Here is a 115,343-nt window from a genome sequence, read left to right as displayed (position 1 = left end):
TTGTTCAAAACTTAACATATGAGTTCCCTCCAATGATTGAAAATTCGATCTGTTGACACAGGAAAAGAGAGGAGTAAACTCCTCTCTCCTAATCACGTTAAACCGTTTTAAAATGCCCAGTTTCCTTGCAGGAAGATCGGCTCTTCCGCGCCTTCGGAAGTCACGCCGTGGATGTTCATTTCTCCAGATCCAATCATGAAGTCTACATGAGTAAGACTGGAGTTCATGCCACGTTCAATCAACTCTTCTTTGGACATCGTTTTACCACCTTCCAGACAGAAGGCATAGGCATTACCGATAGCCAAATGGTTGGAGGCATTTTCGTCAAACAGGGTATTGTAGAACAAAATATTTGTATCGGAAATTGGTGATTGATGTGGAACGAGGGCTACTTCCCCCAGATAGTGTGCACCTTCATCCATCTCGATCAGGTTTTTGAGTGCATCCAGTCCCTCCTCAGCGGTGTAATCTACGATTCGACCGTTCTCAAATGTAAGGGAGAATCCATCAATCAGGTTACCGCCGTAGCTCAGTGGTTTCGTGCTGCGCACTGTGCCGTTAACACCGGTTTTCAGTGGAGCTGTGAATACTTCTTCGGTAGGCATATTGGCAATAAAGACATGTCCTTGCTCATTCACACTTCCACCGGATACCCAGATATGCCCTTCTGGAAGTTCAATGGTCAGGTCTGTGCCTGGAGCTGTATAGTGAAGCTTTTTGTATTTCTTGTTGTTCAGCAGATCAGCGCGGGAATCCAGGTTTTGCAAATGAGTTTTCCATTCGGCAACAGCATCCTGCTCACCGATCCGTACTGTTTTGAAAATGACATCCCACAGGCGATCCACTTGTTGTGCTTCCGGCAGATCCGGGAACACTTTGGCTGCCCATTCAGGAGAAGGAACGGCCACGATAGACCAGCTGAATTTGTCAGCCATCTGATAAGAACGATATTTTTCAAGCGCTTTGCCGCGCACTTTCTGGCTAGTAATGATCCGTTCCTGAGCAACACCGTTTAGCAGATCAGGATTCTCAGCGATGACGTGCAGTACTGCGGCGCCTTCTTCAACGAGTTCAGTCATTTCAGCTGCAAACCATTTCGGTTCAATGGAGAAAGCTTCATCAGGAGCAAGATCGTAATGAAGACGGGTAACGGATTCGTCGCTCCAGTTTACTTTAACCAATTTGGCCCCTTTACCGTAAGCTGCTTTAACGATTAGTCGTACAAAATGCGCTGCCGAGATTGGAGCGTTAACCACGAGCGTCTGTCCAGGGTGGACATTGACACCGACTTGAACAGCCAGTTCAGCATATTGCTGCAGATTCGTTTCGAAAGTATTCATGCTATTTTTTCCTCCAATGTGATAATAATATCGTAGCTTGTTGGCTAATATAGATGTTGTTCAAACACGTATTATAATCCTCATTACAACTATGTAAGGAATCAGAAGGGTTCCTTCATTGAATAAGGTATACGTTGCTACGATATATATTGTACAATTAACCAATAATAATTACCAAACTAGGTTTACCAAAAATGTTGGAGAACCACTGTAGATGAGAGATTAAAGGAGAGAATGATTGTGAATATTGAGATTATAAGTGCTGAAATGCGCCGTGAAGATGAAAAAAGTTTCGTGGGGAATACCGTTTTCCGTACAGAAGGTGGAAAGTCTGTGTATGAGATTACCTTCATGAGCAAGAACGGAAAAGATTGGGACTATAGCTTGCATTTCACGGAACAATCCGGAGATGAAGATGAACTGCTGCGTATGGACGAGCTGCTTGAGAATGATGACGACTTGTACAATCAGTTGCTCGATGCTGCCTTGGAGGCATATCCGGCCTAACAGGCCGAGATGTTCTTGTTCTATTGTGTCGTGTCGATGACTATACTAGACGGTGTATGCCCGAAACAGGGTGTATACCGTCTATTTTATTGGAAATATTGAATAGATGATCCAAAAAAGGGAAGTCTACGAGATGAATGGAACCAGAGAGACAATCCGCCTAATGGGAGGTAACCGTGAATGGCATCTGACAATCTGATTACAGAAGGGTTGACGGGGCTTGAAGAAGTCGCGCCCGATATCCTAAGTCTGCGCACACTATTCGTTAATGTCGTGTTCATCGGAGAGCCAGGAAGCAGGAACTGGGTCCTCGTGGACACCGGAATGGCGAAATTCACTGATCATATTGTTCAGGTTGCAGCAGAACGTTTTCAAGGTCCACCGTCTGCAATTATTTTGACACACGGTCACTTCGACCATGTAGGAACCGTTATTGAACTGGAACAATTCTGGGGTGTGCCTGTGTATGCTCACCCGCTTGAAATTCCGTATTTAACGGGGTTAAAAGATTACCCGCCAGCGGACCCTTCTGTAGGTGGAGGTCTAATGTCCAGGTTGTCATTCGCTTATCCCAATGAGGCAATCAACCTGGATGATCGGATATTCAGTTTACCCAAAGATCATTCTGTCCCTGGCTTATCAGGATGGGAATGGGTTCATACGCCAGGTCATACCCCTGGACATGTGTCGCTTTTTCGGGAAGCGGATCGTTTGCTGATTGCGGGAGACGCGATCATCACAGTGAAGCAGGAATCGCTGTGGAGTGTGTTGCTTCAGGACAAACAGTTGCATGGCCCACCGTCCTATTTCACCACCGACTGGCAGGCTGCTCATCAATCGGTTCAGCATATCAGGCATCTCGAGCCGAAACTTGTGATTACCGGGCATGGGCATGCTTTAAGCGGAGATATGCTGAGTGAATCCCTGAAGCAGCTTGATCTGAACTTTGAAGAGAGCACTGTCCCGGATCACGGCAAATATGTGGATTGATTGAACCATGATATGAATGGCACCAGAGACAGCCGCAGCGGATTGCAGCTGTCTTTTTTCTGCCCTTTTTCTGTTTCTATCATGAATTTGTTCTCTATCATAGATTGGTATTTTGTTCGCGGGCATGATATAGTCGAGCCGTATAATATAACCATAGTATGCAGGAGGTACATATAACGATGACACAGCAAAATGCAGCATTTGAAGAACAATTTGGAGGAGTTCCAGCCGTTTGGCTTCGTTTTAATCAATTTGAAGCGGCAGTTATTCCAAGCGTGGGTGCCAACCTCGTCGCTTTCCGTGATACAGAAAAGGGATTTCGTTACTTGAGAGAGCCGGATCAGGATCAAATGGATGAGTTTATGGCTGCACCTGCGGTCTATGGAATTCCGATTCTTTCTCCACCGAACCGTTACGAAGGTGGACGTTTTCCTTGGAATGGTAAAGTCTATCAATTGCCAGTGAACGAACCCGCTACAGGCAACCATCTACATGGATTCTTACATGATGCCGAGTGGAAGGTCGAGGGATATGGATCAGACCAGCTGGAGAGTTATGTGCTGCTTAGCCAGGACGTGAAGGAAGGACATACATTCCATCAGTACCTGCCATTTACGTTCACGGTAACGCTTCGGTACTCTTTGAGTAGCCAAGGACTTCAGCAGCAATTGATCGTTCGTAATAACGGCAAGGAATACATGCCTAATCTGTTTGCATTCCACACCGCGATCGCTGTACCATTTGCACCGGACAGCCAATCCTCGGATTACACGGCCAAAATTACGATTGGACAACGTCGTGAATTGAATGAGCGTTCCCTGCCAACAGGACAATTTCAACCGCTTTCACCAGAAGAAGAACAGTTGAAGAAAAACGGGGTTAGTCCGTTCTTTGCGGCCATGGATAATCATTACACGGCAGAGCCTCAGAATGGACGTAACTATATGGAACTTACGGATCATCGTACTGGTGACAAACTTATATATGATGTGGGTACATCTTACAAGCACTGGATGATCTGGAACAATAACATGGGTGGCGACTTCTTCTGTCCAGAACCTCAGATGAACCTGGTTAATGCCCCGAATGTTGAAGGCATCCCGGCAGAAGAAATCGGTTTGATTGGTCTGGAGCCAGGCGAACTGTTCGAACAGACAAGCCGACTGTACCCAATTACGTCACAAAAATAAATTCACGCTCGTTTTGCGTTGCGCTTACAATTTTGTCGAAAAGGTGAAAACCTGCTCGTAAATCATGTATAATATGACGAGATACACAAGCTTTGTAGAGACCCAAACCATTTTTTTGGAGGAGGACAAGCAAGTGGAATACCGCATTGAGAGAGATACGTTAGGCGAAATGAAAGTACCAGCCGACAGGCTGTGGGGAGCTCAGACGCAGCGCAGTAAGGAGAACTTTCCGATTGGCCGTGAACATATGCCGATGGAAGTTATACGTGCCCTTGCCATTTTGAAAAAAAGTGCTGCGGCCAGTAACCATAAATTAGGTAAATTATCTGCGGCCAAATCAGATGCAATCGCTTATGCAGCAGACGAGATTATTACAGGTCGAATTGATGACCATTTCCCACTGGTTGTGTGGCAGACCGGTAGCGGAACGCAATCCAATATGAATGTGAACGAAGTCATTGCTAATCTGGGTAACCAACTGCTGGAGCAGAAGGGCAAGGAAGAGCGCTTGCATCCAAATGATGACGTGAACATGTCCCAGAGCTCTAACGACACATTCCCAACGGCGCTGCATGTCGCGGGTGTTCTGGCTGTTGAAGATCAACTCTTGCCGGCCATTGCGGTATTGAAAGCCACTTTTGCAGACAAGTCGGATGCATTCAAGGACATTATCAAAATTGGACGTACTCACCTTCAGGATGCTACGCCGATTACGCTGGGTCAGGAGATCAGTGGTTGGGAAGCTATGCTGGGCAAGAGTGAGCGCATGATTCGTGAAAGTGTGCAGTACCTGAAGGAGCTTGCGATCGGAGGTACAGCTGTCGGAACCGGAATCAATGCACATCCTGACTTTGGGGACTTCACTGCCAAGGAGATTGGCAAGCATACAGGTAAAGATTTCGTATCTGCACCAAACAAATTCCACGCACTTACAAGTCATGATGAAGTTGTGTATGCGCACGGTGCCGTTAAAGCGCTTGCAGCAGATTTGATGAAAATCGCCAATGACGTACGCTGGTTAGCCAGTGGTCCCCGCAGTGGATTGGGAGAGATCCGGATTCCGGAGAATGAGCCAGGTAGCTCCATTATGCCAGGTAAAGTCAACCCAACTCAGAGCGAAGCAATCACCATGGTGGTGACGCAGGTCATGGGGAATGATGCAGCGATTGGTTTCGCGGCAAGCCAGGGTAATTTTGAACTGAATGTATTCAAACCGGTTATCATCTATAATTTTCTGCAATCCGTGCAACTGCTGGCGGACTCCATTATTGCGTTTAATGACAAGTGTGCGGTAGGCATCGAGCCTAACCTGGATCAGATTGAACATAATCTGAACAATTCACTTATGCTGGTTACAGCGCTCAATCCGCATATTGGTTATGAGAATGCAGCCAAAATCGCGAAGCTTGCGCATAAAGAAGGATTGTCCTTGAAACAGGCGACGTTACAAACGGGCCTGCTTACCGAAGAGCAATTTGATCAGTATGTCGATCCAGCCAAAATGATCGCTCCAAAGGCCTGAAATCAGCCTAAATGAGAAGTAAAAATCATTGAAGAAGACGACCTGCAGAAGCAGGTCGTTTTTCTAATGCAAATCGATGAACTTAAAGCTTGTCAGACTATACGTATACATATAAACTACATATGCAACAGTTGTACTGAGATTGTATAGGATTCGTATATATTTGGAGGTTTCCGCGTTGTCAAAAACGAGAAGATTTACGATACGCTCCAAAATTCTCTTGGGCTATCTTGTTGTTGTGGTTTTATTTGGTGCTGTCTTGCTGGTTCTTACGGCCCAAATTAATGTCTTGCAGAAGGAAAATGATTTTATCAGCCATCATGATCTGGAAGTACATAATCTGACCAACGCGATTGAAAAAAATGTCTTGAACATGGAAACAGGACAGCGTGGATTCATGATTACAGGCAATGAAAGTTACCTGGAGCCTTATTCCCAAGGCCTCTCCCAGTGGAATTCCAACTATGATCAGTTGAATGTTCTCATTAGTGACAATCCTTCACAGCAGCAGAGTCTGGAGAATATCAAAGCACATATTACCCGCTGGATTGAGATCGCTGGGGAACCGTCGGTGAACTTAAAAAAGCAAGGTGATCAAGCGGAGGTCCTTGCGTTCTTCCAATCTGACCCGGGTAAAACGGAAATCGATCTGCTGAGATCCCAGCTTACAACCTTCCGTAACACAGAAATTGCTCTGACGGAAGCAAGAGTAACCGATCTTGCCAGACGAAGTTCCACACTGCTGACGATTATGTATACGTTATGGGGGATAATTGCAGCATTATCAATCACCGCTGCGTTCGTAATTTCAGGCAATATTGTCAAAACGTTACGAGATGTTATGCAAACGATCAGCGATATTTCCAAAGGTGGAAACCTGAAGCAGAGAATTCAGGTGCGAACCCATGATGAAGTGGGTGATCTGGGGCATGAAACCAACAAATTGCTGGATGAAGTGCAGGAACAGAATCGGATCAAGGATCAGATTACGGGAATTGCTACGCTCTTGCAGAACCCGACCAATCTGGAGGGACTGTCACGCTTGTTCCTGAACGAACTTGCCATCCAGTTTGAAGTGCCTTATAGCGTCCTATATTACTGGAAAGACAATCGACTGCTACGCGTAGCTGCATATGCTGCGGATGGAGAGAAAGAACGTTCGCTCGGTAAAGTGTCGCTTGTCCCGGGTGAGGGACTTGTCGGACAAAGTGCTGTCGAGAAGCGAGTCTTGCGCATGAATGATCTGCCTCAAAACTATATCCGAATCTCATCTGGCCTTGGACATGCATCTGCCACATCACTTACCGTAGTACCGGTCCTGTTCGAAGGCAGAACAATAGCGGTAATCGAACTCGCTTCAATGAATCCGCTGCAAGAGAAAGACATGAAGTTGATGCAAGAACTGACGGAGATTTTTGGTGTTTCACTACACTCCACCGTCACTCGTATGGAGTTACAGAATTTGTATGATGAGTCACAAGTTCTGAATGAAGAATTACAGGCACAATCGGAGAAACTTCAGGCTCAGACCGAAGAGATGCTGTCTCAGACGGAGGAGCTGCAAATGCAGACCGAAGAGCTTCATATGCTTAATGATCGCCTGGAAATACAGAAGAATGCTGCAGAGACCTCAGCCAATGAACTCTCGGTTGTAGCAGATCAGCTACGCACTAGTTCGGGGTACAAATCCGAATTCTTGGCCAACATGTCCCATGAACTGCGGACTCCGCTTAACAGCATGTTGATTTTATCCGAAATATTGTCTGAAAATAAAAATCAAAACCTGAATAGTGAAGAGCAGAACTATGCTTCAGTCATTCACAAGTCAGGTAAAGACCTGCTGAATCTGATCAATGATATTCTGGATCTATCCAAGGTGGAAGCCGGACAGATGGAAGTGGATTTCGATGATGTCTATCTGGGCAGTCTGCCTGAAGTCATGAATCAGTATTTCCTGAAAACAGCGGAGCAGAAAAGAATAGATTTCCGAATTCAGCTCCAAAGTCCTTTGCCGGAAACGATCGTGACTGATGAGATGAGATTGCACCAGATTCTTCGAAATCTGCTCTCCAACGCATTCAAGTTCACCAGTGAGGGTGAAGTTGCCTTAACGATCTCCAGCGTGAGTCTGGCTCATTCGGAAGCCAAAGGCCAAGAGACAGATGTGATTGCTTTCTCCGTCAGTGATACAGGTATCGGGATTGCGGATGACAAACTCCTGCAAATCTTCGATGCCTTCAAGCAGGCGGACGGAGCTACGGCTCGTAAATACGGGGGGACAGGGCTTGGCTTGTCCATCTCTCAATCGCTTGCGACTCTGCTGGGGGGTTCTATCTCAGCAACAAGCCGTGAAGGGCATGGCAGTGTATTCACGCTGTTCCTGCCACTGAGAATGGATGAGCCTGAGACCATGCACACATCCCGGTTGTTCCTGAATGAGGTGGCTAGCACCATCCCCGAGATCAACAAACTTCCTTCATTGACCACAGCTCCATCGGATATGTTATTAACACCTCTGGAAGAAGCGTTGCTCAGCGGACGCCAAGTGCTTGTCGTTGATGATGATATACGTAATGTATACGCATTAGCTAACGCTCTTGAGCAATACGACATGAATGTCATTTCAGCTCAGAACGGATACGAGTGTCTGGAACTGTTGGAGCGCGGAGGAGTAACGCCTGATCTCATCATGATGGATATCATGATGCCGGAACTGGATGGCTATGAGACCACTCGCCAGATCCGAGAACGACTTGGCATGACCCAGCTTCCGATTATTGCGCTGACAGCCAAGGCCATGAAAGAGGATCGGGAGAAATGTATTGCTGCGGGCGCTTCGGACTATCTCAGCAAACCGCTGAATATCAAAGAAGTATTATCTCGTATGAAACTATGGATAAATCACGAAACATTCGAGATCTGACCGTAGTTGAACTAAAAATTATTTACACTGACACTACGATGACAGAACAACCCTCCAATCGCTGTTATCGTGTAAAAGGATTACTTCAACGTTATGTGGGTCATAGTAAATTATAAAAACCTATGCCGATTACAGGAGTGTGTGCTGTGATTAGGTCATAGGTTTTATTTTTTTGTCGTGTAAGCTTTATTCTTGAATTTGATGTTATAATACTTAACAATCAACAAAGTGAAATGGCTGAATATAGATTTAATTAGAAATATAATCCAGAATTAAGTCTGCGGAAACGACAATAATACGATATTGTGTTATATATATGGGAGGTAGTGTCCATGCAACTTACGGTTAAAGAGGCTTTACAGGTATACCCGTTGTCAGAGGCCAAACTGGTTGCGGGTGGAGAAGGGACTTCACGGATGATGAAATCCGTTAATGTCATGGACGCTCCTGATATCGCGGATTGGATCAAATCCGGAGAAATGCTGTTCACCACCGCTTTTATTATGAAAGACAGTGAGACGGATGCATTACGTTTGATGCGACGCTTGAATGAACGCGGCTGTGCGGGACTCGGCATCAAGTTGGGACGCTTCTGGCAGTCCATTCCCCAAGGTATTGTCGAGGAAGCCGATCGACTTCGGTTGCCGCTCCTTGAACTTCCCTTTCAATTCACCTTCTCCGACCAGATGAATGCCTTGTTCAAGGCTGAACATGAACGCAGTAACCGATTGCTGCATGAGGTCGTGCAGAAGCAGAAGAAATTAATGCAGTTTGCGCTGCAACAGCAGCCACACCGGAATGTGTTTGCCGAACTAGTTACAGTGTTGAACTATCCGCTTGCAGTCATTGGTTCTCGTGGACATGTGCTCTATGGCAGTGAAGGTATTGCAGGGGATGCGGTGACTCAGGGTTGGCCTTGGAAATCCGTCATGCATCGCGTGAAATGGAATCAAGGAAGCTGTCACCGCGTACCGATTAAGCAAAATGATGAAGAATACGGATCGTTGCTTGTGTTTACGGATTCAGCCCTGTCGCTTCGAGCAGAAGAAGAGTTGTTTCAGCAGGCTGCCGATGTACTGGCTTTCTATATGGATATGACCTATCGTGAGCACATTAATCCGACCGTGCAGGATGAGATGCGCACACTGCTTACACAGTATTTGGATAACAAAATGACCGTTCAGGAATTAACCACTATGAGTGAGAACAAAGGTGTCCATCTGTTCCAGGGAACCTATCAGTGTGTGCTGATCACGCTTGAACCCACTGTGTTTGCCGAGGGAAAGCTGCTTAAACAGATTCATCGCGAGTTGCAATACAATCCGCTGATGCAATTCACGGCTTCACAGCATTTCCAGATCGAGGATGGCATTCTGTCCATCTACACCTGTCCAACAGGGCGAGATTATGGAGAGGAGCTGTCAAGTTTTCTGTTGAGTCGGTTCGGTGATGTTCTGGCAGCGCAAGAAGCGAAAGGAGCACCAGCTCCGCGCTTCTGGATCAGCAAAATGAAACATGAGCCCAAGTCGCTCCGTGAAGCGTACCAGGAGTGCCTGGATACACGACAACTGGCTCGCCGATTCGGCATGAAAGATCGTGCGCTGCAATTTGAAATGCTCGAATTTGCCTACGTGTTCCAACACGTACCAGATAACATCATGGAGAACTACTGCAATAAAGTGCTCGAACCGTTACTTGCCAGGGACGGTGATCCCAATCAGGTTTTGATGAATACGCTGGAGTCCTTTATCGAGAATGACGGACTGATCAATGAAGCTGCCAAGCAGCTGTTTGTACATCGGAACACCGTTACCTATCGCATGGAGAAAGTCGGCAGCTTGCTGCAGATGGACTTTAAGAAGACGAATGATCTGCTTAAGTTGAAGCTGGTATTCACCTTTCGCAAGTTTGTTCGGGACAAAGCCGCTGCCAGACCGCAAAATGTCCAACTCTAGACCGTACATTGTGCAACATCACAATGCTACCGAGTCAGACACCCAAGAACCGCATTCCCTTGATGGAGTGCGGTTTCTTTATGTTTGAGGATAACGAAAGATGTCCTTGCCGTGCACAGCAAACAAATCGCAACTATGATGTTATGTTATATTACAAAATTGCGTAAATATTGTTGTCGCGACATTGAACGACACTTAAAATGAAGAACTATAATCCACAACAGACCGGAGGTTCTAACATGAGCGACATCATTAAACTTGTTAACAACTGGTCTATCACACAGTTCGTGCATACGTTTGGCGGGTTATTCGAGGAATCACCGTGGGTAGCTGAGCGTACCGGGCTTTCACGACCTTTCGATTCATTTGAACAGATGATGCATGTGATGACGAGTGTGGTTCAGGCATCGGATGACCTGGTGAAATTGCAACTGCTACGAAATCATCCTGATCTTGGGGCGCGAATCAGCATGAGCACCAATTCCGTGCAGGAACAAGCTGGTGCAGGGCTCGATTCACTTTCACAGGAACAATACAACGAACTTCAACAATTAAACAAAGCATATACAAGCCAATTCGGCTTTCCTTTCATATTGGCCGTAAAAGGTCATACCGCAAGCTCCATCCTCGAGTCCATGCGGCAACGTCATCGCCGAGGCAGGGAAGAAGAATTCGAGACTGCCTTGAAGGAAGTTTTCAAGATTGCGGGCATTCGCTTGGAGCAGTGGCTCGCACAGATCGGCCATGAATATGAGTTCGTAAGCAAGCCAGCCGCAGTGCAGCAGCGGACGATGTATTACGGCAAAGGGGATGTGTGGTTGTACCGTTCCTATGTCAAACCGTTGACGGGTATACAGTCGATCCCGGAATCTCCGTTTATGGGACGCAGTAATATTCTGTTTGGATTGAACATTAAGGTCGCTGTGCAGGGCGATGAATTCTTGCCTTCTTTTGCAGAAGGGGATAATTCGCTGGTGGTGGCAACCGATTCGATGAAAAACTTCATTCTCACACATGCAGCCGAATACACAGGGGCAACGGTGGAAGGATTTCTTGCACTGGTAAGTCGGCGCTTTCTGGAGACGTATCCGCAGATGACCAAGGTTCAGATGACAGCAGACCAGATTCCTTTTGAAGATATACCGATTGGGTTGGAAGGAAGCTATCGACCGAGTGCGCTCGTATTTCGTTATTCGCAGAATGATCGCGCGACAGCTGCCGTGGAAGCAGAACGAACCAGTGGCTTGATTAAACTGAGCAACCATTTCAGTGGTGTAGCCGATCTGAGACTGATCAAGGTCAAAGGCAGTGAATTTGCCGGATTTATGCAGGATGAATATACCACTCTTCCAGAGACAAGGGATCGACCGTTATTTATTTTCCTGAATATCAATTGGCGTTATGAAGATCCGAGAGATGGCATCGATGATCAGCGCGGACGGTATGTAGCGGCGGAACAAGTCAGAGATTTGGCTGCTGCGGTATTTCATGAATGTCGGTCCGCTTCCATTCAACATCTGATCTACCAGATTGGACGAAGATTGTTAATTCGATTTGAGCAGTTATGTGAGGTTTCATTTGAATCCAACAACCGGACCTGGGAGACGGTGCTGGAGGAAGTGAAAGAGGGGGAAGGCAAAGTGTTTACCGAGCCGAGACCACCTTATGGATTCCAGGGTTTCTCGATGACAAGGAATGATCTGGGAACAGACGGCCGTGACTCCGGGAAAGAAGGTGACGTCTAATGTCGATGTCTGGTGGACGAATTACAACACATGTGCTGGATACATCCAAAGGCGTCCCTGCTGCGGGTGTTCGGATCGAACTGTATATCCTGAAGAGGGATGAAGAGCAGGAAAGCAAGATAAAAGTTGCTGAGTCGGTAACAAATGCGGATGGGCGTTTGGATGCTCCGCTGCTGGATGGAGGCAAGTTGGAGCAAGTGATATATGAGCTTCAATTCCATGTGGAGAGTTATTACGCACAGCGTTCATTGGAAGAGTTGGGGCAGGCACTGTGGACTGTCGTTCCGATTCGTTTTGCCGTATCTGATGCGACAAGCCATTACCATATTCCGTTATTGATTGCTCCAGGAGGTTACAGTACATACCGGGGAAGCTGAGCATGCACTCATCCGGTTCTGATTCAGGGGAGGGTCATCCATATGACAACATTTGATACCATCATTCGGGGGGCCCGGGTGGTGCTGAAAGACCGCGTAGAAGAACTGGATATCGGCATTACTGGTGAGAAAATAACAGCTATATCCACGCAGCTCGCCGCTGGCGAAGCGACTCGGATCATTGAAGCTGAAGGCCTTACGGTGATGCCGGGTGTAGTGGACATTCATGTACATTTCAATGAACCCGGACTCGCCAGTTGGGAGGGATTCAGGTCTGGATCGGCATCCCTTGCCGCAGGGGGAATCACGACCTATGTCGATATGCCGCTTAACGGCGTACCACCAACCACACGGCCGGAAGCATGGGAGATGAAAATGAGAGCAGCCGCAGACCAATCATATGTCGATTATGCGTTCTGGGGAGGCTTGGTTCCCGGCAATCGTGATGAACTTGCTCCACTGGCAGGGTTGGGTGCTGCCGGATTCAAGGCATTCATGTCCGAGCCGGGTGGTGAAGGGGAAGACATCTTTGCGAGAGCAGATGACCTTACACTGCTGGACGGGATGCATGAAATTGCAAAATTAAACCGTGTGCTGGCACTTCATGCAGAGGACGAAGGCATGGTTGCTGAACTCGGCGCAAAAAGCATTGCGGAGGGAAAGACGGAACCGATGGACTATGTCCAGTCGCGTCCTGTTGAAGCCGAAGTTGTCGCGGTTGCCCAGGCATTGCAATATGGCAAACAGACCGGGTGTGCGCTGCATTTTGTGCATATTAGCACTCGGGAAGCGCTGGATTTGATTGCAGAAGCCAAACGGCGTGGGCAAGACGTCACTTCGGAGACATGCCCTCACTATCTGACACTGACCGATCAGGATGTGGTTCGATTGGGTGCTGTAGCGAAATGCGCGCCACCTCTTCGCAGCTCTTCCGAACAGGAGCAGTTATGGGATGCACTGACGTCAGGATTAATTGATGTTATTGCTTCAGACCATTCTCCATGTCCGCCATCCATGAAACAATCCGATAACTTTTTTGAAATCTGGGGCGGTATATCCGGAGCGCAAAGCACACTGTTGATCATGCTGGAGGACGGACATCTTCAGCGCAATATCGACCTCCCGTTACTCGGAAGGGTGCTCTCCCTGCAACCTGCCAGAAGGCTTGGTCTGGAGAATAAAGGAGAGATTGCGATTGGCAAGGATGCAGATCTGGTCCTGATTGACTGGGAGAAGAGTACAACCCTGAACACCGAGGATCTGCTCTATACACATAAACAGAGCCCCTATGTGGGACGTACATTTAACTGTTGCATTACAGACGTATTCTGCCGTGGGCAAAAGGTATATAACTCGGAATCCGGATTATCTCCTGAACCTATCGGGCGGCACATCATAGTCCACTCCTCTAGTCCCATCGAGGTGGGAACGGAGGAGACGCCATGACAGAGTCTGGAGTATACCGGTCATCCGGTACGAATAATCCACCTATTCCTTTGCTTAATGTAGAACAGGTGGAGCTGCAAGCCATGCTCGACTGGCTGTCGACATATGGTGCGGATGCACAGGGTGGCGTCACGCGGCTGTTGTATGATTCGGCTTGGTGTGAAGCACAAGGAGCCCTTGCTGCCAAAATGCAGGAGAAAGGGCTCTCTCCCGAGTTCGACCAGTCCGGCAATCTATATGGCACATTAAAGGGCGAAGGCAAGGAAACAACGACTGGTGCTGAAGCATTACCGATTGTGACCGGATCACATATGGATACTGTGGTGCATGGTGGTAAATATGATGGTGCTTACGGTGTGGTGGCGGGAGTCCTTGCATTGGAGTATTTACAGAAGCATTTTGGAGCACCGAAACGAACTCTTCAAGTGGTATCCCTATGTGAGGAAGAGGGAAGTCGATTCCCTTTCGCGTATTGGGGTTCACGCAGTATAACAGGAATGACGACTCTGGAAGACGTAGAGCATTTGAAGGATCAAGACGGCATTACCTTTGCACAAGCGATCCGTCATGCGGGCTTTGGACCCGATACTGCATATAGGCCCGCTGCGAAAAATTATGGTGCCTTTATTGAGCTTCATATTGAGCAAGGTCAGGTTCTGGAACGACTGGGGCATTCGATTGGAGTCGTATCCGACATCGTGGGTCAGAAGCGGTTCAGTATTACCGTAAGCGGGGAAGCGAATCACGCGGGAACGACCCCGATGTCCTGGCGCAAAGACGCACTTGCCGGAGCAGCCGAGATGATTACTGCGGTAAGAGGTATCGCATTGGAAGCAGGCGAACCACTCGTAGCCACGGTTGGGCGAATCACGGCCGATCCGGGTGTTGGGAACGTGGTTGCAGCCCAGGCGGTGTTTTCACTGGATATCCGTCATATCCGGCAGGAGAGTATTGATCGCTGCTGGCAGGATATGCTTCAGGCTTTTAGTCGTATCGCAGCTGAGCTGCAGCTCGGACTGGACTGGGAAGAACATCTATCTGTCACACCCATTCCCATGAATGCGCAGATAATCTCGGACATTCAGGACATCTGTGAGCAGGAGCAATTGTCCTACTGGCCCATGCCAAGCGGTGCCGGGCATGATTCGCAGATTTTTCAGCCGGCTTGTCCGACAGCCATGATCTTTGTGCCGAGCCAGGATGGTATCAGTCATAATCCACTTGAATATACAGCTGAAGCAGACCTGATGCACGGTTTTCGAGTTCTGGTCCAGCTACTCTATAAATACGGTTACGGGAGTTGAATGAAGATGTCCAACTATAAAGAGCTATCTCCGTCCTTGCGGACCATTATGACCCCGGGACCCGTTGAGGTTGATCCACGTGTACTTAGAGCGTTATCCTATCCGATCCTGGGGCAGTTTGATCCGGAGTTCACTTCTTTGATGAACGAGACGATGGCGATGCTGCGTGAGCTATATATGACAGATAACGAGTGGTGTTATCCGGTAGATGGCACATCCCGTTCAGGCATTGAAGCCGTGTTGGTCAGTCTGATCCAGCCCGGTGACAAAGTTCTCGTTCCGATCTACGGCCGATTCGGGCATCTGCTGGTTGAAATCTCGGAACGCTGTGGTGCGGAGGTTGTCTTTTTCGAAACGGAATGGGGAACGGTATTTGATCCGGAAGAAGTGATCAAGGCGATCCATGTCCATAAACCGACTCTGGTTGCCATGGTTCATGGTGAGACTTCCACGGGGCAGATGCAGCCCCTTGCCGAGATTGGCAAAGCCTGTCGCGAACTCGATATTTTACTTGTCGTGGATGCTGTGGCGACCATCGGTGGCACGCCCGTGGAGACGGATGCCTGGCATCTGGATGCAGTGATGGGCGGCACGCAGAAATGCCTGTCTGTTCCTTCAGGGATGGCACCTCTCACGTATAACAGTCGTGTGGAGCAGAAACTGATGAGCCGCAAAACAGTTGAGCGCGGACTCCGAGATGCAACCAGTGCGCGGGCAGAAGGGCGCACGATTGCCAGCAATTATTTTGACCTGAGCCAATTGCAGGATTACTGGAGTTCAGCACGATTGAACCACCATACGGAAGCGACATCGATGCTCTACGGTCTTCACGAAGGATTACGTATTCTGCTGCAAGAAGGATTGGAGGCCAGGTTCCAGAGACATCTTGTGAATGAACGTGCATTGGTCGCTGGAATTCAGGGAATGGGACTGCAATTGTATGGGGATATGTCCAGTAAACTTCCGGTGGTTACTTGTATCACTATTCCGGAGGGGATCGATGGTGAGTCGGTGCGCAGCATGTTGCTGAACGATTTCGGCATTGAGATTGCCAGTTCATTCGGCCCGTTGAAAGGGCAAATCTGGCGGATCGGTACAATGGGATTCAGCTGCCAACGCAAGAACGTACTCCATGTGCTCGGAGCGCTGGAAGCTGTTCTATTACGTCATCGACACGTATTACCTGCCGGTGAAGCCGTGCAGGCGGCATTGAATGTGTATGCAGGCAAGGAGGGCGCCTTATGTTAAACCAGATGCCAATCTCGAGAGAGGTCATGGTCACCTCTCCTCATTATCTGGCGAGTGCGGTTGGAAGCTCTATCCTCCAGCAGGGGGGGAATGCTTATGATGCTGCTGTTGCGGTCAGTGCAGCTCTGGGTGTGGTATATCCACATATGACCGGACTTGGCGGGGATGCCTTCTTCCTGATTCATGATGGAGCCAGCGGTGAGATTACCGCCTATAACGGAAGTGGCCGATCAGCCGCAGGCATTCATGCCGATACGTTCAAAGCGATGGGCATGAGTGCCATCCCCCAGCGTGGAGTGCTTAGTGCCATTACGGTTCCGGGAATGGTGGATGCCTGGTGGGAAGTCTGGTCCCGGTACGGTAAGTTATCGTGGAAACAACTGCTTGAACCCGCAGCACAGTATGCGGAAAAAGGATGCCCTGTATCCCGAAATCTCCGCCTGTGGATGGAAAGGGATGAAGATTACATTATGGGGCATACACCGCTGCGAGCGGTATTTGCCCCATTGGGTACACTTTTGCAGGAAGGCGATCTGCTGATTCAGCTTGAGCTTGCTACTTCCATTCGTCTGATTCAGACGGGGGGAAGAGACTCTTTTTATACAGGAGAGCTTGCGAATCGTCTGACTTCGGCTATCCGTGAGGATGGGGGCATGCTTGCACCAGCGGACTTTGCAGGTCATCGGGGCGAGTGGGTGAAACCCGTTAGTACGGGGTATCGTGGCTATGAAGTTCATCAGATGCCGCCCAACTCGCAGGGATTCTCAATGCTGATGATGTTAAATATGCTGGAGCATACGGATCTGTCCTCTGTAGCACGTACCTCACCGGAATTCTATCATCTGATGGCGGAAGTGGTGAAGAAGGCGTTTCGGGATCGTGACCGTTATCTGACTGACCCGGATTTCAGGGATATTCCGCTGGATCATCTGTTATCCAAGGGCTATGGAGACCAATTGTGGAATGAGATTCAGGCTGCTCCACCTGTGGCACAGCCATTTCTGTCCAAAACGATAGGTCAGGACACGGCATATGCAGCCGTTGTCGATAGCGAAGGCAATGCCGTTTCTTTCATTCAAAGCCTGTATTTCGACTTCGGCGCAGCCTATGTTCCAGGGGATACGGGAGTCATTATGCAGAACCGGGGGTCCTTTTTCTCCTTAGATCCGAGAGATGCCAACGTACTGGAACCGAACAAACGCTCATTCCACACCCTCATGCCGGGCCTCGTTACACGAGATGGAAAACCTTATATGCTCGTGGGCACGCAGGGCGGAGAAGGCCAGCCGCAGACACAATTATCGGTGCTTACCGGGGTGCTTGATTATGGGCTCAACATCCAGGAAGCGATCAGCCTGCCACGTTGGGTGTACGGACGTACTTGGGGTGAAGAAGGCGATACGATGCGTGTGGAGAACCGATATCATGATGATGTATGTGCAATCCTTGCCCAGTGGGGACATAACGTTGAAGCGAGAGCGTCGTGGGACGGTATTATGGGACAGTCGCAAGGTATTGTCATTCGTGAGGACGGCATGATTAGCGGCGCAGCAGACCCTAGAGGCGATGGTATGGCTATCGGATGGTAACAGACAGCGATCGGAAGGTTAGTCGTCTGTCATCGGAGTGCGAGTGTAAATATTTATGAGTTGAACGATACAGACAGACACAGATAGGGGAGATTGGCATGGGAACGATCCTGCTGAAGGGCGCACAGCTTGTGACGATGAATGCAGAAGAGGAAGTGTTCATCGGAGATCTGTTGATCGAGGATAACAAAATTAAGGAGATTGCAACACACATCGACGTTCAAGCTGATCAAGTCATTGATGCTCGGGGTAAAGTGTTGTTGCCAGGCTTTATCCAGACGCATATTCATCTGTGTCAGACCTTGTTCCGTGGACGTGCGGATGATCTGGAACTGATGGATTGGCTCCGTCAGCGCATCTGGCCGCTGGAAGCAGCGCATGATGAGGAGTCTGTCTATTATTCTGCGATGCTTGGACTTGGCGAATTGATCTCCAGCGGAACCACGACCATTCTGGATATGGAGACGGTACATCACACGGACTCGGCATTTCAGGCGATGGCACAGAGCGGCATCCGGGTCATCTCCGGCAAGGTGATGATGGATCATGGAGACGAGGTTCCAGAACCCCTGCGTGAGAATACAGCAACTTCACTGCAACAGAGTGTGGATCTGCTGGAGAAATGGAACGGGTTTGGCGGAGGACGCATTCAATATGCTTTCTGTCCACGCTTCGTTGTATCATGTACCGAGGAATTGCTGGTAGAGGTGCGCGACCTGTCCAATAAATATCATGTCAAAGTCCACACCCATGCCTCCGAGAATCGCGGAGAGATCGAATTGGTAGAACACGAACGCGGGATGCGCAACATCGTATACCTCGATCATATCGGTCTGGCTACCCCCAGATTGGTGCTGGCACACTGTGTATGGCTGAGTGAGGAAGAGAAGGAGATCATCCGCAAGCGCGGTGTCAAAGTCACTCACTGTCCTGGATCGAATTTGAAGCTTTCCTCCGGGGTAGCCGATATTCCGGATCTGCTGAATCGTCAGATCGCGGTTGGGATTGGGGCCGATGGTGCCGCGTGCAACAACAATCTGGATATGTTTCAGGAGATGCGCCTCACAGCTCTAATGCAGAAGATTCCTCATGGTCCAACGGTGATGGATGCCCGGACTGTATTGCGCATGGCTACCATGGGTGGTGCAGAGGTGCTCGGCTTGTCGAAGGAAATCGGCAGTCTCGAAGTCGGCAAAAAGGCAGATATGCTGCTGCTGGATCTGGAGGATTTCCACACGTACCCTTCCTATGAGACGGATGTCTATTCCCGCGTAGTATATTCCGCAACACGTAGCTGTGTGGACACTGTTATTATTGACGGAAGTATCGTGCTCAAGAATCGTAAGATTCAGACGATTGATCGTGGCATTGTGCTGCGTGAGTCAGATAAAAGCATTGCGAGATTGATGAAACGTATCTGATCGAAGGAGACTTATGCAATTTCCAGAAAGGATGGAGACCGATATGGAAATGCATGATCTGTGTGCAATTGCAGCCCGTGAAACGCGCTGCGTGCTCGCAACAGCGATCAAGGTAGAGGGTCATGCTTACCGTAAGCAGGGAGTCTCTATGCTGTTGACCGAGGAAGGCAAAATGTATGGCAGTATCAGTCCGGGATGCCTGGAGAGTGATCTTCAGGCCCGAGTGAGTCGTGTGCTGGATACGAAGCAGATGGAATTCGTGGAATATGACATGCGTCCCGAGGATGATCTGTCTTGGGGTGAGACGATTGGCTGCGGCGGGCTCGTTATTGTGCTGCTTGAACCCGTATGTGGTGAGCTCCGATTTATTTTGCAAAAGATGCATGAGTCTTTTCAATCTGGCGCTACAATAGCGTTAACCCGAACATTCCAAGGTGATTATACGAGGGTGGAATATGACTGGAAACGGACTGAGTCTGTGGAAAAGAAGCACGAGCCAATCTTGCGTCCTTCGCTTGTGCTTCGTCAGGATCGCGTGGCGAATCATAATCTGGCACGATTGCAGGTTGATGAACAGCGCAGCAGAGGGATTACCAAGCATGAACATTTGGCTGTAACACCACATTCTCCCGACATACCTCGCCTTACACTCGTGACAGAAATGGTACCAACTACATCAAACGGATCTCACTCATCCCATCAGTCTGCTGATTCACAACATATCTCTGAGGCTGACATACTGACAAACAACACGGTTTCAACGAATCCCTGGGACCTTCCGCAGCAACTCACTTCGCTGTACACGCCTAAACCTCGCCTGATTATCATCGGAGCCGGGAATGATGTTATTCCTGTTGCCAGACTTAGCCGATCCGCAGGATTTCGTGTTGTGGTAGCCGATTGGCGAGAGTCCTTATGCACCTCGGAACGATTCCCTGAAGCTGAACTAGTAGTGGGTTTCCCGCGTGAGATCATGCCTCTGTTAAACGTGAACAACGGGGATTATTTGATTATCATGAGTCACAATTTCCCACGCGAACGTGAATTGTTGGAAATGTTAGTGGACTGTGACTATGCGTATCTCGGCATCATGGGTTCGAAAACACGAACAGCCCGCCTCATCGATGGTTTGCCATCCTTGAAACATATCCATTCTCCCGTAGGCTTGAGTATCGGTGCAGACGGTCCCGAAGAGATTGCCATCAGCATTGCAGCTGAATTGATCGCATGCAAACATAAGGTTTCTTCTTTGAGTTCTGAGGTACAGAAGGGGAGCGTTGCACATGCGAATGACGGGCATTGTTCTGGCGGCTGGTAAGAGTCGTCGCCTTGGCCGGGATAAACTCTCGGTTGTCATGCCTGACGGGAGGTCCCTGGCTGCGTGGTCACTGGAAGCTGCGCTGGATTCGGATCTGGAACAAGTGGTCTGTGTGGTCAAACCGGAAGATTCGTTGGCATGGTTGCCTGTAAAATGGTTTGATTCTGCCTCATATGCCTATCATCCCACAGCCAGACTTCGAATTGTAGTCTGTGCTGACTATGCCAGTGGTATGGCAAATTCTCTTCATTCTGGCGTATTGTCAGCCATGGAGTACAAACCGGAGGGCGTTCTTATGCTACTAGGGGATCAGCCTTTATTAAAAGCGCAGGATATCAATCGTGTGACCACAGCACTGGCTACCCACAAGCTGTGTGACTATGTCGCTGCTACCGATGGAGAGGGGGGCAAGCCGCCCGTTGCTTTTCGCTCCCATATGTTCGGGCCTCTGTTGTCTCTGCATGGAGATGAGGGGGCGCGCAAGATTATGCGCAGTGCCAATTATTCAGGTATACATGTACCTTTACCTGAGAAGCGTTTCTGGGATGCGGATACGGAACCGGAATTGGAACGCATTCTGAATGATGTATTTGAATCGGATAAGACAGACTCATGAACAGGAGAAGATGAATGATTATGTATAACTTAATGACATGAACAGGTCAGCCAGGCAGTCTGGTTGGCCTGTTTGCCTTCTTTTATCGTGTGATGAATGAAAGTTTGTGTTAGCTTTCGCTAGTTCATGATGCATCAGGCACAAATAGAACACGGGTTTTATACATTTATCCAAAACGATGTAAAGGTAATTGACGTTGTTGCTGAACTCTCATATGATTTGAAGAATTATTTGGATCAGACGGTTGAATTTCCTGCCCAAGGAAGAGAGAGAAAGGGGATGCAGCGATGGTAACACCGGCATACGGTTCTGGAGCCATGCCATCGGTATGGCAGCCTGAGAATCTGCAAGAACTGCAAACGTTGAGAACCAGAATGAAGGGAAGATGTTGTTTCACGGCAGGCGGAACTTTACTGCGAACCCAGTGGGAAGGTGGCTTGGTTCCTGCACCTGAACACATAATTAGCCTGGCTCGTATTCCTGAAATGAGCGGTATAACCATTCAGGGAGATGAGATGGTCATTGGCGCAATGACCCGATTAAAGGAATGTGCTTCAGAAGCCTTGCTGCATCAACTACCCATCCTGCAAGAAGCGGTGAAAGCAATTGCTGCGCCTTCCATTCGAAATGTGGCAACCATTGGCGGGAATATTGTATCCGGAGTAGGAGATACGTTGCCTGCTTTGCTTGTATATGATGCGGAGCTGCACTGGTTGACTGACAACGGAATTGAGATCCGCAGAGTGTCATCCTGGCTTCGAGGTGAGCGGAATGGAAGTCGGAATCCAGGTGACGTGTTAATCTCCATTCATCTTCCGATGAGACTGTCATCTATGTTCGATGTGGTGGGTGAGCACACACCTGCTACACGAGAAGTTTCCTTTTACCGCAAGCTGGGTCGACGGGAGACGTTCAGTGCATCACTGGTGACGGTTGCGTTGCATGGGGAGATTGACTCGGATAACCGCTGGACCAAGATTGCGATTGCAGCTGGTGGAGGCTCAGGCATGGCGATGCGACTTCTGGAGTCTGAACAACAGCTTTTTTGTAGCAAAGCTTCTGTTATGCAAGCGGCGACTCTAGCAACTGCTGTAGCTAGCGAATTTACGACGTATGGTGATGCATTTGCAACAGAACATTATCGCAAGCAGACCGCAGGAAACATGCTTGGCGCCGGGCTATGGGAAGCACTTCGCGAATAGAAGAATGGGATCAAACAAAGGGGGAGAGGGATCATGCTGCTGAATCGGGAACAGAGCGGGAAACGCTGGCACCTGCGGCCAGATGGGGCACCCAAAGTAACTGGCCAGCTTCAATACCTGACGGATATGACGCTACCTGACATGATTCATGGCAGAGTATTGCGAAGCGAATATCCTCATGCTCGCCTATTGTCTATAGATACTTCGGAAGCTGAGGCGTTGGAAGGTGTGTACGCGGTCCTGACTTCCAAAGATGTGCCTGGTCTGAATCGTTTTGGCATTGCGACCCCGGACCAGCCTGTGTTCTGTGAGGATATCGTGCGTTATGTCGGTGACGCCATTGCAGCGGTTGCTGCGGATTCTCCGGAACGTGCGGCCCTCGCACTGGGCGCGATCCGGGTAGTGTATGAAGAACTCACGCCACTGGATAGTACAGATGCTGCATTGGCTCCCGGCGCACCAGAGTTACATGAGCATGGGCCAGGTAATGTGCTGCATCGCACGGAGATCAAACGTGGAGACGCCGAGGAAGCCTTTGCGACATGTGATCATATCGTGAAAGAGACGTATTATACGCCTCGCCAGATGCACGCTTACATGGAGACAGAAGGTGGCCTGTTTGTCCCGGATGAAGAGGGACGGCTGAATGTGTACGCGGCAACGCAGCATGGCTATAAAGACCGGATGCAGCTTGCGCGCATCATTGGCTGTCCTGAAGAAGATATCCGGGTGGTGTCTTCACCGATTGGTGGTTCATTTGGCGGAAAAGATGAACTAAACGTACAGCCTTATGGTGCATTACTGGCCTTGAGATGCGGACGTCCTGTAAAAATGCATAATTCACGCAAAGAATCCGTACGTGCGGGGCTAAAACGGCATCCGATGAAAATTGAAATGCAGACCGGCATGAGTCGAGAAGGCATCATACAGGCGCATCGGGTCCGAATAACAGCAGATACCGGTGCGTATGCCACACTTGGTGCACCCGTGCTGAACTTCTGTACCGAGCATTGCCTTGGACCATACGCCATTCCGAATGTGGATGTGGAAGGCGTATCTGTATACACGAATAACGGACTGTCCGGTGAGTTTCGTGGATTTGGCGGGAACCAGGCGATTTTTGCCATGGAAGGCCAGATGGATCGGCTTGCTGCAATCATGAACATGGACCCTTGGGAATTCCGCAGACGCAATATGAGGGAAAAGAATGATCCCGGGCCGCTAAATCAACGGATTCTGGTCACGGATGGACTGTCCCAAGTATGGGAGGCATTGGATCGTTCCGAATTGTGGCAAAAACATCAAAGTCCCCCGGCAGATCCTTCTCTGCCGCCCTGGATCAAACGTGGTGTTGGAGCAGCCATCGCGATGCACGGTGCAGGGCTCGGTTACGGTATTCCGGACCCTGCGGGAGGGCGTCTGTCCCTGAATAACGAAGGCCAGATTGAGGTGGCGTTCAGCTACGAGGAATTTGGGCAGGGGCTCGTTGCAACGCTGGAAATTATGCTATGTGATCTGTTCCAATGCAGTACGTCGGATCTCAGTATCATCATTGGAGACACGGATCGTGTGCCACACAGCGGGTCAAGTACCGCTTCGCGTTCAACAACTATGGCTTGGATGGCTCTTCAACGCTTGCAGACTCCGTTTCGTTCCCGTGTTCTCACTGTCGCGTCTGAAATGTCGGGCATTCCGGCAGAGCAACTGGTGACAGGGCCTGGCGGTGTATGGCGTAAAGACCAGCTTCCTATTGAAACTCTTGAAGTGGAAACAACTGGGCAAGGGGCAGGAACGGGCCAGAAGCAAGAAACGCAGGCGCTGAAGGGGGAAGATCATGATTCTGAAGCTTGGTTCGATTCTGTAGCAAAAGAAGGAGTTCGCTCATGTGCTGTGGTTTCGTATGCGGAGCTTGTCATGCAGGGCGAAGCCGATGAATGGATTTTTGATACAAAGTTTGATTACCCAACTACGCCTGACAACGTGGTAGGCGGTCATTATTTGTATACGTACGCGGCGGTTGCGGCAGAGGTGGAAGTAAACACCTTGACCGGCGAAACCAAGCTGCTCGATACACGCCATGTTGTAGCGGCAGGCCCGGTTATCAACCCTATGGGCTATATCGGACAGATTGAAGGCGGCAGTGTCATGGCTCTTGGATTTACGTTGACCGAGGATGCGGTCATGCAGGACAGCCGCTATGTAACGACCAACCTCGACACCTATCTGATCCCTACGATTCGGGATATTCATACGAATCTGGAGGTTGAGGCCATTGAAGATTTGCCCGAAGGTGACTCGTTTGGCCCGAGGGGGATCGGTGAGATTGGCTCCGTAGCGCTTGCGCCAGCCATAACAGCCGCAATTCATCAGGCGACAGGCGTATGGGTTAACCGTCTTCCTGTACCGAGGGAACAACTGGTCAGACCTCTAAATGTACCTTTGCAGGAAGGAGTGAGTCCATCATGAGTAAACCACTTGAAAACCACTGGACAGCCGTCGTGAATGGGGAGCAGAAACAACTGGAGATCGCCCAAACGACCCGACTTGTCGACGTGATTCGGACTCATTTGCAGCTAACGGGTACCAAAGTATCCTGCGAAGTCGGTCGCTGTGGTGCATGTATGGTGCTGATCGATGGGGAGCCCGTGAATTCCTGTCTAATGATGGCTTATCAATGTAAAGGCAGTGATATTACGACCATTGAAGGCCTGCACGGCGAAGAGAAGGGCACTCTGCATCCGATTCAACAGGCTTTTGTGGAGGAAGGTGGTTTCCAGTGTGGGTACTGTACTCCCGGCATGGTGATCTCCACTAAAGCATTGCTGGATGCACATCCAGAGCCGTCACAAGAACAGATTGAAGCAGGACTGTGTGGGAACCTGTGTCGATGTACGGGATACGGGGGCATTATTCGTGCGGTACGCAAGGCAGGGGAACGTTGTTCATTAACGGAAACATCTGCTGAGGAAACCGTAAGTTGAGCCGAGATAGACCGAAGACATAAGTAAGGGCAATTGAAGAAACGTACTTGAAAAGCATCCGAACAGGAATGCTTTTTTTTGTATTTTATCAGGGTTTCTGCCAAACACACAATAAATGATGAGTTGAAGTTCCAGAGCCGATTTTGTTAGATTATGAACCGTTTTCGTCAAAAACGAAGAGTGCAGAGAAAAATGGGAAATGGTGTTAAAGTGCTGTTATAAAAGAAGTTTCAACATTTACATTCACCATATATTTACAAATATTGATGTGCATGCTATGTTTGTTATGAAAGCGCCATCATGAATGGGTTCATTGACATTTCATTATCATATTTCACTTGGGAAGGAAGATGGAATTGATGAAAAATTTGCTCAAAAAGGCAACCGCAATGATGCTGGCATTGGCCCTACTGCTTGGATTAATGACAGCGCCCGTTCATGCAGACACCCCACTGTTCACCATCGAAAGCGAAAATGCGCAGCTCACCCCGGATCTTCAAGTGGTTACTTCAATCTATGGACAACCCAAGCCCGGATTCTCAGGGGATGGATTTGTCTGGATGCAGAACTCCGGCACATTAACCTTCACAGTTACTGTCCCGGAAACCGGCATGTACGCGATCTCCACTCGATATATGCAGGAGCTCAGTGCCGATGGCAGGTCACAAAATTTGAACGTGAATGGTGTTACCAAGGGGGCGTATATGCTGCCTTACACGACAACGTGGTCGAATTTTGATTTTGGTTTTCATAAGCTGAACCAGGGTACCAACACGATTGAGCTAAAGGCTGGTTGGGGCTTCGCTTATTTTGACACCTTCACGGTGGATCATGCTGATTTGGATCCCCTGAATGTGCAGCCAGTTCTCACTGATCCTGAAGCTACACCGGAAACTCAAATTTTGATGAATTATTTAACGGAGGTATACGGAAACAACATTATTTCTGGTCAGCAAGAGATCTATGGAGGAGGGAATGACGGAGATACAGAGCTTGAATTCGAGTGGATTCATGATCTTACCGGAAAGTATCCGGCTATTCGCGGCTTTGATTTGATGAACTATAATCCGTTGTATGGTTGGGAGGACGGTACTACCGATCGCATGATTGATTGGGTGAATAACCGTGAAGGCATTGCAACAGCTTCCTGGCATATCAATGTACCTCGTAATTTCAATACGTATGAGCTCGGGGACTTTGTGGATTGGAAAGAAGCTACCTACAAGCCGACAGAAACGAATTTTAATACAGCGAATGCGGTAATTCCCGGTACCAAAGAGTATCAATACGTGATGATGACCATCGAGGATCTGGCAGAACAATTGCTGATTTTGCAAGACAACAACGTGCCGGTTCTGTTCCGTCCGTATCATGAAGCAGAAGGCAACGGCGGGCTGAACGGGGAAGGTGCATGGTTCTGGTGGGCTTCGGCAGGCGCAGAAGTGTACAAAGAGCTATGGGATCTGCTGTATACCGAACTTACCGAGACGTATGGCTTGCACAATCTGATCTGGACCTACAACAGTTATGTATACAGTACTTCTCCTGCCTGGTATCCGGGCGATGATCAGGTAGATATCGTTGGATACGATAAATACAATACGATCTACAACCGTTATGACGGTTTGTCTGGCGTACCGAATGAGGATGCGATTACCTCGATTTTCTATAAGCTTGTTGAGTTGACGAACGGTACGAAAATGGTAGCCATGACGGAAAACGACACCATTCCAAGCGTGAAGAATCTGACCGAAGAGAAATCAGGATGGCTGTACTTCTGCCCTTGGTATGGCGAGCATCTGATGAGTTCTGCGTTCAATTACCCGGCAACCTTGAAAACGCTTTATCAAAGCGATTATGTCATTACTTTGGATGAGCTGCCGAATCTAAAAGTTAACAATCCTAACCCCAGTGCATCCATCACACCTGTAAACGTTGAATTTGATAAAAACACACCCAATCAAAGCGACAAAGCCGTAACCGTTAATGCGAACGGCAATACGCTGACTGCTCTCCGGGCAGGCAACAATGCATTGACCGCAACCACGGACTATACTTTGAACGGAAGCACATTGCTGCTGAAAAAAGCTTATCTGGCGACATTGCCAGTTGGCGAGCATTCGATTGTTCTGGATTTTAATCAAGGCCAGGACCCTGTGTTAAAAGTCAAAATTGTGGATTCAACACCGGGTACGAATGCTGTGATTTCTCCTGTGAATGCAACATTTGATAAAGCGACGAACTCCGCGCAGGATATTAACGTATCTCTCACCCTAAATGGCCGTCAGCTTACAAGCATCACGAAGGGGGATGCTGCGCTTGTATCAGGTCAGAATTATACAGCGTCCAGCTCTGCTGTTGTTCTGAACAAATCCTATCTTGCTACACTGCCGCTTGGCCAGAACGTATTGACCTTTCACTTTAATGGAGGCAATAACGCTGTACTTACAGTGAAGGTAGTAGACAGCACGGTTACTGTACCTGCCGAGGATTTGACGATCCAAGCGTTTAACGGCAATACGAGTGCATCCACCAACGGCGTCTCACCCAAGTTCAAATTAGTCAATTCAGGTAATTCGGCGATTCCGTTGAGTGATGTAAAACTCCGGTACTACTATACGATTGACGGGGAAGAGGCTCAGACGTTCTGGTCCGACTGGGCCAGTATGGGCAGTGCGAATGTAACGAGCCAATTTGTTAAACTTGCGACTCCAGTTGCCGGAGCCGATCATTATCTGGAAGTAGGCTTTACAAGTGCTGCTGGGACGCTGAATGCAGGCCAGAGCGCAGAGGTTCAAGCTCGTTTTTCCAAAAACAATTGGTCGAATTACACCCAGACTAACGATTACTCGTTTAAGGCATCTGGTAGTCAGTTCGTTAACCATGATAAGGTTACCGGGTATGTGAATGGTCAGCTGGTATGGGGAATTGAGCCGTAAAGGTAGAAAGAACGTCTAATGAGCTGGATCAGGGATTGAACCTCTGATCCAGCTTTTTATTTTGTAGACGGTGTACACCCGTTAGACCGAATGTTCTCTTTCATGCTCAGTGCGTGACGATGTATCCATATCTGTTAAAATTCGATCTATTATCTTTTTCGTATGCCCCATGATGAACTGAAGAAGTAAACCCGCAAAACATACGGTTAGCAACGTTCCAAGCCCAATCGGCCCACCGAGCAGGAATGCCAGGATCAAAAATACAAGGTAAATGAATGTTCTCGATATAAATAAAGGAGTTCGAGTGAGTTCATGCAGGATTAAAGTTAAGCGGTCAATCGGAATGGGTGCGAAATTAGTCTGTAAATAGATTGCTGTGCCGATACTGATGATTACTAAACCCATGACAAAAATCATTAATTTGGTGTACCAAACTTCGGGCGTAATCAAAGAATCAGATACATAAAGCCATATATCAATCCCGACACCTGTAATGAATGCGGTGATGAGCCCCAGAAATTCGGGTTTTTGCTGCTTCAACAGCGAATTGCACCCGATTAATAGGAAAGCAATGATGACTTCCCAGCTTCCTACACTTAGGCCAACATTTTGGGACAATCCTACCAGCAGTGCGTCAAACGGAGAAGTACCCAGCTCAGATTGGATGGTAAGGGAAATACCAAGCGTTAAGATTAGAATACCTGCGACAAAAAGTACATATTTCAATTCATTCGACCTCTTCTTTTTATTATGTTGCAAATACAACAAAATTGAGTTAGATTCAATGTATCCCTTTTTTATTGCATTTGCAACAAAAGATTAACTTGATAAAGGAATGTGATGATAGATGACGATTCGTATAGAGATATGTACCATTGAACATGTGTGTGAACTGCAGGAGATTAGTTATGAGACTTTTAATGAAACGTTTAAAGCGCAGAATTCGCCTGAAAATATGAAAGCTTATCTGAAGAAGGCGTTTAATCGGGAACAATTAGAGAGTGAGCTATCCATTGCGGATTCACAATTTCTTTTTATTTATGTCAACAATCAAGTTGCTGGTTATATGAAGGTGAATATCAATGATGCTCAATCTGAAAAGATGGGGGAGGAATCCCTTGAGATCGAGCGGGTATACATCAAGAAAGCGTTCCAAAATCATGGGCTTGGTAAGGTGCTGCTCCATAAAGCCATAGAGATGGCAACTGAACATCACAAGACGAATATTTGGTTAGGTGTGTGGGAGAAAAATGAAAATGCCATCGCATTTTACGAAAAGATGGGGTTTGTTCAGACCGGAGCCCATGCCTTTTTTATGGGAGATGAGGAACAGATTGATTTGATAATGACCAAAACGATACTATAACTGGATCATAGAGAGAAGAGCCTGGGAGAAAATATGCTAATAAGCAGAATTCTTTCGGGCCTTTTTATGGTTTGCAAGAACTGTTGAATAATAAAATAGAGAAATCGATGAAAATTAAGACATAACAAATATTATGTAAACTTATTATTTTCGATGACCTCCATAAGATGTATCTATAGCATTTGAAAAAGCTAAAGGCCTGATTAATACAAAATGACATCCAAATTAAGCTCAATAACATTGAAGGAAGCAGGTTGATCTCGGCACATATCATTACAATTTATTAGTGTATTTCTGCGTTTGCAGAGCCTATCGAAAATCGTTTTCGCTCGTAGTCAGTCGGAGACCATTATGTTCTTAATATTCATCATAAAAGTTGTATATACCCTATGTTAACAGAACTTATTGTGTGTGAAATGAATAGCCAATATCACTAAATTGAACAATATGGATTTTTGTGAGGTATGTGGAAATTAAGATTAATATTTCAGGTGAGAAATTAGTTAGATTGGTTCCTAAAACCACCCTGAAAAAGGTAAAAAATCAACCTGATTATAAATTGGATAAATAAGGGGTAAATTGCGAAAAAGGCGCTGCTACGCTGATTTTAGATCAATTTCATATGGATTTGCGATGGATTTAGTACCGCTTTCACGTTATGCTTTTGGAAACTGGAAAGGAAGTGGGAAAAATGGAACGCGAACTGGCGTTGGAAATTGTCAGAGTAACAGAATTGGCTGCGTTAGCTTCAGCACCCTGGATGGGACGAGGTGACAAGAACAGTGCAGATGAAGCGGCTACTTTGGCCATGCGCGCCATGTTCGATTCCGTGTCTATTCGCGGCACGGTGGTAATCGGTGAAGGAGAAATGGATGAAGCACCCATGTTGTACATCGGCGAGGAAGTGGGCAACGCTGAGGGCCCTGAGGTTGACGTGGCTGTAGACCCGCTCGAAGGTACAGAAATCGTGGCCAAAGGACTGAACAACGCTCTATCGGTTATTGCAGTGGCGGGAAAAGGTAACCTGCTCCACGCACCGGACATGTACATGGAGAAACTGGCGGTCGGCCCTGCGCTTGTAGGCAAGGTCAGCATCGAAGACCCGGTTGAAGTCACGCTGGAGAAAGCTGCTGCCGCATTGAACAAAAACATCTCGGATCTGACGGTGATGATTCTGGATCGTGTACGACATGAGAGCACAATCAAGACGCTGCGCAAGGTTGGCGTAAGGATTAAGTTCCTCAGTGACGGCGATGTTGCTGGTGCGATGGCACCGGCCTTCCCGGAGGCGGGTATCGATCTCTATGTCGGATCAGGAGGAGCACCGGAAGGTGTGCTGGCTGCAGCTGCCTTGTCTTGCCTCGGAGGCGAGATTCAAGGACGCCTGATGCCAGCCAACGCGGACGAGTTCCAGCGATGCCTGCAGATGGGAATCGACAATCCTTACAAAGTGTTAACGATGCAGGACATGATCGGAACAGAGGATGTCATTTTTGCGGCAACAGGTGTGACGCCAGGTGAGATTCTGGGAGGGGTAAGGTATTTGGCGGATGATCGGGCTGAGACCGATTCGATTGTTATGCGGGCCAAAACCAAAACGATTCGTTTCATTCGTTCCCAACATTTCCTGCCTAACAAAGAAGTACTGCATAAAGTAAGACAACTCCAATCCACGCCAGAACCTTCGGATCGCATTCCGAGTCATGTAAAAACGTTGGAACAGGCTGAGTTTAGCCAATCCTCTGTTGATCAAGGCGTAACAACGACGTTGTGAACTGGCCTCACCCGCAATTGATCAAATAGCATCACTATCATCAGTTAGTGAGTCTGATAAATAACCTTGAGCCCCTAAGGTTACAGGTGGCATAAATTCAATAAAGTACCATCTCTGGCAAGTTAATAATGAGGACTTGGGGTTAAACCAAGCCCTCATTATTTTTATGTTAAAAGCATTGACAACGGTTACATGGCGTGAGAAAATGTACGCGCGTACATAAATATTGATTTTTAATCATTACATGATTTATTGGTGAGCTAGAAGGGGGTGAAGTGAGTGGCATCTCGTAGAGAAGTGGCTGATCTTGCGGGTGTTTCCGAGGCAACGGTATCCCGGGTGCTTAATGGGGTAGGACCTATTAAAGAAGAGACGCGGCGCAAGGTCCTTGAAGCTTCGGAACAGTTAGGCTATGTGCCCAGCGCACTTGCTCGCAGTTTTGCCAGAAGTAAGAGCGGTAACCTTGGCGTGGTGTTGCCTTATGTTCCGAAGGCGCACCTGTTCTCAGCCTATTTCTTCTCGGAAATGCTGAGTGGGATTGGCAGCAAAGCGAGAGACAATGGCATGGACCTGTTGGTTATGTTCAGGACACCAGGTGAGGTGATGAATTATACGGATCTGTTCCGGCGGCAGAAAGTGGATGCCTGCATCATCCTCGGTGCCAGAGATGATCACGAAGAACTGGCGGCCATACAGCAACTTCACCAGGAAGGTCACCCATTCTGTGTCATGAATCAGCACTTTGAGGGCCAATCGTTCACGGAGGTGGATGCGGATCATGTGGAAGGCAGCAGGCTCGCCATACGCCATCTGACGGATCAGGGATATAGCCAAATTGCTTTTCTCAATGGTCCGGATAGTTACTCTAACAGCCAGGAACGTATGGAAGGTGTCCGTCTAGGTCTGAAAGAAGCGGGGATGGAGCTGGACCCGAGCCTATTGCTTGAGGGCAATTACAGCAGACGAAGCGGCATTGAGGCGGCAGCGATTGTAGCAGATCGGTTACATGAGATCGATGCTGTATTCGCTGCCAATGACCGGATGGCTATTGGAGTCATGCATGGTTTGCGTGAACGGGGAATCCGGATTGAGGATTTTCCGGCATTTGTCGGTTATGACGACTCCGATGCTGCCGAGATGGCGGTTCCGCCGCTGAGCAGCGTCAGGGTTCCATTTTTTGAAATGGGTGAGCTTGCTGCATCGAAGCTTATGCATGGATCAGCGGGTGGAACGCCAGAAGCGAATAACCCTGTTGTAGCTGTAACCGAATCAGCAAGAGCGTTATTGCCTACTGAACTGATCATCCGTGCTTCTTCTATTCGTCAATAGTTTAATGGTGCACATATTGAAAGACTACTTATATTCCAAAAGGAGGAAATGACCATGTCAAATCGTCTTCGTGTCGGAATGGTTGGATACAAGTTTATGGGGAAGGCCCACAGCAACGCCTATCGCAGTCTGCCGATGTTCTTCCCGTCTGCTCCACTGCAGCCTGAGATGTCTGTAATCTGTGGTCGTAACGAGCAGGGAGTACAGGAGGCAGCGAACCAGTTTGGTTGGTCTGAAAGTGTTACCGATTGGCGCGAGCTTGTGAAACGGGATGATATCGATCTGATTGATATTAACGCGCCAAGTGATGCGCATAAGGAAATTGCACTGGAGGCAGCCCGTCAAGGCAAGCATCTGTTCTGTGAGAAACCACTGGCCCTGTCGCTCGCGGATTCGCGTGAGATGCTTCAGGCAGCAGAGGATGCTGGAGTCGCCCATATGGTCGGATTCAATTATCGGTTCTCGCCAGCGGTTCAATTAGCCAAGGATCTGGTGGAGAGCGGACGACTGGGTAAGATCTATCATTTCCGTGCGTTCTTCCTTCAGGACTGGATCATGGACCCTTCGTTCCCGCTGGTATGGCGTCTGCAAAAAGAAGTGGCTGGCTCCGGATCCCATGGAGATCTGGGTGCGCACTTAATCGATCTGGCCCGTTTCCTCGTCGGTGAATTCCAGGAAGTCATCGGCATGAGCGAAACCTTCATCAAAGAACGACCGCTTGCATCTGAGATGACCGGACTAAGTGCCAAGGGCAGTTCCAATGCAGATGCACCGAAGGGAGAAGTAACTGTTGATGATGCCACGCTTTTCTTGGCACGATTCGCAGGAGGGGCGCTAGGAAGCTTCGAGGCTACACGCTTTGCAGCAGGTCATCGCAGTACGAACTCGTTTGAGATTAACGGTAGTCTGGGTAGCGTACGATTTGATTTTGAACGGATGAATGAACTGGAAGTGTATTTTACAAAGGATGAAGAGGACGTACAGGGATTCCGCCGTGTTCTGGCGACTGATCCGGCACACAAATATGCCGAAGCTTGGTGGCCTGCCGGGCATACGATTGGATTCGAGCACACGTTCACACATGAAATGCTGGAGCTGATGACAGCGATCTCTGAAGGACGACAACCATCACCGAGTTTCCATGATGGGGTCGCCTGTCAGGCTGTACTGGAAGCCGTAGAACGTTCGGTGACGGAGCGGCGCTGGGTAACGCTTGAAGAGATGTAATCAAGTAAGGCAAGCGAAGGATGGAACCACAACTAAACTATCCGAAAGCGAGTGATGGAGCGATGAGTAAAGCACTGATTGTATGGGGCGGCTGGGATGGACATGAACCGGAGCAGGTAGCGGCGATTTTTGAACGCATTTTGAAGGAAGAACAGTTCGAGGTTGAAGTCTCGAATACGTTGGAGTCTTATGCGGATGCCGAGAAGCTGCTGGATCTGGATCTGATCGTGCCATTGTGGACGATGGGACAGATTGAGCAGGAACTGGTCAATAACGTATCAGCGGCTGTTCAGAGCGGCGTGGGCTTGGCTGGTATTCATGGTGGCATGTGTGATGCCTTCCGAAATAACGTGGACTGGCAGTTTATGACGGGTGGACAATGGGTAGCTCATCCAGGTAACGATGGCGTCGAGTACATGGTGAACATGAAGCGCGGCTCTAGCCCGTTATTGGATCATATTGAAGATTTTCAGGTAAAAAGCGAACAGTACTACCTGCACGTAGACCCGGCCGTGGAAGTGCTGGCAACGACTCGTTTTCCAGTGGTGACTGGTCCGCATGCGGCGAATGGACCCGTAGATATGCCTGTTGTCTGGACGAAACGCTGGGGCGCAGGACGGGTATTCTATAACTCGCTGGGACACCATGCGGACATTGTGGACATGAAACCCGTAACTGAAATGATGCGCAGTGGCTTCAAATGGACGGCAGCAGGCAAAGAGCTTGCGAAGACCCGGGCAAGTGCAGTACATGAAGTGTACACAGGTATGGCGGACAATCAGAACTAATGAGATTGTAGTTTAATTGCAAACGTAATGTCAGTTTCAACGTTTCATCCTCATTGGATAAACCATTTCTGATCCACGGCGAAGGGAGCCCCAGGCATGAAAACAATGAAAGTAGGTATTATTGGCTGCGGTAAAATCAGCGGCATCTATATGGAAAACTGTCACCGATTCGAGGTGCTGGAACTTGTTGCGGTTGCGGATCTCGACCAGAAGCGTGCCGAGGAGCAGGCAGCAGCCTATAATGTGCCTAACGTATACAGCGTCGACGAAATCTTGGCTGATCCCGAGATTGAGCTGATCATCAACCTGACCATTCCTTCCGTTCATGCGGATGTATGCTTACGTGTACTTGAAGCGGGCAAACATGTCTATGTGGAAAAACCGCTCGCGGTTACCCGTGAGGAAGGGCAAGCCGTGCTCGCAACTGCGAAGCGTAAAGGACTGCTCGTGGGTTGCGCGCCAGAGACGTTCTTCGGTTCAGGCATCCAGACTTCACTTCAATTGGTGGAGGAGGGAGTGATCGGCAAGCCGGTGGCAGCGACCGCATTTATGATGAGCCGTGGTCATGAGCACTGGCACCCAGATCCGGAGTTTTATTACGCGTCAGGCGGTGGGCCAATGTTTGACATGGGTCCATACTATCTCACGGCATTGGTCCAACTGATGGGCCCGATCAAGTCGATTGCAGGTATGACAGGTAAAGCCATGGAAGAACGGACGATTACGAGTGAGAAAAAGAGAGGCCAGACGGTTCCCGTCGAAATTCCAACTCACGTCACGGGTCTGTTGCAGTTTGAACAGGGAGCCATTGGCACGCTGATTACGAGCTTTGATGTATTTGGCGGAAGTGCACTGCCGCCGATTGAGATATATGGCACCCACGGTACATTGCAGGTACCTGACCCCAATACCTTCGGTGGTCCGGTTCGTTACCGCTTGCTGGGTGAACAGGAATGGACGGAAGTACCGCTTCTCCCAGGGTACCAGGAGAATACACGCGGCATCGGTGTGGCAGATATGGCCTATGCAGCGCATAGTGGACGTGCACACCGTGCGAGCGGGGAACTGGCATACCACGTTCTTGAGGCCATGTGGGCATTCCACGATTCATCAGATGAACAGACATTCTACCAGATGAAAAGCTCGTGTCAGCGCCCGGCTGCATTGCCGGCAGATCTGCCATTATACACATTGGATCAGTAAGACAGCTATTGTTGTTTATGTCATAACGAAAAGCCCTTTTCCTTCAATCAAGGAAAGGGGCCTTTTTATAATTAAGGCCATTTAAGGCTCAAATCCCGCCTGACTGATCCAGATCTCATCCTCTGCAAAATAGTCTTTCATCCGCTGAGCGACAATCTGATAGGCGTCCGGATGATACCAGTGCTCCATCCCGACTTCTTGATAGAGTGACTCCATGCCGAGTCGACGGGTTCGCTTGCCTTTGCTACCATCACCCATGAAGTAGTCGTCAATGCATACACGCTGAACCAGAGGTCTCAGGATAGCTGCAAACTGTTCACTGCTGGGTAACACAGGAGCAATCGCCACCTGTGTAGGTATTCCGGCATCCCGCAACTGTTCCAGTGCGCGTAATCGGCCTGCAATCGGGGGAGCGGAAGGACTGAAATGCTTGCGCATATCATCCAGATCCGTCTCCACGGTCATGCTGACCCGAACCCGGTCACCTAACTGCTGTAGCAGGTCTATATCGCGGGTAACGAGCGGACTGCGGGTTTGGACTAAGACGAAATCTGGTGGATACTGTACCATCGTTTCAAGCAATGAACGCGTGATACGCTCCTTGTACTCGGCAGGCTGATACGGGTCGGTACTGGATGACATGAACAGAGTAACTTTCCCTTTCATCCGGGCACGCTGCAATTCTTTGGCGAACACTCGGGAGGCCTCCTGTTTGACATCAACCCACGTTCCCCAATCCTCTTTGCGAAAGAGGGAGACAGGCATCTGTCTGACATAACAATAGGAACAACCGAAGGCGCAGCCTGTGTAAGGATTCAGCGTATGTGTATATCCATTAAGGAATCCTGTTCCCTTGTTGAGTAACGTTTTGGGTACTTTGTAAGTAAGATTCGTCTTCATGAGTTGTCATGCCTTTCGCGGTAATGTGCAGGTGTGAGACCTGTGTGTTTGCGAAATACAGTAATGAAATAAGCCGGGTTGGGTATACCGACATGAGGGCCAATCTCGGTGACCGTAAGTCTGGTATATTCAAGCAATTTACGTGCTTCGGTGATTCGTTTTTCCTGAATATATTGAACCGGTGTGCGGCCTGTAATCCGCTTGAACACGCGATGCAGATGATAAGGGCTGCCATGACTTGCGGTGGCGAGAACATCGAGGGTCAGAGGTTGCGCATAATGCTGGTCAATATACTCCGTAATCCCGTAAATCCACTCTTGATCAGGTACACGCTCTCCTGTTGGTTTGCAACGTTTGCAGGGTCTGAACTTTCGTGCTAACGCTTCTTCAACATGGTTAAATATCAGCACATTTTCAACTTTGGGTGCTCTGGATTTACAGGAAGGTCGGCAGAAAATACCCGTTGTCTGCACGCCGTAATAGAACGTTCCATCATAAGAACTATCGTTGTGGATGATGGCATGCCAGTATTTTTCCTCTATAGATTCGGGAAGTATGCGATCTTGATCTCGACTTTCCACGGTGATCACCTCACCTCTAATTATACCCTTGAATCCAAGGGAGTGACGAAGTTTCGACTTGAAAAGCAAGATATCAATACTTGGGATATAGTCCTTCCTTCAATCTGAACGAAATATGAGCTACAATATACAAGATGGTATACAAGTTAGAACTCCAATGAAATTTATAGATGAAAGAGGTAGGTAGGTATGGTTCGTTTTGGCGTAGTGGGTACCAACTGGATTACAGAAAGACTTCTGGAAGCTGCAGTACAGGTTGAAGGATTCGAGTTGACTGCCGTGTATTCAAGAACTGAAGATAAGGCAAACGCATTTGCAGATAAATATGATGTTGAACACCGCTTCACCTATCTCGAAGAGATGGGGGCAAGTGACGTAATTGATGCAGTCTACATTGCGACACCGAATACGGTTCATGCAGAGCAAGCAGAGCTTTTTCTGAGAAACGGCAAACATGTATTGTGCGAGAAGCCTTTGGCTGCAAATAGCGCGGAAGTGCGGAGCATGATCGATACAGCACGTGAACACGAGGTTCTGCTCATGGAAGCCATGAAATCGACCCTTGTTCCCCAATTCAAAATGGTGCAGTCCAACCTGCATAAAATCGGTCCGGTCCGTAAATACGTAGCAGGATACTCTCAGTATTCTTCGCGCTACGACAAGTACAAAGAGGGGATTGTCCTGAATGCGTTCAAGCCTGAACTCGCCAATGGTGCATTAATGGATCTCGGTGTGTATTGTCTCTATCCGTTGATTACATTATTTGGTGCACCTAACCGGGTTCAGTCCCAAGCGATGATGCTGGAATCTGGCGTGGATGGACAAGGCAGTGTGCTCCTGGATTATGATGGCATGGACGCGGTCGTAACATACTCCAAAATCTCCAACTCTCATGTACCCAGCGAAATCATGGGGGAACTGGGTAGCATCATCATTGACAAGATTGGTTCACCTGAACATGCAGAGATACGTTACAATGACGGTACAGTGGAGCAACTCACAGTCGAACAAACCCATCCGGCGATGTATTATGAAGTGGAGGAGTTCGTGAGCCTGGTTCAGCAAGGCCAAAAGGAATCCGACATGAACACGTATGAACGCTCCTATGTTACGATGCAGGTCATGGATCAGATTCGGAACCAGATTGGGCTTGTGTTCCCTAACGATTGATATAAGAACAGGCATATTGGATGTTGATTTTCATGTTGCAACCGTAATGGAGCTGCTGCGTGTAACCAAACGAGAGGTTCGCATTTTTCCGACAGTTGATCTGTCTGGTGAACGGTACAAGCACATGGATGCATTACAATTAATACTCGTAGAGCGTGGGTGCATCGTATCCGAAAAACTAACATCTTATGAGTTTCAACGGGATGCGCACACCATGCATCAAATTGTTAAACAAAATAGAACGAGGTAGGAGGTTTTTCGGATGAATAAAGTACTTATACTTGGGGGTACACGTTTCTTCGGCAAACGTCTCGTAGATCACTTGCTGTGGGAAGGGAAGTCACAGATTACAGTCGCTACCCGCGGTAAAACGGATGTCGACTTCGGACCCGAAGTGAACCGCATCAAGATGGATCGTGAAGACCCGGAATCTCTGGCAGAGGTTGCGCAGACAGATATGTGGGATGTCGTGTACGACAATATCTGTTATTCTCCAGACGCGGCGAAAGCGGCATGTGAAGCTTTTGCAGGGCGCACCCAAAGGTACGTTTTGACATCTACATTGTCTGTGTACGGTGATCCCAAACCGGGATTTGCGGAAACGGATTTTGACCCGTATACATATCCATTACAGTATGGGAGTGCGGAGGATTTTTCATATGGAGAAGGTAAACGGCTTGCAGAGGCTGTATTCTTCCAGGAAGCGAATTTCCCGGTTGTGGCGATGCGTATCCCCATTGTACTCGGGATTGATGATTATACGAGAAGACTTCATTTTCATATTGAACATGTGCAAAAAGGAAAACCGATCGGCATGCCGAATCCGGATGCAGAGATTGGATTCATCAATTCCACAGAAGCGGCAAGATTTCTCGCTTGGCTTGGACATTCGTCCATTACCGGTCCGGTGAATGCAGCTTCCAAGGGTGCGATTATGCTGTCGGCCATGATGCATCTGATCGAGACCGTCACTGGCATGCAGTCACAGATCCTTACGGAAACTGTGAAAGAAGACATGTCACCCTTCGGGATCGAGCAATCATGGACGATGGACACGACCAAGGCAGAGCAAGCGGGATATACGTTCGAAGCTCTGATGGACTGGTTCCCGGGACTCGTTCGTGAGGTCGCTCTCGCACTACAGTCGGAGCGGTAAAATCTCGGCTCGGATGGAACCATAATGAAACTGAATGAACCTGACGAACCAACCGGTTCGGACGAACGGGTCATTCTAACGAATGAACATCAAACAGGGTGCAACCAGAGTGTAATCTCCGGTGCACCCTTTTTATGTTGTACATTTTTCGAATTTGAACGGGACTAATCTTTTACACGATAATATTTGGTCAACTCTAGCGCTTAACTCTATTTTTGCTCACGTGGAGCAGCAGCCGAAGCTCGAATGCGCAGTTCTGATGGTAGAATGACGGTTTGGGCCTCGGAAGGGGCCTTGCCCTCAATCCGGTCAATCAGCATCTGTACCCCTCGAAATCCAAAATCATATGCGGGCTGTGCAGCTACGGTCAGAAAAGGGTCAAAGGCGGAAGCCAGATCCAGATCGTCGAAACACACAACAGAGAAGTCATTTGGTACACGCAGTCCTCGTTTGCGCAAAAGCCGAATGACCCCGATCGCAAGCATGTTATTAGCTGCAAAAATGGCTGTTGGTGGCTCCGGTTGAGAGAGCAGTCTATCCAGTCCCTCTTCGTCGCTGAAATCGCGGTAACCGGTTCGAAGCACAAGCTCAGGATCGGTACCAGCTCCGGCTTCACGCAAACCTTCTACATAGCCTTCCTCCCGCAGTCTGGCAGTAGAAACCTCCGAAGAACCATTGACCAGTGCAATGCGCCTGTGTCCCAATTGCACCAGATATCGGATCAGGTCAATTGCGCCTTCCCGGCTATCTCCGGCAATGATATCTGACGTAATGCCTGGTACGGTTCGGTCCAGGAAGACAAACGGAATGTTACGTTCCTGCAACTGTTTCAGATGAGTGAGAGAACGATCTCCCGCCGGGGCAAAGAGTACACCATCCACGCGAGTTGACAGAATAGCATCCACGTAATCCTTTTCCTTGTCGTAATCCTCGTCACTGTTGCCGAATAAGAGACGGTACCCACGAAGATGGGCTGCATCTTCAGCACCACGGGCCAGTGTTGTATAAAAAGGGTTGGTAATATCCGTAATAAGTAATGACAGCATCTGGGTTCGTTGAAGCACAAGGCTGCGTGCATTGGAGTTCGGAATATATCCAAGTTCGTCGATCACCTGTTGCACACGTTCGCGTGTCGCAGAGCTTATGCGGCCTGTATGATTAATAACCTTGGATACCGTCATGGCGGAGACGTTGGCTTTTTTGGCAATATCGTAAATCGTAATCAATAGAATCTAACCTTTCCGCAACATAGTCTTACCATTCTATAGGATAATGCCAATTGACAGCAAGATAGGCTCATGCTATGTTAGGGTTACCGATAACCCTAGTGGGTTCTGAACGTCCTTACTACATAAACCATTTCGTTAAATTCGCTCATGCATGTTCCATCTTCTTGAATAGAGGAACTACATACAAGGCTGATTAATGAAATGGTTTATTGTTTTTTTGAAATTATGTAAACGTATTCAAATAGCGAAGAACTGCACTTGTTCATTTGTGTAAGCAGGTCTTGCGTGTAACTCGGGTATCGGTTGTAATTCCGTATTATCTCATTCTAATCAATGCATATGGATCAGACAGAAGGTTTCTCAATTCATACCAAATTCTATGAAGCGAATTGAAGGAGGACATTCTCGTATGACACATCAGGATTATCGTTATAAGCAGGCTTTCCCCAAGATTGGTATTCGTCCCACGATTGATGGAAGACGCAAAGGCGTTCGGGAGTCACTGGAAGAACAAACGATGCGGATGGCGACGTCTGTGGCCGAGCTGCTTGCAGCCGAACTACGGTATCCTGACGGCTCAGCAGTAGAGTGTGTTGTTGCTGAGACCTGCATTGGAGGGGTAGCTGAAGCGGCCGCAGCAGCGGAACTGTTCAGCCGTTCGAACGTGGGTGTAACAATTACCGTGACACCGTGCTGGTGTTACGGTACGGAAACGATGGATATGTCGCCATCCACTCCAACAGCCATCTGGGGTTTTAACGGAACTGAACGTCCGGGTGCTGTATATCTGGCGGCAGTTCTCTCAGCCCATGCACAGAAGGGCATTCCTGCCTTTGGGATCTATGGAGAGGATGTTCAGGATGGAGGAGATACAACGATTCCCGATGACGTACGTGAGAAGTTGCTCCGTTTCAGCCGTGCGGGTCTTGCAGCCGCTACCTTGAAAGGGCAAGCCTATCTGTCGATTGGATCGGTATCCATGGGGATTGCTGGCTCGATTGTGAACGACTCATTTTTCCAGGAGTATCTGGGCATGCGGAACGAATATGTGGATATGAGCGAACTCACTCGCCGTATTGAAGAAGAAATCTACGACCCTGAGGAGTATAAGCTTGCGCTGGCCTGGGTGAAGGAGAATTGTAGCGAAGGTCCGGACAACAACGCAGCCCATCTGCAAACGGATCGTAAACGTAAAGAGTACGAATGGGAAACGGTTGTGAAAATGACCCAAATTGTGCGTGACCTCATGGCGGGCAACCCAAGGTTGGCAGAGCTTGGGTATACAGAGGAATCGATGGGCCACCACGCGATTGTATCCGGCTTCCAGGGACAACGGCAGTGGACAGACCATTCACCGAACGGAGATTTTCTGGAGTCGATACTGAATTCTTCCTTTGACTGGAATGGCAAACGTGCGCCTTATCTCGTTGCAACGGAGAATGATAGCTTGAATGGCGTGTCCATGTTATTTGGTTCGTTACTTACGCATACGGCACAGATCTTCGCTGATGTGCGCACGTATTGGAGTCCGGATTCGGTACAGCGTGTGACGGGGCACCAGTTGGAGGGAAACGCGAAGGACGGCATTCTGCATCTGATTAACTCGGGTTCTGCAGCATTGGATGGCACCGGACAACAGTCCAAAGATGGCAAGCCTGTACTCAAGCCTTTCTGGGAAATTACAGATGAGGAAGTTCAGGACTGTCTAAAAGCAACATCGTGGAGACCGGCATCCGTAGAGTATTTCCGCGGGGGCGGCTATTCAGCGGATTTCTTGACCAAAGGCGGCATGCCTGTAACGATGACACGTCTGAATCTGGTTAAAGGACTGGGTCCGGTGCTGCAAATCGCTCAGGGTTACACGGTCGACCTGCCTGAAGATGTACATGATACGCTGGATCAGCGGACAGACCCAACCTGGCCATCCACCTGGTTTGCACCAGTTCTAACCGGATCGGGAGCGTTCACTTCGGTATACGAGGTCATGAACCAATGGGGTGCGAATCACGGATCCATCTCATATGGTCATATCGGTGCTGATCTGATTACGCTGGCTTCCATGCTTCGCATCCCGGTCAACATGCATAATGTCCCTGAATCGGAGATTTTCCGTCCACGTGCATGGGGATTATTCGGCACAAGTGAGCCAGAGAGCGCAGACTACCGTGCTTGCAGTGTGTTCGGCCCGCTGTATCGTTAAAGCAAGGAGGCATGGGAGAATGGGCAATCAAGCAACACACGTGCTTGCTGCAGATTACGGCGCTGGAAGTGGGCGGGTAGTACGGGGTTCTTTTGATGGCAACAAACTGTCTTTACAGGAAGTGCACCGTTTTAGCAATGAACCCGTGCAGCTGGGCGATGGATTGTATTGGGATTTCCTGCGACTTTTTCATGAACTAAAACAAGGCATTGTGAAAGGGACGCAAGGAGACGCGTATGCGATCCGTTCCATTGCGGTAGATACGTGGGGAGTAGACTTCGGACTGGTGGATGGGACGGGAAGATTATGCGGAAACCCGCGCCATTATCGGGAGGCACGCAATGCGCAGTGGATGAGAGAAGTTCTGCACATATTAAATGAAGAAGAACTGTACTCCATGTCCGGCGTCCTGCCACAGCAGATCAATACGGTATTTCAATTGTTAGGCAGTGTACGAGAGCATGCAGAAGGTTTGCGTCCGGATATGCGGATGTTATTCATGCCTGACTTATTTCATTATTATCTATCCGGTCAGCAGGCTTGTGAGTATACGATTGCGAGCACCAGCGGGCTGTTGCATGCAGGCGAGGCCCGTTGGAATGAACAACTGATCGGGCGTCTCGGTATACCGGAAACATTATTTCCAAGGCTCGTTCAGCCCGGTACCATGCTGGGGCAGTTAACGGATGACTTGTGCGCGGAATTACGGACTGGACCGATGCAGATAGTCTCAGTGGGATCACATGATACAGCCTCTGCCTTGGCAGCGATCCCTGCGATGGATTCAGATTTCGCTTTTATCAGCTGTGGTACCTGGTCTCTTATGGGGATGGAGCGTGATGCGCCTGTGTTGGATGAACGAAGCCGTGCACTGGGATTCACGAATGAAGGGACTGTCAGTGGCAAAGTCCGCACCTTGAAAAATCGTTCAGGCCTGTGGCTGCTACAGGAATGCAAGCGGCAATGGGAGCGGGAGAATCATATATTTACACACGAAGAACTGGTTCAGCTGGCTACCTTAGCAACGCCGCATCTAGGTTACGTATCGCCAGGAGATGGCGTGTACTTGGCGCCAGGGAATATGGCTGAACGAATAAGGCAACAATGCAGTGCCAGCGGACAGATTGTACCGGAAACGACTGGAGCGGTTGTGCGTTGTATTCTGGAAAGCCTGGCGCTGGAGTTCAGGCAGACGCTGGATGAATTGCAGTTGATCACAGGTACAAGACCTCGTGTGATTCATATGGTCGGTGGCGGTGTTCATAATCGACTATTATGCCAATTCACAGCCAATGCGGCTGCGGTTCCGGTAATTACGGGTCCAGCCGAGGCGACTTCAGCCGGGAATTGCATGCTGCAATATTTGGCACATGGAGAAGTGAGTAGCTTGGCCGAGGTCCGGGAGGTCATGGCTGCTTCCTTTTCCCCCGAAACCTATGTGCCTGAGGATACAGAGCAGTGGCAGGAAGCTTACGATACGTACCAACGTATGAATCAAACAAACGCATTAAAGGAGTGATGAGGCACGTGTCTGAACAGCAAGTAAGGGAAGAGTTAACGAAATATGCACGCAGAGCGGTTGCTCAAGGGCTTGTGGTAGGACCTGGTGGGAATCTGAGCGCCCGATCCGAAGGGACGATGCTGTTGTCTCCAAGTGGTTATGCACTTGAGGATCTGGAGCCAGAAGAGTGGATCGCGATTGATATCGAGACAGGGGAGACTCGTGTCGGCTCTCCCCGTCCTTCTTCCGAAGTATTGATGCATCTGTACAGTTACCGTGTAAATCCGGATATTCAAGCCATTGTGCATACGCATCCGGCATATACCATTGCACTCAGTCTCGTTTTCGATGAGTTGCCACATTTGTTTCCTGATCAGTCGGCATTGGTGGGCGATATTGGGTTCGTTCCATATGTTCTGCCAACGACGAAACTACTTGCCGATGCAGTCTCTGCAAAGGTAGAAGAACATACGGCACTTATTCTCGTTAATCACGGATTGGTCACGACGGGCAAAAACCTCCGTGAAGCCTATTATCGCACCCAGGTAGTAGAAGAAAGCGCCAAGGTGTATATGATTGCAAAGGCGGCCGGGGAACCCAAAGTGCTTACTGCTGAAGAATACAAGGACATTCAGTCCCTTGAAAGTGAAGCTTACCGTGTTCAGCTGTTGCAACAACTCAAGTCTTAAACGAAGATTAATCATTCGTCAAAACCTGACACGAAACTGGATAATCCTATATTTTTCTCGGCAACTATTGCATAACCTGAAATACCGAGTATAATACTGGGTAAATAGATGAAAAGGGGATGCAATAAACGATGAAAACACATGCTGAATTGAACTCACTTCTTGTTGACGATTATCTGGATCTCCTGAACATAGCGAAACAGCTAGGTGATGAGGAATGGAAAGATGCTATTCTCCAAGCATTGAAGGAAGAAGTCGATGCGAATCATCATCTGGATTCAAAGGAAGTAAGACAGGATTTATGGAGTCAATTTGAAGGGATTAATGAACAGATGCATGATCTGTTAATGCAACTGAAGCATGCTGACAATCCAGAAGAGAAAGAGCAGATTATTGAAATGATCTGGGGATTGAAAGTGGACCGTCATGCCATCACACGTAAACTTGAAACCATGAGCCGTGCCAGCGCTGGACATCAATAAGCTCAAAGGTTAATCATACATCGAAAACCCCGCGTGCTTCCTGGGAATAATCCCTGGGTCGCACGCGGGTTTTGTTTTTTGCTTTGTTTGTTATGCTACTTTTTGAACTACCTTTCTAAAACTGTTTTGCGAAAGTGCGTGCTTGCTCGATAGCTTGTTGCTTGATCTCATCCGCACGATCTTTATATTGATTATGCCCCTCTACAAAAATGCCATCAAGCTTCGGCACGCCGAGGAAAGACATGATAATGCTCAGGTAACGGTGACCCGATTCCATTTGGGCCGCTGGGCCTTCGGAATAAATGCCACCGCGGGCCTGAATATGCAGCGCTTTTTTGTCAGACAGCAGTCCAACAGGACCTTGTTCCGTATAACGAAATGTTTTGCCAGCTACGCAGATGGAGTCGACATAAGCCTTTAGAATTGGAGGGAACGAGAAGTTCCACATCGGGGTTACAAAAACATATTTATCTGCTGAGGCAAATTGATCCGAAAGTTCATTCAAACGACTTACTTTCGTCTGCTCTTCGGCAGTCAGATCACTGCCCGATTGCAGTTTACCCCATCCACTGAAGACATCCGCATCGATATGGGGAATATCCGAGCGATACAGATCGAGGTGAACAACCTCATCAGAAGGGTGACTTTCACGATACGCATCAATAAATGCTTTACCTGTAGCCATGCTAAAGGAGGTTTCATGATCATGAGGATGGGCAGTAATATACAATAAGGTAGACATGTTATTTCTTCCTCTCTGTGCGATTCATGGGGTGAACCGATGTTGGTACTAATGAAGCGACCGCTGTAGTATGCATCGATTGCCCCGTTTTATACATCAGAAAGGGAACCAGTTGGAATGATCACGCTACTCAATTGGATGGTATATAGTGATTAGATAATCATTCCATGTATAATATACAGGACGAGCATTTATTTTCCAAAGACAATAGGATGAGTGAGATGAGCGCAAATGGGAATGGATCTGGAGAAGCAACGATTAAGCATTGAAGCAGCGAAATTGTATTATCAGTCCGATTACAGCCAACAGGATATTGCCGCAAGGTTAGGTGTATCGCGTCCAACAGTGTCCAGATTACTTCAGTACGCGAAGGATCGTGGGTATGTCCGCATTGAAATTATGGACCCGCTGGAGGATATCGACATCATTGCCGGAGAACTCAAGTCGAAATATGATCTCGATTCGGCACTTGTGTGTTTTGCCCCATTGAAGAGTGATGAGGAAATACAGAAACATATCAGCAAACGAGCAGCGGATTATCTTCAGGAGACGGTCCAGGATGCAGATATTATTGGGGTGACCTGGGGAACAACCATGCATGCCGTAGCACGCCAGCTTCGTCCCAAGCAAGTCAAAGGTGTCGAAGTTGTGCAATTGAAGGGGGGCGTAAGCCACTCCCATGTCAATACGTATGCCGCTGAGATTGTTCATTTGTTCGCTGAGGCATTCCACACGGTACCAAGGTATCTGCCGCTGCCCGTTATTTTCGACAACATTGAAGTAAAAAAAATGGTGGAAGCGGATCGGCATATCGGCAGAATCGTGGAACTGGGCAGACAGGCGAATATCGCCTTATTTACCGTAGGTACTGTGAAGGAAGATGCATTATTATTCAGGCTCGGTTACTTCAATGAAGAAGAGCAACAATTGCTGATGAACTCAGGTGCAGGTGACATTTGTTCACGCTTTTTCGATGCGGAAGGTCAGTTGATCAGTGAAGAGATTAACAGCAGAACCGTCGGGATTGATCTGGCTGAATTGAGAAATAAGGAAAAATCAATCCTGGTCGCCGGGGGACAACGCAAAATTGAAGCCATTCACGCCGCGCTTAAAGGTCATTATGCGAATATTCTGGTTACGGATCAGTACACTGCGCAGGCATTACTGCGATTCTAATTTCAAATGAAAATGTATGACAACATCTGCCACGAAAAAAGGGCGGATGTTTTGCTTTGTTAGGCAGAAAATATAATATAACGAAGCAAGAACGACAAATGGACTTGTGAACAAAAGTTCAATTTGATTTTTACATATGTTCATGTTAGTGTAAGGGTATAGAAAATAACTAGTTCAGATAAGGGAGAGATTCAATTGACTACACCACAATTAGCTAAAATGATCGATCATACGTTGCTTCGTGCGGACGCAACACAAAGTGAAATGACCAAGTTAACCGAAGAAGCGAAGCAATACCAGTTTGCTTCTGTATGTGTTAACCCCGGCTGGGTTGCTTATGCTGCTGAGCAGTTGCAGGGTACTGGCGTAGATATCTGCACCGTTATTGGTTTCCCTCTGGGAGCATCTACATCGGAGACGAAAGCTTTCGAAACTAAGGATGCGATTGCTAAAGGTGCAACTGAAGTCGATATGGTCATCAACATCAGTGCTTTGAAAGATGGCAAAGATGATTACGTTGAACAGGATATTCGTGCTGTTGTTGAAGCGGCTGCGGGTAAAGCTTTGGTGAAAGTTATTATTGAAACTTGTCTGTTGACGGATGAAGAGAAAGTACGTGCTTGTCAGGCAGCTGTGCGAGCTGGAACTGATTTTGTTAAAACCTCTACAGGATTCTCCACAGGTGGAGCAACGCCAGAAGATATCGCTTTGATGCGTCGTACTGTAGGTCCTGATGTAGGTGTTAAAGCTTCAGGTGGCGTACGTAGCCTGGAAGATATGCAGAAAATGATCGAAGCGGGAGCAACTCGGATCGGTGCAAGCTCTGGCGTGAAAATCATGCAGGGTGGTCAGTCTACATCTTCGTATTAAGCAAAAGCTTATGAGGTAAAATGTAGTAGTATATTCTCTGTACTTGGGTTTCAACTCAGGTACAGAGAATACAACTTACACTTATAATTTAAATAACTGAACTTATTGTAAGCGCTTCATAAGTTTTCTGAAAGGATACTGAATTAGAATCCTTAAGAACCCTTTGAGCTGAATTTTTACATCCGGCTTAACTACCTTCAAAGGAGAGATCATATGAAATTTTTAATTGCTCTTATCGGCTTGCTTGTTGTTTTTGGACTGGCTTATATCGCAAGCAACGGTAAAAAGAAAATTCGCTACCGGCCGCTCGCCATTATGATTGTTTTACAAGTGATCCTGGCGTATGCCTTGCTGAATACAGGGGTCGGGACATGGCTGATTGGTGGATTCGCGACCGTATTTAAAAGTTTGCTTGATTATGCGAATGAAGGGATTGCGTTTGTATTTGGTGATTTGACCACCGTAGGTGCAGAGACTGTAGGGACACCGTTCTTCCTCAGCGTATTGATGCCAATCGTTGTCATCTCTGCACTCATTGGGATATTGCAGTATATCCGAATCTTACCTTTTGTTATAAAATATATTGGTCTGGTATTAAGCAAAATCAACGGAATGGGCAAACTGGAATCATATAACGCGGTTGCTTCGGCTGTATTGGGGCAATCTGAAGTGTTCATTTCTGTGAAAAAACAAATTGGGTTGTTGCCAAAACATCGGCTGTACACCTTGTGTGCCTCGGCGATGTCCACGGTATCGATGTCGATTGTCGGTGCCTATATGTCCATGATTGATCCGAAATATGTGGTTACGGCACTTGTGCTGAACCTGTTTGGCGGTTTTATCATTGCTTCCATTGTGAATCCTTATGAGGTTACAGAGGAAGAAGATATATTGGAAGTACAGGAAGAGGAGAAACAATCCTTCTTCGAAATGCTGGGAGAGTACATCCTGGATGGATTCAAAGTCGCCATAATCGTAGCTGCGATGTTAATCGGCTTTGTTGCCTTGATTGCACTTGTCAACGGAATTTTCAGCGCGGTGCTTGGTATTTCGTTCCAGGAGCTGCTTGGTTATGTGTTTGCACCATTAGCCTTTATTATGGGTGTTCCTTGGAAAGAAGCGATTCAGGCGGGAAGTATTATGGCAACCAAAATGGTATCCAACGAATTCGTCGCCATGCTTGCTCTAGCGAAGGAGACCGTATTGTCTGCCAGAACAACAGGGATCGTATCCGTCTTCCTCGTATCGTTCGCCAACTTCTCCTCCATTGGTATCATTGCCGGTGCGGTGAAGGGACTTCATGAGAAACAAGGTAATGTGGTAGCCCGCTTCGGTCTGAAACTGCTTTACGGTGCATCGCTTGTCAGTGTATTATCTGCGATCATCGCCGGACTGTTCTTGTAAACCGGATTATTGGAAGGAGTGCTTAGGTTATGTCAACATTTAAAAGAGTACATCTGATCGTTATGGATTCTGTAGGGATCGGCGAAGCGCCGGATGCAGCAGAATTTGATGATTTTGATGTGGATACCTTTGGTCACATTGCACGTGAACGTGGAGGTCTGAAAATGCCTCATATGGCCAGTCTCGGACTGTCCAACATCAAAGAAATCGAAGGTGTCCCTGTAGCGGATGCACCCAAAGCATATTACACCAAGATGCAGGAAGCATCCAGAGGCAAAGACACGATGACAGGTCACTGGGAGCTGATGGGTCTATACATTGATACACCTTTCCGCGTGTTCGAGAACGGTTTTCCCGATGAGTTGATTCAGCGCATTGAAGAGAAAACGGGCCGCAAGGTGATTGGTAACAAACCGGCCAGTGGCACGGAAATTCTGGATGAGCTGGGTGCCGAGCATGTCGAAACTGGCGCGCTCATCGTATACACATCCGCGGATTCGGTTCTGCAAATTGCAGCACATGAGGACGTTGTTCCACTAAAAGAACTGTATGAGATCTGTGAGTTCTGTCGCGAAATTACACTTGAAGATCCATACATGCTGGGCCGTATTATTGCGCGTCCATTTGTAGGTGAAGCGGGTAACTGGAAGCGTACTGCGAATCGTCATGATTATGCGCTCAAACCTTTTGGTCGTACTGTCATGAATGAACTGCAAGATGGTGGATTTGATGTGATCGCCTTGGGTAAAATCGCGGATATCTACGATGGCGAAGGGGTAACCAAGGCCGTTCGTACCGTCTCCAACATGGATGGCATGGACAAGTTGTCTGAAACGATGGATGAAGAGTTCACTGGACTCAGCTTCCTGAACCTGGTTGATTTTGATGCCTTGTACGGTCACCGTCGTGATCCGCAAGGTTATGCTCAGGCGCTTGAGGACTATGATGCACGGCTGCCAGAGATTTTCGCCAAAATGACTAATGATGACCTGCTGCTGATCACAGCTGACCATGGTAACGATCCAACCTACCGTGGTACGGATCATACACGTGAATATGTACCACTGCTTGCCTACTCTCCGCGCTTCAGCGAGGGGAAAAAGCTTGATCTGCGTAGCACATTTGCTGACCTTGGTGCAACCGTAGCTGAGAACTTTGGAGTGAAAATGCCGGAATATGGTAGCAGCTTCCTGAAAGATTTGAAATAAGTTCTGGGTAAGTAACAGAGAATTTGCGAATTAAAGTATTCTTTCAAAAAGTGGATTAGGGATGTCGGAGTAGCTGAGGCTGCTCCGGTTCCTGCCATAATAGACTAAACATATAACTGGAGGAGATTCATTCATGAGTACTCATATTGGAGCAAAACCCGGAGATATCGCAGAAACGATTCTATTGCCAGGAGATCCTTTACGCGCGAAATATATTGCAGATACGTACCTTGAAGATGTTGTATGTTACAACGAAGTTCGCGGAATGCTTGGTTTTACTGGTACATATCAAGGGCACCGGATTTCGGTGCAAGGTTCAGGAATGGGTATCCCGTCCTTCGCGATCTATGCTAACGAGTTGATCAGCGAATATGGCGTGAAAAACCTGATTCGTGTAGGTACTTGTGGCGGTATGCAGGAGCATGTCCGTGTACGTGACGTTATCCTTGCACAAGCAGCATGTACAGATTCCAGCATGAACAAACACGTATTCGGTGGATATGACTTCTCGCCAATCGCTACCTTCTCCCTGCTGAAAGAAGCGTATGACCGTGCAACAGCCAAAGGCATGAAGATTCACGTAGGTAACGTATTCAGCTCCGATTCTTTCTATCGCGATGATCGTTCCGTTACCGAGAAGTTGATGAAGCACGGTGTACTGGGCGTAGAGATGGAAACAACAGCATTGTACACTATCGCTGCCAAGTTCGGTGTTAACGCACTGACCATCCTGACGGTAAGTGACCACTTGCTGACAGGCGAAGAAACATCTGCCGAAGAGCGCCAAAAAACGTTCAACGACATGATGGTAGTTGCCCTGGATACAGCAATCACACTGTAGTTGTTACATTTTATATTCAATAATCAATTGATTTTGATCGAAACTTTTGTTTTAAGCACGGAGTGAAGGAACCGGGATCGATTCTGAAGAAGCAGAGCGATCAAAAGAACGATCCGGAGCCGGAACGGACAAACAACAAAGTGTTCTGTACAATCAATACACACACAAGGAGAGATCATCATGAGAATGGTAGACATTATTGCCAAGAAACGCGACGGAAAAGAACTGACAACGGCTGAGATTGATTTTGTTGTACAAGGATATACACAAGGAGAGATCCCGGACTATCAAGTCAGCGCATGGGCGATGGCGGTATTCTTTAAGGATATGACAGACAAGGAACGCGCCGATCTGACGATGTCGATGGTGAATTCCGGTGAAACAATCGACCTGTCCGCTATCGAAGGCATCAAAGTAGACAAGCACTCCACAGGAGGTGTGGGCGATACGACGACACTGGTACTCGCTCCGCTCGTTGCTGCGCTGGATGTTCCTGTTGCCAAAATGTCCGGACGTGGACTTGGTCACACGGGTGGTACAACAGACAAACTGGAATCCGTTGCCGGTTTCCACGTAGAGCTTGAAAAAGAAGAGTTCATTCGTCTTGTAAACGAACACAAGGTTGCAGTTATTGGACAAAGTGGTAACCTTACGCCTGCAGACAAAAAGCTCTATGCACTGCGTGACGTAACAGCTACCGTTAACTCCATTCCACTGATCGCCAGCTCCATCATGAGCAAGAAAATTGCAGCAGGTGCTGATGCAATCGTATTGGATGTTAAAACGGGTGCAGGTGCATTCATGAAGACAACAGAAGATGCCAAAGAATTGGCACATGCCATGGTAAGCATCGGTAACAATGTTGGCCGTAAAACGATGGCTGTTATCTCCGATATGTCCCAACCACTGGGTCTGGCGATTGGTAACGCGCTTGAAGTGAAAGAAGCCATCCTCACCCTGCAAGGTAAAGGTCCGAAAGATCTGGAAGAACTGTGTATGGCTCTTGGCCGTCAGATGGTATTCCTTGCTGGCAAGGCAGATTCCTTGGAGCACGCTGAGGAGAAATTAAAAGAAGTGATCCAGAACGGTAAGGCACTGGAGAAATTCAAAGATTTCCTGGCAAATCAAGGCGGAGACGCTTCGGTTGTGGATCATCCGGATCGCTTGCCTCAAGCACAGTATCTGGTTGAAGTTCCAGCAGACAAAGACGGCTATGTTGCCGGAATCGTCGCTGACGAAATCGGAACTGCAGCAATGCTGCTCGGCGCAGGCCGCGCAACGAAAGAGTCCGAGATCGATCTCGCGGTTGGTCTGATGCTGAACAAAAAAGTCGGTGATCCAGTCAAAGCTGGTGAGTCCCTCGTAACGATCCATGCCAATCGTGAAGACGTGGCAGACGTCATCGCGAAGATCAAAGAAAACATTACGATTGCGGATCATGCCGATGCGCCTGTATTGGTTCATGATATCGTAACGGAATAATACATTCAGAGCAGACGAGATGTAATCTCATGTCTGACTGAATATGAAAGCCCCAAAGCGATGTTATCCATCGCTTTGGGGCTTTTTTATATACGAAATATTAGATATGAACCTTATATTTTGTGAGATTATATTTACTCTTACTTCAATATTTGAGATAATATTTAAGTTATATTTTTCCTTTTGAGGAGGGTAGGAATCAGGTTAATATAATGATCATCAATAATAGCTCTTTTGAGATACGAGGCATCTCAAGAAAGCTTAAATTCCATTCGTTAAAAAGGATAAAATGTTAGGTTTTTAAGCAAGTACATACTTTAGGAGGAATTTAAGTTGTTTAGGAATTTTCAGAAAACATTATTTAGAAGAACATTTATTGTGTTGAACGTTTTCATTTTATTGTTTGTAGCGACAGAGCAATTTAGAGCAGAGGCAGCCAATTCAAACTTTGCTTATGGTGAACTGGAAGCGGGAGCAATCATGCAATGGGGGGGGACAGCACTCCTAGCAGCAGCGGGAAATGCAACAAGTATTGATCCCGTTATTATGGAGCAAGTTCATCAATTTGGACAACAGGCATGGCAAGATGCAGATACATCTACAAAATTAGAAATTACGTCCTCCATTCAGGGGTACGACGATTTATGGGGTACCAATAGAAAGTACAGTCTACAATGGTCCTCAGATGCGCAGATTTATTTGGTGAAAAAATGGAATGAATACTTCGGTGCAGGAGCCCTGATTAATGCTTCAAACAATAAAATAGATACAGTTGCTACAATTAATTCTGTTATTATGAATTCAATTGCTGATGCCAGAATGGCTGATACAGGGTTCTATCGAGACTTAGGATTCATAAAAAATGCGTTTGGTAAAGATATTTTCCTTAGAGGAGTTCAGATAGATTATCATGGAGCAATAAATATAAATTTTAATGAACCTTATACAATTCCGAGTGACAGCCCATTATTAAAAAAGAAGTTTCCCAACGCGCTTGTGGCTTATCGCGAAGCGGTGAAGGAGTTAGGGATCAAGCCTACATATCAAACGGTACAGCCTCGTTTTGGATTGCATCAGCATCCTTACACTCGTTATGAACCGTTAGCCTTCCCTGAAGAATTCCCAACGAGACTAACCCTTCCCGCCCTTAAAGGAATCGTTAATAACCAAGGTGTAATAACAACTCTCGAAAAACCAAACATTGGTCGGGTCGGAAACAGTTTAACAGGAGAAATCGCTATTAGTTATCCTACCTATATTGGAGACACAGGCACATTTACAAAGGCGGATTCTGTAACTCAGGCACCTCCAGAAGAGCCGGTTAATGGTGGTGGGAATGGTGATGGAGATGGAAGCTCCAATGACACGCCTACTTATTCACCGCTTGATCTTATTGTATATAAAGCAATGGTGCAATTCATACAGGAATACCGACTTAATCATTCGAATAACCTGGACCAGCTACTGGAGTATATGAAGTTAAGTGATTCCGGCAAGCCATCCAACAAGCAAGTTTGGAATGAGTGGTTGGAAAGCTTCACCAAATAAAGACTTAAAAACACACTATGAAATATGAAATGTATAGTGTGTTTTTTTATATTCACTATTTTAGGTTTCTTATAGTCTATCGGTACTTCTTAATTGTTATTAAGCTTCTCATAGGCCATCACCGAGTCCGCGTTGGTATAAATATAAGGCGTGGATGGCTCGGATACAGGTGTCACCTTTGTGGCGCGAATTTCAATCGTATCCTTACTGTTCACCTGTGCAGAGCCGATGCTACCATCGATTTGTACCCAACTATCTGTAGGGAAGCTATCCGCGTCGGGGATGTGAATCATCACACCGAAGGGAGCCGCATCAGCGGGGCAGCACATAACGAGAAATCGTCCCAGTGCAAAATGTGATTCATGATCCATGCTTTTGTCACGGTAAACAAAACCGGTTAACGAGATATCTTTGCCTGCAAATTGTCGCTGGAACATGTCGATTGTGCCGAGTGTTTCAGAAAAAATCTCGGGATAAACCTTAATGACGGGTTCCGCATACAATTTCTCCGCCAACTCAGCGAATTCGCGGCTGTACTCATCTGGAGGGACGAATTGTACTTTGGTAGCTGATGCAGACTGAACAGCCGTTGGTTGTTGTGTGAGATCTTGTACATTCAATTGCGTTACCGGATCAGGTAAAGGTTCTTTCCGACGAATCTCGGGAGGGGCATAGGTGAGAGACATCCCTTTCTGACTGGCCATGGAGCTGCCGAGAGCCCGATCAGGTAACAGAAACCCCAGCAATAAGGGTATAGCAATCAGACCATATACCAACAAGCTGCGTAGGAAACCGGAAGGGGGTGGATGCTCACAATCGCAATGAACCTCGTTACTACTGAACAGTCCATGCCAGGCCATGATAACGGCAATAAACAATAAGGGAACGGGGCAGCATAACAGCAGTTTTTGCATGGTAGGAGCCAAATAATAATGAAGCGAATCACTTGAATTCAAGTGAATAATGTAGACTGCCAACCCGCCGATCCAGCCCGCACGGATCAGGTTATGCCATTGAATGATGTGTGATTTTGGAACTGGAGGTTTGGTCATTGTATAGACCGTGTGGCTCATATCATCACCTCCTCTCTATTGATAGTCAGTATGAAAGTTCATGTGATTAACCATTTAGGTCTTGAAGTATTTTCTTCAACCTTTATACCAGCAGATTAATCAACCACGAGCCGGCGAAGACGAGTATGATAATCGCTAGACTTAGACCAATAACAAACCGGGTACGGAAGGTCGAGAGCAGCATCAGGGTGCTTTTGAAATCCAGCATTGGGCCAAGTACAAGGAAGGATACCAGCGGCCCCAGTGCAAACGTATGTGAGAACGCAGAAGCCACAAAAGCATCAGAAGTGGAGCAGAGGGACAATACATAAGCAAATCCCATCATGAACACATAAGAGGCGACAGGACCATTGCCAAGTGAGATCAGATCGCTGCGGCTAATGAATGTCTGGATGCAGGCTGTAATCAGGGCACCGATCACCAGATATTTGCTCATATCGACGAATTCATCTCCGGCATGAATGAAGAAGCTGCGCCAGTTTTTCACATGGTTATGATCATGTGCATTTGCGTGTGCATGAGCATGAGATTGCGCCATTTTAAATCCAGGATGCGTCTTGACCTCTGTCACTGCGACTTTTGGCATCCGAAGGGGATTTCGACGAACGAACACATACACGAGCATGCCTATGGAAGCTGCTACGGCAAAGGCCAGTCCCATACGGGCAATGGTAATCTCAGGATGGGAGGGAAAGGCAAGCAAGGTTGCGGTAAATACGATGGGATTCACTACGGGACCACTCAAGATGAACGTAACTGCGATATAGGCAGGCATTCCTTTGTGCATTAATCGTCTAACTACCGGGATCATGCCACATTCACAGATGGGAAAAATAATACCGAGCAGTCCTGCAACCAGCACACCGCCGATCGGATTCTTGGGCGTGAGTTTGCGGACCATTTCTTCGGATACGAACCACTGCATGAGCGAGGACAATAGCACACCCATGAGCAGAAAAGGAGCAGCTTCAAGAAAGATACCTATGAATACCGTTTTCATATTTTGCAAAGCTTCACTGTTCCATGCTTCCTTCAGGTCTGGAGCCATCGTGATCAACACGGGAACAAGAAATGCACAAGGGATCAGGAAGGAAAGGAGCTTCAGATTGACTGCCATTTTCATGAAACAGACCTCCACAACTAGGACTTTGCTAAAATATATGCTTGTACGTGCAGCAACATACATGATTCCTATGTTCTAATCAACATTTTTACGATTAATCAAGATTTTTCATCATATTAGAGTTGACAACCCAAAGAAAACTACGGTATAGTTCGGATTGATCATTTTTAATCGTAATTATTACGATTAAATAAAAGTAGTCTATTTTTGATCCTCATAGGGTCAGAAAGAAGATTATTCATTCCAACTTAAGCAGAATGGAGGAAGCAGAAATGTCAGATCAACAGGTTCAACATCGGGTGCCAGTTACCGTGCTTAGTGGATATTTGGATGCAGGCAAAACGACACTGCTCAATCATGTGCTTCATAACCGCGAGGGGATGCGGGTTGCTGTTATCGTCAATGATCTTAGTGAGGTTAATATCGATGCAGGCTTAATACGAGATGGTGGAGGATTATCGCGTATTGATGAGAAACTGGTTGAGATGTCGAATGGGTGCATCTGCTGCACTTTACGGGAGGATCTGCTGAAAGAAGTTGAGCGGCTGGCGCTGGATGGTTCTATTGACTACATATTGATCGAATCGACGGGTATTGGTGAACCGGTACCTGTTGCGCAGACGTTTACGTATATCGACGAGGAACTCGGCATTGATTTGACGAAATTCACCCGACTCGACACGATATTTACGGTTGTTGATGCTGCTCAGTTCTGGCGTGACTTTTATTCCAAAGAAACATTGAAGGACCGTGGACAGCAAGCGGGGGAAGACGATGGTCGTGGAATCGTTCATCTGCTGACGGATCAGGTGGAATTCTGTGATGTGCTGATTCTGAACAAATGTGATCTGGTGTCAGAGGAAGAACTGACGAAGCTTGAGAAGGCCCTGCACGCCATGCAACCGGAAGCCAAGCTCATTCGCACGACACATGGGCAGATTGATCCGAGAGAGATATTGAATACGGGACGTTTTGATTTTGAAAAAGCAAGCCAGTCCGCGGGTTGGATCCGCGAATTAATGAAAGAGGAACATACCCCGGAGACTGAAGAATATGGAATTCATTCATTTGTCTATCATCGTAAACGTCCATTCCACCCGGAACGCTTGCTGCGTTGGATTGCGAAATATCCAGATAGCATCGTGCGATCCAAAGGTCTGATGTGGCTGGCGACAAGGAACCATATGGCAATCTCTTTCAGTCACGCAGGCACATCGAAGCAGCTTGCGCCAGCAGGAATATGGGTAGGTGCGATGAGTGAGGAGGAAAGGCAACTTCATTTTGGCGATACATTGCCTAGCATACCGGACTGGGATAATGAGTGGGGTGATCGGGTAACCAAATTAGTATTCATCGGCATTGATATGGACCGGGCTGAGATTGAACGTACGCTGGATGAGACCCTTCTTACGGAGGAGGAGATGTTGATGAACTGGCGTGAACTGAAAGATCCTTTTCCGGCGTGGAGTTGACAAAAGAAAAAGCATCAGCTAGTATCATTAAATAGTAATGATTACGATTAAATAAGAGGAGGCAACAACCATGAGAGTCATTGTAACCTTAGCCTGCACCGAGTGTGGGGATCGCAACTATACAACAACCAAGAACAAGCGTAACCATCCAGAGCGTCTGGAGATGAAGAAGTACTCACCTCGTTTGAAGAAAATGACGATCCACCGGGAAACACGCTAAATTTTTTTGTTCATTTTAAATCGTAATATTTACGAAAGGAGGGAGTGGCATGATACTATCTTCCATGCGTGATGTTGTATTCGGATATGGCAAAGAGCCAGTCATTGATCAACTGTCGCTGGATATCCATGTGGGAGAGTTCATAGGCATTACTGGCCCTAATGGTTCTGCCAAAACAACCCTGTTAAAGCTGCTGCTGGGGCTGTTGAAGCCCTGGAGTGGCACGATACATATGAGTCCCCAGATGAAACGTGGGAACAACTCCAATATCGGTTATGTGCCCCAGCAGGTGGCATCGTTTAATAGTGGATTCCCTAGCACGGTGAATGAACTGGTCCGATCCGGATGTTATACCAAACTGGGACTTTTTCGCAGATTTACATCGGAGCAGGATGCCATCGTTGAACGCAGTTTGCGTGAGGTCGGCATGTGGGAATATCGGAATACACGTGTCGGTGAGTTGTCCGGTGGACAGAAGCAGCGGATCTGTATTGCCAGAGCCATGGCTGGGCAACCGCAGGTTCTGGTACTGGATGAGCCGACAACGGGGATGGACCGACGCAGCCGAGAGGGCTTCTACGATCTGATGCGCCATTATACGGATGTTCATGGGTTAACGATTATAATGGTTACTCACGGGTTGGAAGAAATGGGAGATCGATTGGACCGTACCATTACCCTAGAGCGGCAAGAAAGTGAGGAATGGCAGTGTTTGAGTACGAATTCATGCAACGTGCCTTTTGGGCAGGTGGACTGATTGGGGTCATAGCTCCGATTCTGGGTGTCTATCTGATGCTCAGACGGCAGGTTCTTATGGCAGACACGTTATCCCATGTCTCACTCGCAGGTGTAGCGTTAGGTTCGGTCATGAATCTTAACCCGGTCATCTGCGGATTCGCCATTGCCATTATTGGTGCATTACTGGTTGAACAACTCCGTCGAAGTTACCGAACCTATAGCGAGGTTCCTGTTGCAATCATTATGACCTCGGGGCTAGCCCTTGCGGTGGTATTGATGAGTCTGAAAACGAATCTGTCCAAAACATTCAGCTCATACTTATTTGGATCAATTGTCGCGGTTAGCGATATGCAGTTGTGGATGATGGCAGGTGTATGTGTCACAGGTTTGCTTTTTTTCATCATTCTCCGAAGACCGCTCTATAGCCTTACGTTTGATGAAGAGACAGCTTCCATTGGAGGCGTTCAAGTGAGAGGATTATCGTTTGCATTTGCCATTCTGACAGGAATGACTGTAGCTTCAGCCATGCCGATTGTGGGTGTGCTACTGGTGTCTGCTCTCATCGTATTGCCCGCTGCCTTGGCACTCCGAGTATCTCGCAGTTTTACAGCAGCGATGATCGTCGCGGTAATCACGGGGGTAATCGGTATTTTTAGCGGACTGACAACATCTTACCACCTAAATACACCACCGGGAGGAACGATTGCTCTCATCCTGTTGGTCTTCCTATTGACTGGAATATCAGCGCAAAAGCTGATTGCACGATACAACCGCAAGCGTCACCGTAAAGAGAGAAATCAACAAGAACAACGAGCAACGTTAGTTATCCATTCAAGGAGGAATACATCACATGAAATTCAGTAAAAAAACAGCGCTCGGACTGTTATTCAGTCTGACACTTATCGTCGCAGGTTGCGGACAGAAGTCCGCTTCCGATACCAGCGCAGCTTCGACGGGCACTCCCGTTCCAGCCGAGACGGAAACCGCAAAATTAAACGTGCAGGTTAGTTTCTATCCCATGTATGAATTCACTAAAAATGTAGCAGGCGACCTAGCGGATGTACATACGCTTGTTCCAGCAGGTATGGAGCCTCATGATTGGGAGCCAACACCACAGGACATTGCCAGCATTGAGAAAGCGGATGTGCTTGTATACAACGGTGCGGGTATGGAATCATGGATTGATCAGGTCACCGGAAGTCTGAGTAACACTTCACTCATTCAGGTAGAAGCAAGCAAGGGCATCAACCTGCTTGAAGGTGTAGAGCATGATCACCATCATGAACATACAGAGGCAACAGAACACGATCACGATCATGACCATGCGAATGAAGCGACTACAGAAGAGCATGATCACGACCACGATCATGCAGATGAAGCGACTACTGAAGAACACGACCATGATCATGACGCCGAGGCAGAAGAAGGACATGGGCATGATCATGGTGGACTGGATCCGCACGTATGGCTGTCGCCTGCACTGGCTGTAACGGAAGTACGCAATATTGAAGCGGGATTGGCGCAGGCTGCTCCAGAACACGCTGCACAGTTCAAGCAAAATGCAGATGCTTACATTGTTCAATTGGAGTCACTGGATCAGGACTTCAAGGCGGCTGTGACGGATAGCAAACGCAAAGATTTCATCACACAACACGCTGCATTTGGTTATCTGGCTAAAGAATATGATCTGCAGCAGGTACCTATTGCCGGGCTATCCCCTGAGCGGGAACCTTCGGCAGCGCAGATGGCATCCGTTATTGATTTTGCGAAAGAGCATCAGGTGAAGACGATTTTCTTCGAAACACTGGTTTCATCCAAAGTATCTGAGACGATTGCAAGTGAAGTGGGGGCCAAAACGGCTGTATTAAACCCGCTTGAGGGACTCACCGAGGAAGAAATTGCGGCGGGAATGGACTACATTAGCGTGATGAGACAGAATCTGGAAGCACTGAAACAGGCACTAAACGAATAATAAAAGATCGATTTGATGCCTGTCACCGAAAAAGGTACAATAATACAACATGCTGAGGAATGGAGTGCCATTCCTTTGCCTTTTTGCGAAGCAGAGAGCACAGTGATGTGCTCTCTGCTTCGTTTAAGGTGACCGGATAGAGGAGAACAGGAGGAAGCCTTAGATGAATTCAAATGAAGAACATGAAGTGCTATTAAGTGAACAGCCCGCCCTTCTGTGGAGACGGCGCAAGCTGGAGTTGATAAACTGGACGGAGCGTGACAAACATACAGTATCCGCGAAGAAAACGGAAATATGGAATGGCGTTGAAGTGGATGCCGAGCTCGTGAACGCATTATCCATACTTCAGAATGCGGGGGTCAAGACGGAATTTTCATGTGCAGGGGTGAGTCCGCTTGATGAACCCGTCGATCATTCCCTCTATGCTTATGTTACCCTTGTGCAAAGTGAAGTTGCAGATCATTTCGTGCACTATGCACTTAGTCGGATGCGGAATCGACTGCTCGTTACGCTAGAGGCTGAGAAGGGCCGCTATGATCTATCTTCTTTTTTCATTGGACACAATCGGAGCTTCTGCTGGTGGATGGAGCACTGCGCCTTACAGTTCGGAAGCCGAAACGAATCGAGTGAAAAAAGCGTAATATAAAGGATAGGCTTGTTTACTTCAAGGTAAAGGAGGTATGACACGATTGAATAAGTGGGTCAAAACGATACTTTTCCTGCTAGGCTCCGTCTTTCTTACACGATTCATCCCATTCTCGTCCTTGTTCCGTAACCTGGATACGATGATTCACGAATTCGGTCATGCATTGATGACGCTGTTATTGTCTGGTAAAGTGCTGCGGATTGAATTGTACGCTGATCATAGCGGTGTAACGTATTCGTCCATGCTGACGCCAGGCAGATCGATCCTGGTTTCTCTGGCGGGATATATCAGTGCATCACTGTTTGCCTGGCTGTTGTTCTACTTATACCGCAAAGGCTTGCATATGTGGGGACTGGGGATCATGACGGCTGTAGCACTGGTGTCACTCCTGTTATATGTAAGAGGAGAGTTCGGCATGTTATGGCTGACCGGGTTCATTGTTCTGAACGTGGTCATTATGATTTTTGGCGCCAAGATCGTGAAGTTCTATTATCTGTTACTGGCGTTTCTTACACTGGAAGAGTCCGTTGTTAGTGCTGTATACGTTGGAATATTGTCCTGGACGCAGCCTTCACGGGCAGGGGATGCAGCGAATCTCGCTCAGCAGACATTCCTTCCCGCGCTGTTCTGGGGCACGCTGTTTGCTCTAATTGCACTGTGGTGTGCGAACAGAGCACTCACTCTCTTTTTCCGCAAAGAAGGTACTTCGCGTGCACCAAGAGCTCGCCGAGTAAGAAGAGCGTAACGGATAGAACGCTAAAAGGCACTTCCTTTTTCGACAAAGGAGGTGCTTTTTGATGCGGCCAATCAATCCCCCAAGTTGTCCCATAACACGTAGAAGTAATAGATTTCCTCCATGATCGCCTTGTCATCCTCTGCTGCAACGCCGCCCTTAACTCGTGCGAGAGTACCCAGAATATCGTATATCGTCTCACGTTCGACACTGAATTGAATTCGGTCTACGATTCGATCCCAAGCCTGCATTGCATATTCAATCTGTGACTTGGCTGCCGTCCACTGTTTGCCCTCAACGTGCTTTTCCAGCGTTTGCACCGATTCGAGCAAGCGATCTTGGGTACCAAATGGTTTTTTGAGATAGGTTCCGCCAGCCATGATCGCTGCGAATAGCAGGATCAAAAAGATTGGAAGTACATATAGCAACCAGAAACGTGTTTTCATTCAACCGCCTCCGCAATGTAAACATCTAAAATGGTCCTTCATAGTCACCCATATCCGTTTTTTCTTTAAAACGATCCTTGAAAAGATCGATGTACAATTTGTCATTGGGTAGAATGGCCGCAAATGCAATATCCTGAATCGTCACTTTTTGCTTATTCAGTTGTTCGGTAAGCCACTGGATATCCTTATTTCTCTCGTGTAGGTTCTGTTTGATCAGAATACCATCAATGATCAGTTCGGTCATCAGCTTGCTTTTCGGGGGATGCATATGCATGTCCTTGGCTGTCAGTGGCTGATTCTCAGGCTTCAATACAGTGGATAGGCTGCCATCAGGCTCTAGGATTGCGTAGTCCACCGTCGTGATATCGATGATATCCTGTTGTCGCAGCATCATGGTCAATTCATCGAATTTCACACGCATTTTGTGTAGATTCTGTTCCAGAATTTTACCGTTTTGAATGATAAGGGTGGGATCAGAGTCCAGCATTTTGGAGAGGGTTCGACTTTTCAACGTAGCATATTGAAAAATGATCGTTATAATTGTAAAAATGGTCAAGGCCACAAAGTGAATCCAAGCCTTGGAGGACAGTTCTGTTGCGAATGTACCCGCGATGGAACCGATCGTAATACCATTGATGTAATCAAAATACGTTAGGTTGGCCATCTGTTGTTTACCTAGTACTCTTGCATAGATGATCAAGGTTATAAAGGTGATCACCGATCGAACGGCGACAACCCAGGTTTCTTCCATCATATATGGTTCACCTTCCTTTACATTCACAATCTTTGCCAACAATATTCAATCTTATTCTGAACGCAAAAATCCGAAGCCCGTGTGGATGCACTGGACTCCGGATCAGAAGATATCAATAGATAAGGTTGAGTTCACGCCTTGTAGAAAAAGAGAACATTAGACACCGGAATAGGCCATAAATCCGCCATCTACAGGGATGACTGTGCCTGTGACGAAGCCGGATTGTCTTTCATCCGCAAGCCACATCAACGTGCCAAGCAGATCTTCCGGTTTGCCGAAGCGGCGCATAGGAGTATGCGCAATGATTTTACTCGAACGTTCCGTAGGAGAACCGTCTGGTTGCAGCAATAGATTACGGTTTTGCTCTGTCAGGAAGAATCCGGGTGCAATGGCGTTGACACGAATACCGGATTCAGCCAGATGCACAGCGAGCCACTGCGTGAAGTTGTTAATGGCTGCCTTGGCAGCGCTATACGCTGGAACTTTGGTCATGGGCGACGGGGCGCTCATGGAAGAAATATTGATGACAGTCGCCGAAACATCACGTTCAATCATATGTCTTGCAAAGATCTGAGAAGGAATGAGGGAACCGACAAAATTCAGATCCATCACCTGACGAAATCCCTCTACGCTTACATTAAAAAACGTCGTAACGTCCTGCTGTTCCAGATCTTCCAGTCTGAATATTTCATTCGTAGTATTGGCACTGGCATTATTGCCACCGGCACCGTTAATCAGAATATCACAGGGTCCAAGTTGTTCCAGCACAGCATCTGCTGCCGCTTGCACGCTATCGGCTTGGGTTACATCACAGGCTACAGCAATTGCTCTGCCACCAGCAGCTTCAATGGCAGCTACAACTTCCTGACCCTTGGACACGGTGCGGTTCAGTATGGCTACACTTGCACCGTGCCGAGCAAGTTCTTCCGCCATGGACCGGCATAGTACTCCAGCACCTCCGGTAATTACAGCCGTTCTGCCTTCGAGACGAGATGAGCGTTCAAATTGATGTTCACTCATGCTTTGCCCTCCTTTGCAACGAATCCCAGACGCCCCACAGATACATGATTCCCAGAGCCCGGTCATAGAGCCCATAACCAGGTCGGCACTGTTCCCCCCAGAGATGACGACCGTGGTCGGGTCTTGCATAACCTTCATAACCGATATCGTGGTAAGCCTCAACAACTCCCGCAATATCGACGCTTCCATCTTGACTGCGGTGTGACGTTTCAATAAAGTCGCCGTTTTCGTAGATTTTGACATTACGAATGTGGGCAAATGGAATCCGATCCTTGAACTCGTGTATCATCCCGATAATGTCATTATCAGCATTCGCTCCCAGAGAGCCACTGCATAGTGTCACGCTGTTGTAGGGGCTATCATAAAGATTCAAATATTTCCGAACATTCTCCTGACTTGTAATAATCTTTGGTAAACCAAAGATTGGCCATGGCGGGTCATCCGGATGGATGGCCATTCGAATCCCCAGCCGTTCGGCTGTAGGCATAATCTCTTGCAGGAAATAACGTGCATGCTCCCACATATGATCTTCTGTCACATCTTTATAGGCTTCGAACAGCCCTGTTAAATATTGCAATCGTTCCGGTTCCCAACCTGGCATGGTGAGTGCAGAGTTTTCCGTAATGCGTCGAACGAGTTCTAAAGGTTCTATATCTGCGAGTTTACTGTGCTCATAGAAGAGGGCAGTTGAGCCATCCTCCATTTCCTTGTGCATATCCGTGCGAAGCCAGTCGAAGATCGGCATAAAGTTGTAACAGATGACCTTCACACCCACCTGAGCCAGTTTCTCCATCGTTTTAATATAGTTCGCAATGTGTTTATCCCTTGATGGCAGGCCCAATTTGATATCCTCATGGATGTTCACACTCTCAACGACATCCAGATGTAACCCGGCCTTGTCCGCTGCCGCTTTGACCGCGAGTATTTTGTCCATGGGCCATTCCTCGCCAACAGGAACATCGTGTAGAGCCCACACAATACCTTCAACACCCGGAATCTGCCGGATGTGATCCAGTGTTACCGTGTCATTGCCTTCGCCAAACCAGCGAAAAACCATTCTCATCACGTTCACCTCATCATGAATAATAGTAAGAAGAATTCAGTCATTGAAAATAGGAAGGATATGTATCCTGCAGGACAGCCAAATCGGTGACAGTTAAATGCAGATGTTCCTGCATCAGTCGTTCTGCCGTCTGGGCATCATGCTGCTGAATAGCCTGAACCATGGACCTGTGCTGATCAATCAGATGATCCCACTGGTGATCCGAGGACAGACGGAGCATGCGGCTTCGATTCAAATGCACATTCATCTGCTGGATGACAGTCCAGGTGTTGCTTTTGTTGCAGCCTGCAAAAAGAGTGCTATGGAATTCCTCATCCAATTGGAACATTCGTTCATCATCCGGTTTGATCTTACATTCCTGTTGACGCGCAAGGTTCTGTTCAAGTGCAATCATCTGTTGATCCGGAAAATGCTCGCAGGCGAGCCTGATTACGGCACGTTCAAGCTGTTCACGCATGAATCGTGCCTCCTCAACGAGATCGACCTGGATCAGAGAGACGTATGTGCCACGCTGTGGATACACTTCGAGCAGACCTTCCTGGGCAAGTCTCACGAAACTTTCTCGAACAGGTGTCCGGCTGACCTGGAACTCCAGCGAAATTTCTTTCTCTGAAATAGCTGTTCCCGGAGGCAGCTTCAGACTTAAAATCAGCTTTTTAAGCGTGACGTATACCGCGTCCCGGGCGGAGTAAGACTGCTTGTTCATGGAAGACAGACTGTTCGCAGCAGGCAACAAACCGGGTTTGGATGATAACTTGGGGGTATATTCCACAACTTCAACTCCTTCTTTGACATACTACCATACTTGTATGGTAGTATGGAAGCGCTTTATCAACATTATATTGAATTTGTTTAATGATCCACTTGCAGTTCTAATGAGCAGGAGTACAATTCAAATCATTAGGTTCGAATGTTTAAACCAACAGATATCGTGCAGAGAACAATATTATGAAGAATAGTATAGAGGTGAACACCATGGGACAAAAAGCGATCAGCGTTTTCCAAACCTGTATCCCGTTATTTCAAGTATTAAGTGACAACCATCGTCAAGCTATTTTGCTGACACTCAGCGAGAAGGGCAGAATGACGGTAAATGAAATTACTGAACAATCGAGCCTATCCCGGCCAGCCATATCTCATCATCTCAAGCTGTTGTTAGAGAAGGGGCTCATATCTGTGGAACAGAAGGGCACACAGCGTTATTATTCGGCTTCATTGAATGCATCGGTGGAGCTGCTGAAGGAACTGGTAGCTGCTTTGGAAGAAGAGTGTCTGTAGATTAATGGTGATAAAACATGCTTTTGCATGTATCTTATAGGTTCGTAAGTTTAAACGCTTAATCTATAACAAGTAGAGGAGTATGCTTATATGATAACAACTATACAGGAAGTAACCCGTCAGGAAGTTGAACAGATTTTGGAGCAGCAACGACAATTCTTTCGTTCGGGGGCCACACGATCGGCAGAAGCCCGAATTGCCCGACTGACCCAGCTGAAGCAGGCGATTCAAAAGTACGAGACCAGACTAACAGAAGCTCTCTATCAGGATTTGGGGAAAAGTGAGTTCGAATCGTATACGACCGAGATCGGATTCATGATGGACAGCATCACACACACCATTCGTAAAGTGAAGAAGTGGGTGAAACCCGTTAAAGTCAAAACGCAAATGGCACTCCTGGGTTCCAAAAGTTATATCATACCTGAACCCTATGGGTCAGTACTGATCATCGGACCTTTCAATTATCCATTTCAACTCTTGATCGAACCATTGGTAGGCGCTATTGCAGCAGGTAACACAGCCGTGCTCAAAGCGTCAGAGAATACACCTGCGGTGTCTGCTGTAGTACGTGAAATGATTGCGACGGTGTTCGAACCGGCATACGTTCAGGTACTTGACGGTGCCAAAGATACAACGACAGCGCTGATCAATGCGCCGTTTGACTATATCTTTTTTACAGGCAGTGTACCGGTTGGCAAAATTGTGATGGAGGCAGCTGCCAAAAATCTGGTTCCCGTTACGTTGGAATTGGGTGGCAAGAGTCCAGTCATCGTGGATGAACAGGCGGATATCAAAGTAGCTGCGGAGCGCATCATATGGGGCAAACTGCTTAATACGGGACAGACCTGCATCGCACCCGACTATTTACTCGTGCATGAAGGCGTGAAGGAACAGTTAGTTACGGAGATGAAAGCAGCGATCGTGTCTTTCTTTGGTTCAGATATCCAGAACAACAAGGACTATGGGCGAATCGTGAACAAGGGACATTTTAAACGGCTGACGACTCTGATTGAACAAGATCAGGCCAAAGTGATATATGGAGGAGCTTCGGATGAAGAGGATCGCTTTATTGAACCTACGTTGATTGATGCGGAATCCTGGGATGCAGCGACGATGGAAGATGAGATTTTTGGACCGATTTTACCCATCATCAGCTACCGTAATCTGGATGAAGCCATTATAGAAATCGTAAAGCGGCCGAAACCGCTCGCCTTGTACCTGTTTACTTCCGACACCCAGATTCAGGACAAAGTGCTGCGCGAAGTTTCATTTGGCGGCGGCTGCATTAACGATACCATCACGCATGTTGCGAATCCGCGTCTGCCTTTTGGCGGTGTTGGTCATTCAGGTGTTGGCTCGTATCATGGGCAGTATAGCTTCGAGACCTTCTCTCATCTCAAAAGTGTACTAAAGAAAAGCACCAAAGTGAATCTGCCGATTCTGTATCCACCGTATGATAACAAGCTGAAGTTAATTAAACGTTTGTTGAAGTAAAATGTTGCTTTACTGAAAATAAGAACGGGAAACAGTCTGCTACTGGATTTCATTCCGGAGCAGGCTGTTCCTGTCGGTAACGGGATGGCGACATGCCGGACCAGCGCTTGAATTGACGACTGAAGTGGGCAATGTCCTTGTACCCAAGCATGACCGCAATATTCTGAACGGACAGCTTCGGATTACCCAGGAGAATCTTTGCTTCATGCAGAACCAACTGGGATAACACCGCGCGAGGTGACTGACCAAATACCTGTTTAAAGACGCGATTACAGTGAGAAGAACTGATGCCCAGCTCTGCTGCAATATCATCAATGCCATAATGGCTGTCGGACTCATGTCCCTGTTTGAATTGCTGACTCATCAGACCTTGCAATCGATTGCGAATCTGATGTGCGAGTTCGACCTTCTCGTATCCGTCGGTAAACCATTGTGCTGCCTCCTGAGAGACCGCCTCCCATAGATGGCCGAATAGTTCAAACACCGCAGATTGCAACTGCATGCGCTGCACCATTGTACTTGCTACTTCATCATCCGCAGATGACATCAATTTGCGCAAAACTGGCTCGATTTGCTGCGTAACCGGACTATCTGCACTGAATCGTACTTGTTTGAGGCGCGCAAGCAAAGATAGGAACAACTGATCATCAATGTCAAAATGCATGCAAAAATAGGTGAATCCTTTGCCGTTATGGCTCTGGCTGGAATGAATGCTTCCCGGAGGAATCAGGAGCAGCTCGCCAGCCTTTTGAATATACAGGGTACCGTTCACCATCATGCGTTGCTCGCCTTCGGTGACATAATTCAATTCATATTGAGGGTGCTCATGCGCTGGATAATCCCAGTCCGTGCCAACACTTCTCAGATGAATGGCGAATAGATTGACCGTCGTTTGCACATCTGGGTAAAAAACTTCATGTACACTTTCTCCCAAAGCGGGAGGCAAGTAAGTTGAAGACATGGAAGATCCCCCTTATAACTAATGAAATGCTGGGTTAACTTATGAGGTCAATTATAAAACGTTTTTTGTAACCGCTTTAATTCATTATAGTCTATCAGCTTGATTTGGGTAAATATCAGATTGATTTGATCATGGCCTGGGGTGAAACCACGTGGTAGGATGGGGCTAATGAAAACGTATGCTTACCATTCTGAGAGGGGTTATGATTCATGAATACATCCAAATCCATCTTTTATAATGCACATCATGCACCGATCGGTGCTTTTGCCAGTTTCACACTTGGATACAAAGGCGCCAAGGGCGGGCTGGGTCTGGAACTCGGCAAGCCGGCAGACCAGAACGTATATATTGGATTACAGTCTCGCGATGGAGAGAATTATCAGGCGCTTCCTTTTTATGAAGCTACGGAAGATGAGAGCAGCCGTTATGATGTAGAGAAATTGGAGAATGGGGACACGGCTCCGCCCACGACACAGACAAAAGCTCAACAACCTCTTATTTCTGCTTTTCGCGATGAAGAGATTACTCGCGAGTTCACCTCGGGAACGGATACGTGGACTGCGGGAGATCTGACGTTCCGCATCTATTCGCCTGTACGACCCGTACCAGATCCAACGAGTGGAGATCGTGAAGCCTTAATGGATGCACTCGTACCTGCCGTACTGGTAGAGATGACGATTGACAACACGCAAGGTCAACAACCACGGAAAGCCTACTTTGGCTATCAGGGCAATGATCCGTATTCTGCGATGCGTCTGATTGGAGGACCGGAAGGTGGCTCCATCACAGGTGTTGGACAAGGTCGGCTAACAGCCATTATGTCGGCAGATGACGGACTGTGGCCTGCGCGCGGGTTTACGTTGGAGAAGCTGTTACAGGAGAAACATCGGGAGAATCTTGCTTTTGGACTTGGCGGAACTGCAGCATTACTGATGGAGGTACCTGCCGGAGAGAAACGCACATATCAATTCGCAGTATGTTTCTATCGTGGGGGTATTGTGACGACTGGAATGGATACGACGTATTGGTATACGCGGTATTTTGCAGACATCCAGGCGGCAGGAGAGTATGCACTGCAACGTTTCAGTGAGCTGACCGCTTCCTGTGTAGAGGTTGAACAACGCCTTGGGACAGCTGCGCTGACAGAAGATCAATCATTCATGCTTGCTCATTCCATTCACAGCTATTATGCCAGCACTCAACTGCTGGAAGCCGATGGAGAGCCACTCTGGGTAGTGAATGAAGGGGAGTATCGGATGATGAACACACTTGATCTGACAGCAGATCAGCTATATTTCGAGCTTGCATTGAATCCCTGGACGGTGCGGAACGAGCTGGAGTGGTTTGTAAAACGGTACAGTTATACGGACCAGGTACGTTTCCCGGGGGAAGAGAAGTTATATCCGGGCGGGATTACCTTTACCCATGATATCGGTGTGGCCAATGTATTCTCACGTCCCGGACACTCGGCATATGAGCTAGTTGGCATTGATGACTGTTTCTCACAAATGAGCCACGAGGAACTGGTAAACTGGCTCTGCTGCGCGACGATGTACATTGAACAGACACAGGATCAGGCTTTTGTAAAAGACATGTTACCTGTTATTCAGGATTGCTTCGAAAGTATGCTTAATCGGGACCATCCCGACGCAGATCAGCGTAACGGCCTGATGGGCCTGGATAGCAGCCGCACACAAGGTGGGGCAGAGATTACAACCTACGATAGCCTGGATGTATCACTGGGTCAGTCTCGAAACAACATCTATCTGGCCGGGAAGTGCTGGGCGGTCTACGTTGCATCGGAGAAGCTGTTCGCTGCTGAGAAGCTGGCTGATCTGTCCCATCAGGCAGGGCGTCAAGCAGATCGATGTGCTGCCAGTATCGCTGCACAGATGACAGATGGTGGCTACATTCCGGCTGTAATCGCGGAAAATAATGATTCTCGGATCATTCCGGCGATTGAAGGTCTTGTATTCCCTTACTTTACTGGCTGTGAAGCAGCGCTGGATATCAACGGACGTTTTGGACCTTACTTGAAGGCACTCCAAACCCATCTGAAGACGGTTCTTGTACCCGGAACTTGTTTGTTCGAAGATGGAGGATGGAAACTGTCCTCGACAAGCAATAACTCGTGGCTGAGCAAAATCTATCTGTCCCAATTTATCACCAGAGAACTGCTGGGTGTGGAGTGGGATGAGACTGGGAAGGCAGCAGACGCCGCTCATGTCAACTGGCTGCTGCATCCGGAGGAATCCTACTGGTGCTGGAGTGACCAGATCCTGTCTGGTGTAGCGGTTGGTAGCAAGTACTATCCGCGTGGTGTAACATCCATCCTATGGTTGCTTGAAGGCAAAGGCAATCGCCTAGCGCAGATCTATGCCAGTAAGGAGGCGGTACAATGAGCCAATCCGTCGTTCGGTCTGGTCTGTCAGGTCCACAATACGATGCATGGCTGGGATACCACTCCACATTGTCAGGAGCGAATGGGTTTGCCAAGAAGACGGCTCCGCTCTGGAGCAGGCTGATTTTGGCCGAAGAAAACCATCAGATCATTACGACAGCTCTGACCGAACTTTCACAGGGATTGGAGAAGTTGTATGGTGTGAAACCAACGGTCAGTCAGCAGGTTGCTTCTCAGGCTAGTGAGCGAGATGAGCATGCTCCAGCAATACGGATCGGAACTTGGGCTGGAAGTGATTCTGTGGCGGAAGCGTTTAGCGAAACCGAGCGTTCTGCAGTGCAAGGGGAAGGGTATATCATTCGCAAGGACGAGGCAGAAGGTGTACTTGTCATTGGATCAGAGACCCCCCAAGGTGTGCTGTATGGTGCATTTCATTTGCTTCGAGAGATGACACTTGATCAGGAAAGTGCAAGCGTAACGGATGAAGCTGTGGACAAGTGGAGTTTTATTACCGAGCAGCCAACCAATGCGCTACGGATGATTAATCAGTGGGATAACGTGGACGGTAGTATTGAGCGTGGTTACGCAGGAGATTCCATTTTCTATGATAACGGCGAATTCACGCTGGACTTGGAACGCATCCGGGATTACGCACGTTTACTCGCTTCAACGAGCATCAATGCCATATCGATCAACAACGTTAACGTTCATCGGCGTGAGAGCCTGTTCCTGACAGAACGTTACTTGGGTGATGTTGCGAAGGTTGCCGCTGAATTCAGAGCCTATGGCATTCGGCTCTTCCTGAGCGCCAACTACGCAAGTCCAATCGAGATTGGTGGATTGCATACGGCTGATCCGCTGGATGCGCAGGCACGGGAATGGTGGAACATTCAAACGGCCAAGGTGTACGCAGCGATTCCGGATTTTGGCGGTTACCTGATCAAGGCAGACTCCGAGAATCGTCCGGGACCATTCACGTATAACCGTGATCATGCCGATGGTGCGAACATGCTTGCTGAAGCCCTTCGTCCCTTTGGTGGATTGGTCATCTGGCGTTGCTTCGTATATAACTGCAAGCAGGACTGGCGGGATCGTTCCACAGACCGTGCACGGGCAGCCTATGACCACTTTACGCCACTGGATGGGCGTTTTGCCGACAATGTCATTTTACAGATCAAGAACGGACCGATGGATTTTCAGGTGAGGGAAGCAGTATCCCCGCTGTTCGGCGCCATGGAGAATACGAATCAGGTGATTGAGTTCCAGATTACCCAGGAGTATACCGGGCAGCAGCGTCATCTGTGTTATCTGGTTCCCCAATGGAAAGAAGTGCTGGACTTTGACACGTACGCCAAAGGTAAAGGCTCAGAGATCAAACGAATCGCGAATGGTTCTCTTTATAATCGACCTTATAGTGGCTTTGCAGCAGTATCCAATATCGGCGCAGATGCCTGTTGGACAGGACATCCACTTGCACAGGCTAATTTGTATGGATACGGAAGACTTGCGTGGAATCCGGAGCTGTCGGCGGAAGAGATTGCGGATGAGTGGGTCAGACTGACATTTGGACATGAGGACGAAGTCGTGCAGCAGATTACGGATATGCTTTTGAATTCACTAGGTATCTATGAAAATTATACGGCACCTCTCGGTGTAGGCTGGATGGTTAATCCGGAGCATCATTATGGGCCGAATGTAGATGGGTATGAGTACTCCAAATGGGGTACGTATCACTTTGCCGATTGTCACGGCATTGGTGTAGATCGAACGGTGAAGAGCGGCACAGGGTATACCTCGCAGTATCATCCTGAGAATGCTGAACGTTATGAGTCCTTGGATACCTGTCCGGATGAGTTGATCTTGTTTTTCCATCACGTGCCGTACACCCATGTTCTGCATTCGGGTAAGACAGTCATTCAGCATATTTATGATACACACTTTGAAGGCGCTGCGCAGGCAGAGGCGTTAGCGGAGACGTGGAGACAGCTGGAGGGAAAAGTGGACCCCGTTATCTTCAGCAAAGTTGCTTCATTACAGGACCATCAGGCCGAACATGCGAAGGAATGGCGGGATATGATCAATACGTACTTCTACCGCAAGAGCGGAATTGCGGATGAACAGGGACGAACAATCTATTGATTGGTGATGTGAAGAAAGAACATACCTTGTTTTCTTTGATGTAAAATAGACAGCATGGACATACCTGAGGAGGAGAATGCGTATGGGACAACATCAACTGCCCAAGACCATGAAGGCTGCTGTCATGACAGAGCCAGGACACATCATTATTGAGGAACAAGCTGTTCCTAAACCGGCTGCGGATGAGGTTCTTATTCAGGTGATGGCCGTAGGCGTGTGCGGATCGGATGTGCATTATTTTAAACATGGGCGCATCGGCAGGTTCGTGGTGGAGAAACCGATCATCCTGGGACACGAGTGTGCGGGGATGATTGCTGCAGTTGGCGAGAAAGTATCCCGTCTGAAAATAGGAGATCGGGTGGCCATTGAGCCTGGAGTCACCTGTGGACGTTGCACAGCATGCAAGGAAGGTCGCTATAACCTGTGTCCGGATGTACAGTTTCTGGCGACCCCTCCGGTGGACGGGGCATTTGTACAATACATGACGATGCGCGAAGATATGGTATTCCCGATTCCCGACCATCTGTCCTATGAGGAAGCGGCCATGAATGAGCCATTCTCCGTTGGGATTCATGCGGCTCACCGGAGCAAGCTGGCTCCGGGTACGACGCTTGCGATTATGGGGATGGGGCCCGTTGGACTGATGGCTGTTGCGGCTGCAAAATCATTCGGCGTTGAGAAGATCTTTGTTACGGATCTGGAGGAAGTACGGTTGGAAGCGGCTCGCCGTATGGGTGCCACCCATACCATTAACGTACGGAATGAAGATGCGCTGGCCGTGATTCGTGAGTTAACCCGTGGTGTCGGTGTGGATACCGCATGGGAAACTGCCGGGAACCCGAAGGCGTTGCAAACGGCTCTGTATTCACTTCGGCGTGGAGGCAGGCTTGCTATTGTGGGCCTGCCTGCGCAGGACGAGATTGCACTGAATGTTCCATTTATCGCAGACAATGAAGTTGATATCTATGGGATATTCCGATATGCCAACACGTATCCTGCAGGGATTGAATTCTTGAGCTCTGGCCAACATGACGTGATGTCTCTGATTACAGATCGTTATTCACTGGAAGAGACACAGCAGGCGATGGAACGTGCATTACACAATAAGAGCGGCAGCCTGAAGGTCATGGTATATCCGAACGGGATATAAGCTCGTACTGAAAGAGTCCTGAATTTCAGGACTCTTTTTTGTTCTTTTTTGCAAAATAAAGGAATAGACAAGCTCCCAAAACATGGTATAATTCATGATGATTTTAATATATAAAATGATACACACCATATAGGTGAATAAGTACTTAGCGAAAGGAACTGAAGGTCGTGAGAGTACATGAATTTATGATTCACGCTGATTTTCATCGGGATGATCTGATGTCGGTATCTTCTCAAGCATCACGTTTTACCTCGGATATTATCTTGTCGTATATGGAGTCTGAGCATGAACATCGAGTTGATGTCAAAAGCCTGTTAGGGATGGCGTTACTCCCCATTCGATATGGTAGTGTTGTCAGATTGCAGACAAGAGGCAGGGATGAACTGGAGGCTTTGGAGTACATGCTGAATGTACTGGAGAAAGGGACGGCGTAAACCTGATTAGGTGCAAAATCAATAGAAATCATATTTTTTTTAGCTATTCCTCAAATCCTGCTGGTACTTTGTACAAAAAAAGAGTATAATAAAATTTAGTTTGATTCTAAAGAAGTACCCATATTAAAGGAGTGTAAATAGATTATGCCAAAAGTTGACATCCATCCAAAGACACAACTCGTAATTTTTTACGATGCAAGTGCTGATTTCAAATTCCTGAGTTCTTCCACGAAGTTCTCTAACGAAACTATGGAATGGGAAGACGGTAACTCTTACCCAGTAATCCGTGTGGACACTAGTTCCGCATCCCACCCGTTCTTCACTGGTAAACAAAGAAACGTGGATATCGGTGGCCGTGTTGATAAATTTAACCGTAAATACAACATCAACAAATAGTTTGTCCATACATTACAAGAAAACCTCGGGATTCGTCCTGAGGTTTTTTTGTGTACATATACTTCTAGGGGAAACCCTTGTGAGTTTTAATTAATATTTGTAACTATATAAATTGAACTAAACATTTACACAAAACGGAGAGGAGAGAAAGAACCTGAAGAAGCGGAGCGTTCGCCTTTATCCCCGGATTTACCCTTTATAGAAGGAATCAAAAAATCTGGGGATAACAGCGATCGGAAGGTTGTTCTGTCATCGGAGTGTGCAGTGTAAATATTCTTAAGTTCAATTTATATAGAATTATCTATTTTCATTAAAAATTAATTCAACCAATTATTGCGCTTACAACACAATCGGATGTACACTAGAAAACAGAGTTAGAACATATTGGAGGAGGAAGTAGAGATGAGTAGCATCACACATATGGTAACGTTTACACTTTACGCTGGTAAAGATACACCGGAGGCGGAAGCCTTTTTGAAGGAAAGTTCAGATGCACTTGCAGTCATTCCTGGGGTAGAGCAGTTTCAGGTCCTGAGACAGGTAAGTGAGAAGAATGAGTTTGACTACAGCTTCTCCATGGTCTTTGCGGACCAGGCTGCGTATGATGCATACAACAATCACCCGGTTCACCGTCAATATGTAGAAGAGCGTTGGGAAAAGGAAGTCAGTCGCTTCCAGGAAATTGATCTCATTCAACATAATCATCAATAATCCCCACACATATTGAAATAAAGCTGAACTGCCATATACAATATACAGCATTGAACAATGCTGTATATCTCTCTGAATGAAGTTGATTTGATGAAAATTATAACACTTCACGAAATCGTTTTCGGTAAAAATGAATTCAAGGAGGTTTTCGTTGTTATGCAATTGGATCTCACAGGAAAAACGGCTCTTGTTACAGGCGCAACCGGACAACTGGGGAGAGTCATCGCCCGCACGTTGGCAGCCTGTGGCGCCAATCTGGCCCTACATTATATAAATAATGATACGAAAGCACGGGAGCTTCAAGGTGAGATTGAGGCACTGGGGCGTCAGGCTGTCATTGTACAGGGAGACATTACGAAGCAAGACACGGCATTCCGGATGCGTGATGAGATCCAGGCTGTTCTCGGCGGAGTGGATATTGTTGTTGCCAATGCAGTCATTCAGTATGAATGGACCACGGTGTTGGAGCAATCTCCTGAAGATTACTTGAGCCAGTTCGAATCATGTGTCATGCAGAGTGTGTATCTTGCCAAAGCTTTCATTCCGCATATGCAATCGGTCAAAGCAGGTCGCTTCATTGGCATCAACACAGAATGTGCGATGCAAAATTTTGCTCACCAGTCGGCCTACACCGCTGGTAAGCGTGGAATGGATGGCGTATATCGCGTGCTTGCCAAGGAGGTTGGCGAGTATCAGATTACCGTAAACCAGGTTGCACCTGGATGGACAATTAGTGAACGTGATCGTTCCAGTGAACCTGGACATGATGAGGCATATACGCGTACCGTGCCGCTGAAGCGCAGGGGTGAAGATCAGGAAATCGCCAATGCGGTGGCTTTTCTTGCCTCGGACCTGTCCTCATTTATCACGGGTGCCTATATCCCGGTAAGTGGCGGCAATGTGATGCCTGCCATCTAGTTACTCTTTGAGATTCGTGAATCCACATGAAATACGAATAAATCTAGCATAAAAAATCCGTTTGTCATTCGACAAGCGGATTTTTTGGCATTTTCTAACACTGAAATTACGATTTAAGTGCTCCGTCAGGTCGACATTCAGTCTTCCCATCTGGGTCGCCGGTCGAAGCTTGATTACGGCGTGTGCGGAGATGTGAAAGCGACCATAGAAGCCTTGCATACTTATGGAGCACTGGAGATGAAGGCGGCAGGATTCCTGGAATCTGGAACGGAGCTTGTGAACCCCAACCTTGCGATGGTTGCTCAAGCCATGGGCATGGAGGGGATTCGGGGTGGATCATTGATATAGTATGAATCCATACTATATGAATTGTTTTTATGTCGAAAGTCTATTAGAATAGGTAAAGTCAGGAAGGTTTTATGACATTTTTGACTTACATATTGCATTATTACATGTACTAACGTTTCATATCGTATTCATCGATCCAATCACAAGATGACACACACACATGGAGGAGATCAACATGAGTCACGCAGGAAAAGTAGCCATTATCACTGGAGCAGGAAGTGGATTGGGCCAAGCAGCAGCGCTGAAGCTGGCTGAGAAGGGCGCATCCATTGTTGTCGTGGATCTTGTCGAAGAGACAGGTCTTGAAACGGTTAAGCAGATTGAAAAGCTGGGAAGTAAAGCGATTTTTGTACAAGCAGATGTGAGTAAAGCACCTGAAGTTGAGAATTATGTGAAAAAAGCAGTCGAAGAGTTCGGACGAATCGACATGTTCTTTAATAATGCAGGGATTGCGGGTCCTGGAATCAAGTTGATCGAACATACGATTGAGCAGTTTGACCAGATTATTGATATCAACCTGAGAAGTGTGTTTTACGGGTTGAAGTACGTGATTACGGAAATGCTCAAAACCGGCGGAGGTTCTATTCTGAACACAGCTTCCACAGCCGGTATTGTTGGTGTACCCGCGGTTGCACCATACGCAGCAACCAAACATGGCGTGGTCGGCTTGACCCGTACAGCTGCGATTGAATATGGCAAGGACAATATTCGTGTGAATGCGATTGCGCCAGGTACAATTGAGACACCGATGGTCGTTCAGTTTGGTAAAGACAATCCTGAAGTGTTCAAGGCAACTGTTGACAGCATTCCTTCTGGACGTCTAGGCAGACCGGAAGAGATTGCGAACCTCGTTTCCTTCCTTCTGGGAGATGAAGCGCCATATATTAATGGTGCAGTATATCCGATCGATGGTGCAGTTACGGCCCAATAAGAGTTCAGCAGCTCGGCAATACCCGTTAAAATGGTTAAAGAGAGACCACTGTATGCATATAGTGGTCTCTCTTTTTGGTTTGTCTTTGTACTACGAATTACATATCAGGCAGAGTTGTGTGATGTATCGGTTTGTGTACTTTTAGCAGATGCTGAACGATACGAGCTTATAACAATGATGACGGCAACAACGACTCCGAAAGCCCCAATCCAGGTGATGGATGATAATGATATGCTGCTGACTGCGATCCCCCCAATACCTGCTCCGGCAGCCATGGCTAATTGCATCACCGAACTGTTCAGACTTAGCATAATGCCCGAGGATTCCGGAGCCATGGTAACCAGATTATATTGCTGAGTTGGACCCGAAGACCATGCGGCAAAAGACCACAAAATTAGAACAAGGAAGATAGCGAGATGAGAACTTGCCGTTATATTCAGCAGGACCAGACTCACGATATGCAATGTCATGCCTGTGATCAGCGTTCTTTTGACACCCAATCTGTCAGCACTGAATCCTCCAATTTTCGAACCGATCAGGCTTGCTATGCCAAATGCGAGTAAAGCTGAACTGAGTATTGCTTCGCTCATTCCTGAAACGGTTACGAGATAAGGTGAGATATACGTGTAGGCTATGGAATAACCACCTAACCAGAAAAAGGTCACCAGCAGTGCCAATACAATTCGTGGCTGTTTGAGCAAAGAGAGTTGTTTCTTCAGCGGAACAGGAGCTTCTGCTTTGGAAGGCGGAATGGCGGCCGCGATAACCAGCATGGCGAGAACACCAAGAACGGCGATACCGGCAAAAACAAGCTTCCAATCCCAAGATGCAGCCACAAGCCTTCCGAGCGGAACGCCAACGATCAAAGAAGCCGTAAATCCAGTGATTACTGTGGCGATTGCACTTGCTTGTTTGCCCTCCGCTGCTATTTGGGAAGCGACCGTTAATGCCGTGACAACAACAACGCCCGCCCCCAAAGCCATTAACACTCGTGCTGCGACGAACAGTCCATAGCCCGGCAACAGATAAGCAAGAACATTAGCCCCAACGAATAGACCGAGGAAGTATAGCAACAGCTTGCGACGGTCCCAGCGTGAAGTCAATGCAATAATGATAGGTGTACCCAGCGCATATACGAGTGAAAAAATTGTAATGAGCTGTCCGGCAGCGATTAAAGAGATGTCCATAGTATCTGCAATGCGATCCAAAATGCCGGCAATGACATATTCGGACGTTCCTACAAGGAAGCTGACCAAGGCAAGAACATAGATTTTGAGCGTAGAAGACATGGAAACATAACCTCTTTCTGATTATAATTATTATATTTTTAGAAATATAGAAATAAAGACAAGAGAACAAGACATGTATACTGTGAATGCAACCGATCTGCAAACAGTGATGTTACAACCGATAATGAATATTGGTATAAGCGTAAACTTATGTGAACTAGTTCTATCAATAAATGTTGAGTGCTGTTTCAATATTTCTAATTATATAGAAATATAACTCAAATTTTTTTATTTATTTAGCAAATAGGGAACAAACTTTTGTGCGGTCTCTGTGTTCAGGCTGTAGTAGATATAGGTACCTTTCTTCTGCGATGTGAGCAGGCCGCAATCGGACAGCTGTTTCAGGTGATGAGACAGAGTCGATAGGGCAACCGTAACAAGGCGGCTCTCCAGGTCGGCAGGACAAAGGTTGCTCTCACCCGATAGAATCTGAATGATTTTGTAGCGTGTTTGCTCACCCAGTGCTTTATGAATTTTGACGACTTGTTCAAGTTCATTCGAGTGTGGTTGCATCATGTTCTGTCCTTTCGTCTTTATTTCTTATTTCTAGTAATATTGAAATAACAGTATCATATGTCGTTAGAAAAGTAAACTCTCGGTGAAGGTTCCACCTTTCTTCTGGTTTAACAGCCGAAAGTCTGGAATAACTTCCCCCGAGAAGTTATGTGGGTTGTATATTACCGATCCAGGGAATCAACATAGTCTTTGGCTTCCTTCAACGAAAGACCTTTGGCTTCGCGTAGTCGTTTGATCGCCATAATTATTTTCCCTTGTTGTATAAGTGCAAGCAGCTCCTGATCCAGATCCGTTGGGGCTGGTTGGCTTGTGTGGGAAGGGGATGCTTCCTTCGGCGACAAGGTGTAATTGAAGTCGGAGCGTGCGCTTGCGGTTGAGCCGTTCTCCAGACGTTCGACATCTCTTTTCAATTCATTCAATTGGCGTTGCAGGCTGGTGACTCTGAATAGTAACACAAGGGTCAGAAGCAAAAAAACGATCCATACCAAGGTGTTCATTTCCATGATATAAGTTGCCTCACTTTCAATTATTCATAGCTATTATTTAAGTTGGATGGGGATCTCCTTGACACCACGAACAATCATGCCGGGTCTCCATTCGAGTTCATTCACGTCAGCCTGTAGCTGCATATTTGGAAAACGATTCAGAAGCGTGCTGACGGCAATCTCACCTTCTAGACGTGCAAGTGGTGCTCCCAGGCAGAGATGAATGCCTTTGCCAAAGGCCAGATGCGAACTCTTCTCGCGGGTAATGTCAAAGACATCAGCATCCTTAAACTGCTGTTCGTCCCGATTAGCCGAATCAAGCGCAACGATGACAAGTTCACCCTGAGCAATATGCTGTCCACGGAATTCGATATCTTCCAGAGCCCATCGAGATGTACTGAACTCCACCGGTCCATTGTATCGCAGCATCTCCTCAATAGCGTTATGAATAAGCTCAGGCTGGTTGATGAGCAACTCACGTTGCTCAGGGTGCTCCAGCAGAGCAAGAATTCCATTGCCAATGAGATTAACCGTCGTTTCATGACCGGCAATAATTAATAAGGAGACAACGCCAAGGAGTTCTTGTTCAGTCAACTGCTGCCCGGATTCTTCTGCAATGACGGGCTGACTGATCAGATCAGTGCCGGGATTTTTGCGTACTTTTTCGAACCAGGCCGTCAGGTAATCCGTAAACTCCTTGGCATGCTGCTCAAACAACTCTGCGCTCTCGGCTGTGGAAGCATCGATTACCGTATTGGACCACATTCGGAATTTGTCACGATCCTCATAAGGGACTCCCAGTATTTCACTAATGACAATGATGGGTAGCGGGAAGGCAAAGTCATCAATCAGATTCATTTTTTCCTGTGACGGAAGGTTGTCCAGCAGATCATCCGCAATGTCCTGAATATGGCTTCGCATTTCTGCGACCAGCTTGGGTGTGAATGCTTTCTGCACAAGTCCGCGCAGACGGCGATGATCCGGCGGATCGGGGAACAACATATTATTGGAGAAAATGCTTTGATTGTCAGGGCCGTAACGTCGGACCATGTCTTTGCTGAAGCGTTGATCTTTCAAAACCTGGACAGCGTCTTCATACCGAGTAATGATCCAGCCGAACTCTCCATGCGGAAACATGACTCTGAAGACGGGGTCCTCTTTTCTTAATTTTTCATATACCGGATAAGGATTACGTGTAAAATCTGCGGTAAAAAAAGCGGACGTTGAGGTTTCATTGGTTTCATTCGTATTCAAATGTGAAATCTCCTCTCATATGGCTTTATATGACCTGCACCCTTTATATATTCAATACGTATCTATGAAAACGAGGTGAATACGGACATGTCTTACGCACAACTTCCCTTGCATTATCACCAGATTCCGGCAAGTCGAATTGTTCTTGGCTGTATGCGGTTTGGGGGTGAATGGGACGGCCTGCCCATAACTTCAGATCTTGTGACGGAGGGTCACCGGGCGGTAGAAGCAGCGATCGAAATAGGTATTAATCACTTTGACCTGGCGGATATTTACACACGTGGTAAGGCAGAGCATGTATTGGGTCGTGTTTTATCCGAAACTCCAGGTTTGCGGGAACAGATCATTATACAGTCGAAGTGTGGTATACGTCTTGTGGGTGATGATGAAGGACCGCAGCGTTATGACACCTCAGGTGCACATATCCTGGCGAGTGTGGACGGTATCCTGGAACGGCTCGGCATCGATTATCTGGATATTTTGCTGTTACACCGTCCTGATCCGCTCGCGCATCCGCAAGAGATTGGGGAAGCACTGGCTGAACTTCATCAATCCGGTAAAGTGCGTCATTTTGGTGTGTCCAACATGGGTTCTGAACAGATTCGCCTTCTTCAGCTCCATAGTAGAGTACCTCTGATTGTGAATCAGTTGGAGATGAGTTTGGACAAAAACGGATTCGTAGAAGCTGGAGTGACGGTGAATCGACCTCAAGCCAGAGACAACGTATTCCCTTATGGCACGATGGAATATTGTCAGGCAGAGCATATTCAACTGCAAGCTTGGGGTCCACTTGCTCAAGGGAGATTTACTGGCAGGGTCGTCGAGGGTCAACGGCCGGAGATTGAGCATACGGCTCAATTGGTTGATCGAATGGCCATGGAACGTGGTGTTACATCCGAATCCATTGTACTGGCTTGGTTAATGAAGCATCCGGCAGGCATTCAACCCGTGATTGGTTCGATTCGGCCAGAACGTATTCTTGCATGTCGTGACGCGACGAAGGTTGAGCTAACCCGATATGAGTGGTACGAGCTGTATTCGGCTTCATGTGGGCGCAGAATGTAATCAGGGACATCTGAAAGATGAGTAATATCCGATCACAATTCTTAGAAAGTTGGCCGTAAGTTAAGCATATCAGAAGACACAGGCTGCTGGCCTGTGTCTTCTTTGTAATGTTCGGCTTCATTTGGTTGAAACACAATACGGGAAGTGTAATGAATCATAAGGTCATATGGCCTACAATACGAACACATTTGCAATAAGGTACTTATTCGGGGCCGAAACCAGAGTGTGGGCACGACTCTATCAATATTTCACCTTCATATTTGTGCTAGAGGCTATGTCCATGGACTTAGGAAAAGTGCTGATAAGAAGGACGTTTCAACCATTTTTACCGTTTTACCGGGTAGTTGTTGGAGTGCTGTGATAAAATGATAGGAATAAGAACATACGATCTGTTTATGTGAGAGGAGACACCTTGACGATGCTTAAACCACCCGCCGAGATATTATACGAGTCAGAATTACGTGCACTGCGAGAGGAGGATCAGGGGAAACGTCCCCCCAACTGGCTGTTATCTCCCGCCTATGTGCGCGATTTCATTATTGGCAGGGATAAGCCTGCCATTTTGAATGGAGAAGAGATCCCGATTACCCGCAAATTTTATGGCAATGATGTGCTGATTGAACGTGCAGTGGTCACTCTGGCAGGCAATCGGGGGTTAATGCTCGTGGGAGAACCCGGTACCGCCAAAACCATGCTTAGCGAACTGCTGACCGCAGCGATCTCCGGAACCAGTCTGAATACGATTCAAGGTACGGCAGGCACAACGGAAGATATGATCAAGTACTCATGGAATTATGCCATGCTGCTTGATAAAGGTCCTTCGGAAGCCGCGCTTGTACCATCTCCGTTATATAACGGAATGAAGAAAGGCATTCTTACCCGATTTGAAGAGATTACACGTTGTTCCGCTGAGGCGCAGGATAGTCTGATCAGTATTCTCAGTGACAAGGTCATGAGCATTCCTGAATTGGACGGCGGTGTACTGTTTGCCCAACCGGGATTTAACGTGATTGCTACAGCCAATATTCGGGATAAAGGTGTAAATGAAATGAGTGGTGCGTTGAAACGTCGGTTCAATTTCGAAACGATCAAGCCCATTCATAACGTGAAGATGGAAGCCAAAATTATTGAATCCCAGGCACGAAGCCTGTTATTACATAGTGGAATTGAGATTGACATTAACTCGGATGTGGTTGAATTGTTGGCTACGACATTCATGGAGTTGCGTACCGGCATGACACGGGAAGGTTATAAGCTGGATACCCCTCAAGCATCGATGAGCACGGCGGAGGCGGTGTCTGTCTATGTCCAGAGTGCGATGACCTCCTATTATTACGAAGATAAGGCTATTGCGCTGGATCGGTTGGTGCAGAACATGCTGGGGACCATTGCGAAGGAAAATGACAAAGATCTGTCCATTCTCAAAACCTACTTCTCCAAGGTCGTAAAAGAGCGTTCCAGGGAAGAAGGAATGTGGAAGGACTATTATGAGGAGAGAAAATGGATCGGTTAACAGCAGTACTGGACCCTGATGTTGATCAGCTACAATCCTTGTTCGAATCTCAGGTATATAACCTGAGTAATCATACGGTCTATTATCCAATACGACATCACAGCCCTGCGTGTTCGTATCACTTGTTACGATTAATTGGCGAGTACAAGCCGGATATCATTTTGATTGAAGGACCGGAGAGCGGTAATCTGTTAATTTCAGTGCTCAGTGATGAGGCAACCATACCTCCTGTCAGCCTGTACTATACCTATGAGAGTGAATTGGAGAGAGAAGCCTGCTATTACCCGATGCTTCGTTATTCTCCTGAATATGTCGCGTTGAAAGAAGCAGCGCGTCTGGACATTCCGGCAAAGTTTATTGACTTGGATTATCGTCATTTCTCCAGTCGTGCTTCCAAGTCCGGGCAGACAGAACAAAAGGAGATTTCCATCCAGGATGAAACCTTGCTAGCAGGGTCTGAGTTCATTAGCCGGTTGTGCCAAAAAACAAACTGCCGCAGTTTTGATGAATTGTGGGAAAAAGTGTTTGAAATTGGCGGTCTGGAGAAATCCACTCAGGAGTTCGTACAAGATGTATTCACGTATTGTACGTTATCCCGAATGTGCTATTCCACGGAACGATTACAATCTACAGGTGATCTGGCAAGGGAAGCACATATGAGACAATGTATTAAACAAGCGGTAGAGGAGCATGACCGTGTGCTTGTCATTACCGGTGGATTTCATACGTATGGACTGTTGATGTCTGAAAAAAATGAATCGGACTTGGAACGGTCGAAGATGGATAAACAAGGAGCGGATCAACGTTGGGTTGGACAAGATACGTGTCCAAAAGAGGCGGTAGATCCAACTGCGGTTCATCAACAGATGTACCCGATGGTCTATACCTTTGCTGAAGCAGATCGGCTTAATGGTTATGCGAGCGGCATGCCTTATGTGAATTATTACGATCAGATCTGGAACCAGCTGCTTCGCAAAAAGAGTACACCGTATAATCTAACGGCTCTGGACTTGTTATCCCGGCTGATGCGCCAATTACGGGATGGTCACGAACATGTATCAACCAGTGATGCGATTGAGGCGTACAGCATGATGCAGGGCCTTGCGGGGCTTCGGGGTAAAAGGGAAGGCGGCGTCTATGAGTTGATGGATGCAGCACTCTCTTCCTTCGTGAAGGGGGAGCTTACCTTGGCGACCGATAAACCGCTGCAAGAGCTGCAGCAGCTATTGACAGGAGACGTCATTGGAAGCGTGGCTCCCAATTCATTCAGTATTCCAATCGTGGAGGATTTCAAGGCGCGTTGTACAGGGTACAAACTGCAGATTCGCACAACAGGACAACACAAGAAAGTACTGGATCTGTATGCGAAACCGGGGCATCGCCAGATAAGCCAATTGTTTCAATGTATCACGTATCTGGTTCCAGAATTCGCCAAACGACAATCCGGGCCGGACTGGATTGCAGAGCGTGACATGAATCTCGTACGCGAAACCTGGGTTTATATGTACTCATCCCGCATTGAAGCCAGATTGATAGAGAACTCCCTCTATGGCGGAACGCTTGCAGGGGCGGCCACACGCAAAATGGAAGAGCAAATGCAGGAAGTACCGGACCATCACAGTGGTGAACTTGCGCGATTGATGCTTCAAGCGCTATTAATGGGGCTTCAGGACACAGCGATGAAACTCTATGAACAGGTCCGCTCAGCGCTGAGAACCGACGGGAATTTCCTGTCCTTATGTAACAGTCTGCATGTCTTGAACCGAATTCATCAGCACCAGAGACTTTTGGGTTTGTCTGACGAGCAACATCTCCCTGATCTGGTATCCGAAGCTTACAGGAATGCTGTAGACAAACTGCTACAGCTCTCCAGAGCCAATCCGGATGAACATGAAGCCATTATTCAGGGACTGAAGCTGCTAGCCATGCTCGCGGAGTCATCAGAGGAGCATTTTCAGGATGAGACATTCCGAATTCACCTGAGCGAACTTCTGTCTGATCACCAGCTTCCGGCTCAACTGGAGGGTGTGTGTGTGGCTATCTCCTCAGGACTCGGTGACAGGCCCAAGGAAGAGATTGTTGATCGCGCACGCGGGTATATCCGTGGAACACCGGATCAGACCCGTCAAACGGCGCTTTTTTTACAGGGAGTGTTCTCTGTAGCACGCGACGCTTTTTTATATGAAGATCAGCTGTTGTCCGAGTTGAACTATCTGATTGAACAGCTGTCATACGACGACTTCATCAGCATGGTACCGGAATTGCGGCTGGCATTTACCTACTTTACACCAATGGAGACGGGTTTAATTGCTGAGCGTGTGGCAAGTCTGCATCAGGTTGAACCGGAGGAGATGTTAAGGCCTGCGGTAAATGAGCAGATGCTCATTCAATCCAAAGCATGGGATGAAGCGCTTCGAAAGGAGTTCGCCGCATGGAAGCTAATATGAATGAAGCGAAACGGATTACGGAAGAAACCGGAGAAACAAACGAAATCTCCAATTCGGATGGAAGCAACCGAGAGTCTCGACAGTCTGTTGAAACCTTGAATCGATGGCGTCTGATTCTCGGTGAATCCGCCGAAGAAGGGTTGTGCAATACAGACCAATATACGTCGGCTGAATTTCAATATACGGAAATGGATGAGATTCTGGGTTATCTGTATAACCGTGAATACGGTGAGGAACAAGGTTACCGAAAAGAGGGCGGACGCGGTGCGTCTAACCTGACTGTACCGAAATGGTTGCACAAGGTCAGGGACCTATTCCCCAAACCAACGGTAGAAATATTGGAGAAGCAGGCACTTGACCGTTATGGGCTGACAGAATTGTTAACGGATAAAAAGCTGCTGGAATCCCTTGAACCCAACATGAATCTGCTCAAGAACATTATGCAGTTCAAAGGTCGGATGAAAGGCGAGGTGTTAAAGAGCGCCAAGGAGATCGTGCGAACTGTGGTTGAAGAGCTCCGCAGCAAGCTGGAGTCTCAGACCCGAGCCAGTATCATGGGCAAGCGCAGTCGCTATACCTCCAGTTCAGTACGATCCTTGCGCAATCTGAATTTCAAACGAACCATCACCAGGAATCTGAAGAATTATGATAAAAACAAGCGCAGATTTGTGATTGATCGTCTGTATTTCGATGGGAATATACAGCCGCATAACAAATGGAACATCATCATTGGTGTGGACGAAAGTGGCAGTATGCTGGATTCAGTCATCTACAGTTCGGTGATGGCCAGTATCTTCTATCGCTTGAATGCGTTGCGCACCCAATTATTCATATTTGATACGCAGGTTGTTGATCTGAGCGACAGACTGGAAGACCCTGTCGATGTGCTCATGAATGTACAGCTGGGCGGGGGAACACATATTACCAAAGCGATGCGATATGGCGAGACGCTAATCGATAATCCGGGCAAAACCATCTTTATTCTGGTCAGTGATCTGGAGGAAGGGTACCCGATTGCGCAGATGTACAAAGCCTGTAAAGATATCATCGATGCAGGATGCAAGCTGCTGGTTCTCACCGCACTCGATTTTAACGGGGATTCCGTCTATAACAAACACGCAGCACAGACGTTAACGAATATGGGAGCGCATGTAGCAGCGATTACGCCTAACGAACTCGCGGATTGGATTGGCGAGATCATCACTTAAATTCAAGGAGGAATGTGTAATGCTTACTGCAGACCGTGGAATAGAGACTTTGGTGGAGAAGTTTGCTGAAATGTGTTCGAACGATTACTCGCTCAAAACGGACCGGAGTCAGGAAATCATTGATTATGTCCTCGGAACGACGGACAAGTTTCCTGAAATGATGGGTAATTCCACTCATTATGTCTACTATACGACTGAAGCACTTATGAAGCTTGCCAAGAAAGATGATGGAGATATATTTTTCCGGGCAGGGGCTATTGTCATTCATCTGGAATCTCAGTATTCCAGACGTAATTCGTGGAGAACAGATGGTTTCACGATCTGTATCGGACCTGAATCAGCAGTTTACGGATTAAGCGGAAAGAGCAAAAGCCAGGATCGAATGGGTGATTTACTGTTCCGCTTGGAGAAAATTCGTCAGTTTGCCGGCGAGAAAGAAATTCTGGAGGAATTAAAAAGCAGGCTAGGTCTCGTTAAGACCTTTGTTGAATCCAAAAAAGGAAATGGTTATGGAAACCACCAGGGGGAAATTATTGACGCTTTGTTACTTTTGAACCTGTATTCCAAATTGGAAGGCATGAACTCACAGGCTGAACAAGTACAATTACTCAGTCAAAACCTGCACAAGGTACTTCAACTTGTACTCGTTAACGATGCAGAACAGCTTCGTCCAACGTTACATAAGCTTATAGAACCACTGGTTGTATGCTCTGTCCAGAGCCGTTCTATGCAATCTGTCCGTGATCTGGATCCGGAATTCCTTCAACAAAAACGGGATCAACTGATTGCAGAGCAATATCCGAATACAGCATTAAATAAAAAGGATCAGTTGTCGCAAAATGTGTTTCACCAAACGATGATATTGCTAAGCAGTTCGTTATTATATTTGATTAACATCACTGGCGGGAAAGAGCGGTTCCTTGAGAACAAAGGGGAAACGGGACAGGTTTTACTGGAAGTAATCAATCAATTGCATGAGATCTATCCTTTCGAAATGCGCATGTACCTACTGAGTTTGGATTCCAGAGCCAAAAATGTAGACAACCTGTTTACGGGTCTTCTTCCGATCGATGAACCATACCAGCTGATCGAGCTAATCAATTACGAACTTAACATGTACACTATATCTTGGCCCAACCTGCAGTTAGCCATTGCAAGTGAGCCTGATCGATCAAGACGAGCATATAAGCTGCTCAAAACCCCGTATCTCAAGCTTGTGATACACAAGATCATGGGGGATCGTGGACTCGAGCTTCCTGAAGCTGAAGGAACCATTGAAGAAGCCGTCTATGCTGTACTAAGAGAGCCATTGGATGGTGGACGCAGTGGTCTGGCCATCGCACGGTATCTGGAAGGTAAAACTTCATTGGAGGAATACTGGAACGATCCAAACAGCCGCGGTCTCTTCAATAACCTGAATCGTGACAAAAAACGTATTCAGAGTTTAATTGCCATCAGCTTCCTTCCTGAGGAATCAGAGGCAATGCGCCGGTTCGTCGTTATGGCTACTTATCCTGATTGGACCATGGATATCGTCTCAGACATGTATCGATCCTATGCATTTAGTGGTGAAAAGCTTCTTCAACGTTATGGTCAAGACCCTGAGATACAGCTTGAGAAACTGTTGACCAGTCTCATTTCACTCAACGGCATGACGGATTATAGATACAATTCAATGCCCAAGGATGAGTATCGCCGTATCATTCAGCAGAATCTTGAATATGCGCTGAAACAGTATAAAAAACTTCCAACAGACACTCGTATTCTCGTATTGGAAATCACCTTTGAGCAGCGTCAGGAACTGCCCAAAAAACAGTTATCTGAAGCGATTCGTGCCGGATTGCAGGATTCGTCGAAGAAGGCCAACGGTGTGGCGCTTGCTGAATTTAACCGGATGCCTGATGAAGAGTTATACTCGCTTATCTACCGCTCGGAGAAAAAGGTGGGTATCAAAGAGATGGCTCTGACTGCTATTCGCAGTCTCGAGAACAGCAAGGAACTGTACCGTGATCTTTTGAAGGATGAGAAGTCCGACGAGTGGAAGAGTCTGATCCAAATTCTGCTGGATACCGCAGATCTAAGTCCGGAGTATGCCCACGCTGCACTCGCTGATCAGGCAGATGCCAAAAAGCTGTCGAGACTGAGCTGGTTGTCCTTGAAAGATCTCCCTTCCCTAAAACGTATTGAAGATAATCAGCCTTTGGATGATCGGATTAAGCAGTATGCTTTGGTCCAATCGTTGGATCATACCTCCGGGCCCAATGAACGATTGAATGAATTACGGGATTACGTAAGTGAGGCATCGCTCGCTCGTTTTGCAAGTGAACTGCTCCAGGTATGGATTCAAGAAGGTGCCCCCGCGAAAGAAAAGTGGGTGATGTATGTTTCAGCACTCTATGGCGATATTCAGATTGTTCATATACTGGCTCCGCAAATTAAGGAGTGGACGGAAAATAGTCGTGGGGCTATTGCAGCAGATGCTGTGAAAGTACTCGCTTATCTGAAAGATCCATCTGCTCTTATGGCGATTGACAAGATCAAACGTGGCGTGAAGAACCGCCAGGTGAAAGGTGCAGCAGAAGAAGCGTTGCAGCTTGCCGCGGATAATATGGGACTTACCGCTGAACAACTGGAAGATCGGTTGGTCACCACGCTTGGTTTTGATGAAAAAGGAACCATGCAGCTTAGCTATGGTGAGCGTTCCTTCCTGATTAAGGTGAATGGAGACTTGCAAGTCGTTGTCTTGAATGAAGAAACGGGCAAATCCGTGAAGAGTCTGCCTGCTCCTGCACAGAAAGATGATGCTGAATTGGCAGCCCAGTCCAAGGCGCGTTTCACGCAACTGAAAAAAGATCTCAAATCCATGGTTAGCATTCAGGCACAACGTCTGGAAGAGTCATTGTCCAAACAACGTCTATGGTCTGCCGATGAGTGGAAAGCCCTGTTTGTACAAAATGTAATTATGCAAAAATTCGCTGTCGGTCTGATCTGGGGAACGTATGAGAATGGCGTTCTGCTCAGCACGTTCCGTTATATGGAGGATGGTACATTCAATACCGTGGATGAAGATGAGGTTGATCTGCCTTCAGATAGGCTGGTTGGACTCGTACACCCGCTGGAACTGGATCAGTCCACACTCGAAGGCTGGGCAACGCAGTTGGAGGATTACGAGATCAAGCAGCCATTCGAACAACTGAATCGCGAGATTCATCAGCCTGAAGATGAAGATAAAACGAAGAACGAATATGATCGTCTGCCCGAGTCTGATTTCTCGCCAACGGCATTCCCTAAAGCACTGGAGAAATACGGTTGGATCAAAGGACCGGCACAAGATGGCGGCTGGTATCATGAATTTTATAAAGAGTACGGAGATCTTGTTGCAGAATTGCAATTCAGCGGTACGAGCATCACGTATTACGAGGGATTGGATGACATTACACTGGACTCCCTGCATTTCTTCAAACCGAATAACAAGCAATATTATTACTATGGTGACAACAAATCCATTGCTCTGGGCAACGTTCCAGGTCGGGTGTTCAGTGAAACGATCTATGACATTCTAAGAGCAACGGGGCGTTGATGAAGTGAGTGGATTTAAGGAGAAATTCCGAAGCTTTTCGAAGCTGTGTACAGAGGATTATCTGATTCGTTATGCCAACAAGGGGTTGTACAAAAGGTCTTTGAAAGAGTTGGACAACGGTGTGAGTGTAACGTACACATGGAACGAATCATCCGTGAGTTGCCAGCTCAGTGACGGGACACACTGTACGCTCGAAAATACGCTGGATCATTGGGATTGTTCCTGTCCGTCAGACCATATATGCAAGCATGTACTGATTGCCATACTATATGATCAACGGAAACATTCGTCAGAGGATTCGATGAGTGCGGACGAGAAGCATGCGCTGGATAAGGAACCAGGGATATCGGATAATGATCCTTTGGACGTACCAAAAGACCTATCCGTAACAGACTCAGTGTCAAACGTAGTATCAAACGTGGACGATCCAAGCGAAGTTCCGCATTCAGTGTCTCGTGAGATCGAGTCTCGTTTTCGCTGGATGACGGAGTCTGACCTTACAGCGTTAATTAAATCGTATAGTTCTTCCATGGTTGAGGAAGTCGTGTTCCGATTAAGGTACCCAGAAGAAATTAAAATCATTGAAGATTCACTTCTTACGGTGCATCTGACCAATCAGAATATCGAAGTGTCTTTTACGGAGGAACCGAACCTTGCAAAAGCACGATGTAAGGTGCAGCAGACAGCTGGGAAAATGGCCAAGCTTGAAGCTTTGCTACGGTACCGGAACCTAAAAGGCCTGGATGATTCGGATGCATTAAGTGGACGGGTGTACGAAGCCAAGTTCTCTCTTCAGACGGTGCAGGAATGTCGCGTTATGCTGGCAGCATTGTTGAAGACGGGACTGGCCCGTATTCCTCAGTCCTATATGGCCCAACTGGAGACTTTGGCAATCGCAGCCCATAGTGGTAATCTGCCTGATATAGAACGCAATTTACGAGGGATTCAAGGAGAACTACAGTTGTTTTTTAACAGGCATGTACGTTTCTCCATGCAATCCATGCTGGATCGGGTGAGCAAGCTGTATCTTGCGCTCCAGGTTCTTGAAGAGAAAAAGGTGTCTGCCATTCAGCAGAGCCAGCTTATTGGCAGTTTTCGCAGTAAATATTTCGCTGTTCCTTCACTCCATCTATATGGACTGGGGGCTGATGCGTGGGAGACACGATCCGGGTTCCGTGGAATCACATACTACTTTTATTGTTTTGATGATGAGGAAATCTACACGTATAGCGATGTGCGTGCTGTGTATTATGACGATCAGCAGTTCTCGTATACAGAACATTATGGTGCATTCACACCGTGGTTGCCACATCTGACCTTTCGCCAGTTCGCAGGGGAAGAAGTTCAATTCCATTCGGTGAAAGTGAATGAAGAACGACGGATATCTTCCGGGGAAGGTGCAAAGCTTGAGATATTGCCACGAACGGGTGTAGAAACATTGAATATGGGCAAGTACATGCAAGATGTCTCTTCTATACTTCGAGAGGAATCACGATCGTTTGACTTGTTTGCTGCTCCTAAAGAACGACTGGCCATGATCAAAGTTGCTCGCATCGTGGATCATCGTTTTGTCAAACAAACGCAGGATCTTGTCCTGACGGTCGAGAGTTCCGAAGGAGAACGATTGGCACTCACTCTTCCGTATTCAACGGACTGGCAGACGATGATCCAAAGACTGGAGTCAGGATATGGTTCCCAATCGCTTGAACACTTTTATGCCTTTGTTCGTGTGGAACCCAAACGGGTCTGCCCGGTCAGTTTCCTGAAGGGTCAAACGATGCTCAGTCTGAAACTGGATACAGGCACTGGAAGGATGGGTAGACTTGGAAGAATATGATCATTTCATGCAGAAGATCAACAGCTGGTCAGAAGAGTTGTTGCTGCGCGGGTTATCCCAGTTTACGGTCCGAGATATTGAGTTACTTGAGCAGCTCGCAGCGGAATCCTTACGTTTGCAGATGAGCTTCCTTCATGAATTGCTGAATCACGTTATCGAGGAAGGGCGTAGGGTGGCTCTTGGTCAAGGTGATGAAGAACTGTTGTTATTTCAGTATTGTCGTCTCACCCAATATGTACAGCTCAGTGTACAAGAAGAAGCATAGCATGGGTTAGTGGAAGAACCACTGTATATGAGGACAATAAGATTTATTTGATAAGATGTATTATAAAATATAAGAAGATTTGCGGAAGGCTAAGGCCACTGCAAATCTTTTTTTATCGTAGAAGTAAGTAAACGTCATCTTCTCAACGAATATAGGTAGGAAGCGCTGATCAACACGAGCATTTCGTGATCATATCTAGCATGGAAGGGAGGGCGCACGTAATCGTGGAAGAAGAACAAATAAGAAGGGCAGTAGCGAATCGTGATCCTGAGGCCATGGAATGGGTGATGAACCACTATGCAGGTTTGTTATGGAAGATTGCTCATTCCATCCTGTATCATGCATCGACAGAAGAGATTGAAGAATGCGTAGCAGATACATTTTTTGCTTTTTGGCAGAATCCGGATGCATTTCAATCCTGGCGAAGTAGCCTGAAAAATTATCTCGCGACCATCACAAAACATAAAGCGATTGATCGCTACCGGAAACTTAATCGAAGATCTGAGCTTACATATGAAGAGGAGATTCATTCGGTGCAAACGGAAGATTTGTTGGTTCAGGTGGTCAGTAAGGAGACGTATACGGAACTTAATGAAATGATTGAATCTTTTCCCGAACCGGAACGTGAGATTATGAAACGTCGTTTTTATGAAGGACAGAGACCCCATGAGATATCGGAAGCATTGTCCATGCACGTCAGGCAAGTTCATAACAAGCTGTATCGTTCCAGGCAACGATTGAAAACATGGTGGATGAACAGGAAATAAAGGAGGTGATCCTATGGGAGAATCCGAAAAACAATTTACAGAGAAGAACCTCGAGAATATTAAAAAGTTGTTCTATGATAAGTTGGTTTTGCATGAAACCAGACCTAAGTTGAGACCAGATTCATCTATAGATTCATCGGTACAGACCAAGAAGTCCAGGAATAAAAGAAAAAGGTATCGCAAAGCCATCTATATTCCTATAACCGCTGCGTTATCGTTATGTCTGGTTACAGGGGCAGCTGCATCGGTTGGGATCATTGACCTGTCTTCTGTTCTTCATTTTCTGGGGGCAGATCGGATTGGCATTCTTCAGCCTGTTCATCAGGTGAGTGAAGATCAAGGGATTCGTATGGAGATTATTGGTGCTGTAAGGGACGGAGATACAACGGAAATCTATGTTTCTTTGTCAGATCTGACGGGTCAACGTATTGACGAGACGCTGGATGTATATGATTACAGGGTCACCGGAGGTAATGCAAACAACGCTCAGATTATTCATTATGATGAAGCTAATAAAACGGCTATTGTCCGATTCCTCATTCAAGGAAAAGTCAGCAAAAATCGAATTACCGTTCAGATTAATACGCTGATGTCGGGTGCATCTCGACAAGATGGTTACAACGTACAAGTGGACTGGGAGCAGTTGTTACAAGAAAAGCAAAACAATAACTATGATATCGTGGATCAAGATCGTATAAGTGGCTTGGGAGGTAAAACCGATTTTCATTTGGAAAATGATCCAATTCCGGTACTGCATCAAGATGTAACGAATGTCCCCGTTGAGGGTATTGATTGGATGCATATTTCTAATATAGGTTTTGTGGAGGGCAAGTTACACATTCAGATTAATCCGGATAATGAGATAGGCGAGTATAATCATGGATATTTCTACTTCACGGATGAGCAAGGTCAAATGCTCGATATACCTGAATATTCCGTTAGCTATGGACATTATATGAAAGATGGGGTCGGGTATGGAGGAGATTATGAGGAGTTTGTGTATGATCTGTCTGCTGTTGACGATTTAGATAAGCTGAGACTTCAAGGCAGTTTTACGAGTATTAGTGAAGTTGTTCAAGGGAAATGGAAAACCACTTTTAACTTGAGTCAACATGCTTTAAGTAAAGTGGGAAACACTCGCCTCAATGCATATGGGGGCTTACAGGTAAATGTTACTGTGTCTGCCGTTGGCGTTACCCTTACAGGTGAGGCACTGAGCAAGATTCGGATGGAGGATCTGAGTATTGAAGTGCATATGAAGGATGGTACTTCATTAAATGCTGCATTAGGTTTCCTCCAACTGGAACAGGATCTCATCAAGTGGATATCCCCTACAACCATTCCGGTGAACGATGTGAGTTACCTGCTACTGAATGGGCAGAAAGTAATTTTGCAGGATAAATAATATAAAAAGTGAAACAGTTAACTGCTAACCTTCTATGCAAACGATGATGAAAGACCTAGAAATGAATTACATGTCATATCCCGATTTATGACGCATACCATTAGGCGAATGCGGTCATAAGGGAGGAAACTAAGATGTCCATGAGCGAACCGCTATTAACACAAATTGTGAATCAACATATTCCGGCTGGTGCAACGGTCGTCACTATTGATAAACCTGTCAAACATCCAGCGATCTACGCGGCAGACCTTACCGGGGATGGTTTGCCGGAGATTGCTACAGTCTACCAGTTGAATGGTGAGCTATACTTGCTTATTCTAAAATTTTATCAAGGACACTGGATCAAAATGGCTCTAATTAAGGGATTGGGGTACGGGGTGACTCTAATGACCGCAGCCCCAGTAACTTCAACGGCAAGGAATAATCTCATCATCGGGTGGCGGATTGGTGCGATCTGGTCTAAGCTTGCCGTATATGAGTGGACTGAATCTGGACTCAAAGATCTGGCACCTGACGATCAATACTATAGCTATGCAGAGATTATAGATATGCCCGGTCCGCATGGCCGAGATGGCAAGGTGGAAATTGCCCTGTGGATTCACGATACAGGGGAAGCCTATCGCGTGGAGATTATCCGATGGCAAAATGGGAAATGGGTTCCTGCATCGGACGTATATGCAGCCTATTATCCGAAAGTGGTGCAATATTATGAACAACTAACTCAGCATTATCCTGATTATATCTTTTACTGGTATTACCTTGCGGATGCTCAGTATCATGCGGGTCAGTATCCGGCAGCACTCGCTTCAGTTCAAAAAGCACTCAGCTTCCCGGAAGCTTATCCTTCCAGAGAGGTACTCCTTGAGTTGGAAAAGAAAATCAAGCAGGCGATGGTCCCGATAAGCCATGCTCGGGTAGCGACATGGTTATATCCGATCTCCGTTCGAACAACAAGCGGCACCCGCTGGGGTTATATGGATGCACAGGGACATGTTCGGCTTGAACCAGTGCTGGATGACGCCCATGAGTTTCAGCCCAATGGATTGGCTGTTGTGGTCAAGGATGGTCGTGCCGGTGCTATTAATTTGAATGGTCAATATGTGGTTCAACCTGTATACGATTCCATCAACCCCTTTTCCGAAGAACGGGCGATGGTGATCGATGCTCAAGGATTTAAGATGATTAATGAACAAGGTACGGTCCTGACCAAACGAGCATACCCGTATATCTCGAATATGAACGACGGTCGAGCGTTATTTTACGATTCTAATCCTGGTCAGGCAGATGGTTCGGTGAGTCTGTATGGTTATCTGGATGCCTCAGGCAATGAGGTGATTCCGGCGCAGTTTGCGTCAGCGAACGATTTTCAAGATGGCAAGGCGGTTGTGCAGATCAAGAATAATGAATACGCGCTCATCAATCGGAACGGGCAGCGGATTGCGACATATCCATATGCTTATGTGGGGCCGCTTGGCGATGGACTGCTCGCATTTCAAAAAGAGGCCTCGGGCAAATATGGGTATATCGACGAGCGGGGGAATATTCGCATTCAGCCCAAGTTTTCATCGGCATTTCCTTTTAACGACGGGCAAGCGATTGTCAATACAGCGGAGGATTACAAGTCCATCTACGGCGTCATTAATACGCAGGGGTCATTCATCATTCAACCCGCCTACAACGACATTCGCGAACTAGGAGAGCAACGTTATGCGCTGGGGCAAGCAATTAATCCGGAGCAGCCTTATATAGGATCTGTATACGCGATTGCTGACACTAGTGGTCGAAGACTTACAGAGTTCGTATATCGTGATGTGGGCAATTACAAGAATGGTCTCGCGTCCGCATCAGATGGAAGACAGACTTATCTGCTGGATCTGAGTGGAAGACCTGCTTCGGGGTATCCTCATGTAGAAGGTTCGGGTACGCTGGAAGTCGTGGCACCAGATCTGATTAAGGCGTATGTAGACCAGCGCTTATCGTATGTGAATCGGGCTGGACAGATCATCTGGCGGCAAAATACGATCGTTCCGCTTCATCCGCCGTACCGTGTACGCGAAGAGAAGTACAAACCGAACAGGGATTACCTCGTATATTATCCTCAGGTGGAGGGATTGACGAACCAAGCGGAGCAGCTTGCGCTAAACGCCAAATTGAAGCAACTCTCGCAGGTGAAGCCGATTCCTGCCGATCAGCAGCTGGATTACACGTATTCAGGGGATTTTGATATTACGTTTTATCAGCAGCAACTGCTGCAACTTCAACTTACAGGTTATAACTACCCGGCGGGTGCAGCGCATGGTATGCCTACGATGATCTATGCGATCATTAATCTGACGAATGGTCAGTTGTATGAGCTGAAGGATTTATTTAAATCGAATAGTGACTATGTAAAAGTGTTAAGCCAGATTGTAGGGGATCAGATTAAAAATGATCCTCAATACTCGTATGTGTTTCCGGACACTTATAAGGGGATTAGTGCAGATCAGCCGTTTTTTGTTACAGCGGATGCTCTGCATCTCTACTTCAATCCATATGATATCGCTCCCTATGCGGCAGGATTTCCAACGTTTACGATTCCTTTTGTCCAGATCAAGGACATTATTAATACAGAAGGTTCGTTCTGGAAAGCTTTTCATAGTTGAGTGCCCATTCACAGGTTAAGCGATGAAGCCATATATCCAATATGGCTTCCTTTTGGATTCATAGGCGACAGTTTAATGATGTAAGTAACTCCTTCACATATTTATCCATACTAAATGGAAAATATTACGGGAGTTACAAATCAAAGAAGTCATATTTGTCTATACAAGCAAAAAACGAAAACTTTCTCCAACAACACTTCTTTTGCTTGGCGAGAATGTAAATACTTCACCAGTCATTCTCAAGTTAAGCGACGAGGTCATATGTCCAATATGGCTTATAAGAAGCTGTGAGACAACAATAATCCGTAAAGAGGTATTATTGCTCCGTGAAGAGGTAGTGATCATTCAGAGCTCTATGAGATATTAATGTGCGTATATAGCACTTTGCTATATTGATAATGATTATTAATATCAGGAGGGATGAGATGAACAACACATCTAAAGTGTCCGGACTAATGCAAGTAACGAAGGAGCGCAAAGGTCTGCTGATTACAGCAAGTATCTTCTCGACCCTGTCGAGTCTGTTGCAGATTGTTCCTTTTATCGGGGTGTACAAGATCGTCGAGGAACTGCTAATTCATGCGGGGCAACCCTCTGCCATGGACAGAGATCTGTTGATCTATTGGGGGATCGTCGCGTTCGTAGCCCTGATCGCAGGGTTAATTGCGCTCTATATCGGGGGGATGTGCTCACACATCGCTGCGTTCAACATTTTGTACGAGCTCAGAGTGAGACTTGCTGAACATGTTGCCAAAGTACCCATGGGCTATCACACCCGGACGGCAACCGGTGAGTTGAAGAAGATCATCGAAGTCAGTGTGGAGAAAATTGAGAAGTTCATCGCCCATCAGTTGCCGGATCTGGTGAGTGCAATCGTCATTCCGTTGATGCTGCTGGGATATCTGTTCTGGCTCGATTATCGCATGGCGCTGACGCTGTTGGTTCCGATTGGAATCGGGTTCTGGCTGCAAAGCCGTCTCTTCCGCAGCGAACGAGGCCGTCAGGCTTATCGTGATTTTCAACTTGCCATTGAAGAGATGAATGCGACGGGTGTTGAATACGTAAGGGGTATGCCTGCAGTGAAAGTATTTGGGATTACAGCGGATTCGTTTCTGACGTTTAAACAGGCGGTGACACGTTATCGGGATATTTCATTAAAAATAACAGACTTGTGTAAAACATCTTACGGACTGTTTTTTGTGATTATGATCTCGTTATTTACCTTTATTGTTCCGGTGGGTATTCTGCTGTCGAGTGGAGATTCGGGAAATCAGTCGTTTGCGATTACGTTTATTCTGTTTCTGATTATTACCCCGAGTCTATCTGCTCCGTTATTGAAGTTAATGTATCTGGGTAGTGGGATGCGAGAGATTGTGGAAGGACAGAAACGGATTGAATCGGTGTTTGCCGAGCCGGTTGTACAAGAACCTGAGTTGCCCAAAGTTCCCGATACATATGAGGTTGCTTTTCGGCAGGTATCTTTTGCTTATGAACAAAAGGAGAGCGAAGCGTATAAACCTGTGCTTGATCAGATTGATTTTGTTGCGAACGCAGGAGAGATGACCGCACTTGTCGGACCTTCGGGTGGGGGGAAGTCAACCATTGCGAATCTATTGCTTCGTTTCTGGGATGTGCAGGAAGGTGAGATTACGATTGGCGGGATTCCGATTCAAGAGATGGGGACAGAGAAACTGATGGATACGGTGTCCTTTGTATTCCAGGATGTACATCTGTTCTACGATACGATTGAAGAAAATATTCGGATGGGCAATACATCGGCTTCACGACAGGACGTTATAGCTGCGGCTCGAACAGCCTGTTGTCATGAGTTTATAGAAAAAATGGATGCTGGTTATGACACCAAAATTGGAGAGGGCGGCACGTACCTGTCCGGCGGTGAAGCACAGCGAATTGCGATAGCACGGGCGCTGCTCAAAAATGCTCCCATTCTGTCCTGGATGAGGCGACAGCTTACGCGGATGCAGAGAATGAGCACAAGATCCAGCAAGGTCTGGCCCAATTGGTTAAGGGCAAAACGGTACTGATTATTGTTCATCGTCTAACAACGATTCGTGCAGCAGAGCAGATTCTGGTGATCCGGAATGGGACGATTGCTGAGCGTGGGACACATGATCAATTGCGTGCATTGGGCGGAGTATATGAGCATATGTGGCAGGCCCATATCAGTGCAGCTTCCTGGAAACTTGGAGGTACAGTGCGATGAAGAATTATCTATACAATATATCTGGCGGTAACCCTCGTAGTCTGGTCCCGTCGGTGATTGCAGCGATTCTGGACGGGATTGCGAAGATCGTTCCTGCGGCGTTGCTTGTGGACATATTCAATACGATCTATACGTCTTTTGCTGAACCGGACAAAGGATTGGATATTAATCGAATGTGGATTGTCTGCTGCATCCTGTTTGCCTGGCTTCTGGTGGAATATGCGGCTTACGCTTCACTCTATGACAAGACCTACCGGGCAGCATACAGCCTCGCGGCTTCAGGAAGGTTGAAACTGGCCGAACATATTCGCCATCTGTCGCTAGGATTTTTCGGAAAACGTGATCCTGGGGATCTGACGAATCTAATTCTGAGTGATTATGGCCAGGTTGAGCACACGATCTCTCACAATCTGTCGCAGCTGATCAGCGCAATTGTGCTTCCGGTGCTTGCTTTTGTCGGACTTCTGTTGGTGGATTGGAGAATGGCCGTAGCCATGTTTATTGCGGTTCCCTTAGGTGTGGCTCTGTTATGGCTTACGGATTCCATTCAGGCACGACTGAGTGAGAACCATGTTCGAGCCAAAAACGAAGCCGCCAGTCGGCTGCAGGAATACCTGAGCGGTATTCGTGAGATCAAGGCCCTTAACATGGGGGGCAAACGTTTTGAACGACTGCGTCGTTCTTTTGACGAATTGAAATCAGCTTCCATTCGGTTGGAAGGCATCATGGGACCGATGATCATGGGGGCGATGTTGCTCGCACGATCAGGGATGACGTGGATGATTCTGGTCGGCAGTTATTTGCTTGCAGGTGGTGAATTGTCGTTACCGGTATTTCTGTTATTTTTGCTGATAGGCACGAAGGTGTTTGAACCCTTAACGGTAGTACTGATGAGTTATGGGGAGATGCGATACTCCGCATATAGTGCAAGGCGCATTATGGATGTGCAGCAAGAAGTTCCGATGGCAGGAAAGGGAGATATACAGCCTAATCAAGCCATTTCGTTCGACCAGGTGACTTTTGGATATGATGACCAGCAGCCTGTATTAAAAGACTTGTCCTTTACAATTGAGCCGCATACCATTACTGCTCTTGTTGGCCCATCCGGTAGTGGTAAGAGTACAGTCACACGTCTCATTGCCCGCTTCTGGGATGTACAGCAAGGAACCATTCGCATTGGCGGCAGACCCGTTGATCAAATGGACCCCGAGAAGCTGTTGCAGGATATCTCTGTGGTCTTCCAGGACGTGTATCTGTTCCAGGATACGATCGGTAACAACATTCGTGTAGGAAAGAAAGACGCTACGCAATTCGAGATTGAGGAGGCAGCACGGAGAGCTTGTTGTCATGCGTTTATCTCCAGTCTGCCGCAGGGATACGATACACTTGTTGGCGAGGGTGGATCGACGTTATCTGGTGGGGAGAAACAGCGTATTTCCATTGCACGTGCCTTGTTGAAAAATGCATCGATCGTATTGCTTGACGAAGCCACTGCTTCACTTGATCCGGAGAACGAAGCCGCGGTGCAGCAAGCGATTAATGAGCTTGTGGCCGACAAGACAGTCATTTTGATTGCACACCGATTAAAAACCATTCAAAATGCCGATCAGATCCTTGTATTGAACCAAGGTCAGCTTGTAGAACATGGAACGCATGCGCAATTGCTAGATTACTCGGGCATCTACGCTCGTCTGTGGCAATTACAACAGGATGCGGAAGACTGGCAGGTAAAAGTAAACGGATAATGAGGCCGATGAGATAGAGAGAACTGAAGTAAATAAATCTAATATGGCTAAATGAACTGATATAAAAGGAGACTGACAACGATGTTTAAACGAATTCCTGTATGGATTGCACTATGCTGTATGCTTACCTTGGCGGCCTGTGGAACAACCCAGACGACCAGCGAAGTGAACAGCCCCTCCGAGGGAACGGTAAAAGCAACGACCAAAGTGATTACCAATCCAAATGGAGAAGAGATTACAATTCCCCTGAGCCCGGAGCGCATTGTCGATCTATCCGGCTCGACAGAAGAGCTATTGATCCTTGGCAAAACGCCTGTAGCGACGATGAGCGCTGACTATGGCAACCCGGAGGAGATCACGCCAACCATTAAGGATCAGCTGAGTGCAGATACCGTTAATTTGGGCTGGTATGGTTTCCCGTTCAGCATTGAAGCCATAGCGGGTGCTAATCCGGACCTGATTATTCTGGGTAAGGATTTTAACACGGATCAGTATGAAACCTTATCCAAAATTGCGCCTACGATTGCATTGCCTTACTCATACTATGATTGGAGAGAGAGATTGACATTCCTGGCAGATACATTTGAAGAAGAAAGTAAGAAAGAGGACTATTTGGCCCAATATGATGCGAAATCTGCAGAGTGGAAACAAAAACTGGAGGCAGCTGTAAACGGTGAATCATTTGCCGTGATCGAAACATATCCAAATAATCTGGTGATCTATTCGAATAAAGGTGCAGCCGAGATGTTATACGGTGAATGGGGGCTAAAGCGCACAGAAGGTATCCCTGATCCAGAGGGTTGGGGAGGCAAAGAGATCGCCCTGGAGGCTCTAGTTACCGTTAATCCGGATCGTCTGCTGTTGATGGAGAATAGTGAGAACAAGATGGTAGACAGTAAGGTGTGGAATAACATGAACGCCGTGAAGAATGGCAAGATCTACAAAATTTCCAATGTCGATAACTACAACTATTCCTACACAGCCATAGGAAGAATGGAGCTTATGGACCGCCTGGGTACGATGATTTTGGAAGGACAGAAGTAGTTGGATTAGAACGTTCACTTTGGATTAACGTTAACAGAACCTAATGACGCCCTATGAGTGATTTCAGAATGAACAGAAGGTTACTTAACAAAAGTTGAGTAGCCTTTTTGTTTACATAATTATTATTGTGTTGATGTTTGAGGCGAAAGCCACATTTATCAAAAAGGATTATGTAAGAGTAAGGTGTAGTGAACCTCGAAAGTTTGTTATAATATTCACAAAGGGTGCAATTGATAAGATATAGGAGTTGTATCGTCAATAGGTAAAATTTTCTGTTATACTACCTGAGTTGTGTACATAAAGTTAAATATTTTATGAAGGGAGTTCGTGAAGTAATTTAGCTGTTTAGTTTAAAATTGTAGTTTGGAGGAAAGCATTTTGTATAAAGCAGGTTTTTGGATTAGATTAGGAGCAAGTGTGTTGGATAGTCTTATTATTTCAATTCCGTTAGTAATTATTGCAGGTGTGCTTACGGGCAACTTTGATGCGGATGAGCCTATTGCCAAAATATTTAGTGCGTTATACTCAATTTTATTACCAGTTTACTGGTATGGTCGGACCATCGGAAAACGTATATGTGGAATTCGAATCCGTAAATACGATACACATGAATCGCCAAAAATTGGTACGATGCTGATGCGAGTTGTTGTGGCTGGACTTGTGTATGCGGTAACGTTGGGTATCGGAATTATTGTGAGTGCTTTTATGGTTGGTATGCGTGAGGATCGACGTGCAATACACGACTTTATTGCAGGAACAGAAGTAGTCTGGGATTAGTCGGATTAAAGTCAGGTAGAAGTAAAAAAGGCTGCACAGATTTAAAAATCATGTGCAGCCCTTTAAAACATTAGCACTGTTTCACAAAACTAGTATTTTGTACATATGTATAAAATAAAAAAGTTGAAACTATCTACGATTCTTCAATATAATGGCTTTTCATGACGGTCTTTCTGATCCCCTAACAATTCAAACCGTTTAGCTTGATGTCGGAGGACAAGAACTTGTACCGTTAAAGGACAAGAACTTATACCGATTGCCGTTCCCCTTTTCATTATCAAGGCCGTTTAACGAATAAAACACAAAAACCGTCGATCTTTTCAGATTAACGGTTATCAAAAATTCATTTTTTTTACATATGTCTCGACTGTTTTTTGTAGAATCTTATTCTCATCACTTGGATTGTTCATGATAAGCATTGCAACTTTTTGTGGCATGTACGATATCATTGACTTAATATGGCCTTTAGCACTTTCATGCTGATAAGGACATTCGAATTTATTAAGTATCGATTCATTTTTACTTAGATGATAATACTCAATGCTGCTAGAAGAACTGCTCTCATCAAAATTGTATTTAAAAGCAACACTGGGAAAAGACTGATCCCTCATTTTTTCAATTTCCTTCCAGGATGGTACGCTAATTTCTTTACTCCTCTTCCCTGCAATCTCTAACCAAGTACAGAAGAAATTTTCACTGAACTGCATGACTAGTTTTTCAAGAATCCAAGAAAGTATCCTTGCATCAAGCCTTTGGAGAATCTTCATTTGATAACTGACGACCTGATCAGAAAAATACTCCAGAAGATCCCTTATTATTAGTGGTTTAGCATCAGAAATCAAGGTTGTTCTTAAAGAATTATAGCCATAGAAATGTTCCTCCTTTAAAATAGATTTCCTCCAAAAAACATAAGCATAGGCATAGGGACAAATTTCAGGAAACTCAATTACTTCATTCGATTTTCTTAGCTCCATTAATTGAGTGATGCAATGTTGATGGTTTTGGAGTGAATCCTGAAATAGTCGCTCTACAACTCGTTGAACAGTACCAGAAATAACACGCAGTAATTCTTTTAGGTTGCCATTTGAATCATATTGTTATCGGTCACATTTCCAATGGCTTCTGTCTAAAACGCCTATATACCGCTGTTCTCATGCCCGGACAGTACCACTTTGTCGTGACCCATAACCTGCACGTTTACTTTGCCTGATCCGTATTCGTCTTGGCAACGCGGTTCCAACGAGAATGCACACGGTGCTTCGATAGTTTTCCCTAAAGGTACCGATCTCGCTCAAGTGGGGGATGAAGCTCTCGCCCATGACAATCCGTCATACATGGTTTTCGACGAGTGAGCAAAAAACAATATATATTGAAACACATACTATAAGAAAAAAATTATGTTATGCTGTTGAACAAGGAAAGGATATGAAGTACTAGAAGGTTTTCTTGCTTCAACCGTTCTTTAACGATGCATTACATTTAAACGAAAATGCTAATACAACTAAAAATAAGATTCAAAGTATATGCTTAAAGAGCTTCTGCTTGAAAGAGGTCAGGTGTTATAAAAACTGGGGACTTGTCTAAGGGAGATCACCATATCAGAGTGGTTTTTAGCATATATGTATGATTAGGTACATTACGGTGAACCGTATCATAAATAAGGGAAACTTGGGTCAGGGAGGCGCATAGTGAAATCTATCTTTAAGAACGAAGTAGTCGAGAAAGAATACTCTCTTTGTTACGAGAAAAGTTTAGAAAAGTTTGAGACGGATTTTACGTCACATTATATCCCGACAACGTTCGGAGAAACGCATATATTACGTTTCGGCGATACGAAGAAGAAACCATTGTTTCTTCTTCATGGAATGACAATGAGCAGTACGATGTGGTTCCCGAATGTGAAACACTTGATTCAAGAACGAAGCGTTTATGCCATGGATATTATGGGTGATTTCGGCAAAAGCAAACCTGTCGTTCCTATAAAGAATAGGAAGTCAGCGCAACAATGGATTCTTGAAGTTTTGAACGCTCTGCAGTTCAACAAGGTGGATTTGGCAGGCCATTCGATGGGGGGATTTCTATCATTAAGTTTTTCACTGGCCTATCCGGACCGCGTATCCAAGCTGATGCTGTATGCCCCGGCTGGATCTTTCCATAAAATAAGTTTTAGGTTCTTTACAAAGATGTATCCTGCATTATTGTTTCATTCGGAGAAGTCAATTGATAATGCCTTTAGATGGTTTTCAGGTAAAGGGGAGCCATTAGACCCTGTTTTTCGCTCTCAGATCATCGCGGGTTATCGCCATGCGAAACCGCTTCTACAGGTTATGCCCTCCGTATTTTCTAAAGAGGAATTTCATAGTTTCAACACTCCTACGTTGCTCCTAATAGGAGACAAAGAGGTAATATATCCAGCTAATAAGGCGATAGCAAACGCGAAAAGCTTAATTCCCAACCTTGAGGCCCATGTAATCGCCGGTGCAAGCCATGCACTGACTATGGAACATGCGGATATTGTGAACGAATTAACGCATCATTTTCTACAGAAATGAAACATAGTCAATTAAACATGCCGTCAGTTTAAACCTTCTTCGTTTAACGTTTGCTTTTCCACGTGCCGCCTCTAATATATCTTCACCATACTCGATTCTCCCTAACGGGAAATTCCATGTATTCGTAAGCAAACCCCGCTCATTATATTAACCTGCCCTTTGCTTGAACAAAGCAGCCGACACGTTGATCAGCTGCTTTCTAGTATTATTGAATTATCGTTTCCCGTTAGTTCAATACACGCCCCCTCCTATAATTAAACACTCCTTTGAAACTTGACATTAAATTCTGTCGTGGATGCAGTGACATACTCCATATAATTCACAGAGCCGTTAAAGTTCAAATAAGCTTCATAACGCATGCGGATTCCAGGTAAAGTAATCAAATCCAGAACATTTTCCTTTGGAACCCACTTGCATTCGCTCGTTTCATTAGAAGTAGCTAACCCCCCACCCACAGCTTTACACACGAAATCAAACATAACCTTCGTAGGGACATCAGTCACACCGTCATACCACTTATGGATCGCTGTATTCGAAACAATACTAATCAAATGGCTTACCTTAGCGTCAATTCCACTTTCCTCTTTGATTTCACGAATGACGCCATCAATCAGGTTTTCTCCTACCTCAGTTATCCCACCAGGATACACCCAACCATCGTCATGAGCTTTTACTAAAAGGATATTTCCAGTTCCATCTTCTACTATTCCGCCCGCAGATACAATATGTGTCGGGAACGCCATTTTACAACCTCCAAATAAGAAAAAATCTTTATATGTAATTCTACGTGATTCCTGTACTTTCCTGTCTTAATGAATTTCTAGAACATAATATCGACATGATTGAACTAATCTCGAAGTGCTTTATGGGTACCTCCGTGATTTAAAATTCGCTAGTCTTCCCCATATTCACTTTCTAACTCATCTTTAAATTTAAAGTATAGATCAATAACAGAGCCTTTCCCCTGAATCTTAAATCCATCTTACGTGTCTCCTTATAAAATATAGTTTTACTAAGGTTACTTTAATCGATTCAAGATGTTGATGTAATTCAGTTTGAAAAAAGCTATCTGGGGTATGTTTCACTATAACTTTTTCGTCAGATCGGGGTTGCACTTGTGCATGAATTTTGATTCCATCGGTATCTGGGAGAAAAAATGTTGCATTCTCATCAATATGTATAGCTCACCTCTATGTAATAGTCATTCATTACGGATCTATTCCGAATCGTATTGGCCAGTTGAGTAGGCTCTTTCTTACTCATTGATCTTAAAATTCCGTGTTACCCTCTGCAATCAAATGGCACCTGATCATACCACATTACCAATCATTGAAACTATCCTGCTCGTTAGCTGAATGAAATACGGCAAAATACCGATTAGTCCGGTAAGCGTTCAGTTACTTCAGTACTTATCAAGACCTAAATTTAAAAAAAGTAAAAAACATAGGCTGATTGACATATTACACATGACTAATATGTAACAGCCTATTTATTAGGATTACTCCCCAACAATCGCGCTTTATTGCGGAAGATCAGTACTACTGAATAGTATCGTTGTACTACGTAGTAAATAGACCGCTATTTTCCGTAGTTTCTTCTCTTCTCCAACATAAACCGACCGTTAATCAAGTGGAAGGTTTAACAAATATTAAAAACCTAATTAAAGAAGAGGACTTAACATATGTAAGTCCTCAAACGTTCTTTATTAACTTAGTTATAAGTAGATCTCTACTTTATTAATGCACCTATATTAAACTCTCACTTATCCCTCTACCAATTCCAACTTTTCCCCATTAGGACCTTGGAAAAAGGCGATTTTAACAGTACCTTTTAAAATAATTTGAGGTTCTTCATTTATTAATTGAATACCAGCTTCTTTTAATCGCAAAATTTCAGATTCGATGTTATTCACTGTAAAAGCCAGGTGGTTTACGATCCCTTCGTTTTCTACAGGGCCGCCGTATACAAGTTCAATCTCTACACTTGGCTGCTCTGGGAAGAATAGAAAGGCAAGCTCAACCGTTTCATTCAACCATTCTCTTTGCCTTAATTTTAAACCGAGAATATTAGAACGCCAAAGACTCGTTCATATTATTGACCATGATCCCCACATGTTCTATTTTCATAATGGTTTCCTCCTAAAACGAGATTAACGCACATTCATTTCATTTGGATGAGGACCAGTTCTACTTCCGGAATCTAATTTATCAATGGCCTCCATATCTTCATGAGAAAGCTCAAAGTCAAATACCTGAATATTCTCTTCCATGCGGGAAGGTGTAACTGTTTTTGGAATTACAATTGTTTGATTCTGTAAGTGCCAGCGTAATATGACTTGAGCTGGACTCTTGCCATATTTCTCTGCAATCTTTGTAATGGTTTGATCTTTAAGCACATTTCCTCCTCTTTCAAGAGGACTCCAAGCTTCGACATATATATTATGTTTACGGCAAAAATCTTTCAACTCATTTTGAGCCAAATATGGATGACACTCGACCTGGTTAAGCACTGGTGGAATTTCTGTTTCAGCCAGTAACCGTTCGAGGTGTTCAATTTCAAAATTGCATACCCCAATTGCTTTAACACGACCATCTTTATAAAGCTTTTCCAAAGCTTTATAAGAATCAATGTATTCATCATACCTTGGAGTTGGCCAATGTATTAAGTACAGATCAATATAGTCAAGTCCTAGGCGTTCCAGGCTACTTTCAAAAGCAGCAAGTGTCTTCTCGTATCCATGGTCTGTGTTCCAGACTTTTGTTGTAATAAATAAATTTTCTCTGTCTTCATTCTTGACAGCTTCTCTTACGCCTTCTTCATTTTGATAGATCATAGCTGTATCAATACTTGTATAGCCGATCTTTAGTGCAGCTGAAACAGCTTCAGTCGTTTCTTGATTGCCTACTTGAAATACCCCAAACCCAAGCTGCGGCATTTTTACTCCATTGTTCAAAGTTACATAATCCATATTTAGCACACCTCTCTGACAAATTAATGAGTTGCTTAGTATCAATAATCCTGAAGCCATAACTATAATTTAGTTGGAAGCAGTGATTCCGCCATCAATAACAAATTCAGATCCAGTTGAATAACTAGCATCATCAGAAGCTACAAATAAAACGAGTTTAGAAACTTCTTTTGGTTCACCCACTCTATTCAAAGGAACGGACAACCCGTCAATAAAACCTGAAATTTCATCCTGTGATTCAATCATTGGTGTTCTGATTGGCCCTGGGTGTACAGAGTTTACACGAATATTGTATTCAGCAAATTCTTGTGCAGCCGTTTTTGTCATACCAGTAAGAGCGAATTTAGAAGAATCATATGCGACAAATCCATATTCCCCGCGCAATCCGTTAATGGAAGAAATATTTACAATCGAGCCGCTTCCGGCTTTTTTCATGGAAGACAATACAGCTTTCATACCCAGAAAAGGACCAACCTGATTGATTTTGATGACTCTGTTATACTCTTCTTCTGTAATATCTTCAATTTTGCGGAATAAATCGACACCGGCATTATTTACCAGAATGTTTGCCGGACCAAATGCAGACTCCGCCAATTCCACTACTCGATTCCAATCATCAGCATTTGAAATATCATGCTTAATGAACCTCACATTGTCACCTAATTCTTTTGCAAGTGCTTCTCCTTCATTGACAAGAATATCCGAGAATACAACCTTCGCACCTTCTTCAACAAATAAACGTACATGTGCTTCTCCCTGTCCTCGTGCTGCACCCGTAATAATTGCTACTTTTCCATCCAATTTACCCATAAAAATAACTCCTCCTAGTTATAAATAAATTTTTAGATGATGCTGATTAAGTAATTAAAAGTTTCACTAGCATTACCTTATAGTAATCCCCCCCTCAAAGAACTTATAGAGCTTGTTAGCTATCATTTTGTTAACAAAGTGTTAAGCAACATGTAAATTCGATACTCGCACTTACGAACGTTCGTAAGTTTTGAACTAAAAAAATTTTTTATTACTTAGGATGCCCATACAACTTAGCCAGTTAAGTTTGTTTCGCTTGTATGGACATCTTCTTAAGTTACCTTGAAATTCCTCGCCAGTAAATCTCCCACGAGATATTCAGTCTTGATTCAAATTTAGTAATATTTGAATCCGAATAAATTAATTCAACCAGAATTCCATCTAAAAAATTCAGAAAAGAAATCGCTCCATCTTCAGCAGTAACATTAATACCATCAGTTTTAGCTTTCAGGAAAACTTCTTTCAATTTAGATCCTAGCTCTTGGTTATATAGGTAAAAATGATTCATTACAATATCCTGCAAATGAAATGGTGGCATAAAGGCCATGCGTAAAAGAAATTTTATATTTTGTTCTTCTTGCAGTAAGTATCTTTCTTTGTATTTGGTCAACAACTGGAATAGAGCTACTTTCAAATCATACTGCTTATGCTCTTCAAAGAACCGGTTTATAAATACTATCTCCACATTGACTGTATCTTTTATAACTTGAAGAAAAATATCCTCCTTATGTTTAAAATGCGAATAAACCGACTGTTTTTTAATTCCTATATCTGCAACAATATCATCTAACGAAGTAGCTTCATAACCTTTATTAACAAACTGAACTAAAGCACTTTGTTTTATTTCATTTGCTTTCATTATATCCCCCTCGTATTAACGAACGTTCGTAAGTATTTGTATACAAATATACAATCTTCGAGAAAAATGAACAAGTATAATTTAGCAAATAACTAAAAGGATAATTCGCTTCTTAAAGAAACAATGGTATTAACTTTAAACCTACTGCCGAACAAAGTATCATCTACGATTCATTTTGTTTTCCTAGCTCCTGATTTAAAGTTAAATTGAATTTGTCCATTCGAGCCTTACTTACGAACGTTCGTCAGTATAACACGAATTAAAGATAATTGTAAACATTTATATTACTATTTCTTGAACATGTGTTACTGGAACTACCCTAATCACAATCTTTTAAATTAAACTAAACCTGCCGGTTAGTTTAATGAGAAGTCATCCTAATGGGGACTCACGGCAGCTTCCAATTTCGACTCATGGCAAACAAAAATCACTAAAAATATCGGTTGCGGGATTCAAAATGTACAATTTGAGTTAGAGAAAGTTTAAATGAAATCTTTAAAGTCAAAGAAGCCAACCACTATTACACGATTGACTTCACTTGAATTTATTGAGCTATCGTTTCCCGTTAGCTTAATCTCACTCACAAAGTAACCGTAGGCTATTTCTATTGATATTGCTTATAATTATGAGATACAAAATTGTATAGGCCGGTCGAGTTTGCCAGTTTCAAATCCAAGGTGGTGCTTTGTCTCTTGTTCATCGAGCCACTTCTCAACATGTCTGAGAATATAATTTTAGGACAATAGATAAACCCTTAGTTCAATCTGATTTTTATCATTTTTCGTTTACCTACTTGCACAATTAATCCATCTGTTATTAAAACTTCTGATTGAGTATCTTCTATTCGTGAATCATTTACTTTCACGCCCTTATTCTCAATCATTCTGCGTGCTTCACTTTTGGATGCTAACAGTCGCAGTCTAACCAATAATTCGACAATTGTAATCATTGTGGCTCCCGTCCATTGTACTTCTTCAATGTTTTCGGGTATTATTCCTTGTTGAAAAACAGATACAAAATGTTGTTCAGCTTTATCAGCTGAAGACCCTCCATGATACATTTGAACAATTGTCTTAGCTAAAAACATTTTTGCATCTCTAGGATGCAGGTTCCCGGAATCCAGATCCTCTTGAATTGCTCTAATTTGTTCAGTTGGAAGGTCTGTTACCAATTCAAAGTATTTTTTCATTAATTGATCAGGTAGAGACATTGTTTTTCCGTACATTTCTTCGGCTGTCTCATCAATTCCAATGTAGTTTTTCTTGGACTTGGACATTTTTTCTACTCCGTCTAAACCTTCTAACAACGGCATTAGAATAGCCACTTGTTTCTCTTTACCGAACTTTTCTTGAAAATGTCTTCCCATGAGCACATTAAAGTACTGATCTGTACCGCCAAGCTCGATATCACACTCCAAGGCAACTGAATCGTAACCCTGCATTAAAGGGTAAAAGAATTCATGTAGTGAAATAGGCTTTCCCATAGCAATCCGTTCTTCAAAATCATCTCTTTCCATGAGGCGTGCTACAGTAATTTTACCTGCTAACTGAATAACGTCCTCAAAATTCAATTTTGTCAACCATGTGGAGTTGTAATGCAGATCAACTTTATTCATATCAAGTACTTTTCCGAATTGCTCAAAATAGGTTTTAGCGTTATGTTTGACTTCTTCATCTGTCAGAGGTTTTCTGGCAACCGATTTACCTGTAGGGTCTCCTATTTTTCCTGTAAAATCTCCGATCAACAGTTGAATTTGATGCCCGTTTTGCTGAAATTGCCGTAGCTTTTTTAACACAACCGTATGACCCAGATGAACATCTGGTGCCGATGGATCCAATCCTAATTTTATTTTTAGTGGCCTATTCTCCAGAACTGATGTTGCAACCTTAAGTTCCAACTCTTCCGTGGGGATAATGTCCTCAACACCTTGCATGTACTCTTCCATTTGTCTTTCAACATCTTCTAACTGCACATTGGTCAGTTGATTCATAAGATCATTCATTGCTCATTCCTCCAAAAATAGATATTATAAAACACCACAATCCCCTAAAAAGGGACGTGGTGTTTTCACGCGGTACCACCCTTGTTGAAGGACTGTTTCCTTCCACTTATCGAGATAACGGCTCGCCCGTCTTTATGATTTATCTCATAAAGAATGCTCCGGGAGTGTAATTCGCGTTATCTTTGCGTC

General features: G+C 46.4%; 97 protein-coding genes, 2 pseudogenes and 1 other annotated feature (2 of these 100 only partly in view). Of the genes and pseudogenes, 72 read left to right on the top strand and 27 right to left on the bottom strand.

From position 1 onward, the window contains the following. Both M1D71_RS16210 and M1D71_RS16205 read right to left on the bottom strand, forming a co-directional pair. Positions 1 to 18: the start of an aminopeptidase gene (locus tag M1D71_RS16210; RefSeq protein ID WP_458122802.1), read on the bottom strand. Its footprint begins 1,215 nt before the window's first position; only the first 18 of its 1,233 coding nucleotides appear in the window; its start codon is at positions 16 to 18; its stop codon lies off the left edge, out of view. Between the two features lie 89 nt (positions 19 to 107). Then, positions 108 to 1,340 carry an aminopeptidase gene (locus tag M1D71_RS16205; protein ID WP_458122801.1) on the bottom strand — a complete coding sequence of 411 codons (1,233 nt, stop codon included), beginning with the start codon at positions 1,338 to 1,340 and terminating at the stop codon, positions 108 to 110. Positions 1,341 to 1,574: 234 nt separating this feature from the next. On the opposite strand from M1D71_RS16205, the gene M1D71_RS16200 reads away from it, so the two are divergent. The 19 genes from M1D71_RS16200 to M1D71_RS16110 all read left to right on the top strand — a co-directional run bounded on the left by M1D71_RS16200 (position 1,575) and on the right by M1D71_RS16110 (position 28,613). After that, complete coding sequence (locus M1D71_RS16200; RefSeq protein WP_458122800.1) at positions 1,575 to 1,847, top strand: hypothetical protein; 273 nt, start codon at positions 1,575 to 1,577, stop codon at positions 1,845 to 1,847. Between the two features lie 180 nt (positions 1,848 to 2,027). Continuing rightward, positions 2,028 to 2,837, top strand: coding sequence for an MBL fold metallo-hydrolase (locus M1D71_RS16195; protein ID WP_458122799.1), 810 nt, complete (start codon positions 2,028 to 2,030; stop codon positions 2,835 to 2,837). A 179-nt stretch (positions 2,838 to 3,016) separates the two neighbouring features. After that, positions 3,017 to 4,027: an aldose epimerase family protein gene (locus M1D71_RS16190; protein WP_458122798.1), complete on the top strand. Its 1,011-nt coding sequence runs from the start codon at positions 3,017 to 3,019 to the stop codon at positions 4,025 to 4,027. A 133-nt stretch (positions 4,028 to 4,160) separates the two neighbouring features. Then, the gene (fumC, locus tag M1D71_RS16185) at positions 4,161 to 5,549 is read left to right on the top strand and encodes a class II fumarate hydratase (protein ID WP_458122797.1); all 1,389 of its coding nucleotides are present in this window, start codon (positions 4,161 to 4,163) and stop codon (positions 5,547 to 5,549) included. 178 nt (positions 5,550 to 5,727) lie between these two features. Continuing rightward, on the top strand, positions 5,728 to 8,472 hold the full coding sequence (locus M1D71_RS16180) for a CHASE3 domain-containing protein (protein ID WP_458122796.1): 2,745 nt from the start codon (positions 5,728 to 5,730) through the stop codon (positions 8,470 to 8,472). 332 nt (positions 8,473 to 8,804) lie between these two features. Beyond that, positions 8,805 to 10,427: a PucR family transcriptional regulator gene (locus tag M1D71_RS16175; RefSeq protein WP_458122795.1), complete on the top strand. Its 1,623-nt coding sequence runs from the start codon at positions 8,805 to 8,807 to the stop codon at positions 10,425 to 10,427. 239 nt (positions 10,428 to 10,666) lie between these two features. Continuing rightward, on the top strand, positions 10,667 to 12,172 hold the full coding sequence (pucL, locus tag M1D71_RS16170; protein ID WP_458122794.1) for a factor-independent urate hydroxylase: 1,506 nt from the start codon (positions 10,667 to 10,669) through the stop codon (positions 12,170 to 12,172). Then, complete coding sequence (gene uraH, locus M1D71_RS16165) at positions 12,172 to 12,549, top strand: hydroxyisourate hydrolase (RefSeq protein ID WP_458122793.1); 378 nt, start codon at positions 12,172 to 12,174, stop codon at positions 12,547 to 12,549. The genes pucL and uraH overlap by 1 nt, the downstream gene beginning before the upstream one ends. A 42-nt stretch (positions 12,550 to 12,591) precedes the next feature. Further along, positions 12,592 to 13,995 (top strand): allantoinase AllB, encoded by a 1,404-nt coding sequence (gene allB, locus M1D71_RS16160; RefSeq protein ID WP_458122792.1) that lies wholly within the window; start codon positions 12,592 to 12,594, stop codon positions 13,993 to 13,995. Beyond that, positions 13,992 to 15,299 (top strand): hydantoinase/carbamoylase family amidase, encoded by a 1,308-nt coding sequence (locus M1D71_RS16155; RefSeq protein ID WP_458122791.1) that lies wholly within the window; start codon positions 13,992 to 13,994, stop codon positions 15,297 to 15,299. The genes allB and M1D71_RS16155 overlap by 4 nt, the downstream gene beginning before the upstream one ends. A 6-nt stretch (positions 15,300 to 15,305) precedes the next feature. Then, positions 15,306 to 16,547 (top strand): pyridoxal-phosphate-dependent aminotransferase family protein, encoded by a 1,242-nt coding sequence (locus M1D71_RS16150; protein WP_458122790.1) that lies wholly within the window; start codon positions 15,306 to 15,308, stop codon positions 16,545 to 16,547. After that, on the top strand, positions 16,541 to 18,136 hold the full coding sequence (ggt, locus tag M1D71_RS16145; protein ID WP_458122789.1) for a gamma-glutamyltransferase: 1,596 nt from the start codon (positions 16,541 to 16,543) through the stop codon (positions 18,134 to 18,136). Before M1D71_RS16150 ends, ggt begins: the two co-directional genes overlap by 7 nt. A 98-nt stretch (positions 18,137 to 18,234) precedes the next feature. Further along, positions 18,235 to 19,557, top strand: coding sequence for a 5'-deoxyadenosine deaminase (locus M1D71_RS16140; RefSeq protein ID WP_458122788.1), 1,323 nt, complete (start codon positions 18,235 to 18,237; stop codon positions 19,555 to 19,557). Between the two features lie 43 nt (positions 19,558 to 19,600). Beyond that, positions 19,601 to 20,875 (top strand): XdhC family protein, encoded by a 1,275-nt coding sequence (locus M1D71_RS16135; RefSeq protein ID WP_458122787.1) that lies wholly within the window; start codon positions 19,601 to 19,603, stop codon positions 20,873 to 20,875. Next, positions 20,841 to 21,491 (top strand): nucleotidyltransferase family protein, encoded by a 651-nt coding sequence (locus M1D71_RS16130; protein ID WP_458122786.1) that lies wholly within the window; start codon positions 20,841 to 20,843, stop codon positions 21,489 to 21,491. Before M1D71_RS16135 ends, M1D71_RS16130 begins: the two co-directional genes overlap by 35 nt. Positions 21,492 to 21,778: 287 nt before the next feature. Beyond that, positions 21,779 to 22,693 carry an FAD binding domain-containing protein gene (locus M1D71_RS16125; protein ID WP_458122785.1) on the top strand — a complete coding sequence of 305 codons (915 nt, stop codon included), beginning with the start codon at positions 21,779 to 21,781 and terminating at the stop codon, positions 22,691 to 22,693. Between the two features lie 33 nt (positions 22,694 to 22,726). After that, on the top strand, positions 22,727 to 25,159 hold the full coding sequence (locus M1D71_RS16120; protein WP_458122784.1) for a molybdopterin cofactor-binding domain-containing protein: 2,433 nt from the start codon (positions 22,727 to 22,729) through the stop codon (positions 25,157 to 25,159). Then, positions 25,156 to 25,674 carry a (2Fe-2S)-binding protein gene (locus M1D71_RS16115; protein WP_458122783.1) on the top strand — a complete coding sequence of 173 codons (519 nt, stop codon included), beginning with the start codon at positions 25,156 to 25,158 and terminating at the stop codon, positions 25,672 to 25,674. Before M1D71_RS16120 ends, M1D71_RS16115 begins: the two co-directional genes overlap by 4 nt. 359 nt (positions 25,675 to 26,033) lie before the next feature. Next, on the top strand, positions 26,034 to 28,613 hold the full coding sequence (locus M1D71_RS16110) for a glycosyl hydrolase (RefSeq protein WP_458122782.1): 2,580 nt from the start codon (positions 26,034 to 26,036) through the stop codon (positions 28,611 to 28,613). Positions 28,614 to 28,694: 81 nt separating this feature from the next. Here M1D71_RS16110 and M1D71_RS16105 read toward each other — a convergent pair whose 3' ends face one another. Beyond that, positions 28,695 to 29,339 (bottom strand): YczE/YyaS/YitT family protein, encoded by a 645-nt coding sequence (locus tag M1D71_RS16105; protein ID WP_458122781.1) that lies wholly within the window; start codon positions 29,337 to 29,339, stop codon positions 28,695 to 28,697. 121 nt (positions 29,340 to 29,460) lie between these two features. On the opposite strand from M1D71_RS16105, the gene M1D71_RS16100 reads away from it, so the two are divergent. The 6 genes from M1D71_RS16100 (at position 29,461) to M1D71_RS16075 (ending at position 36,300) form a co-directional block, all read left to right on the top strand. Then, a complete protein-coding gene (locus tag M1D71_RS16100) occupies positions 29,461 to 29,979 on the top strand; it encodes a GNAT family N-acetyltransferase (protein WP_458122780.1) in 519 nt (172 codons plus the stop codon). 691 nt (positions 29,980 to 30,670) lie between these two features. After that, complete coding sequence (glpX, locus tag M1D71_RS16095; RefSeq protein ID WP_458122779.1) at positions 30,671 to 31,753, top strand: class II fructose-bisphosphatase; 1,083 nt, start codon at positions 30,671 to 30,673, stop codon at positions 31,751 to 31,753. Positions 31,754 to 32,032: 279 nt separating this feature from the next. Next, entirely contained in the window at positions 32,033 to 33,082 is a 1,050-nt protein-coding gene (locus M1D71_RS16090; protein WP_458122778.1) for a LacI family DNA-binding transcriptional regulator, read from the top strand. 54 nt (positions 33,083 to 33,136) lie between these two features. Next, the gene (locus M1D71_RS16085; protein WP_458122777.1) at positions 33,137 to 34,309 is read left to right on the top strand and encodes a Gfo/Idh/MocA family protein; all 1,173 of its coding nucleotides are present in this window, start codon (positions 33,137 to 33,139) and stop codon (positions 34,307 to 34,309) included. Positions 34,310 to 34,371: 62 nt separating this feature from the next. After that, entirely contained in the window at positions 34,372 to 35,097 is a 726-nt protein-coding gene (locus tag M1D71_RS16080; protein WP_458127271.1) for a ThuA domain-containing protein, read from the top strand. A 96-nt stretch (positions 35,098 to 35,193) separates the two neighbouring features. Continuing rightward, positions 35,194 to 36,300: a Gfo/Idh/MocA family protein gene (locus M1D71_RS16075; protein WP_458122776.1), complete on the top strand. Its 1,107-nt coding sequence runs from the start codon at positions 35,194 to 35,196 to the stop codon at positions 36,298 to 36,300. 81 nt (positions 36,301 to 36,381) lie between these two features. Here the strand turns inward: M1D71_RS16075 and M1D71_RS16070 are convergent, their stop codons facing one another. After that, positions 36,382 to 37,200: a radical SAM protein gene (locus M1D71_RS16070; RefSeq protein WP_458122775.1), complete on the bottom strand. Its 819-nt coding sequence runs from the start codon at positions 37,198 to 37,200 to the stop codon at positions 36,382 to 36,384. Beyond that, positions 37,197 to 37,781 carry a bifunctional transcriptional activator/DNA repair enzyme AdaA gene (locus tag M1D71_RS16065; RefSeq protein WP_458122774.1) on the bottom strand — a complete coding sequence of 195 codons (585 nt, stop codon included), beginning with the start codon at positions 37,779 to 37,781 and terminating at the stop codon, positions 37,197 to 37,199. Before M1D71_RS16065 ends, M1D71_RS16070 begins: the two co-directional genes overlap by 4 nt. 189 nt (positions 37,782 to 37,970) lie before the next feature. Here M1D71_RS16065 and M1D71_RS16060 point away from each other — a divergent pair, with 189 nt between their 5' ends. After that, positions 37,971 to 38,951 carry a Gfo/Idh/MocA family protein gene (locus M1D71_RS16060; RefSeq protein WP_458122773.1) on the top strand — a complete coding sequence of 327 codons (981 nt, stop codon included), beginning with the start codon at positions 37,971 to 37,973 and terminating at the stop codon, positions 38,949 to 38,951. A gap of 262 nt (positions 38,952 to 39,213) precedes the next feature. After that, positions 39,214 to 40,107 carry an NAD-dependent epimerase/dehydratase family protein gene (locus M1D71_RS16055; protein ID WP_458122772.1) on the top strand — a complete coding sequence of 298 codons (894 nt, stop codon included), beginning with the start codon at positions 39,214 to 39,216 and terminating at the stop codon, positions 40,105 to 40,107. Between the two features lie 209 nt (positions 40,108 to 40,316). Here the strand turns inward: M1D71_RS16055 and M1D71_RS16050 are convergent, their stop codons facing one another. Then, positions 40,317 to 41,333 (bottom strand): LacI family DNA-binding transcriptional regulator, encoded by a 1,017-nt coding sequence (locus M1D71_RS16050; RefSeq protein ID WP_458122771.1) that lies wholly within the window; start codon positions 41,331 to 41,333, stop codon positions 40,317 to 40,319. 412 nt (positions 41,334 to 41,745) lie between these two features. Between M1D71_RS16050 and M1D71_RS16045 the strand changes: the two genes are divergently transcribed. From M1D71_RS16045 to M1D71_RS16030, 4 genes are all read left to right on the top strand, one after another. After that, positions 41,746 to 43,536: an L-fucose isomerase gene (locus M1D71_RS16045; protein ID WP_458122770.1), complete on the top strand. Its 1,791-nt coding sequence runs from the start codon at positions 41,746 to 41,748 to the stop codon at positions 43,534 to 43,536. Positions 43,537 to 43,555: 19 nt separating this feature from the next. Continuing rightward, a complete protein-coding gene (locus M1D71_RS16040; protein ID WP_458122769.1) occupies positions 43,556 to 45,055 on the top strand; it encodes a rhamnulokinase in 1,500 nt (499 codons plus the stop codon). An 8-nt stretch (positions 45,056 to 45,063) separates the two neighbouring features. Beyond that, the gene (locus tag M1D71_RS16035) at positions 45,064 to 45,726 is read left to right on the top strand and encodes a class II aldolase/adducin family protein (protein ID WP_458122768.1); all 663 of its coding nucleotides are present in this window, start codon (positions 45,064 to 45,066) and stop codon (positions 45,724 to 45,726) included. A 131-nt stretch (positions 45,727 to 45,857) separates the two neighbouring features. After that, positions 45,858 to 46,208: a hypothetical protein gene (locus M1D71_RS16030; RefSeq protein ID WP_145321862.1), complete on the top strand. Its 351-nt coding sequence runs from the start codon at positions 45,858 to 45,860 to the stop codon at positions 46,206 to 46,208. Positions 46,209 to 46,323: 115 nt separating this feature from the next. Here M1D71_RS16030 and M1D71_RS16025 read toward each other — a convergent pair whose 3' ends face one another. Beyond that, positions 46,324 to 46,950 carry an FMN-dependent NADH-azoreductase gene (locus M1D71_RS16025; RefSeq protein WP_036613802.1) on the bottom strand — a complete coding sequence of 209 codons (627 nt, stop codon included), beginning with the start codon at positions 46,948 to 46,950 and terminating at the stop codon, positions 46,324 to 46,326. Between the two features lie 237 nt (positions 46,951 to 47,187). Here M1D71_RS16025 and M1D71_RS16020 point away from each other — a divergent pair, with 237 nt between their 5' ends. The 7 genes from M1D71_RS16020 (at position 47,188) to M1D71_RS15990 (ending at position 55,479) form a co-directional block, all read left to right on the top strand. Next, a complete protein-coding gene (locus M1D71_RS16020; protein ID WP_458127270.1) occupies positions 47,188 to 48,126 on the top strand; it encodes a sugar-binding transcriptional regulator in 939 nt (312 codons plus the stop codon). A 219-nt stretch (positions 48,127 to 48,345) separates the two neighbouring features. Continuing rightward, on the top strand, positions 48,346 to 48,996 hold the full coding sequence (gene deoC / locus M1D71_RS16015) for a deoxyribose-phosphate aldolase (protein ID WP_458127269.1): 651 nt from the start codon (positions 48,346 to 48,348) through the stop codon (positions 48,994 to 48,996). Positions 48,997 to 49,209: 213 nt separating this feature from the next. Then, on the top strand, positions 49,210 to 50,400 hold the full coding sequence (locus M1D71_RS16010) for a NupC/NupG family nucleoside CNT transporter (RefSeq protein WP_458122767.1): 1,191 nt from the start codon (positions 49,210 to 49,212) through the stop codon (positions 50,398 to 50,400). 29 nt (positions 50,401 to 50,429) lie between these two features. Further along, the gene (deoB, locus tag M1D71_RS16005) at positions 50,430 to 51,608 is read left to right on the top strand and encodes a phosphopentomutase (RefSeq protein ID WP_458122766.1); all 1,179 of its coding nucleotides are present in this window, start codon (positions 50,430 to 50,432) and stop codon (positions 51,606 to 51,608) included. Between the two features lie 133 nt (positions 51,609 to 51,741). Continuing rightward, entirely contained in the window at positions 51,742 to 52,449 is a 708-nt protein-coding gene (deoD, locus tag M1D71_RS16000) for a purine-nucleoside phosphorylase (protein ID WP_056691414.1), read from the top strand. Between the two features lie 180 nt (positions 52,450 to 52,629). Continuing rightward, positions 52,630 to 53,931 (top strand): pyrimidine-nucleoside phosphorylase, encoded by a 1,302-nt coding sequence (locus M1D71_RS15995; RefSeq protein ID WP_047843307.1) that lies wholly within the window; start codon positions 52,630 to 52,632, stop codon positions 53,929 to 53,931. A gap of 333 nt (positions 53,932 to 54,264) precedes the next feature. Next, positions 54,265 to 55,479, top strand: coding sequence for a hypothetical protein (locus M1D71_RS15990; protein WP_458122765.1), 1,215 nt, complete (start codon positions 54,265 to 54,267; stop codon positions 55,477 to 55,479). A gap of 89 nt (positions 55,480 to 55,568) precedes the next feature. On the opposite strand, the gene M1D71_RS15985 is transcribed toward M1D71_RS15990, so the two are convergent. Together M1D71_RS15985 and M1D71_RS15980 are read right to left on the bottom strand one after the other, a co-directional pair. Beyond that, complete coding sequence (locus tag M1D71_RS15985; protein ID WP_458122764.1) at positions 55,569 to 56,552, bottom strand: TIGR03943 family putative permease subunit; 984 nt, start codon at positions 56,550 to 56,552, stop codon at positions 55,569 to 55,571. Between the two features lie 82 nt (positions 56,553 to 56,634). Next, a complete protein-coding gene (locus M1D71_RS15980; protein ID WP_458122763.1) occupies positions 56,635 to 57,675 on the bottom strand; it encodes a permease in 1,041 nt (346 codons plus the stop codon). 272 nt (positions 57,676 to 57,947) lie between these two features. Between M1D71_RS15980 and M1D71_RS15975 the strand changes: the two genes are divergently transcribed. From M1D71_RS15975 to M1D71_RS15945, 7 genes are all read left to right on the top strand, one after another. Next, complete coding sequence (locus M1D71_RS15975; RefSeq protein WP_458122762.1) at positions 57,948 to 59,147, top strand: GTP-binding protein; 1,200 nt, start codon at positions 57,948 to 57,950, stop codon at positions 59,145 to 59,147. A 70-nt stretch (positions 59,148 to 59,217) separates the two neighbouring features. Then, entirely contained in the window at positions 59,218 to 59,367 is a 150-nt protein-coding gene (rpmG, locus tag M1D71_RS15970) for a 50S ribosomal protein L33 (RefSeq protein WP_036613813.1), read from the top strand. Between the two features lie 49 nt (positions 59,368 to 59,416). Then, positions 59,417 to 60,124 (top strand): metal ABC transporter ATP-binding protein, encoded by a 708-nt coding sequence (locus M1D71_RS15965; RefSeq protein ID WP_458122761.1) that lies wholly within the window; start codon positions 59,417 to 59,419, stop codon positions 60,122 to 60,124. Next, on the top strand, positions 60,070 to 60,969 hold the full coding sequence (locus M1D71_RS15960) for a metal ABC transporter permease (RefSeq protein WP_458122760.1): 900 nt from the start codon (positions 60,070 to 60,072) through the stop codon (positions 60,967 to 60,969). The genes M1D71_RS15965 and M1D71_RS15960 overlap by 55 nt, the downstream gene beginning before the upstream one ends. Then, positions 60,956 to 62,077, top strand: coding sequence for a metal ABC transporter substrate-binding protein (locus tag M1D71_RS15955; protein ID WP_458122759.1), 1,122 nt, complete (start codon positions 60,956 to 60,958; stop codon positions 62,075 to 62,077). The genes M1D71_RS15960 and M1D71_RS15955 overlap by 14 nt, the downstream gene beginning before the upstream one ends. Positions 62,078 to 62,240: 163 nt before the next feature. Continuing rightward, positions 62,241 to 62,723: a hypothetical protein gene (locus M1D71_RS15950; protein ID WP_458122758.1), complete on the top strand. Its 483-nt coding sequence runs from the start codon at positions 62,241 to 62,243 to the stop codon at positions 62,721 to 62,723. Positions 62,724 to 62,766: 43 nt separating this feature from the next. Further along, positions 62,767 to 63,468 carry a M50 family metallopeptidase gene (locus M1D71_RS15945; protein WP_458122757.1) on the top strand — a complete coding sequence of 234 codons (702 nt, stop codon included), beginning with the start codon at positions 62,767 to 62,769 and terminating at the stop codon, positions 63,466 to 63,468. Between the two features lie 62 nt (positions 63,469 to 63,530). Here the strand turns inward: M1D71_RS15945 and M1D71_RS15940 are convergent, their stop codons facing one another. The 5 genes from M1D71_RS15940 to M1D71_RS15920 all read right to left on the bottom strand — a co-directional run bounded on the left by M1D71_RS15940 (position 63,531) and on the right by M1D71_RS15920 (position 67,445). Beyond that, on the bottom strand, positions 63,531 to 63,902 hold the full coding sequence (locus M1D71_RS15940) for a DUF4363 family protein (RefSeq protein WP_458122756.1): 372 nt from the start codon (positions 63,900 to 63,902) through the stop codon (positions 63,531 to 63,533). A gap of 25 nt (positions 63,903 to 63,927) precedes the next feature. After that, positions 63,928 to 64,656, bottom strand: coding sequence for a DUF421 domain-containing protein (locus tag M1D71_RS15935; RefSeq protein ID WP_458122755.1), 729 nt, complete (start codon positions 64,654 to 64,656; stop codon positions 63,928 to 63,930). Between the two features lie 156 nt (positions 64,657 to 64,812). Next, on the bottom strand, positions 64,813 to 65,676 hold the full coding sequence (locus tag M1D71_RS15930) for an SDR family oxidoreductase (protein WP_458122754.1): 864 nt from the start codon (positions 65,674 to 65,676) through the stop codon (positions 64,813 to 64,815). Next, on the bottom strand, positions 65,669 to 66,739 hold the full coding sequence (uxuA, locus tag M1D71_RS15925; RefSeq protein ID WP_458122753.1) for a mannonate dehydratase: 1,071 nt from the start codon (positions 66,737 to 66,739) through the stop codon (positions 65,669 to 65,671). The genes M1D71_RS15930 and uxuA overlap by 8 nt, the downstream gene beginning before the upstream one ends. Before the next feature lie 40 nt (positions 66,740 to 66,779). Further along, positions 66,780 to 67,445: a GntR family transcriptional regulator gene (locus M1D71_RS15920; RefSeq protein WP_458127268.1), complete on the bottom strand. Its 666-nt coding sequence runs from the start codon at positions 67,443 to 67,445 to the stop codon at positions 66,780 to 66,782. Between the two features lie 269 nt (positions 67,446 to 67,714). Between M1D71_RS15920 and M1D71_RS15915 the strand changes: the two genes are divergently transcribed. Together M1D71_RS15915 and M1D71_RS15910 are read left to right on the top strand one after the other, a co-directional pair. Beyond that, complete coding sequence (locus M1D71_RS15915; protein WP_458127267.1) at positions 67,715 to 68,017, top strand: ArsR/SmtB family transcription factor; 303 nt, start codon at positions 67,715 to 67,717, stop codon at positions 68,015 to 68,017. 90 nt (positions 68,018 to 68,107) lie between these two features. Beyond that, the gene (locus M1D71_RS15910) at positions 68,108 to 69,511 is read left to right on the top strand and encodes an aldehyde dehydrogenase (RefSeq protein ID WP_458122752.1); all 1,404 of its coding nucleotides are present in this window, start codon (positions 68,108 to 68,110) and stop codon (positions 69,509 to 69,511) included. A 49-nt stretch (positions 69,512 to 69,560) separates the two neighbouring features. Here M1D71_RS15910 and M1D71_RS15905 read toward each other — a convergent pair whose 3' ends face one another. Beyond that, positions 69,561 to 70,472, bottom strand: a complete 912-nt coding sequence (locus M1D71_RS15905; protein ID WP_458122751.1) for an AraC family transcriptional regulator — start codon at positions 70,470 to 70,472, stop codon at positions 69,561 to 69,563. 209 nt (positions 70,473 to 70,681) lie between these two features. Here M1D71_RS15905 and M1D71_RS15900 point away from each other — a divergent pair, with 209 nt between their 5' ends. From M1D71_RS15900 to M1D71_RS15860, 9 genes are all read left to right on the top strand, one after another. After that, positions 70,682 to 72,874 carry a glycoside hydrolase family 52 protein gene (locus tag M1D71_RS15900; RefSeq protein WP_458122750.1) on the top strand — a complete coding sequence of 731 codons (2,193 nt, stop codon included), beginning with the start codon at positions 70,682 to 70,684 and terminating at the stop codon, positions 72,872 to 72,874. Next, positions 72,871 to 75,012: an alpha-glucuronidase family glycosyl hydrolase gene (locus tag M1D71_RS15895; protein WP_458122749.1), complete on the top strand. Its 2,142-nt coding sequence runs from the start codon at positions 72,871 to 72,873 to the stop codon at positions 75,010 to 75,012. The genes M1D71_RS15900 and M1D71_RS15895 overlap by 4 nt, the downstream gene beginning before the upstream one ends. 76 nt (positions 75,013 to 75,088) lie before the next feature. Next, a complete protein-coding gene (locus M1D71_RS15890) occupies positions 75,089 to 76,162 on the top strand; it encodes an NAD(P)-dependent alcohol dehydrogenase (protein WP_458122748.1) in 1,074 nt (357 codons plus the stop codon). A 167-nt stretch (positions 76,163 to 76,329) separates the two neighbouring features. Then, positions 76,330 to 76,596 carry an HPr family phosphocarrier protein gene (locus M1D71_RS15885; RefSeq protein WP_260871008.1) on the top strand — a complete coding sequence of 89 codons (267 nt, stop codon included), beginning with the start codon at positions 76,330 to 76,332 and terminating at the stop codon, positions 76,594 to 76,596. Between the two features lie 144 nt (positions 76,597 to 76,740). Continuing rightward, entirely contained in the window at positions 76,741 to 76,992 is a 252-nt protein-coding gene (locus M1D71_RS15880; protein WP_062834756.1) for a type B 50S ribosomal protein L31, read from the top strand. A 402-nt stretch (positions 76,993 to 77,394) separates the two neighbouring features. Continuing rightward, entirely contained in the window at positions 77,395 to 77,703 is a 309-nt protein-coding gene (locus M1D71_RS15875; protein WP_458122747.1) for a Dabb family protein, read from the top strand. Positions 77,704 to 77,859: 156 nt separating this feature from the next. Next, on the top strand, positions 77,860 to 78,621 hold the full coding sequence (locus M1D71_RS15870; protein WP_458122746.1) for an SDR family NAD(P)-dependent oxidoreductase: 762 nt from the start codon (positions 77,860 to 77,862) through the stop codon (positions 78,619 to 78,621). A 117-nt stretch (positions 78,622 to 78,738) separates the two neighbouring features. Beyond that, the gene (locus tag M1D71_RS15865; RefSeq protein ID WP_458127382.1) at positions 78,739 to 78,969 is read left to right on the top strand and encodes a hypothetical protein; all 231 of its coding nucleotides are present in this window, start codon (positions 78,739 to 78,741) and stop codon (positions 78,967 to 78,969) included. 175 nt (positions 78,970 to 79,144) lie between these two features. Further along, positions 79,145 to 79,900 (top strand): SDR family NAD(P)-dependent oxidoreductase, encoded by a 756-nt coding sequence (locus tag M1D71_RS15860; RefSeq protein WP_062834752.1) that lies wholly within the window; start codon positions 79,145 to 79,147, stop codon positions 79,898 to 79,900. Between the two features lie 104 nt (positions 79,901 to 80,004). On the opposite strand, the gene M1D71_RS15855 is transcribed toward M1D71_RS15860, so the two are convergent. From M1D71_RS15855 to M1D71_RS15840, 4 genes are all read right to left on the bottom strand, one after another. Next, positions 80,005 to 81,189 (bottom strand): MFS transporter, encoded by a 1,185-nt coding sequence (locus M1D71_RS15855; RefSeq protein ID WP_458122745.1) that lies wholly within the window; start codon positions 81,187 to 81,189, stop codon positions 80,005 to 80,007. A 228-nt stretch (positions 81,190 to 81,417) separates the two neighbouring features. Beyond that, positions 81,418 to 81,702: an ArsR/SmtB family transcription factor gene (locus M1D71_RS15850; RefSeq protein WP_458127266.1), complete on the bottom strand. Its 285-nt coding sequence runs from the start codon at positions 81,700 to 81,702 to the stop codon at positions 81,418 to 81,420. A gap of 164 nt (positions 81,703 to 81,866) precedes the next feature. After that, on the bottom strand, positions 81,867 to 82,208 hold the full coding sequence (locus M1D71_RS15845) for a hypothetical protein (RefSeq protein WP_458122744.1): 342 nt from the start codon (positions 82,206 to 82,208) through the stop codon (positions 81,867 to 81,869). A gap of 36 nt (positions 82,209 to 82,244) precedes the next feature. Beyond that, complete coding sequence (locus M1D71_RS15840) at positions 82,245 to 83,444, bottom strand: cytochrome P450 family protein (protein WP_458122743.1); 1,200 nt, start codon at positions 83,442 to 83,444, stop codon at positions 82,245 to 82,247. Between the two features lie 87 nt (positions 83,445 to 83,531). Here M1D71_RS15840 and M1D71_RS15835 point away from each other — a divergent pair, with 87 nt between their 5' ends. The 14 genes and pseudogenes from M1D71_RS15835 to M1D71_RS15770 all read left to right on the top strand — a co-directional run bounded on the left by M1D71_RS15835 (position 83,532) and on the right by M1D71_RS15770 (position 105,963). Continuing rightward, entirely contained in the window at positions 83,532 to 84,509 is a 978-nt protein-coding gene (locus M1D71_RS15835) for an aldo/keto reductase (RefSeq protein WP_458122742.1), read from the top strand. 412 nt (positions 84,510 to 84,921) lie between these two features. Beyond that, positions 84,922 to 86,022, top strand: a complete 1,101-nt coding sequence (locus M1D71_RS15830; protein ID WP_458122741.1) for an ATP-binding protein — start codon at positions 84,922 to 84,924, stop codon at positions 86,020 to 86,022. Continuing rightward, positions 86,010 to 88,469: a DUF5682 family protein gene (locus M1D71_RS15825; protein ID WP_458122740.1), complete on the top strand. Its 2,460-nt coding sequence runs from the start codon at positions 86,010 to 86,012 to the stop codon at positions 88,467 to 88,469. The genes M1D71_RS15830 and M1D71_RS15825 overlap by 13 nt, the downstream gene beginning before the upstream one ends. Continuing rightward, positions 88,454 to 89,677 carry a VWA domain-containing protein gene (locus M1D71_RS15820; protein ID WP_458122739.1) on the top strand — a complete coding sequence of 408 codons (1,224 nt, stop codon included), beginning with the start codon at positions 88,454 to 88,456 and terminating at the stop codon, positions 89,675 to 89,677. Before M1D71_RS15825 ends, M1D71_RS15820 begins: the two co-directional genes overlap by 16 nt. 19 nt (positions 89,678 to 89,696) lie before the next feature. Beyond that, on the top strand, positions 89,697 to 93,257 hold the full coding sequence (locus M1D71_RS15815; protein WP_458122738.1) for a DUF4132 domain-containing protein: 3,561 nt from the start codon (positions 89,697 to 89,699) through the stop codon (positions 93,255 to 93,257). Positions 93,258 to 93,261: 4 nt separating this feature from the next. Further along, on the top strand, positions 93,262 to 95,094 hold the full coding sequence (locus tag M1D71_RS15810) for a hypothetical protein (RefSeq protein ID WP_458122737.1): 1,833 nt from the start codon (positions 93,262 to 93,264) through the stop codon (positions 95,092 to 95,094). Continuing rightward, complete coding sequence (locus tag M1D71_RS15805) at positions 95,081 to 95,359, top strand: hypothetical protein (protein WP_458122736.1); 279 nt, start codon at positions 95,081 to 95,083, stop codon at positions 95,357 to 95,359. The genes M1D71_RS15810 and M1D71_RS15805 overlap by 14 nt, the downstream gene beginning before the upstream one ends. Positions 95,360 to 95,583: 224 nt before the next feature. Further along, positions 95,584 to 96,126, top strand: coding sequence for a sigma-70 family RNA polymerase sigma factor (locus M1D71_RS15800; RefSeq protein ID WP_458122735.1), 543 nt, complete (start codon positions 95,584 to 95,586; stop codon positions 96,124 to 96,126). 13 nt (positions 96,127 to 96,139) lie between these two features. Beyond that, positions 96,140 to 97,531: a hypothetical protein gene (locus M1D71_RS15795; RefSeq protein ID WP_458122734.1), complete on the top strand. Its 1,392-nt coding sequence runs from the start codon at positions 96,140 to 96,142 to the stop codon at positions 97,529 to 97,531. Positions 97,532 to 97,665: 134 nt separating this feature from the next. Further along, positions 97,666 to 100,173 (top strand): WG repeat-containing protein, encoded by a 2,508-nt coding sequence (locus tag M1D71_RS15790; protein WP_458122733.1) that lies wholly within the window; start codon positions 97,666 to 97,668, stop codon positions 100,171 to 100,173. Positions 100,174 to 100,598: 425 nt separating this feature from the next. Then, positions 100,599 to 102,397: pseudogene (locus tag M1D71_RS15785) on the top strand (ABC transporter ATP-binding protein). Then, on the top strand, positions 102,394 to 104,142 hold the full coding sequence (locus M1D71_RS15780; RefSeq protein WP_458122732.1) for an ABC transporter ATP-binding protein: 1,749 nt from the start codon (positions 102,394 to 102,396) through the stop codon (positions 104,140 to 104,142). Before M1D71_RS15785 ends, M1D71_RS15780 begins: the two are co-directional and overlap by 4 nt. An 81-nt stretch (positions 104,143 to 104,223) precedes the next feature. Next, the gene (locus tag M1D71_RS15775; RefSeq protein ID WP_458122731.1) at positions 104,224 to 105,186 is read left to right on the top strand and encodes an ABC transporter substrate-binding protein; all 963 of its coding nucleotides are present in this window, start codon (positions 104,224 to 104,226) and stop codon (positions 105,184 to 105,186) included. Between the two features lie 378 nt (positions 105,187 to 105,564). Continuing rightward, positions 105,565 to 105,963 carry an RDD family protein gene (locus tag M1D71_RS15770; RefSeq protein WP_458122730.1) on the top strand — a complete coding sequence of 133 codons (399 nt, stop codon included), beginning with the start codon at positions 105,565 to 105,567 and terminating at the stop codon, positions 105,961 to 105,963. A 335-nt stretch (positions 105,964 to 106,298) separates the two neighbouring features. Here the strand turns inward: M1D71_RS15770 and M1D71_RS15765 are convergent, their stop codons facing one another. Further along, positions 106,299 to 106,937: a hypothetical protein gene (locus tag M1D71_RS15765; protein WP_458122729.1), complete on the bottom strand. Its 639-nt coding sequence runs from the start codon at positions 106,935 to 106,937 to the stop codon at positions 106,299 to 106,301. 212 nt (positions 106,938 to 107,149) lie between these two features. On the opposite strand from M1D71_RS15765, the pseudogene M1D71_RS15760 reads away from it, so the two are divergent. Further along, positions 107,150 to 107,276 (top strand): annotated as a pseudogene (locus M1D71_RS15760) (IS30 family transposase); the annotation flags it as partial. Between the two features lie 375 nt (positions 107,277 to 107,651). Continuing rightward, positions 107,652 to 108,515 carry an alpha/beta fold hydrolase gene (locus M1D71_RS15755; RefSeq protein ID WP_458122728.1) on the top strand — a complete coding sequence of 288 codons (864 nt, stop codon included), beginning with the start codon at positions 107,652 to 107,654 and terminating at the stop codon, positions 108,513 to 108,515. 254 nt (positions 108,516 to 108,769) lie between these two features. Here the strand turns inward: M1D71_RS15755 and M1D71_RS15750 are convergent, their stop codons facing one another. The 7 genes from M1D71_RS15750 to tyrS form a co-directional block, all read right to left on the bottom strand. Then, complete coding sequence (locus tag M1D71_RS15750; RefSeq protein WP_458122727.1) at positions 108,770 to 109,258, bottom strand: NUDIX hydrolase; 489 nt, start codon at positions 109,256 to 109,258, stop codon at positions 108,770 to 108,772. A 228-nt stretch (positions 109,259 to 109,486) separates the two neighbouring features. Further along, the gene (locus tag M1D71_RS15745) at positions 109,487 to 109,630 is read right to left on the bottom strand and encodes a hypothetical protein (protein ID WP_458122726.1); all 144 of its coding nucleotides are present in this window, start codon (positions 109,628 to 109,630) and stop codon (positions 109,487 to 109,489) included. Positions 109,631 to 110,277: 647 nt separating this feature from the next. After that, on the bottom strand, positions 110,278 to 110,547 hold the full coding sequence (locus tag M1D71_RS15740) for a VOC family protein (RefSeq protein ID WP_458122725.1): 270 nt from the start codon (positions 110,545 to 110,547) through the stop codon (positions 110,278 to 110,280). Positions 110,548 to 110,664: 117 nt separating this feature from the next. After that, positions 110,665 to 111,483, bottom strand: a complete 819-nt coding sequence (locus M1D71_RS15735) for an aldo/keto reductase (protein ID WP_458122724.1) — start codon at positions 111,481 to 111,483, stop codon at positions 110,665 to 110,667. Positions 111,484 to 111,552: 69 nt separating this feature from the next. Then, complete coding sequence (locus M1D71_RS15730; protein WP_458122723.1) at positions 111,553 to 112,293, bottom strand: SDR family NAD(P)-dependent oxidoreductase; 741 nt, start codon at positions 112,291 to 112,293, stop codon at positions 111,553 to 111,555. 277 nt (positions 112,294 to 112,570) lie between these two features. Further along, positions 112,571 to 113,152 carry a TetR/AcrR family transcriptional regulator gene (locus M1D71_RS15725; RefSeq protein ID WP_458122722.1) on the bottom strand — a complete coding sequence of 194 codons (582 nt, stop codon included), beginning with the start codon at positions 113,150 to 113,152 and terminating at the stop codon, positions 112,571 to 112,573. 754 nt (positions 113,153 to 113,906) lie between these two features. Beyond that, on the bottom strand, positions 113,907 to 115,154 hold the full coding sequence (gene tyrS, locus M1D71_RS15720; protein ID WP_458122721.1) for a tyrosine--tRNA ligase: 1,248 nt from the start codon (positions 115,152 to 115,154) through the stop codon (positions 113,907 to 113,909). Positions 115,155 to 115,201: 47 nt separating this feature from the next. Next, positions 115,202 to 115,343, bottom strand: a binding site (T-box leader); it runs 70 nt beyond the window's last position.

The organism is Paenibacillus sp. Z3-2, from assembly GCF_054161325.1.
This window is presented reverse-complemented; position numbering and strand designations above follow the sequence as displayed.

Excerpts from the sequence above, each read along its gene's own strand:
- M1D71_RS15880 (WP_062834756.1), top strand. The coding sequence starts at position 76,741 with ATGCCAAAAGTTGACATCCATCCAAAGACACAACTCGTAATTTTTTAC.
- M1D71_RS16135 (WP_458122787.1), top strand. The coding sequence starts at position 19,601 with ATGGAAATGCATGATCTGTGTGCAATTGCAGCCCGTGAAACGCGCTGC.
- M1D71_RS15930 (WP_458122754.1), bottom strand. The coding sequence starts at position 65,676 with ATGAGTGAACATCAATTTGAACGCTCATCTCGTCTCGAAGGCAGAACG.
- M1D71_RS15950 (WP_458122758.1), top strand. The coding sequence starts at position 62,241 with ATGAATTCAAATGAAGAACATGAAGTGCTATTAAGTGAACAGCCCGCC.
- M1D71_RS16190 (WP_458122798.1), top strand. The coding sequence starts at position 3,017 with ATGACACAGCAAAATGCAGCATTTGAAGAACAATTTGGAGGAGTTCCA.
- tyrS (WP_458122721.1), bottom strand. The coding sequence starts at position 115,154 with ATGAATGATCTTATGAATCAACTGACCAATGTGCAGTTAGAAGATGTT.
- ggt (WP_458122789.1), top strand. The coding sequence starts at position 16,541 with ATGTTAAACCAGATGCCAATCTCGAGAGAGGTCATGGTCACCTCTCCT.
- M1D71_RS15735 (WP_458122724.1), bottom strand. The coding sequence starts at position 111,483 with ATGGATTATGTAACTTTGAACAATGGAGTAAAAATGCCGCAGCTTGGG.
- M1D71_RS16010 (WP_458122767.1), top strand. The coding sequence starts at position 49,210 with ATGAAATTTTTAATTGCTCTTATCGGCTTGCTTGTTGTTTTTGGACTG.
- M1D71_RS15795 (WP_458122734.1), top strand. The coding sequence starts at position 96,140 with ATGGGAGAATCCGAAAAACAATTTACAGAGAAGAACCTCGAGAATATT.
- M1D71_RS15980 (WP_458122763.1), bottom strand. The coding sequence starts at position 57,675 with ATGAAAATGGCAGTCAATCTGAAGCTCCTTTCCTTCCTGATCCCTTGT.
- M1D71_RS15825 (WP_458122740.1), top strand. The coding sequence starts at position 86,010 with ATGGATCGGTTAACAGCAGTACTGGACCCTGATGTTGATCAGCTACAA.
- M1D71_RS15965 (WP_458122761.1), top strand. The coding sequence starts at position 59,417 with ATGATACTATCTTCCATGCGTGATGTTGTATTCGGATATGGCAAAGAG.
- M1D71_RS16045 (WP_458122770.1), top strand. The coding sequence starts at position 41,746 with ATGACACATCAGGATTATCGTTATAAGCAGGCTTTCCCCAAGATTGGT.
- M1D71_RS15815 (WP_458122738.1), top strand. The coding sequence starts at position 89,697 with ATGCTTACTGCAGACCGTGGAATAGAGACTTTGGTGGAGAAGTTTGCT.
- M1D71_RS15860 (WP_062834752.1), top strand. The coding sequence starts at position 79,145 with ATGAGTCACGCAGGAAAAGTAGCCATTATCACTGGAGCAGGAAGTGGA.
- M1D71_RS15730 (WP_458122723.1), bottom strand. The coding sequence starts at position 112,293 with ATGGGTAAATTGGATGGAAAAGTAGCAATTATTACGGGTGCAGCACGA.
- M1D71_RS15835 (WP_458122742.1), top strand. The coding sequence starts at position 83,532 with ATGTCTTACGCACAACTTCCCTTGCATTATCACCAGATTCCGGCAAGT.
- M1D71_RS16110 (WP_458122782.1), top strand. The coding sequence starts at position 26,034 with ATGAAAAATTTGCTCAAAAAGGCAACCGCAATGATGCTGGCATTGGCC.
- deoC (WP_458127269.1), top strand. The coding sequence starts at position 48,346 with ATGATCGATCATACGTTGCTTCGTGCGGACGCAACACAAAGTGAAATG.
- uraH (WP_458122793.1), top strand. The coding sequence starts at position 12,172 with ATGTCGATGTCTGGTGGACGAATTACAACACATGTGCTGGATACATCC.
- M1D71_RS15775 (WP_458122731.1), top strand. The coding sequence starts at position 104,224 with ATGTTTAAACGAATTCCTGTATGGATTGCACTATGCTGTATGCTTACC.
- rpmG (WP_036613813.1), top strand. The coding sequence starts at position 59,218 with ATGAGAGTCATTGTAACCTTAGCCTGCACCGAGTGTGGGGATCGCAAC.
- M1D71_RS15890 (WP_458122748.1), top strand. The coding sequence starts at position 75,089 with ATGCGTATGGGACAACATCAACTGCCCAAGACCATGAAGGCTGCTGTC.
- M1D71_RS15900 (WP_458122750.1), top strand. The coding sequence starts at position 70,682 with ATGAATACATCCAAATCCATCTTTTATAATGCACATCATGCACCGATC.
- M1D71_RS15765 (WP_458122729.1), bottom strand. The coding sequence starts at position 106,937 with ATGGAGCTAAGAAAATCGAATGAAGTAATTGAGTTTCCTGAAATTTGT.
- M1D71_RS15820 (WP_458122739.1), top strand. The coding sequence starts at position 88,454 with ATGGAAGCTAATATGAATGAAGCGAAACGGATTACGGAAGAAACCGGA.
- pucL (WP_458122794.1), top strand. The coding sequence starts at position 10,667 with ATGAGCGACATCATTAAACTTGTTAACAACTGGTCTATCACACAGTTC.
- M1D71_RS15870 (WP_458122746.1), top strand. The coding sequence starts at position 77,860 with ATGCAATTGGATCTCACAGGAAAAACGGCTCTTGTTACAGGCGCAACC.
- deoB (WP_458122766.1), top strand. The coding sequence starts at position 50,430 with ATGTCAACATTTAAAAGAGTACATCTGATCGTTATGGATTCTGTAGGG.
- deoD (WP_056691414.1), top strand. The coding sequence starts at position 51,742 with ATGAGTACTCATATTGGAGCAAAACCCGGAGATATCGCAGAAACGATT.
- M1D71_RS16130 (WP_458122786.1), top strand. The coding sequence starts at position 20,841 with ATGCGAATGACGGGCATTGTTCTGGCGGCTGGTAAGAGTCGTCGCCTT.
- M1D71_RS16200 (WP_458122800.1), top strand. The coding sequence starts at position 1,575 with ATGATTGTGAATATTGAGATTATAAGTGCTGAAATGCGCCGTGAAGAT.
- M1D71_RS16155 (WP_458122791.1), top strand. The coding sequence starts at position 13,992 with ATGACAGAGTCTGGAGTATACCGGTCATCCGGTACGAATAATCCACCT.
- M1D71_RS16020 (WP_458127270.1), top strand. The coding sequence starts at position 47,188 with ATGGATCTGGAGAAGCAACGATTAAGCATTGAAGCAGCGAAATTGTAT.
- M1D71_RS15920 (WP_458127268.1), bottom strand. The coding sequence starts at position 67,445 with ATGAACAAGCAGTCTTACTCCGCCCGGGACGCGGTATACGTCACGCTT.
- M1D71_RS15940 (WP_458122756.1), bottom strand. The coding sequence starts at position 63,902 with ATGAAAACACGTTTCTGGTTGCTATATGTACTTCCAATCTTTTTGATC.
- M1D71_RS15790 (WP_458122733.1), top strand. The coding sequence starts at position 97,666 with ATGTCCATGAGCGAACCGCTATTAACACAAATTGTGAATCAACATATT.
- M1D71_RS15845 (WP_458122744.1), bottom strand. The coding sequence starts at position 82,208 with ATGGAAATGAACACCTTGGTATGGATCGTTTTTTTGCTTCTGACCCTT.
- M1D71_RS16060 (WP_458122773.1), top strand. The coding sequence starts at position 37,971 with ATGGTTCGTTTTGGCGTAGTGGGTACCAACTGGATTACAGAAAGACTT.
- M1D71_RS16030 (WP_145321862.1), top strand. The coding sequence starts at position 45,858 with ATGAAAACACATGCTGAATTGAACTCACTTCTTGTTGACGATTATCTG.
- M1D71_RS16100 (WP_458122780.1), top strand. The coding sequence starts at position 29,461 with ATGACGATTCGTATAGAGATATGTACCATTGAACATGTGTGTGAACTG.
- M1D71_RS15780 (WP_458122732.1), top strand. The coding sequence starts at position 102,394 with ATGAAGAATTATCTATACAATATATCTGGCGGTAACCCTCGTAGTCTG.
- M1D71_RS16080 (WP_458127271.1), top strand. The coding sequence starts at position 34,372 with ATGAGTAAAGCACTGATTGTATGGGGCGGCTGGGATGGACATGAACCG.
- M1D71_RS16205 (WP_458122801.1), bottom strand. The coding sequence starts at position 1,340 with ATGAATACTTTCGAAACGAATCTGCAGCAATATGCTGAACTGGCTGTT.
- uxuA (WP_458122753.1), bottom strand. The coding sequence starts at position 66,739 with ATGAGAATGGTTTTTCGCTGGTTTGGCGAAGGCAATGACACGGTAACA.
- M1D71_RS16140 (WP_458122788.1), top strand. The coding sequence starts at position 18,235 with ATGGGAACGATCCTGCTGAAGGGCGCACAGCTTGTGACGATGAATGCA.
- glpX (WP_458122779.1), top strand. The coding sequence starts at position 30,671 with ATGGAACGCGAACTGGCGTTGGAAATTGTCAGAGTAACAGAATTGGCT.
- M1D71_RS16195 (WP_458122799.1), top strand. The coding sequence starts at position 2,028 with ATGGCATCTGACAATCTGATTACAGAAGGGTTGACGGGGCTTGAAGAA.
- M1D71_RS15905 (WP_458122751.1), bottom strand. The coding sequence starts at position 70,472 with ATGTCTTCAACTTACTTGCCTCCCGCTTTGGGAGAAAGTGTACATGAA.
- M1D71_RS15960 (WP_458122760.1), top strand. The coding sequence starts at position 60,070 with ATGGCAGTGTTTGAGTACGAATTCATGCAACGTGCCTTTTGGGCAGGT.
- M1D71_RS16120 (WP_458122784.1), top strand. The coding sequence starts at position 22,727 with ATGCTGCTGAATCGGGAACAGAGCGGGAAACGCTGGCACCTGCGGCCA.
- M1D71_RS16085 (WP_458122777.1), top strand. The coding sequence starts at position 33,137 with ATGTCAAATCGTCTTCGTGTCGGAATGGTTGGATACAAGTTTATGGGG.
- M1D71_RS15975 (WP_458122762.1), top strand. The coding sequence starts at position 57,948 with ATGTCAGATCAACAGGTTCAACATCGGGTGCCAGTTACCGTGCTTAGT.
- M1D71_RS16025 (WP_036613802.1), bottom strand. The coding sequence starts at position 46,950 with ATGTCTACCTTATTGTATATTACTGCCCATCCTCATGATCATGAAACC.
- M1D71_RS15895 (WP_458122749.1), top strand. The coding sequence starts at position 72,871 with ATGAGCCAATCCGTCGTTCGGTCTGGTCTGTCAGGTCCACAATACGAT.
- M1D71_RS15910 (WP_458122752.1), top strand. The coding sequence starts at position 68,108 with ATGATAACAACTATACAGGAAGTAACCCGTCAGGAAGTTGAACAGATT.
- M1D71_RS16040 (WP_458122769.1), top strand. The coding sequence starts at position 43,556 with ATGGGCAATCAAGCAACACACGTGCTTGCTGCAGATTACGGCGCTGGA.
- M1D71_RS15935 (WP_458122755.1), bottom strand. The coding sequence starts at position 64,656 with ATGATGGAAGAAACCTGGGTTGTCGCCGTTCGATCGGTGATCACCTTT.
- M1D71_RS15855 (WP_458122745.1), bottom strand. The coding sequence starts at position 81,189 with ATGTCTTCTACGCTCAAAATCTATGTTCTTGCCTTGGTCAGCTTCCTT.
- M1D71_RS15955 (WP_458122759.1), top strand. The coding sequence starts at position 60,956 with ATGAAATTCAGTAAAAAAACAGCGCTCGGACTGTTATTCAGTCTGACA.
- M1D71_RS16150 (WP_458122790.1), top strand. The coding sequence starts at position 15,306 with ATGTCCAACTATAAAGAGCTATCTCCGTCCTTGCGGACCATTATGACC.
- M1D71_RS15850 (WP_458127266.1), bottom strand. The coding sequence starts at position 81,702 with ATGCAACCACACTCGAATGAACTTGAACAAGTCGTCAAAATTCATAAA.
- M1D71_RS15985 (WP_458122764.1), bottom strand. The coding sequence starts at position 56,552 with ATGAGCCACACGGTCTATACAATGACCAAACCTCCAGTTCCAAAATCA.
- M1D71_RS15915 (WP_458127267.1), top strand. The coding sequence starts at position 67,715 with ATGGGACAAAAAGCGATCAGCGTTTTCCAAACCTGTATCCCGTTATTT.
- M1D71_RS16175 (WP_458122795.1), top strand. The coding sequence starts at position 8,805 with ATGCAACTTACGGTTAAAGAGGCTTTACAGGTATACCCGTTGTCAGAG.
- M1D71_RS16115 (WP_458122783.1), top strand. The coding sequence starts at position 25,156 with ATGAGTAAACCACTTGAAAACCACTGGACAGCCGTCGTGAATGGGGAG.
- M1D71_RS16125 (WP_458122785.1), top strand. The coding sequence starts at position 21,779 with ATGGTAACACCGGCATACGGTTCTGGAGCCATGCCATCGGTATGGCAG.
- M1D71_RS16070 (WP_458122775.1), bottom strand. The coding sequence starts at position 37,200 with ATGAAGACGAATCTTACTTACAAAGTACCCAAAACGTTACTCAACAAG.
- M1D71_RS16075 (WP_458122776.1), top strand. The coding sequence starts at position 35,194 with ATGAAAACAATGAAAGTAGGTATTATTGGCTGCGGTAAAATCAGCGGC.
- allB (WP_458122792.1), top strand. The coding sequence starts at position 12,592 with ATGACAACATTTGATACCATCATTCGGGGGGCCCGGGTGGTGCTGAAA.
- M1D71_RS16055 (WP_458122772.1), top strand. The coding sequence starts at position 39,214 with ATGAATAAAGTACTTATACTTGGGGGTACACGTTTCTTCGGCAAACGT.
- M1D71_RS15725 (WP_458122722.1), bottom strand. The coding sequence starts at position 113,152 with ATGAAAGCAAATGAAATAAAACAAAGTGCTTTAGTTCAGTTTGTTAAT.
- M1D71_RS15750 (WP_458122727.1), bottom strand. The coding sequence starts at position 109,258 with ATGGCGTTCCCGACACATATTGTATCTGCGGGCGGAATAGTAGAAGAT.
- M1D71_RS15875 (WP_458122747.1), top strand. The coding sequence starts at position 77,395 with ATGAGTAGCATCACACATATGGTAACGTTTACACTTTACGCTGGTAAA.
- M1D71_RS15995 (WP_047843307.1), top strand. The coding sequence starts at position 52,630 with ATGAGAATGGTAGACATTATTGCCAAGAAACGCGACGGAAAAGAACTG.